General features: G+C 61.3%; 104 protein-coding genes and 2 tRNA genes (2 of these 106 running past the window's edge). 33 read left to right on the top strand and 73 right to left on the bottom strand.

Annotated features, from left to right (window positions below; all coding sequences use genetic code 11):
* The 7 genes from LLY24_RS12770 to LLY24_RS12740 form a co-directional block, all read right to left on the bottom strand.
* Positions 1-491: the beginning of a uracil-xanthine permease family protein gene (locus LLY24_RS12770; protein WP_259036682.1), read on the bottom strand. It extends 745 nt beyond the left edge of the window; 491 of the gene's 1236 nt are visible here — the first part of the coding sequence; its start codon is at positions 489-491; its stop codon lies beyond the left edge, outside the window.
* A gap of 73 nt (positions 492-564) precedes the next feature.
* Positions 565-1194, bottom strand: a complete 630-nt coding sequence (gene upp, locus LLY24_RS12765; protein WP_259036681.1) for a uracil phosphoribosyltransferase — start codon at positions 1192-1194, stop codon at positions 565-567.
* A 101-nt stretch (positions 1195-1295) separates the two neighbouring features.
* Positions 1296-1979, bottom strand: a complete 684-nt coding sequence (gene ung / locus LLY24_RS12760; protein ID WP_259036680.1) for a uracil-DNA glycosylase — start codon at positions 1977-1979, stop codon at positions 1296-1298.
* 2 nt (positions 1980-1981) lie between these two features.
* Positions 1982-2461 (bottom strand): xanthine phosphoribosyltransferase, encoded by a 480-nt coding sequence (gene gpt, locus LLY24_RS12755; RefSeq protein ID WP_259036679.1) that lies wholly within the window; start codon positions 2459-2461, stop codon positions 1982-1984.
* A gap of 8 nt (positions 2462-2469) precedes the next feature.
* Entirely contained in the window at positions 2470-3015 is a 546-nt protein-coding gene (locus LLY24_RS12750; RefSeq protein ID WP_259036678.1) for an adenine phosphoribosyltransferase, read from the bottom strand.
* Between the two features lie 35 nt (positions 3016-3050).
* Complete coding sequence (locus LLY24_RS12745; RefSeq protein ID WP_259036677.1) at positions 3051-4349, bottom strand: NCS2 family permease; 1299 nt, start codon at positions 4347-4349, stop codon at positions 3051-3053.
* Between the two features lie 230 nt (positions 4350-4579).
* On the bottom strand, positions 4580-5206 hold the full coding sequence (locus LLY24_RS12740) for a riboflavin synthase subunit alpha (RefSeq protein WP_259036676.1): 627 nt from the start codon (positions 5204-5206) through the stop codon (positions 4580-4582).
* A gap of 488 nt (positions 5207-5694) precedes the next feature.
* On the opposite strand from LLY24_RS12740, the gene LLY24_RS12735 reads away from it, so the two are divergent.
* From LLY24_RS12735 to LLY24_RS12720, 4 genes are all read left to right on the top strand, one after another.
* Positions 5695-6738: a methionine ABC transporter ATP-binding protein gene (locus LLY24_RS12735; protein WP_259036675.1), complete on the top strand. Its 1044-nt coding sequence runs from the start codon at positions 5695-5697 to the stop codon at positions 6736-6738.
* Positions 6719-7372 carry a methionine ABC transporter permease gene (locus LLY24_RS12730; RefSeq protein WP_259036674.1) on the top strand — a complete coding sequence of 218 codons (654 nt, stop codon included), beginning with the start codon at positions 6719-6721 and terminating at the stop codon, positions 7370-7372. The genes LLY24_RS12735 and LLY24_RS12730 overlap by 20 nt, the downstream gene beginning before the upstream one ends.
* 125 nt (positions 7373-7497) lie before the next feature.
* Positions 7498-8304, top strand: coding sequence for a MetQ/NlpA family ABC transporter substrate-binding protein (locus LLY24_RS12725; protein WP_259036673.1), 807 nt, complete (start codon positions 7498-7500; stop codon positions 8302-8304).
* Positions 8305-8383: 79 nt separating this feature from the next.
* Complete coding sequence (locus tag LLY24_RS12720; RefSeq protein WP_259036672.1) at positions 8384-8881, top strand: GAF domain-containing protein; 498 nt, start codon at positions 8384-8386, stop codon at positions 8879-8881.
* A 48-nt stretch (positions 8882-8929) separates the two neighbouring features.
* On the opposite strand, the gene LLY24_RS12715 is transcribed toward LLY24_RS12720, so the two are convergent.
* Both LLY24_RS12715 and LLY24_RS12710 read right to left on the bottom strand, forming a co-directional pair.
* Positions 8930-9006, bottom strand: a tRNA-Val gene (locus LLY24_RS12715).
* 46 nt (positions 9007-9052) lie between these two features.
* Positions 9053-9129 (bottom strand) — tRNA-Val (locus tag LLY24_RS12710).
* Positions 9130-9303: 174 nt separating this feature from the next.
* Here LLY24_RS12710 and LLY24_RS12705 point away from each other — a divergent pair.
* Positions 9304-10374, top strand: coding sequence for an endonuclease/exonuclease/phosphatase family protein (locus LLY24_RS12705; RefSeq protein ID WP_259036671.1), 1071 nt, complete (start codon positions 9304-9306; stop codon positions 10372-10374).
* 41 nt (positions 10375-10415) lie between these two features.
* On the opposite strand, the gene LLY24_RS12700 is transcribed toward LLY24_RS12705, so the two are convergent.
* From LLY24_RS12700 to LLY24_RS12680, 5 genes are all read right to left on the bottom strand, one after another.
* On the bottom strand, positions 10416-11792 hold the full coding sequence (locus tag LLY24_RS12700) for a class II fumarate hydratase (protein ID WP_259036670.1): 1377 nt from the start codon (positions 11790-11792) through the stop codon (positions 10416-10418).
* Positions 11793-12039: 247 nt separating this feature from the next.
* The gene (gene hda / locus LLY24_RS12695; protein WP_259036669.1) at positions 12040-12744 is read right to left on the bottom strand and encodes a DnaA regulatory inactivator Hda; all 705 of its coding nucleotides are present in this window, start codon (positions 12742-12744) and stop codon (positions 12040-12042) included.
* Positions 12741-13904, bottom strand: coding sequence for an AI-2E family transporter (locus LLY24_RS12690; RefSeq protein ID WP_259036668.1), 1164 nt, complete (start codon positions 13902-13904; stop codon positions 12741-12743). Before LLY24_RS12690 ends, hda begins: the two co-directional genes overlap by 4 nt.
* A 198-nt stretch (positions 13905-14102) precedes the next feature.
* Positions 14103-14570 carry a YehS family protein gene (locus LLY24_RS12685; protein ID WP_259036667.1) on the bottom strand — a complete coding sequence of 156 codons (468 nt, stop codon included), beginning with the start codon at positions 14568-14570 and terminating at the stop codon, positions 14103-14105.
* The gene (locus LLY24_RS12680; protein ID WP_259036666.1) at positions 14560-14997 is read right to left on the bottom strand and encodes a tetratricopeptide repeat protein; all 438 of its coding nucleotides are present in this window, start codon (positions 14995-14997) and stop codon (positions 14560-14562) included. The genes LLY24_RS12685 and LLY24_RS12680 overlap by 11 nt, the downstream gene beginning before the upstream one ends.
* A gap of 501 nt (positions 14998-15498) precedes the next feature.
* Between LLY24_RS12680 and purM the strand changes: the two genes are divergently transcribed.
* Entirely contained in the window at positions 15499-16566 is a 1068-nt protein-coding gene (gene purM, locus LLY24_RS12675) for a phosphoribosylformylglycinamidine cyclo-ligase (protein WP_259036665.1), read from the top strand.
* Positions 16563-17318, top strand: a complete 756-nt coding sequence (gene purN / locus LLY24_RS12670; protein WP_259036664.1) for a phosphoribosylglycinamide formyltransferase — start codon at positions 16563-16565, stop codon at positions 17316-17318. The genes purM and purN overlap by 4 nt, the downstream gene beginning before the upstream one ends.
* A gap of 68 nt (positions 17319-17386) precedes the next feature.
* On the opposite strand, the gene dcd is transcribed toward purN, so the two are convergent.
* From dcd to cobA, 4 genes are all read right to left on the bottom strand, one after another.
* Entirely contained in the window at positions 17387-17953 is a 567-nt protein-coding gene (gene dcd / locus LLY24_RS12665) for a dCTP deaminase (RefSeq protein ID WP_259036663.1), read from the bottom strand.
* Positions 17954-17963: 10 nt separating this feature from the next.
* Positions 17964-18767, bottom strand: coding sequence for an iron-sulfur cluster carrier protein ApbC (apbC, locus tag LLY24_RS12660; RefSeq protein ID WP_259036662.1), 804 nt, complete (start codon positions 18765-18767; stop codon positions 17964-17966).
* A gap of 210 nt (positions 18768-18977) precedes the next feature.
* The gene (locus tag LLY24_RS12655) at positions 18978-20201 is read right to left on the bottom strand and encodes a coiled-coil domain-containing protein (RefSeq protein ID WP_259036661.1); all 1224 of its coding nucleotides are present in this window, start codon (positions 20199-20201) and stop codon (positions 18978-18980) included.
* Between the two features lie 125 nt (positions 20202-20326).
* Complete coding sequence (cobA, locus tag LLY24_RS12650; protein ID WP_259036660.1) at positions 20327-21097, bottom strand: uroporphyrinogen-III C-methyltransferase; 771 nt, start codon at positions 21095-21097, stop codon at positions 20327-20329.
* A gap of 177 nt (positions 21098-21274) precedes the next feature.
* On the opposite strand from cobA, the gene LLY24_RS12645 reads away from it, so the two are divergent.
* From LLY24_RS12645 to LLY24_RS12635, 3 genes are all read left to right on the top strand, one after another.
* The gene (locus LLY24_RS12645; protein WP_259036659.1) at positions 21275-22171 is read left to right on the top strand and encodes a GGDEF domain-containing protein; all 897 of its coding nucleotides are present in this window, start codon (positions 21275-21277) and stop codon (positions 22169-22171) included.
* Positions 22172-22372: 201 nt separating this feature from the next.
* Positions 22373-23563 carry an amino acid aminotransferase gene (locus LLY24_RS12640; RefSeq protein WP_259036658.1) on the top strand — a complete coding sequence of 397 codons (1191 nt, stop codon included), beginning with the start codon at positions 22373-22375 and terminating at the stop codon, positions 23561-23563.
* A gap of 228 nt (positions 23564-23791) precedes the next feature.
* Complete coding sequence (locus LLY24_RS12635) at positions 23792-25279, top strand: NCS2 family permease (RefSeq protein ID WP_259036657.1); 1488 nt, start codon at positions 23792-23794, stop codon at positions 25277-25279.
* Positions 25280-25294: 15 nt separating this feature from the next.
* Here the strand turns inward: LLY24_RS12635 and LLY24_RS12630 are convergent, their stop codons facing one another.
* From LLY24_RS12630 to LLY24_RS12615, 4 genes are all read right to left on the bottom strand, one after another.
* On the bottom strand, positions 25295-26623 hold the full coding sequence (locus tag LLY24_RS12630) for an MATE family efflux transporter (protein WP_259036656.1): 1329 nt from the start codon (positions 26621-26623) through the stop codon (positions 25295-25297).
* 114 nt (positions 26624-26737) lie between these two features.
* Entirely contained in the window at positions 26738-27322 is a 585-nt protein-coding gene (locus LLY24_RS12625) for a YceI family protein (RefSeq protein ID WP_259036655.1), read from the bottom strand.
* A 99-nt stretch (positions 27323-27421) separates the two neighbouring features.
* Entirely contained in the window at positions 27422-27961 is a 540-nt protein-coding gene (locus LLY24_RS12620) for a cytochrome b (protein WP_259036654.1), read from the bottom strand.
* A gap of 439 nt (positions 27962-28400) precedes the next feature.
* Positions 28401-28907 (bottom strand): FKBP-type peptidyl-prolyl cis-trans isomerase, encoded by a 507-nt coding sequence (locus LLY24_RS12615; RefSeq protein ID WP_259036653.1) that lies wholly within the window; start codon positions 28905-28907, stop codon positions 28401-28403.
* An 89-nt stretch (positions 28908-28996) separates the two neighbouring features.
* On the opposite strand from LLY24_RS12615, the gene LLY24_RS12610 reads away from it, so the two are divergent.
* A complete protein-coding gene (locus LLY24_RS12610; protein ID WP_259036652.1) occupies positions 28997-30370 on the top strand; it encodes an AmpG family muropeptide MFS transporter in 1374 nt (457 codons plus the stop codon).
* A 6-nt stretch (positions 30371-30376) separates the two neighbouring features.
* Here LLY24_RS12610 and LLY24_RS12605 read toward each other — a convergent pair whose 3' ends face one another.
* Together LLY24_RS12605 and LLY24_RS12600 are read right to left on the bottom strand one after the other, a co-directional pair.
* Positions 30377-32194 carry an SEC-C domain-containing protein gene (locus LLY24_RS12605; RefSeq protein WP_259036651.1) on the bottom strand — a complete coding sequence of 606 codons (1818 nt, stop codon included), beginning with the start codon at positions 32192-32194 and terminating at the stop codon, positions 30377-30379.
* A 35-nt stretch (positions 32195-32229) separates the two neighbouring features.
* Entirely contained in the window at positions 32230-33483 is a 1254-nt protein-coding gene (locus LLY24_RS12600; protein ID WP_259036650.1) for an ABC1 kinase family protein, read from the bottom strand.
* Between the two features lie 156 nt (positions 33484-33639).
* On the opposite strand from LLY24_RS12600, the gene LLY24_RS12595 reads away from it, so the two are divergent.
* Both LLY24_RS12595 and LLY24_RS12590 read left to right on the top strand, forming a co-directional pair.
* The gene (locus tag LLY24_RS12595) at positions 33640-35586 is read left to right on the top strand and encodes a DNA topoisomerase III (protein ID WP_259036649.1); all 1947 of its coding nucleotides are present in this window, start codon (positions 33640-33642) and stop codon (positions 35584-35586) included.
* Positions 35587-35704: 118 nt separating this feature from the next.
* On the top strand, positions 35705-36307 hold the full coding sequence (locus LLY24_RS12590) for a LysE family translocator (protein WP_259036648.1): 603 nt from the start codon (positions 35705-35707) through the stop codon (positions 36305-36307).
* Between the two features lie 38 nt (positions 36308-36345).
* On the opposite strand, the gene LLY24_RS12585 is transcribed toward LLY24_RS12590, so the two are convergent.
* From LLY24_RS12585 to LLY24_RS12570, 4 genes are all read right to left on the bottom strand, one after another.
* Positions 36346-38313, bottom strand: a complete 1968-nt coding sequence (locus tag LLY24_RS12585; RefSeq protein ID WP_259036647.1) for a M48 family metallopeptidase — start codon at positions 38311-38313, stop codon at positions 36346-36348.
* A gap of 52 nt (positions 38314-38365) precedes the next feature.
* Positions 38366-38959 (bottom strand): LemA family protein, encoded by a 594-nt coding sequence (locus LLY24_RS12580; RefSeq protein WP_259036646.1) that lies wholly within the window; start codon positions 38957-38959, stop codon positions 38366-38368.
* Positions 38960-39033: 74 nt separating this feature from the next.
* A complete protein-coding gene (locus LLY24_RS12575) occupies positions 39034-39744 on the bottom strand; it encodes a DUF3592 domain-containing protein (protein ID WP_259036645.1) in 711 nt (236 codons plus the stop codon).
* Between the two features lie 153 nt (positions 39745-39897).
* Positions 39898-41208, bottom strand: coding sequence for a YdgA family protein (locus tag LLY24_RS12570; protein ID WP_259036644.1), 1311 nt, complete (start codon positions 41206-41208; stop codon positions 39898-39900).
* 369 nt (positions 41209-41577) lie between these two features.
* On the opposite strand from LLY24_RS12570, the gene LLY24_RS12565 reads away from it, so the two are divergent.
* On the top strand, positions 41578-42978 hold the full coding sequence (locus LLY24_RS12565) for a YfcC family protein (RefSeq protein ID WP_259036643.1): 1401 nt from the start codon (positions 41578-41580) through the stop codon (positions 42976-42978).
* A gap of 21 nt (positions 42979-42999) precedes the next feature.
* Here the strand turns inward: LLY24_RS12565 and LLY24_RS12560 are convergent, their stop codons facing one another.
* Positions 43000-43902: a LysR family transcriptional regulator gene (locus LLY24_RS12560; protein ID WP_259036642.1), complete on the bottom strand. Its 903-nt coding sequence runs from the start codon at positions 43900-43902 to the stop codon at positions 43000-43002.
* 160 nt (positions 43903-44062) lie between these two features.
* Between LLY24_RS12560 and LLY24_RS12555 the strand changes: the two genes are divergently transcribed.
* From LLY24_RS12555 to LLY24_RS12540, 4 genes are all read left to right on the top strand, one after another.
* The gene (locus tag LLY24_RS12555; RefSeq protein WP_259036641.1) at positions 44063-45508 is read left to right on the top strand and encodes a M20 family metallopeptidase; all 1446 of its coding nucleotides are present in this window, start codon (positions 44063-44065) and stop codon (positions 45506-45508) included.
* A 4-nt stretch (positions 45509-45512) separates the two neighbouring features.
* Positions 45513-46367, top strand: coding sequence for a tryptophan 2,3-dioxygenase (gene kynA, locus LLY24_RS12550; RefSeq protein WP_259036640.1), 855 nt, complete (start codon positions 45513-45515; stop codon positions 46365-46367).
* A gap of 61 nt (positions 46368-46428) precedes the next feature.
* A complete protein-coding gene (gene kynU / locus LLY24_RS12545) occupies positions 46429-47658 on the top strand; it encodes a kynureninase (RefSeq protein ID WP_259036639.1) in 1230 nt (409 codons plus the stop codon).
* Positions 47659-47669: 11 nt separating this feature from the next.
* A complete protein-coding gene (locus LLY24_RS12540; protein ID WP_259036638.1) occupies positions 47670-48440 on the top strand; it encodes an alpha/beta hydrolase in 771 nt (256 codons plus the stop codon).
* 61 nt (positions 48441-48501) lie between these two features.
* On the opposite strand, the gene LLY24_RS12535 is transcribed toward LLY24_RS12540, so the two are convergent.
* The gene (locus LLY24_RS12535; protein WP_259036637.1) at positions 48502-49125 is read right to left on the bottom strand and encodes an NUDIX hydrolase; all 624 of its coding nucleotides are present in this window, start codon (positions 49123-49125) and stop codon (positions 48502-48504) included.
* Between the two features lie 197 nt (positions 49126-49322).
* On the opposite strand from LLY24_RS12535, the gene LLY24_RS12530 reads away from it, so the two are divergent.
* Positions 49323-50237, top strand: coding sequence for a ketopantoate reductase family protein (locus tag LLY24_RS12530; protein ID WP_259036636.1), 915 nt, complete (start codon positions 49323-49325; stop codon positions 50235-50237).
* Between the two features lie 33 nt (positions 50238-50270).
* On the opposite strand, the gene LLY24_RS12525 is transcribed toward LLY24_RS12530, so the two are convergent.
* From LLY24_RS12525 to LLY24_RS12485, 9 genes are all read right to left on the bottom strand, one after another.
* Positions 50271-50897 (bottom strand): glutathione S-transferase family protein, encoded by a 627-nt coding sequence (locus tag LLY24_RS12525; protein ID WP_259036635.1) that lies wholly within the window; start codon positions 50895-50897, stop codon positions 50271-50273.
* Between the two features lie 74 nt (positions 50898-50971).
* Positions 50972-51871, bottom strand: a complete 900-nt coding sequence (gene mmsB / locus LLY24_RS12520; RefSeq protein ID WP_259036634.1) for a 3-hydroxyisobutyrate dehydrogenase — start codon at positions 51869-51871, stop codon at positions 50972-50974.
* Positions 51872-51929: 58 nt separating this feature from the next.
* Positions 51930-53048, bottom strand: a complete 1119-nt coding sequence (locus tag LLY24_RS12515; RefSeq protein WP_259036633.1) for an enoyl-CoA hydratase/isomerase family protein — start codon at positions 53046-53048, stop codon at positions 51930-51932.
* Between the two features lie 20 nt (positions 53049-53068).
* On the bottom strand, positions 53069-54223 hold the full coding sequence (locus LLY24_RS12510; RefSeq protein ID WP_259036632.1) for an acyl-CoA dehydrogenase family protein: 1155 nt from the start codon (positions 54221-54223) through the stop codon (positions 53069-53071).
* A 220-nt stretch (positions 54224-54443) separates the two neighbouring features.
* The gene (locus tag LLY24_RS12505; protein ID WP_259036631.1) at positions 54444-55445 is read right to left on the bottom strand and encodes a branched-chain amino acid ABC transporter permease; all 1002 of its coding nucleotides are present in this window, start codon (positions 55443-55445) and stop codon (positions 54444-54446) included.
* A gap of 2 nt (positions 55446-55447) precedes the next feature.
* On the bottom strand, positions 55448-56335 hold the full coding sequence (locus LLY24_RS12500; RefSeq protein WP_259036630.1) for a branched-chain amino acid ABC transporter permease: 888 nt from the start codon (positions 56333-56335) through the stop codon (positions 55448-55450).
* 18 nt (positions 56336-56353) lie between these two features.
* Positions 56354-57571 carry an ABC transporter substrate-binding protein gene (locus LLY24_RS12495; protein WP_259036629.1) on the bottom strand — a complete coding sequence of 406 codons (1218 nt, stop codon included), beginning with the start codon at positions 57569-57571 and terminating at the stop codon, positions 56354-56356.
* A 74-nt stretch (positions 57572-57645) separates the two neighbouring features.
* Positions 57646-58356 (bottom strand): ABC transporter ATP-binding protein, encoded by a 711-nt coding sequence (locus tag LLY24_RS12490; protein ID WP_259036628.1) that lies wholly within the window; start codon positions 58354-58356, stop codon positions 57646-57648.
* Positions 58353-59138: an ABC transporter ATP-binding protein gene (locus LLY24_RS12485; RefSeq protein WP_259036627.1), complete on the bottom strand. Its 786-nt coding sequence runs from the start codon at positions 59136-59138 to the stop codon at positions 58353-58355. Before LLY24_RS12485 ends, LLY24_RS12490 begins: the two co-directional genes overlap by 4 nt.
* Positions 59139-59431: 293 nt before the next feature.
* Here LLY24_RS12485 and LLY24_RS12480 point away from each other — a divergent pair, with 293 nt between their 5' ends.
* The 9 genes from LLY24_RS12480 (at position 59432) to LLY24_RS12440 (ending at position 69916) form a co-directional block, all read left to right on the top strand.
* Complete coding sequence (locus tag LLY24_RS12480; protein ID WP_259036626.1) at positions 59432-59836, top strand: MerR family transcriptional regulator; 405 nt, start codon at positions 59432-59434, stop codon at positions 59834-59836.
* Between the two features lie 88 nt (positions 59837-59924).
* Positions 59925-61094: an isovaleryl-CoA dehydrogenase gene (locus tag LLY24_RS12475; protein ID WP_259036625.1), complete on the top strand. Its 1170-nt coding sequence runs from the start codon at positions 59925-59927 to the stop codon at positions 61092-61094.
* Between the two features lie 8 nt (positions 61095-61102).
* A complete protein-coding gene (locus tag LLY24_RS12470; protein ID WP_259036624.1) occupies positions 61103-62710 on the top strand; it encodes a carboxyl transferase domain-containing protein in 1608 nt (535 codons plus the stop codon).
* A 28-nt stretch (positions 62711-62738) separates the two neighbouring features.
* Entirely contained in the window at positions 62739-63581 is an 843-nt protein-coding gene (locus LLY24_RS12465) for an enoyl-CoA hydratase-related protein (protein WP_259036623.1), read from the top strand.
* The gene (locus LLY24_RS12460; protein ID WP_259036622.1) at positions 63578-65656 is read left to right on the top strand and encodes an acetyl/propionyl/methylcrotonyl-CoA carboxylase subunit alpha; all 2079 of its coding nucleotides are present in this window, start codon (positions 63578-63580) and stop codon (positions 65654-65656) included. The genes LLY24_RS12465 and LLY24_RS12460 overlap by 4 nt, the downstream gene beginning before the upstream one ends.
* On the top strand, positions 65657-66577 hold the full coding sequence (locus LLY24_RS12455) for a hydroxymethylglutaryl-CoA lyase (protein ID WP_259036621.1): 921 nt from the start codon (positions 65657-65659) through the stop codon (positions 66575-66577). It abuts the gene before it with no gap.
* A 126-nt stretch (positions 66578-66703) separates the two neighbouring features.
* Entirely contained in the window at positions 66704-68452 is a 1749-nt protein-coding gene (locus LLY24_RS12450; protein WP_259036620.1) for an AMP-binding protein, read from the top strand.
* A gap of 4 nt (positions 68453-68456) precedes the next feature.
* The gene (locus LLY24_RS12445) at positions 68457-69305 is read left to right on the top strand and encodes a class I SAM-dependent methyltransferase (protein ID WP_259036619.1); all 849 of its coding nucleotides are present in this window, start codon (positions 68457-68459) and stop codon (positions 69303-69305) included.
* Between the two features lie 44 nt (positions 69306-69349).
* The gene (locus LLY24_RS12440; protein ID WP_259036618.1) at positions 69350-69916 is read left to right on the top strand and encodes a porin family protein; all 567 of its coding nucleotides are present in this window, start codon (positions 69350-69352) and stop codon (positions 69914-69916) included.
* 34 nt (positions 69917-69950) lie between these two features.
* On the opposite strand, the gene LLY24_RS12435 is transcribed toward LLY24_RS12440, so the two are convergent.
* From LLY24_RS12435 to cysM, 8 genes are all read right to left on the bottom strand, one after another.
* The gene (locus tag LLY24_RS12435) at positions 69951-71837 is read right to left on the bottom strand and encodes a monovalent cation:proton antiporter-2 (CPA2) family protein (RefSeq protein WP_259036617.1); all 1887 of its coding nucleotides are present in this window, start codon (positions 71835-71837) and stop codon (positions 69951-69953) included.
* A 99-nt stretch (positions 71838-71936) separates the two neighbouring features.
* Positions 71937-73004, bottom strand: coding sequence for a 23S rRNA pseudouridine(2604) synthase RluF (gene rluF, locus LLY24_RS12430; RefSeq protein ID WP_259036616.1), 1068 nt, complete (start codon positions 73002-73004; stop codon positions 71937-71939).
* A 120-nt stretch (positions 73005-73124) separates the two neighbouring features.
* Positions 73125-73670 carry a DUF924 family protein gene (locus LLY24_RS12425; protein WP_259036615.1) on the bottom strand — a complete coding sequence of 182 codons (546 nt, stop codon included), beginning with the start codon at positions 73668-73670 and terminating at the stop codon, positions 73125-73127.
* A 73-nt stretch (positions 73671-73743) separates the two neighbouring features.
* Positions 73744-76392: a phosphoenolpyruvate carboxylase gene (ppc, locus tag LLY24_RS12420; RefSeq protein ID WP_259036614.1), complete on the bottom strand. Its 2649-nt coding sequence runs from the start codon at positions 76390-76392 to the stop codon at positions 73744-73746.
* Positions 76393-76539: 147 nt separating this feature from the next.
* Complete coding sequence (gene mazG, locus LLY24_RS12415) at positions 76540-77397, bottom strand: nucleoside triphosphate pyrophosphohydrolase (protein ID WP_259036613.1); 858 nt, start codon at positions 77395-77397, stop codon at positions 76540-76542.
* Positions 77387-79681 (bottom strand): GTP diphosphokinase, encoded by a 2295-nt coding sequence (gene relA / locus LLY24_RS12410; protein WP_259036612.1) that lies wholly within the window; start codon positions 79679-79681, stop codon positions 77387-77389. Before relA ends, mazG begins: the two co-directional genes overlap by 11 nt.
* A gap of 65 nt (positions 79682-79746) precedes the next feature.
* On the bottom strand, positions 79747-81159 hold the full coding sequence (locus LLY24_RS12405; RefSeq protein WP_259036611.1) for a TRAM domain-containing protein: 1413 nt from the start codon (positions 81157-81159) through the stop codon (positions 79747-79749).
* Positions 81160-82056 carry a cysteine synthase CysM gene (gene cysM, locus LLY24_RS12400; protein ID WP_259036610.1) on the bottom strand — a complete coding sequence of 299 codons (897 nt, stop codon included), beginning with the start codon at positions 82054-82056 and terminating at the stop codon, positions 81160-81162.
* A gap of 88 nt (positions 82057-82144) precedes the next feature.
* On the opposite strand from cysM, the gene LLY24_RS12395 reads away from it, so the two are divergent.
* The gene (locus tag LLY24_RS12395; RefSeq protein ID WP_259036609.1) at positions 82145-84856 is read left to right on the top strand and encodes an ATP-binding protein; all 2712 of its coding nucleotides are present in this window, start codon (positions 82145-82147) and stop codon (positions 84854-84856) included.
* Between the two features lie 21 nt (positions 84857-84877).
* Here LLY24_RS12395 and acpS read toward each other — a convergent pair whose 3' ends face one another.
* The 11 genes from acpS to rpoE all read right to left on the bottom strand — a co-directional run bounded on the left by acpS (position 84878) and on the right by rpoE (position 96166).
* Positions 84878-85255 carry a holo-ACP synthase gene (gene acpS / locus LLY24_RS12390; protein WP_259036608.1) on the bottom strand — a complete coding sequence of 126 codons (378 nt, stop codon included), beginning with the start codon at positions 85253-85255 and terminating at the stop codon, positions 84878-84880.
* On the bottom strand, positions 85256-86098 hold the full coding sequence (gene pdxJ, locus LLY24_RS12385; protein ID WP_259036607.1) for a pyridoxine 5'-phosphate synthase: 843 nt from the start codon (positions 86096-86098) through the stop codon (positions 85256-85258).
* 140 nt (positions 86099-86238) lie between these two features.
* Positions 86239-86970: a DNA repair protein RecO gene (gene recO, locus LLY24_RS12380; protein ID WP_259036606.1), complete on the bottom strand. Its 732-nt coding sequence runs from the start codon at positions 86968-86970 to the stop codon at positions 86239-86241.
* 2 nt (positions 86971-86972) lie between these two features.
* Positions 86973-87887: a GTPase Era gene (era, locus tag LLY24_RS12375; protein ID WP_259036605.1), complete on the bottom strand. Its 915-nt coding sequence runs from the start codon at positions 87885-87887 to the stop codon at positions 86973-86975.
* Positions 87884-88576 carry a ribonuclease III gene (rnc, locus tag LLY24_RS12370; protein ID WP_259036604.1) on the bottom strand — a complete coding sequence of 231 codons (693 nt, stop codon included), beginning with the start codon at positions 88574-88576 and terminating at the stop codon, positions 87884-87886. Before rnc ends, era begins: the two co-directional genes overlap by 4 nt.
* A gap of 57 nt (positions 88577-88633) precedes the next feature.
* On the bottom strand, positions 88634-89437 hold the full coding sequence (gene lepB, locus LLY24_RS12365; protein WP_259036603.1) for a signal peptidase I: 804 nt from the start codon (positions 89435-89437) through the stop codon (positions 88634-88636).
* A gap of 14 nt (positions 89438-89451) precedes the next feature.
* Positions 89452-91269, bottom strand: coding sequence for a translation elongation factor 4 (gene lepA, locus LLY24_RS12360; protein WP_259036602.1), 1818 nt, complete (start codon positions 91267-91269; stop codon positions 89452-89454).
* A gap of 241 nt (positions 91270-91510) precedes the next feature.
* Complete coding sequence (locus LLY24_RS12355) at positions 91511-92917, bottom strand: DegQ family serine endoprotease (protein WP_259036601.1); 1407 nt, start codon at positions 92915-92917, stop codon at positions 91511-91513.
* Between the two features lie 296 nt (positions 92918-93213).
* On the bottom strand, positions 93214-94251 hold the full coding sequence (locus LLY24_RS12350; protein WP_259036600.1) for a MucB/RseB C-terminal domain-containing protein: 1038 nt from the start codon (positions 94249-94251) through the stop codon (positions 93214-93216).
* Positions 94252-94409: 158 nt separating this feature from the next.
* Positions 94410-95168, bottom strand: coding sequence for a sigma-E factor negative regulatory protein (locus LLY24_RS12345; RefSeq protein ID WP_259036599.1), 759 nt, complete (start codon positions 95166-95168; stop codon positions 94410-94412).
* A 398-nt stretch (positions 95169-95566) separates the two neighbouring features.
* Positions 95567-96166 (bottom strand): RNA polymerase sigma factor RpoE, encoded by a 600-nt coding sequence (rpoE, locus tag LLY24_RS12340; protein ID WP_259036598.1) that lies wholly within the window; start codon positions 96164-96166, stop codon positions 95567-95569.
* Positions 96167-96568: 402 nt separating this feature from the next.
* On the opposite strand from rpoE, the gene LLY24_RS12335 reads away from it, so the two are divergent.
* Entirely contained in the window at positions 96569-97657 is a 1089-nt protein-coding gene (locus LLY24_RS12335) for a 3-deoxy-7-phosphoheptulonate synthase (protein ID WP_259036597.1), read from the top strand.
* Between the two features lie 21 nt (positions 97658-97678).
* Here LLY24_RS12335 and dinG read toward each other — a convergent pair whose 3' ends face one another.
* Complete coding sequence (dinG, locus tag LLY24_RS12330) at positions 97679-99805, bottom strand: ATP-dependent DNA helicase DinG (protein ID WP_259036596.1); 2127 nt, start codon at positions 99803-99805, stop codon at positions 97679-97681.
* A 5-nt stretch (positions 99806-99810) separates the two neighbouring features.
* Entirely contained in the window at positions 99811-101085 is a 1275-nt protein-coding gene (rhlB, locus tag LLY24_RS12325; protein ID WP_259036595.1) for an ATP-dependent RNA helicase RhlB, read from the bottom strand.
* 215 nt (positions 101086-101300) lie between these two features.
* On the opposite strand from rhlB, the gene LLY24_RS12320 reads away from it, so the two are divergent.
* Positions 101301-101540, top strand: coding sequence for a hypothetical protein (locus tag LLY24_RS12320; protein WP_259036594.1), 240 nt, complete (start codon positions 101301-101303; stop codon positions 101538-101540).
* A complete protein-coding gene (gene xthA, locus LLY24_RS12315) occupies positions 101540-102370 on the top strand; it encodes an exodeoxyribonuclease III (protein WP_259036593.1) in 831 nt (276 codons plus the stop codon). Before LLY24_RS12320 ends, xthA begins: the two co-directional genes overlap by 1 nt.
* A gap of 96 nt (positions 102371-102466) precedes the next feature.
* On the opposite strand, the gene LLY24_RS12310 is transcribed toward xthA, so the two are convergent.
* From LLY24_RS12310 to LLY24_RS12250, 13 genes are all read right to left on the bottom strand, one after another.
* Positions 102467-103549: a tetratricopeptide repeat protein gene (locus LLY24_RS12310; protein ID WP_259036592.1), complete on the bottom strand. Its 1083-nt coding sequence runs from the start codon at positions 103547-103549 to the stop codon at positions 102467-102469.
* 4 nt (positions 103550-103553) lie between these two features.
* Positions 103554-104318, bottom strand: coding sequence for an energy transducer TonB (locus tag LLY24_RS12305; RefSeq protein ID WP_259036591.1), 765 nt, complete (start codon positions 104316-104318; stop codon positions 103554-103556).
* Positions 104315-104722 carry an ExbD/TolR family protein gene (locus LLY24_RS12300; RefSeq protein ID WP_259036590.1) on the bottom strand — a complete coding sequence of 136 codons (408 nt, stop codon included), beginning with the start codon at positions 104720-104722 and terminating at the stop codon, positions 104315-104317. The genes LLY24_RS12305 and LLY24_RS12300 overlap by 4 nt, the downstream gene beginning before the upstream one ends.
* Positions 104715-105257, bottom strand: a complete 543-nt coding sequence (locus LLY24_RS12295) for a MotA/TolQ/ExbB proton channel family protein (RefSeq protein WP_259036589.1) — start codon at positions 105255-105257, stop codon at positions 104715-104717. The genes LLY24_RS12300 and LLY24_RS12295 overlap by 8 nt, the downstream gene beginning before the upstream one ends.
* Position 105258: 1 nt before the next feature.
* Positions 105259-106581, bottom strand: a complete 1323-nt coding sequence (locus LLY24_RS12290; RefSeq protein WP_267135332.1) for a MotA/TolQ/ExbB proton channel family protein — start codon at positions 106579-106581, stop codon at positions 105259-105261.
* 20 nt (positions 106582-106601) lie between these two features.
* Positions 106602-107381, bottom strand: coding sequence for a DUF3450 domain-containing protein (locus tag LLY24_RS12285; RefSeq protein WP_259036587.1), 780 nt, complete (start codon positions 107379-107381; stop codon positions 106602-106604).
* Positions 107382-107675: 294 nt separating this feature from the next.
* Complete coding sequence (nrdF, locus tag LLY24_RS12280) at positions 107676-108647, bottom strand: class 1b ribonucleoside-diphosphate reductase subunit beta (protein ID WP_259036586.1); 972 nt, start codon at positions 108645-108647, stop codon at positions 107676-107678.
* Positions 108648-108744: 97 nt separating this feature from the next.
* Positions 108745-110910 (bottom strand): class 1b ribonucleoside-diphosphate reductase subunit alpha, encoded by a 2166-nt coding sequence (nrdE, locus tag LLY24_RS12275; RefSeq protein ID WP_259036585.1) that lies wholly within the window; start codon positions 110908-110910, stop codon positions 108745-108747.
* On the bottom strand, positions 110892-111326 hold the full coding sequence (gene nrdI / locus LLY24_RS12270; RefSeq protein WP_259036584.1) for a class Ib ribonucleoside-diphosphate reductase assembly flavoprotein NrdI: 435 nt from the start codon (positions 111324-111326) through the stop codon (positions 110892-110894). The genes nrdE and nrdI overlap by 19 nt, the downstream gene beginning before the upstream one ends.
* A gap of 5 nt (positions 111327-111331) precedes the next feature.
* Positions 111332-111553, bottom strand: coding sequence for a glutaredoxin-like protein NrdH (nrdH, locus tag LLY24_RS12265; RefSeq protein ID WP_259036583.1), 222 nt, complete (start codon positions 111551-111553; stop codon positions 111332-111334).
* A gap of 494 nt (positions 111554-112047) precedes the next feature.
* Positions 112048-112659 (bottom strand): superoxide dismutase, encoded by a 612-nt coding sequence (locus LLY24_RS12260; RefSeq protein ID WP_259036582.1) that lies wholly within the window; start codon positions 112657-112659, stop codon positions 112048-112050.
* Between the two features lie 249 nt (positions 112660-112908).
* Entirely contained in the window at positions 112909-113835 is a 927-nt protein-coding gene (locus tag LLY24_RS12255) for an electron transfer flavoprotein subunit alpha/FixB family protein (RefSeq protein WP_259036581.1), read from the bottom strand.
* Positions 113832-114584, bottom strand: a complete 753-nt coding sequence (locus LLY24_RS12250; RefSeq protein WP_259036580.1) for an electron transfer flavoprotein subunit beta/FixA family protein — start codon at positions 114582-114584, stop codon at positions 113832-113834. The genes LLY24_RS12255 and LLY24_RS12250 overlap by 4 nt, the downstream gene beginning before the upstream one ends.
* 333 nt (positions 114585-114917) lie before the next feature.
* Between LLY24_RS12250 and LLY24_RS12245 the strand changes: the two genes are divergently transcribed.
* Positions 114918-115343, top strand: the beginning of a protein-coding gene (locus LLY24_RS12245; RefSeq protein ID WP_259036579.1) for an electron transfer flavoprotein-ubiquinone oxidoreductase. 1239 nt of this gene lie beyond the right edge of the window; only the first 426 of its 1665 coding nucleotides appear in the window; its start codon is at positions 114918-114920; its stop codon lies off the right edge, out of view.

The following is a 115343-nucleotide window of genomic DNA, read 5'->3' as shown; positions in this document are numbered from 1 at the left end:
AGGCTCGACATCGACAGGAAAATCGCTGCGCCGTAGCCGATGTTGTCGCTGGTCTCTCCGGTGGCCATGCTTACCGCGACCGGCGCCAGCGCCAAGCCGATCACCATGATGACAGGACCTACGACGATGGGCGGCAGCAGGCGATTGAGCCAGCCCACGCCCTTTATCCGTACCGCTTGGGAAATGGCCACATAGACGAGCCCTGCCACCATCAACCCACCCATGGTGGCCGAGACCCCAAAGCTTGCGATCGAGCCCTGAATCGGGGCGATAAAGGCAAACGACGAGGCCAGAAAGACCGGCACGCTCTTGCGCGTGACACCGTGGAAGATCAGCGTGCCGATACCGGCGGTGAACAGCGCAACACTTGGGTCGAGCCCGGTCAATAGCGGCACCAGCACCAAAGCGCCGAAGGCGACGAAGAGCATCTGAGCGCCGGTGAGCAACAGCTTGGGCCACGGCTCGGCCTGACGCGTAGGGGTGTCGTTCATTGTTGTCCTCTCATGCTTACCCGCAAAAAAATGCCCCCGACGCGAAGCGCAAGGGGCAGAGTGATCGGGACGCTCAGCGCGTTCCGAATATCTTGTCGCCGGCATCGCCTAAGCCGGGCACGATATAACCGTTTTCATCCAGGCGATCGTCGACTGAAGCGGTGTAGATCTCAACGTCGGGATGGGCCTCTTGCACTCGCGCGATGCCTTCGGGCGCAGCGACCAGTACGATCACTTTCATCTGAGTGCAGCCGCGTTCGCGCAGCATATCGAGAGTGGCGACCATAGAGCCACCGGTCGCCAGCATCGGGTCGATGACGATCGCCATACGCTCTTCGATGTCATTGGCGAACTTGGCGAAATAGGGCACCGGCTGTAGCGTCTCTTCGTCACGATAGAGGCCGACGACGCTAACGCGGGCGCTAGGGATCAGATCGGTCACCCCTTCGAGCATGCCTAGACCTGCGCGCAGAATCGGCACGACGGTGACTTTCTTGCCCTTGAGTCGGCGCGTGGCGATGGGTTCGCCGTTCCAGCCCTGAATCTCGTGATCTTCGAGGTCGAGGTCTTTGGTCGCTTCGTAGGTAAGCAGTTTGGCCACTTCCCCAGCCAATTCACGGAAGCTCTTGGTGCTGAGGTCGACTTCGCGCATCAGTCCCAGCTTATGCTGAACGAGCGGGTGGTTAATGGCGTAAACACTCATGGGGCTTCCTCACAACAGGGACAGGGGTACAGGATGACGGCCAGCGGCCAGAACACCTGACCAGAAATCGCGCGACATTCTACTCGCAAGCGTAGGCCAGGTTAAGGGGTTTGGGGTAATTGCCACTCGATGGGCGCCCTTCCCTGCGCCTGCAGGAAAGCGTTGGCCTGGGAGAACGGCCGAGTACCGAAAAAGCCGCGGTGCGCCGAGAGTGGCGATGGGTGCGGCGATTCAATGATGCAGTGACGCTGGCGGTCGATGAGTGCCTTTTTCTGCCGCGCGTGGCTGCCCCACAAAATAAACACGCAGGGCTTGGCGTGGGCACTGACGATCTCTACGGCACGATCGGTAAACGGCTCCCACCCCTTCCCGCGGTGGGAACCGGCGTTACCGCGCTCGACGGTGAGCGCGGTATTTAGCAACAAAACCCCTTGGCGCGCCCAGGCCTCAAGATGACCGTGCCCGACGGGCCTAACGCCGAGGTCGCTGGCAAGCTCTTTGTAGATGTTGCCAAGTGAAGGCGGCACAGGAATGCCGGGCTGGACCGAAAAGCTCAAGCCGTGCGCCTGGTGCGGCCCGTGGTACGGGTCCTGCCCCAAGATTACCACCTTGACATCGGAGAGTGGCGTGAGCTCGAACGCTCGAAACCAGTTCGACGAGTGCGGGTAGATCTCCTTCCGCTGGGCTTTTTCATCGGCCAAAAAGCGCTTGAGCGACGCCATGTAGTCGGCCTCGAACTCCGCGCCCAGCCAGTGAGCCCAATCATCGGGAAGCGGCGCTTTCATACTTACCTCTTGAACTGATCGGCGAGCGGTTCGACGTAGGCCACGCCCATGTCCCAGGGGAACTGAATCCAACAGTGCTGAGCAACTTCGGTCAGGTATTGGTCAACCAGCGGACGCCCCTGCGGCTTGGCGTAGATGGTGACGAAATGCGCCTTGGGCAACATCTCGCGTACCGCGCGGGCGGTTTTGCCGGTATCCACCAAGTCATCGACCAGAAGCCAGCCGTCACCGTCGTGATCCACGCCTTTCATCACGTCCAAACGGCTCTGATCCATATGGTCGTAGCTCTTGATGCAGACCGTATCGATCAGGCGAATGTTGAGCTCACGGGCCACCAGCGCTGCCGGGATCAAGCCGCCGCGAGTGATCGCGATGATGCCTTTGAAATCACGCTCGATGAGCTGGTGGCAAAGCTGGCGAACGTCGCGGTGCAACTGATCCCAGGAGACGGTGAAGTGTTGGTGATAGCGCTCGCTACTCATGGGAGGCGTTACTCGTCTTCGGTGAAGGAACAGACCGCGAACACACTGAAACCAGCGTCGCGAATCTTTTGCGATCCGCCGAGTTCCGGCAGATCGATGATGGTAGCCGTTTCGACCACCTGACCGCCGCAGCGCTGGATCAGGTTGGCGGCGGCAAGCATGGTGCCGCCGGTGGCGATGAGATCATCCATCAGCAGGATGCGATCACCTTCGTGGAAGGCGTCGGCGTGAAGCTCGACCTCGGAGTGACCGTACTCCAGGGTGTAGGTCTCGCTGATGGTCTTGAACGGCAGCTTACCCTTCTTGCGCACCGGCACGAAGCTGCAACCAAGTTCGTAGGCCAGCGGCGCGCCAATGATAAAGCCGCGCGCGTCGATCGCCGCGATGGCGTCCAGGTTCATCTCCTGGTAGCGGTGTACGAAGCTGTCGATCAGCTTGCGAAACGCCGCGCTGTTCTGTAACAGCGGCGTGATGTCACGAAAATTCACGCCCTGCTCGGGCCAGTCGGGAACCGTGCGAATAACGGACTTGATGTAATCGCCGTAAATACTCATCGCGTCTCTCGTTGCGTTAAAACGTTAAGGATAGATCAATCCAGGAACAGGAATTTGGCGGCAAACAGCAGCGCCAAGATGACCACGGCCGGGTTCAAATCCTTGAAGCGGCCGGATAGCGTCTTGATGGCCACGAAGCTAATGAAGCCGAGGGCGATGCCTTCGGCAATCGAGAAGGTCAACGGCATGGCCAGCGCGGCGATCAGTACCGGAGCGGCGTCGGTCGGGTCTTCCCAGTTGGCGTGTGCCAAGCTTCCCGCCATCAGCACGGCGACGTACAACAGCGCACCTGCGGTAGCGTAGGCTGGAATCGAGCCCGCCAGCGGCGAGAACATCAGGCTGATCAAAAACAGCACGCCCACGACCACGGCGGTAAGACCGGTACGGCCACCCGAGGCAATGCCCGCCGTCGACTCGACATAGCTTGTGGTCGTCGAGGTGCCCAGCGCCGCCCCGGCCATGGTCGCGGTGCTGTCGGCCATCATCGCGCGGCCGATACGCGGCAGTTTGCCGTCTTTATCGAGCAGCTTGCCGCGGTGCGCCACGCCCACCAGCGTGCCCGAGGTATCGAATAGATCGACGAAGAGAAACGCGAAGATGACGCTCAGCATGGCGACGTCCAGCGCTCCCGCAAGATCCATCGCCATGAAGGTAGGCGCGATGGAGGGCGGCATCGACATGATGCCACCGTACTGATTATGGCCCAGCACCATGGAGAGCACGGTGATGCCGAGAATACCGATCATCACCGCCCCGGTGACCTGTAGATAGGCCAAGGCGGTGATGACGAAAAAGCCTAGCAGCGCGTAGAGCGCGGCGGGCTCGGACAGATCGCCCATGGCAACGAAGGTGGCCGGATTGGCGACCACGATGCCCGCATTCTTCAGCGCGATCATCCCCAAAAAGAGGCCGATACCTGCCGCAATCCCTAAACGCAGCGAGAGCGGAATCGAGTTGATGATCCACTCGCGGATTCTGAAGATGCTGAGAACGAAGAAGGTCAAGCCGGAGAAGAATACCGCCCCTAGCGCCGCCTCCCAGCTGTAGCCCATGCCCAGCACGACGCCATAGGTGAAGAAAGCGTTCAAGCCCATACCCGGCGCCTGCGCGATAGGGTAGTTGGCCCAAATGCCCATGACCAAACAGCCCACCGCCGCCGCCAAGCAAGTAGCCACGAAGACGGCGCCGTAATCCATTCCCGCCTCGGAGAGAATGCTAGGGTTGACGAAGATGATGTACGCCATGGTCAAGAAGGTGGTGACGCCTGCGATCACCTCCGTCTTGACGTTGGTATTGTGTTCGCTCAGCTTGAACTGCTTATCGAGAAATTTCATGGAGGTTTTCGTCCTTCACGCCAGCGCCGTGGCACCCCAGTTGCGAGAAAAGCCGCACATACTACCTAAAGGCGCTTGGCTATGCGAGCGCCCATTGTACGGCCATGGCCGAGCCCATCTCGGCCTAGCTATCGTTGGTGCTGCCGTGAGTATCGACGTCAGCCCTTGCCTCAGTGCTTAGCAAACTTCGGGCCAGCGTTTAACCGATCGGTCAGATCACCTACCCGCCACTAGCTACCGCGCTGCTGCGCCAATACGCGCTCGACCGTTTCGACGATAACCTGGGTCTGAGGGTCGATCTCGATATTGACGTAGTCGTTGGGCGCTCGCTCGCCAAGGGTGGTGCGCGCCAGCGTCTCGGGAATGAGGTTGACGCAAAACTCGACGCCACGCGGGCCGCTACGCACCTCGCCTACCGTTAGGCTAATCCCATCGACGCCGATATAGCCCTTCTCGAACACGAACCGGGCGTAGGTGGGTGGCAGTGCAAACCACAAGCGACGATTGTTCGGCGCCTCTTCGATGGTCGTCAGTTCCGCCATACAGATAACGTGCCCAGACATCGCATGACCACCGATCTCATCGCCAAAGCGCGCCGCGCGCTCTATATTGACGCGCTGGCCGATTTCGAGCGCACCAAGATTGGTCAAGCGCAGGGTTTCGCGCATCAAATCGAAGCTTACGTGATCGCCGTCGATCTTCGTTACGGTCAAGCACACGCCGTTATGCGCCACCGAAGCGCCGATTTCGAGTCCCAAACGCAAATCGCCCGGCAGGGCCACGATGTGGGTACGAAACCCTTCGGCTTCATGAATATCGACGACCTCCGCCGTTCCTTGAACGATACCGGTAAACATGGCTCTCCCCTTGGCAACCTGGCCCTTCATACTCAACTAATAAGCAGTGCAGGCATGATAGCGCCGCTGGGAGGCGAAGAAAAACGAGAATTTCGCCTTACTTAGCGTCCTTGCAGCAAGTCTTCTCAGTAATAACATCCATATTTATACTGCAATTCAGAACATCAATCTGTTCTTGGTCATCAAAACCTTAGATATGCCTTTTTCGATTGACAGCTTGCCACCTCGACTTTAGACTTTCGACCAAATTGAGATGACGCCGATTTGTACCCAGATTGCGGGCGTCCACCGAGCCATTGGCGCGGTGAAGTGCAGCTAAAAGGGTGTGTCCAGCGTTGATGGCCACCCGCCAGGGTGGCCTTTTTTTATGCCATTCTTAAGCGCTTGCACTCACCCGCCTCTGGCCTCTTTTCCAGAGCACAGGCCGCGTACACACGTCGCCATGCCTGAACTCAACCCTGCACGAACAGCCATGATAGAACCCAGTCATGATAGAACTCAGTAACGTCAGCAAGATCTACGACAGCGGCCAGAGCGCCGTGCACGCCCTGAGATCGGTCGACCTCAAGGTCGCCAAGGGCACCATTCACGGCGTGATCGGCCTTTCAGGGGCGGGTAAATCGACGCTCATTCGCTGCGTGAATCTTCTCGAGCGCCCCTCGAGCGGCAGCGTGATCGTCGACGGCCAAGAGATGACGCGCCTCGATACCCAGGCGCTGAACCGCGCGCGCCACCGCATTGGCATGATCTTTCAGCACTTCAACCTGCTCACCACGCGCACGGTCTACGCCAACGTTGCCCTGCCGCTCGAACTGATGGGCATCAAGCGTCAGGCGATCAAAGCTCGCGTGTTGCCACTGCTTGACATGGTAGGCCTGGGCGACAAAGCCAAGCAGTACCCGTCGCAGCTTTCGGGCGGCCAGAAGCAGCGAGTTGCCATCGCTCGCGCCCTGGCCAGCAAACCCAGCGTACTGCTCTGCGACGAAGCCACCTCCGCCCTGGACCCCCAAACCACCAGCTCGATTCTGGAGCTTTTGCGCGATATAAACCAGCAGCTCGGCATTACCATTTTGCTGATCACCCACGAGATGGAGGTCGTGAAGTCGATCTGCCACCGCGTGAGCCTAATCTCCAACGGTGAGCTGGTCGAAGACACCGAAGTGGGCGATTTCTTCACCGCACCGCAAACCCAGCTTGGGCGCGACTTCCTCAACGACTTTCTTCAGTTGGCGCCACCCAAGGAGCTACTGGCGCGCCTGCTCGACGCGCCTAGCGAGACGACTCACCCGGTGGTGCGCCTCACGTTCTCGGGTGATACGGTCTCGACGCCGCTCATTTCTCGCCTAGCGCGTGAGTGCGGCGTCGACGTCAGCATTCTGCAAGCCAAGGTGGAGTCCATTCAGGAGCGCACCCTGGGGCTGATGATCGCCGAACTCATGGGCGGCGCAGACGAAACCCAGAAAGCCATGGACTACTTGGCTTCACATCAACTCGACGTAGAGGTGCTTGGCCATGTCCAGCGCAATGCTTGATCTCATCCTTCAGGCGACCCTGGATACGCTCTACATGGTGGCGGTTTCGGGGCTGATTTCGACGCTGCTGGGCCTTCCGCTCGGGGTCTTGCTCTACGTTACCCGCCCGCGCCAGATTCTCTCCCGCCCGCTGCTCAATCAGGGTCTAAGCATCATCACCAACATCGGGCGCTCGGTGCCTTTCATCATCTTGATGGTCGCGATCATTCCGTTCACCCGCATGCTGGTCGGCACGTCCATCGGCACCAACGCCGCGATAGTACCGCTCACGATTGCGGCTATCCCCTTCGTTGCCCGCCTTATCGAAGGCGCGCTGAACGAACTCTCACCGGGGCTCGTGGAAGCAGCGCAGGCAATGGGCGCGAGCCCGTGGCAAATCATCTATAAAGTACTCATCCCCGAGGCGCGTGGCGGTATCATCACCGGCCTTACCATCACGCTGGTAACGCTGGTCAGCTATTCGGCCATGGCGGGCGCGGTAGGCGGCGGCGGCCTAGGGGATTTGGGCATTCGCTATGGCTATAACCGCTTCAACCCCACCGTCATGCTCTACACGGTGATCATCTTGATCGTCATGGTGCAGGCTTTCCAAAGCCTGGGGGATTATTTGGTGCGTAAAAGCGACCGTAAATGAAGGGGTTATTGGTAAGCTTGCCCTACTCAACCGCGCAGCGTTAAGTATAACCAAAAGGCATTAGACTTCTGTTTTTTATTGCCTCAAAATCGATGCGGAAAACGCATCCTAACCGGGAGAACACGATGCAAAAGCTGATTATCGGTAGCCTGACAGCGCTGGCGCTAGCCATCAACGTCGCCAATGCAGAAACCCGTTCGATCAAGGTCGGCACCGTTGCGGGCCCCGAGTCCGATGTGATGGAAGTGGCCAAACGCATCGCCAAAGAAGAGTATGACCTCGATATCGAGATCATCGAGTTCACCGACTATGTGACGCCCAACGCCGCACTCGAAGATGGCAGCCTGGATGCCAACGCCTTCCAGCACCAGCCGTATCTGGATGTGATGGTCAACGACCGCGGCTATGATCTGGTCGCCGTCGCCCACACCTTCGTTTACCCCATCGGCGCTTACTCCGAGCGCTTCGATAGCGTCGACGATCTGCCCGAGCGCGCCGAGATCGCCCTGCCCAACGATCCGACCAACGAAGGGCGCTCGCTGATTTTGATGCATAACCAGGGTCTGATCACGCTGAACGATCCGACCAACCTGGAAGCGACGCCGATCGACATCGCCGAAAACCCGCGCAACTTCCGCTTCCGCGAGATCGAAGCCGCCCAGCTGCCGCGCGTGCTGCCCGACGTCGACATGGCCTTCATCAACAACACCTTCGCCCAGCCTGCTGGCCTGAGCCTTGACGACGCGCTGATCAAGGAAGGCCCCGAGTCGCCCTACGTCAACATCATCGCCGTGCGCGGTGGCGACGAGGAGCGCGAAGAGATCCAGCAGTTCGTCGATGCCTATCAGCGTGACGAAGTGATCGAAAAAGCCGAAGAGCTCTTCCAGGGCGGCGCCGTACCCGGCTGGGTCGACGCCGAAGACGCCGAATAATTTACCCTATTTGGCTGACACTATTTGCTTCTACTCATCAGGCCGACACATGTCGGCCTGATCCATTTTGAGACGCTCAATGACCGCTTCTATCGATGACAACGCTGTCGACTACGCCTTGCTGGGCCGCCAGCTCGAAGCACTGCTCGACACCCGCGACTGGCTGACCAATAGCGCACAAATGTGCGCATTCATTCATCAGTACGTGCCCGAGCTCAACTGGGCGGGGTTCTATCTTCAGCGCAGCAAAGACGTGCTGACGCTCGGTCCCTTCCAGGGCAAACCGGCCTGCAACCCGATACTTTTTAGCAAGGGCGTTTGCGGTGCTGCCGCGCGCAGCCAAACGACTCAGCGCATCGCCGACGTGCACGCCGTAGCCGACCACATCGCCTGCGACTCCGCCTCGCGCTCGGAGCTGGTGATTCCCCTGCTGATCGAGGGAAACATTTGGGGCGTGCTCGACCTGGACAGCCCGCGCGCCGAACGCTTTAGCGAGGCCGACCAAGCCGGTATCGAAGCACTGGTCGCCATTTTCCAGCGCCAAACCGACCTCCCCGCCTTCTGGCAAGGCGCCTGACCACCCCGACACAACGAAAAAACCCCATGCCGAAGCATGGGGTTTCATTGGTAGGACCAGGCGGATTTGAACCGCCGACCTCCACGATGTCAACGTGGCGCTCTAACCAACTGAGCTATGGTCCTGCAAATCGTCGTGCCATATCAGCGCTCTAGCTTTTGAAAGCGAGCCTGGTAGGACCAGGCGGATTTGAACCGCCGACCTCCACGATGTCAACGTGGCGCTCTAACCAACTGAGCTATGGTCCTGCTGCTTGGCAACGGATGCGTATTCTACGGCTTTCATCCTGAATTGCAAGCTTTTTCTCGACGCCTACCCATAGCGCTTTGCATCGACACGGCGCCACCGGCCGCGCTACTCTTCCAAAGCTTGGCCCGCGCGCCAAGCATCCTTTGACTGCGCGTTCATAAAAGGAGAATCGCGTGCTCGCTCCCCTTCTCTGCGGCATCTCTGCCCTGCTTCTGCTCGGCACCTTGATGGCACGTCTGCCGTCGAAATGGTGGTGGATTCGCTGCCTCGAATTCCCCCGCTTACAAATTGCGTCCGTTGCACTACTGTTCGGCGTGCTCGCACTCCTGCTCTCACCGCCAGGTCACTGGCGTACCGCCAGCATCGTGCTGAGCCTTGCGACGCTTGCGCTCCAAAGCCGCTACATTCTTCCCTGGACGCGGCTAGGCAAACGCCAGGTTCGCGATAGCCAGGAGCGCGTCGCCGAGCGCGAGCTCACCCTGCTGGTTGCCAACGTGCTGATGGATAATCGCCAAGCCGACGGTCTCAAGTGCATGATCGAGCGCGAAGACCCGGATATCGTGCTCACGCTCGAATCCGATGCATGGTGGGAAAAAGAGCTAGACGAAGTGCTGGACGAGAAGTGGCCCCATAGCGCCAAGGTGCCGCTGGACAACCTCTACGGCATGCACCTCTATTCGCGCTATCCGCTTGCCGATTGCGAAGTGAAGTGGCTAATTCAAGACGACATTCCGTCGGTTCACGCGCGCGTACAGTTGCCCAGCGAAGAGTGGATTACCTTTTACGCCCTCCACCCGCGCCCGCCAGCCCCCGGCGAGAGCGAGAAATCGCTCTGGCGCGACGCCGAGCTACTGCTGGTGGCCAAGGAGATCGATGAAAAAGGGGGGCCGACGCTAGTGGCGGGTGACCTCAACGATGTCGCTTGGTCGAGGACTACGCGCCTTTTCGCACGTACCAGCGGCATGCTCGACCCGCGTCGCGGTCGCGGGATGTTCAGTACCTTTCACGCCGAATATCACCTAGCACGCTGGCCGCTGGACCACATCTTCGTCAGCGAGCATTTTACCCTGGGCGATATGCGCCGCTTGGAAGCGTTCGGCTCCGACCACTTCCCGATTCTTGCTCGGCTGCAGTACTGCCCCGCCGAGCAGAACGCGGTCGAAACACCTAGCGCGACCGCCGAAGAGCAGCGTGAGGCCAGCGAAACCATCGCCGAAGGCAAGCGCGAAGAGCAGGAGACCTAGCCCAAGAGCCATCTCCTGCCCTCGCCTCTACTCCTCACCTATTACTCGGGAATACCGCCCTGAGTCAACACGGCAGGATCGAGTAGGCGTTCAAGCGTCGCGCGGTCCAGGTCGGTCTCCTCTTCGGCCACCTCGATGATCGGGCGGCCCGCCTGGTAGGCCTTCTTGGCCACGGCTGCGGCAGCGTTGTAGCCAATCACGCTATTGAGCGCGGTGACCAGGATGGGGTTGCGCGCCAGCGGCTCCTGCAGATGCGCTTCGCGCACCTTGAAGGTAGCAATGGCACGGTCGGCCAGCAGACGCGAGGTGTTGGTCATCAGCGTGATCGCGGTCAAGAGGTTGTTGGCCACGAGCGGCAGCATGACGTTGAGCTGGAAGTTGCCGCTCTGGCCTGCCACCGTGATCGCCGCATCCAGACCAATGACCTGGGCCGCCGCCTGGGCAGCGGATTCGGGAATCACCGGGTTGACCTTACCCGGCATGATCGAGCTACCCGGCTGCAGCGCTTCGAGTTCGATCTCCCCTAGCCCCGCCAGCGGGCCTGAGTTCATCCAGCGTAGGTCGTTGGCGATCTTCATGATCACACACGCAAGCCCCTTGAGCTGACCAGAGAGTTCGACCGCGGCATCCTGTGAGGAGAGCGAAGCGAAGAAGCTGTCGTTGGGTGCGAAATCGAGCCCCGTCTGCTTGCCAAGCGCCTTGGCTACCTTCTCGGCAAAGCCCTCCGGCGCGTTGATACCAGTACCGACCGCCGTACCGCCCAAGGCCAATCGGCACAGGCGCTGCATGGCGCTGTCGAGGCGCTCGATTGCCTGCCCCACTTGGCTCGACCAGCCGCCAAGCTCTTGGTCCATGCGCAGCGGCATGGCATCCATCAGGTGCGTACGCCCGGTCTTGACCACATGAGAAAGTTCAGCGGCACGCTTGTCGATGGTGTCGCGCAGGTGTACCAGCGCCGGGCGCAGGCGCTCGTGCACGGCCACCGCCGCCGACACGTGAATGGCCGTAGGAATCACGTCGTTGCTCGACTGCCCCATGTTGACGTGATCGTTGGGGCCTACACTTTCGCCGTCACGGCTGGCGAGCGTCGCCAACACTTCGTTGACGTTCATGTTGGTCGAGGTGCCCGATCCCGTTTGGAACACGTCGACGGGGAACTGGTCGTCATGTTCACCTTCGATTACCGCCTGGGCGGCGCGCACGATGGCATTCGCTCGCGCCTCATCGAGCAAGCCTAGTTCGCGGTTGGTCTCGGCGGCGGCGAGCTTGATCCGTGCAACAGCATGCACGAAGGCGCTCGGCAGCGGGGTATGCGAAACCGGAAAGTTGTTCACGGCACGCTGGGTCTGGGCGCCGTAGAGCGCATCGGCAGGAACGCTGAGCTCTCCCATGCTGTCGCGTTCGGTACGTGTGTTCATTCACTCACTCCTCTTGGGTCGCCATAACGGGGCGCCTTTGTAGCGCCGCTAACGCACTGCCAATGATCATTAAAAGTTCTCATTCGCAACGACATAGCCTACCGCTTGGGCGCTAAAAACCCAAGCACGACGATGCCGATACCGCATGGATATCGGCGCTGCCTTCGCGCAATGCGATCATGGCTCTGCAAAGTGTAGACAGTGGCGACGAGAAGCCCAACGAGGCGTTTTATAACCGCTCGATAAACTACCAGTTCAGCGCCGTCTTGACGAAAGGAATGGTCAGCTTGCGCTGGGCCGATAGCGAGGCTTTATCGAGCGTTTCCAGCGCGCGACACAAATCACTCAGCTCGCGCGGGCCGCGATGGAGAATATAGCGGCCAACATCGTCGGGCAGCTGCATCCCGCGTATCGCCGCACGTCTTTTGAGCGCGCCGAGCCGATCGGCATCGTCCAGCGGATGAAGATGAAAGGTGACGCCCCAGGAGAGACGCGAGGAAAGATCGGGCAGCGCGACCGGAAGCTGACGCGGCGCGGCGCGGGCCGAAATCACCAAGCGCTTGCCCGCATCGCGCAGGCGGTTGAAGGCGTGAAAGAGCCCCTCCTCCCAGCGCTTGCGGCCTAGCACCTGGTCGAGATCGTCGATGGCGACGAGATCGAGGCGCTCGATGTCTTCGAGCATCAGCGGTGGAAAGTGGCCAAGATCGGCCAGGGGAAGATAGAGCGAGCGACGGTCAGCGTCGGAGGCGGCGTGGCAGGCCGCCTGGAGCAGATGGCTCTTACCCGTGCCCGCCCCGCCCCAAACGAAGAGAAACGGCTCGCCATCAGGCTCGCCCTGGTGCATCAAGGATTCGACGAGAGGCGCGTTGGCCGCGCTGGCATAGTAGCTATCGAAGGTCGCGTCATCGCGCAACCCGACCCCCAACGGTAGCTGTGCCGGCACTTGGCTCATGGCGACTCTCTTCTTTGGTGACGAACCTGGTCGTTGCGGGCAGCGTCTTGAACTGCGTTGGCGTGAGGCGCGGCCGGCACCGATGTGTCCAGAGGGCGCTCTTGCGGCGCCGCGTAATCGGCATCGAACAGGGCGCTATGCTTGTAGCGCTCGTTCAACTCCCGCAAGAGTACCATGAGCACGGCAGCGGCAGGCAGCGCCAAGAGCACGCCTACGAAACCAAAGAGCTGTCCACCGGCAAGCACGGCAAAAATCACCGCTACCGGGTGCAGGCCAATCTTGTCACCCAACAGCTTGGGCTGGAGCACGACGCTCTCCACCGTTTGGCCAATGGCGAAGACCACCACCACGCCGAGGATGGCAAGCCAACTACCGTACTGAAACAGCGCCACCACCAGCGCCACGCAGATGCCGACGATAAAGCCCAAGAACGGCACGATACTGGCAAGCCCGGCGATGAAGCCGATCAGTAGGCCAAAGTTGAGCCCCATCAGCGTCAGCCCCAGGGCGTAGATGGCACCGAGCGCGACCATCACCAAAAGCTGGCCGCGAATGAACGAGGCCAACACCTCGTCGCAGCGCTGGGTGATGCGAAAAACGTCATCGCGCCAGTGACGCGGCACCAGGCTCGAAAGGTTGATCACCAAGCGGTTCCAGTCGAGCAACAGGTAGAAGATGATCACCGGGATCAGGCCCACATAGGTGATCCAGGTAACGAAGGCCATACCGGAACGGCCGATCTGACCCAGCGCCTGAGCCGCGTAGCCGCCTGCGTCGCGCCAGTTTTCGAGCAGTACGGCTTGAATGTTGTCGAGCTCGCTTGCAGGGTCATAGCCAGTCCAGCTCTGTACCTGAGGGGCCAGCACGTTCTCGAACCAATCGAAAACGCTGGGGATCAAGGCGCCAAGCTGCTTGGCCTGGCCGATCACTGGCGGTAGCAGCATGAGAAAGGCAGCGGCAATGCCGAGAATCAGCACCAAAAAGACAGCGCAAACGGCGAGCGGGCGATTGAGCCCCCACTGCTGAAAGCGGTTGGCCAGCGGATTCACCAGATAGGCCAAAATGGTGCCCGCAACGAACGGCATGAGCATTGAATCCAACAGATAGATCAACACGCATATCAGAACAAATAGCCCCAACCACCACCATGCCTGCCGCATTCATGCTCTCCTAAGCTTCCCCTAGGTGTAACGACCCAAGAGCCCATCCCTTCGCGTCCATCTCGCGCGCCAACACCAGCGGCGAGTAGTGTTCGATAGTAACAAACACCGCGACGAATGGCGCAGTAATCTTTGGCCCATCAGACCACCCAGCCCACCGCCGAAGCACTCGACCATCGCCTGCGCTTCTTCGGCCCCCTAGGGCGTTGGCCTATGCTGGCGCTGTAGCCCCATCAGGAAGTTACGCAGCACCTGATCTTTGCACTCGCGATAGTTCTTGTGCTCGGGCTTACGGAAGAAAGCGCTGAGTTCGTGCTGGCTCAACGTGAAGTCGGCGGCCTCGAATACGGCCAGAAGCTCTTCGGTCTTCAAATTCAGCGCGATCTTGAGCTTCTGCAAGATCAGATTGTTGTTCAGGCTCTTCTCCGGCACGGGCTGAGGGCCGTCGCGCTTGCCGCGTTTGAAGCTGATGAAGCCATTGAGAAAGGCAGCAAGCTCGCGATCCTTGAGCTTGACGACCTCTTCGTCCTCGTCTTTTTTGAGCCACCCCGCTACCTGAGCCAAGCTAACCTCGCTTTCGGCCAAGGCGAATATCTTTACCACCAGGGTATCTTTCAAATCGAAGATATAGCGGATTCGGCGTAGCACATCGTTGTTACTTAGCATCTAAGCCTGCCTCTATCTTTTCGTTGAGTGCGGCGATCTCGGCTTTGAGATCAGGGTCATCGACATTTTCAGCGCTGAGCGCTGCCTGACGTAGGCTCTCGGTGGCATCGCTAGGGCGATCAAGCTCTACATAGAGCGTTGCCATGGAAAGTCCGATGGACGCCATATGATCATGCGCCTTGATCGCAGAGGCTTTGGTCAGCGCCTTTTGATACATCGCCAGTGCGCGAGGGTACTCTTCAGTGAAGTCCGCAAGCGTCTCCCACTGCTCGGGGTGGTCCTTCTCCGTCCCCTCATGTTGCTGGCAGATCTCTTCCAACTGGCGATAGAGGGTAGCGAAGGTTTCGCTATCCTCTTTCTCGGCCGCCTTCATCAGCTTTTCGGCCAAGGAGTAGACCGCTTTGTATATTCTGGTATTGACCTTCATGTCGTCTCTCTTACTGTCTTTCTTGAGTACGTCTTTCTTAAGTGCGTCTTTCTTCGGTGCATTTCTCTTCACTGCGTCTCTTTCTACAGCTCGCTATTACCGCGTGACCCGACCCTAGGACCTAGCAGATAACGCGCCAAACGGGGCGACTTACTGAGCGCCGATGATACAGCGCCGCTTTGCTTGCCGCACACTGCTTGCCAAATACGGCTTATCAAATACGACTCGTCATACATTACCTGCCACTCATTTGCTGGGCAGGCACGCCAAGAAGGCCAGGTGCCAAAAATAACGCGGCCTCTACCGTCAACGGCCCTGCTCGAACATCTGGGCCTGGCGGCGACTTGGCTTTTGGCCCCAGGCCCGATCCTTGGTCTTGCAGGCTATGCCTGGGCAACACGGCGGTGCGATGCACGCTGAGCGGTGTTACAATCCGCCCACTTTCCGGGTACTGGCGCGCCAGCACTTCCAGCATCGCTTCAAGGCATCACAGGATCTGTCATGACCGAGACCTCCTCTTCTTCGGCTAAACCCTCCCTCAGCTACAAGGATGCCGGTGTCGACATCGACGCCGGTAACGCCCTGGTCGACCGTATCAAGCACGTCGCCAAGCGTACCGCTCGCCCCGAGGTAATGGGCGGCCTGGGTGGCTTTGGCGCACTATGCGAACTGCCGGCCGGCTATCGTCAACCGGTACTGGTCTCGGGCACCGACGGCGTGGGCACCAAGCTGCGCTTGGCGATGGACCTGGGCCAGCACGACACCATCGGTATCGACCTCGTGGCCATGTGCGTCAACGATCTGGTCGTTGCTGGTGCCGAGCCGCTGCTGTTTCTCGATTACTACGCTACCGGCAAGCTCGATGTCGATATCGCCGCGAGCGTGGTGACCGGTATCGGTGCGGGCTGTGAGCAGGCGGGCTGCGCGCTAGTTGGCGGTGAAACCGCCGAGATGCCCGGCATGTACGAAGGCAGCGACTACGATCTCGCCGGGTTCTGCGTCGGCGTGGTGGAAAAAGACGAGATTCTCGACGGCAAGCGCGTGGGCGAAGGCGACGTACTGCTGGGCCTAAGCGCCTCTGGACCCCACTCCAACGGCTACTCGCTGATTCGCAAGATCCTCGAGGTCAGCGATGCCGCACTGGATACCGACATCGACGGCACGCCGCTGGCCCAGGCGCTGATGGCGCCGACGCGCATCTACGTCAAATCGCTGCTGTCGCTGCTACGCGACACCGACTTCCCCGTGCATGCGCTGTCGCACATCACCGGGGGCGGTCTTTTGGAGAACATTCCGCGCGTGCTGCCCGACGATCTCGCTGCCGTCATCGATATCGATAGCTGGCAGCGCCCAGCCGTGTTCGACTGGCTGAAACAGGCAGGCAACGTCGACGAAACCGAGATGCACCGCGTGCTCAACTGCGGCATCGGCATGGTCGTGGTGGTCCCCACAGAAACCGCCGACCAGGCTCAGGCGCACCTCGAAGCCCAGGGCGAGCGCGTGCACCGCATCGGCCATATCGCCAAGCGCGCAGGTGACGCCGTCGTTCTGGAGAACCTCAAGGCATGAGCGGGACCGACTACCAAAGCGATACGCTCAACGACATCACCCCCGAACCGCTCGGCGCTCGCCGGGTGGTGGTGCTGATTTCGGGTAGCGGCAGCAACCTTCAAGCGCTGATCGACGCCCAGGAGCACGATCGCCTGGGCGGCGAAATCGTCGCGGTGATTTCCAACGTGCCCGACGCCTACGGTCTTACCCGGGCGCGCGAGGCGGGGATCGATGCCGTGGTACTGCCCCACCGCGAATACGAAAGTCGCGACGCCTTCGATGGCGCCTTGATCAAGGTCATCGAGCGTCACGAGCCGGATCTGATCGTGCTGGCCGGGTTCATGCGCATTCTCTCCGAGCGCTTCGTTCAGCGCTTTTTGGGTCGCATGGTCAACATTCACCCGTCGCTGCTCCCGGCCTACCAGGGCCTCGACACCCATGCCCGCGTACTGGCCGATCAAGGCAAGCTGCACGGCTGCAGCGTGCACTTCGTCACCGAAGAGCTCGACGGCGGCCCGGTGGTGCTCCAGGCGGAGCTCGACGTTAGCCCCGAGGACAGCGTCGAGACGCTCAAGGAGAAGGTGCACGCGCGCGAGCATTTGATTCTGCCCATCGCCGTGCGCTGGTTCCTCGAAGGCCGCCTCCAGTTCAGCGGCGAAGGCGCGCGCATGGATGGCCATCTACTGCCAGCAAGCGGCATGCGGTTGACGCACGCCGATGCCGCCGAAGAGCTCGACGAGAACGCTGACGAACACGACGACCTCGCCTAAAACGCAAACGCCTTGCCGACCGACATCGACAAGGCGTTTTGCTTTCAAACGTGAACACCGCGCAATGACTAGGTGCGCGGCAGGGTAACGCCACGTTGACCCATGTACTTACCGCCGCGGTCCTTGTAGGAAGTCTCGCACACCTCGTTCGACTCCAAGAACAGCATCTGGGCCACGCCTTCGTTGGCGTAGATCTTGGCCGGAAGGTTGGTGGTGTTGGAGAACTCCAGGGTCACGTGCCCTTCCCACTCAGGCTCCAGCGGCGTGACGTTGACGATGATGCCGCAGCGCGCGTAGGTCGACTTGCCTAGACAAATGGTCAGCACGCTACGCGGAATGCGGAAGTACTCAACGGTACGCGCCAGGGCGAAGGAGTTGGGCGGAATGATGCAGACGTCGCCTTTGACGTCGACGAAGCTCTTTTCATCGAACGCCTTAGGATCGACGATGGCCGAATGAATATTGGTGAACACCTTGAATTCGTCGGCGCAGCGCACGTCGTAACCGTAGCTCGAAGTGCCGTAGGAGATGACGCGCTGCTCGTTCACGTAGCGAACCTGACCGGCTTCGAAGGGCTCGATCATCGCCTCGCCTTCCGCCATCCGGCGAATCCACTTGTCTGACTTGATGCTCATGGGTTGTGTTTCACTCACTAAAGGAAATCGTCGGCCCCTGGTGCGACTGGCCGTTTACCGCCTCGGCGACCTGACGGGCAATCGAGGCAAAGGTCTGGCTGACCGCGCTATCGGGCTCGGAGACGACGCTGGGTTTGCCGGAATCGGCCAGCTCACGAATGGAGAGCGCCAGCGGCAATCGCCCTAGCACGCGCGTGGCATACTCCTCGGCAATACGCTCGCCGCCGCCGGTTCCAAAAATTGCCGCCTCATGGCCACACTGCTCGCAGTGATAGACGCTCATGTTCTCGACCACGCCCACTACCGGCACCTTCACCTTGCGAAACATCTCGATGCCCTTACGCGCATCGAGCAGGGCGATGTCCTGCGGCGTGGTAACGATCACAGCACCCGAGGCGGGCACCTTCTGTGCCAGCGTCAACTGCACGTCGCCGGTTCCCGGCGGCATGTCGATGAGGAGAAAATCCAGGTCGTCCCACACGGTCTGGTTCAACATCTGCTGGAAAGCACCCGCTACCATCGGCCCACGCCATACCATGGGCTCTTTGGTATTGACCAGAAAGGCCATGGACATCGCCTGGATGCCGTGCGCTTCGATGGGCAAAAACTTGTTGTCGCCAGGAGCTGCCTTCGGGCGTACGCCCTCATCGACGCCGAGCATCTGCGCTTGGCTCGGGCCATGAATGTCGGCATCGAGAATGCCCACGCGGTACCCTTCACGTGCCAACGCCAGCGCCAAATTGACGGTAACGGTCGATTTGCCGACGCCGCCCTTGCCGGAAGCCACGGCCACGATATGCTTCACGCCTTCCATTCGTTGGTCTCCTCGCCATCGAAGATGCACTCTGCGGGTAGAGCATGATACCCGTGCTAGCGCCATCCATAAACCAGCACCGTGGATAAACGCTTATGCCCGCTTAAAATGGCGCCTATCCTTTGGGGCAAGAAAAGGCGGATACCGTGTTAGCGATATCCGCCCGATGGCGCACGCGGTGTTGCCGTCAGCGATTATGCGCTAGAGGCATTACTCTGCCGTCGCGGCCTCGCGCTGACGATTGCTGGCACTCTGGCCATTTTGGCCACCTTGCTGAGCGCCTTGGCTGCCACCGCTTTGGCTTCCCTCTTGCTCCTGACCGCCTTCGCTACTCTGGCCCTGACGCGCCTGAGATTGGCCGCTCTGGTTGGATTGGCCCTCTTGCTGGCCACCTTGGCCTTCGTCGGTGCTCACGTGCGCGTCCAAATTCGCCAGTTCGTCGCGCCAGGTGCGCAGCTGCGACTCTAAGTTTTGCAGCTGCTCTTCGCGAGTCTCGATGGCGCCTTCCAGGCCCGAAAGCTCGTCACGCCCGGCGTCGAGCGAGGCCATCAGGTCATCGACTTCACCCTGCACCTGGGTCAGGCTCTGCTCCTGCTCGCTGCGCTGCTCTTCAAGCCCCGCGATGGCCTGCTCGGCCGCATCGCGCTCGCTGGTCAGCGTATCGCGCTCCTCTTCGAGCGTTTGCATCTGCTCTTCGGCGCTGCTCACCTGCTGCTGTAGCTCTTCCAGGCGGCTGGTGGACTGTTCGATCTCCTCCTCCACCTCACTCAAGCGGTTCTGCACAGTCTCGAGTTCATCAATGGCCGCTTGGCGCTGCTCTTCGGCGTCCGCTCGCGCCTGCTCGGCCTCTTCGGCCTGCTGGCGAAGGCTTTCGGCATCATTGATCATCTCTTCGAGGCGCTCGCCCTCCTCGCGCATGCCGCTAAGCTCTTGCTCGAGACTATCGCGCTGCTCTTCAAGCGCTTCGATACGCTGCATGAGATCGTTTTGCTCGCCGGTCAGCTCCTCCAAGCGCGACTGTACCGTGGTGGTCTCGCCCTGGGCATTTTCGAGCTCTTCGCGCGCTTCGTCGCGTTGGCTCTCCAACTGGGTGATCTCTTCGCGCAGCGCAGTGAGATCGCTCTCGGCCTGCTCATACTCAGCCACGCTGCGGCTGAGTTGGCTGTTTTCCTGTTCCATCGTCGCCATCTGCGCCTGCATCTCTTCGATGCGATCCTTGCGCGTAGAGGCGTTCGACTGCGCCATTACCGCCCACACGACCGCGATGGCGGCAATCCCGGCGATCGCCTTGACGCGGTTATCGTGGAAGAGCCGCTGGTCGTTATCGGGCGGCGGATTGGTTCCGGGCGACGATGTGTTCCCGAGAGGGGGTTTATGGTCGCGGGACGGCTCGTTTTCGGGGTGCTGGTTGTCCGTATTGGGTGTATCCGACATGCGTCTCTCTCCCTGCTTTGCATTGGCGTGTCTGGGTTATCGAGAATAACCAGGATAACAATCACGTTAGTCGTGAACCTAGGCAGCATCAAACGTCGAGGCGTTGCTCTCTACAGCATACAAGCTCAGGGAAATCTGACCACTCGATCGCACGCCGTTACTTCACCGATGATCACCAAAGCGGGCGAATCAAGCGATTCGCTATCGATGACGGCGCGCCAACTGCTCAATGTCGCCACCTGGGTGCGCTGAGTCGGCAAGGTGCCGTGCTCGATGATCGCAAGCGGCATATCGGCGCGCATGCCGTGCTCGAGCAGTGCCGCCGTGAGTACAGCAAGGTTGGTGACGCCCATATAGAAGACGAGCGTATGCCGCGCGCGAATCAAGGCAGGCCAGTCATACTCGCTAGCCGGGAGGTGCCCGGTCAAGAGCGTCACGCCGTCGGCATAATCACGGTGAGTAAGCGGAATACCCGCGTAAGCGGCGCAGCCTGAGGCCGCCGTTACCCCCGGCACGACGTCGACGCTCACGCCTGCGGCAATGAGGCTCTCCATCTCCTCGCCGCCGCGACCGAACAGAAACGGATCGCCACCCTTAAGGCGTACTACTCGTTTTCCCTGATGCGCCCAGCTAATGAGTGCTGCGTTGATCTCCTCTTGCGGCACGCTGTGCTGCGCGCGCCGTTTACCCACATAGAAGCGCTCGACGTGCACAGGTATCAGTGCCAGTACACCCTCGCCCACCAACCGATCGTGCAGCACGACATCGGCTTCCTGAAGCAGGCGGTGCGCTTTACGCGTCAAAAGCTCTGGGTCTCCAGGCCCTGCGCCTACTAAGCTAACCTGGGCTTTGTTCTTCTTAAGAGGTGAACCTAACGTTGCAGCTGACGTCGACATACGAGTCTCACATGGAAAGAAGGATGCAAATAACACGCTCAAAAAACAAATATCAATATTCCTAATAAATATTAAGAGCGCCGATTTTGTCAGCTTTGGCTTACATATTCATTAGGCTTTTAGCGCTACGCTGCTCTACGCCTTTCGCCCCGTCATTCACTTTACAGGAGCCTTCGCATGTCAGCGGACAAGGATGCCATGACGACATCTGCGAACGACCTGGTGCTGGATCTTCCCGGCGTCATTTTTCAATTTCATCGCCGCCAAGACGGCCACATGCACTTCTCCTACTTGGAAGGGGGCGGGCGGGCACTGGCAACGCTCGATCGCCGCCAACTGGCCATTGATGCAGGTGGGTTACTGGAGCAGCTCACCGGCGAGCACTACCCCAGCATCATGGCGGCGCTTGAGCGCTCGGAGCGCTGGCAGATTCCTCTGGCGACCCGCTTTCGCCTCACCTTTCCGGACGCAAGCCCCTACTGGATCGCCATCAGCGCCAAGCCCACGCTCACCGACGGAGGCTGCCTGTGGCGCGGCATGATGGTGGATATCAGCGACCAGGTGGCCGAAGAGCAGCGCCTGCGTAAGCTCTGCGACACCGACCCGCTCACCGGGCTACCCAACCGGCGCAAGCTAATGATGTACTTGACCCATCAGGCGTCGCTAAGCGCACGCCATGCAACACCGCTTGCCATCATGATGCTCGATATCGACCACTTCAAGCAGTTCAACGACCGTTGGGGTCACCTCCAGGGCGATCAGGTGCTGCGCCGGTTGGCAAAGCATACCCAGCGAAGCTTTCGCTGCGAGGACATGGTCGCCCGCCTGGGCGGCGAGGAGTTCGTCGTGGTCCTGCCGCTCACCACACTCGATCAGAGCGTGGCGCTCGCCGACCGCCTGCGCCATAGCGTCGCCTCCTGCGACTTCGGCACCGGCCAAGGAGAGGTAACGCTGAGCATTGGCTTGGCCGAGTATCGTGCGGGCGAGACACTCGAGCGCTTTATCGATCGCGCCGACCAAGCGCTTTACGGCGCCAAGGGCACCGGGCGCGACCGTGTTTCCACGACGCCCTAGCGCCAAGCATGGCAGCCACTTGCAAGGTTTACGCCATGGCGACCGGTTTATACGCCGATGACCACTAGAGCGGTGGCAGATTACCCGACACGGTGGCATCATTGAAACGTGCCCGGCTCGCGCCACTGCGCTGGCGCCATCGATTGGCCGGTCATTTACGTTCTCATTCACGCCGCCAGAACCGACGAGGTAGTCGAATACATGTTTGAGCAAATTGAGCGCGTCCCAGGAGACGCCATTCTCGGACTCATCGAAGCTTTCAAAAAAGATACCAACCCGCAGAAGGTGGACTTGGGCGTCGGCGTTTACCGCGATGCCGAAGGCAATACGCCGGTAATGCGCGCCGTCAAGAAAGCCGAAGACCGCTTGCTCAACAACGAGACGACCAAAACCTACATCGGCTCTCACGGCGCCCCGGCCTACGGCGACGTCGTACTGCCCATGGTGCTGGGCGCGGACTCGCCGGTGCTCAACGCCAAGCGGGCCAGCGCTACCCAGTCGCCCGGCGGTACCGGTGCACTGCGTCTGGCGGCCGATTTCATCGCCACTCAACTGCCGGGCAAAGGCATTTGGGTCAGCGACCCGACCTGGCCGAACCACCACGGCATCTTCACCTCGGCGGGTATCGAGCTGCACAAATACCCCTACGTCGATGCCGATAACCGCCTCGACTTCGACGGCATGCTCGCCGCGCTGAAGAAGATTCCCGAAGGCGACGTCGTGCTCCTGCACGCCTGCTGCCATAACCCCACCGGGTTCGATCTTTCCCAGTCCCAGTGGCAGGAAGTGCTAGACGTACTGCGCGAGCGCAAGCTGCTGCCGCTGATCGATTTCGCCTACCAGGGCTTTGGCGAAGGTCTGGAAGAGGACGCCTTTGGCGTGCGCCTGCTGGCCGAAAACCTCGACGAAGCGATCATCACCAGCTCCTGCTCGAAAAACTTCGGCATCTACTGCGAGCGCACCGGCTGCTTGATTTTGGTCGCCAAGAACGCTGAGCAGATGGAGAACGTGCGCTCGCAGGTCGCCATCGTCGCACGCGAGAACTACTCCAACCCACCGGCCCACGGTGGCGCCATCGTCAGCGAAATCCTGCACGATGCCGAGCTCACTGCGCTCTGGCGTGAAGAGCTCACCGAGATGCGCGATCGTATCAATACGCTGCGTCGTGACTTCGTCGAGGCTCTGCGCCCCTACGGGCTGGCCGAGAAATACGCCTGCGTTGCCGAGCAGCGCGGCATGTTCTCCTACACCGGTTTGACGCCCGAACAGGTCGATCGTCTGCGCGACGAGTTCGGCATCTACATGGTGCGTTCAGGCCGTGCCAACGTGGCGGGTTTCTCCGATGCCAACCTGCCCTACCTGGCCAAGGCCATCGCCGCCGTCAACGAGTAAACAGACGCGCTAGCAAGCGCTGCTGCTGTCTTACGCCAACGCCCGGTTTTTGACCGGGCGTTTTTTCGTTCAGCTCGCAAGACGAGATGTGTACAATGGCGCCGCCGCCAGATGCCTGGGGCGCCTGCGCGGCGCTCCTTACAGCGCAGAAGCTGACCGATCAGTCAACTCACCCTCGACGTGACGATCTTTTCTGCGCTTGCCTATCACCACACGACGAGGCTCTCAATGGCGGCTGCCCTCACCTCCTACCCTTGGTACAAGAAAGAAGACACCGACGCCTTCTTCGCACTGTTCCAAAACAACATCGCCAACTTCATCATCATCGCCATCACCATGATCGAGTTGGGGTTTCCCGCCTCCATCGTTTATGGGCAGGTGCTCCCAGGGGCTGCCGTCGCGGTCATGGTGGGTAACTTCTACTACGCCTGGAGCGCGGCGCGCTTGGCCCGCAAAGAGCAGCGCAATGACGTCACGGCACTCTCCTACGGCATCTCCACGCCGGTCATGTTCGTCTTTCTCTTCGGCGTATTGCTTCCCGCCAAGCAGCTCACTGGCGATGCCGAGCTTGCCTGGAAGGTGGCCGTGGCGGCCTGCTTCATTAGCGGCGCCATCGAAGCGGTGATTAGCCTGATTGGCCGCTGGGTGCAGCATCATCTGCCTCGCGCGGCGATGCTGGGCGCCGTGGCCGGTGTGGCGCTGACCTTCATCGCCGGTGAGATGCTGTTCAAAACCATGGAGATGCCGATCGTCGGCCTTGTAGTGCTCGCCATCATCATCATTGGTTTGGTGGCACGGGTGAGCATGCCGTTCAAACTGCCGACATCGCTATTTGCCATCATCGTCGGTACCGTCATGGCCTACCTGATCGGCGATGCCGGTGGCGAGCGCTTCAGCGACGCCTTCACGCACTTTGGCTTCTATCCGCTGCTGCCCAACCTCGCGTGGTTCGAGGGCCTGGGGCTTCTGTTCACCAGCATGCTGGCCGTGCTCACCGTGGTGCTACCGATCACGCTCTACAACGCCATCGAGACCATGAACAACGTCGAGGCGATGGAAGCCGCAGGCGACAAGTACGACGTGCGCGAATGCCAGGCCGTCGACGGCGTGGGCACCATGATCGGCGCGCTCTTTGGCGGCGTCTTCCCCACCACCGTGTACATTGCAACCGTTGGCGCCAAGTGGATGGGCGCCGGGCGCGGCTACAGCCTGCTCAACGGTGCGGTCTACGCGCTGGCGACGATGTTTGGTCTCATCGCCGTGCTGGCGGCGCTGATTCCGGTCTCCGTCGTGGCGCCGCTGTTGGTCTTCGTGGGTATGTCGATGATCGCGACCGCCTTCCAAGCCAACGATACCCGCTACTATCCGGCCATCGCGCTTGCCATGCTGCCCTACTTTGCCAACTACGTGATGACTCGCTTCAATCGCGGGGCGGGCGAAGTGGTGAGCGACATCTCCAGCGCCATCGTGGTGCTCGGCCAGGGAGCGATGTTCACCGCGATACTGCTTGGCGCCATGACCGTATCGGTGATCGACCATCAGTTCCGTCGCGCGGCGGCCTTTGCGGTGATTGCCGCCGGTTTCTCCTTCATTGGCTTGATGCACGCATCGGTGCTCGGTTTCAACGCCGCGCCCGATTTCACCCTGGGCTACGGCGCCATGGCGCTACTCTTCGTTTACTTTGCCTTCCAGCAGGGCGAGGCGTCGAAACGCTAAGCTAAGGCTCGCCGATCATCCCGCCCGCCGCTGCGGGCGGGATAGAATCCGCTTTAGCCAGTAGGCGGCAAAGGCACCCGCCAGCAGATTGCCCAGGGCCGCCCCAGCCGCGAGCCCCGTCCAACCAAAAAGCTCGGTACCCAGCCACAAACAGGGTAAATAGAAGACGAACAGCCGCGCTCCAGAGAGCAGCATGGCCCGCAGCGGCCAGCCCAAGGCGTTGCCCGCCGACACCACCAGCATGCATACCCCAAGCCCGGCGTAGCTGGGGAGTAGAAAGCGAATCAATAGCCCAAGCTCTTCGCGCACGTCCTGGGTACCGGCCAGCAGCGCTGCCACCAGGGGAGATGCCAGCGCCATGACCACGCCAAGCCCCAGCTGCCAAAAGATCGCCACGCGCAGCGCCAGGCGCATCAGGGCGTGTATCTGCGTCCAGTCGTTGGCGCCATAGCAGCGTCCAAGCCAGGGCGGCAGCGACATGGTCAGCGCCAAGATCACCATCAACGAGAGCGTCTCCAAACGGCTGGCAAGCCCCCAGGCAGCCACCTGGGTTTCCCCGAGACCCGCTACTACCGAAATGGCCAATACTGCCGCAAGAGGTGGCATCAATTGACTGATCATCGCAGGCCCGGCAATGCCCATGAACGGGCGCCAAGAGGTAGCTGCTTCAGCACCGATGCCCTGCCAACTGAGCCACCGCCGCTGATAGAGTCGCCGCGCGGTAATCAATAACCCCAACGTGAAGGCAACACAGGTCGCCCAGGCCGCACCGGGCAGCCCCCAACCGTCGAAATCACCCACACCGAAGATGAACAGCGGATCGAGCACGGCGTTGAGCAAGCTACTCACCACCATCATCTTGCCCGGCAGGCGGGTGTCGCCGTGGGCGCGAAAGATGCTGTAAATGAAATAGAGCACTGCGCCAAGCCACGAGGCGATGAGCTGCGGCCACCAGTAGGCGTAGATATAGCTCAGCGCGACCGTATCCGCGCCCAAAGCCCGAAAGATGGGCACATGAAATACCCACAAAGCGAGTGACAAGAGCGCCATCACCCCGCCGCCCAGAAGCACCACCAAGGCGCCGAGTCGTTCGGCACGCTGGTGTTCGCCCTGGCCATAAGCGCGCGAAATCAGTGCAGCAATGGCGATGCCCATCCCCACCTGTACGCCGATCATCAAAAACGTCAGGGGAAAGGTGAACGACTGCGCCGCCAGCGGCAGCGTACCCAGGCGGGCAATGAAGGCGCTGTCGACCAGTTGAAAGCCCAACAGCGCCAACACGCCCATCGCCATGGGCCAGGTCTGGCGCCACAGCTGGAGCTTCATCGATGGTTTGTCACCCATCACGTTACTTCTCTCCTCGTAGGCCGCGTGATCACCGCGTAGATTATCGCCGCCATAAAACGTAAAAAGCGCCACTGCCCAATCGAGCAGTGGCGCTTGCGGTACGCGACTATCTTACTGGCGAATGCCTTCGAAGGTCACGTAGAGTTCGAGTTCGTGCATCGGCTCGGGGAAATCGCTTAGATCGATACCGTAGTCGCTTAGGGTCAGCATGGTGCTGCCCTCGAAGCCGACGCGGTAGTTACCCCAAGGATCTTCCCCTTGACCCAGCAGCGTGACCGGCATTTCGATCTCGTGCGTCTCGCCGTGCAGCGTCAGGTTACCGGTCAGCGTACCTTCGTTGTCACCGGTGGATTCAAAGCCGGTAGATTCGAAGGTAGCGGTAGGGTATTCGCTGGCGTTGAGGAAGTCTTCGCTCAGAATGTGGCGATCGCGCTCGGCGTGGTTGGAGTTAAGGCTATTGACCTGCACTTCGACGTTGACCGTAGAGGCATCGACGTCGTCTTCATCGTAGCTCAGGCTGCCGCTGAACTCTTCGAAGCTGCCGAGAATGTAGGAGAAGCCGAGATGGCTGATCTTGAACTGAACGAAAGCGTGCTGGCCTTCGGTATCGATGGTGTAGTCGGCCGCCTGCGCTTGGCTCAGCGGAATCAGCGACGCAGCGGCAATCGCCGTGAACAGTGCACTCTTTTTCAACATCGTCATGCTCCTTTACCGATCTTCCTTAAGGGACACTGCGCTGCAGTGCCAGAGAAACGTCTTGCTTATCTATAAGTATTCACACCGTGCCTATAGCATTTACATCGGGCGCAGCATTCGGCGTAGGGTATCGTGCTTGTCCCACCAGTGGTGCTTGAACGCCGCCAGGGCATGGCCTGCAGCCAGCACCATCAAGGTGACGGCGCTGTACCAGTGTATGTCACCGGCGATACTTGCCTGATTGGGTAAGCGCGACACCAGCGCCGGCACCTCGAACCAGTCGAAGACGCTGATACCGCGACCGTTAGCCGTGGATATTAGGTAGCCGCTGACCAAGACGAGCAGCAGTAAAATGTAGAGGGCGAGATGGCCAAGGTGCGCAGCGGCGATCTCCCAGCGGCTGCCCTCACCGTGCGGCGTTGGCTGCACGAAGCGCCAAACGAGCCGCGCCAGCGTAACGAGTAGTAATAGCACGCCAATCGAGCGATGCACCCACGGGCCTTGGTTGTACCAGGGGTCAAAATATCCAAGCCCGGTCATCCACCAGCCGAGCACGAACATTCCAACGATGGCGATGGCACTAAGCCAATGAAAGCCAATACTGACGATTCCCCACCCGCTACGCGTATTGCGCCACATGCCCACATCCTTGGTTATCGATCATGTGGCTGCGTTAGCCACCTATGGGCTGGATCATACCGGCTGGCCGAGGGGTAAACCGCTGAAAAAAGCAGAATCGAACTTTCGAAAAAACCGTTGATACTGCGTGACACAGTATGATTCATCACGATTATATACGTGAGCACGGCCAACGAGCGGGCAAAAAAATGCCGACCCAAATGGGTCGGCAACCGAGGGTCTACCTTGATAAACCCCCTCCCCTGACGACGAGTCTCATCGGCTGTCTAAGGCGCTTTGCGGCAGCCGACGATGATGCGGTGAGAAGGCGAGAGTGGCGCTCAATGTTTGATCGTGCCTCTCTCGTTTCGTATGTAGGCATCTTAGCCGTTGTCTGGGGCGCATGAACTGACCTGGGTCAAGAAGCGAGCCAAAGATCGAGAAGGCGCTATAGCGAATCTCAGAGCACCTTTTTATCTTCGACGCTCTTGTGCTCGGTGCCAGGCGGCAGCGGATGCCCCTTGGCGAGTTCCGCGCGGGTGGCGTCGCGCTGGGCGAGTATCTTGATGCTATAGCGTAGCGTCTTACCCGCCAGCGGATGGTTGGTATCGATGATGACTTGGTCGCCCTCGAGCGCCAGTACGGTGACGATCTGCGGCCCAGCTTCGCCTTCGGTCTGAAACCGGCTGCCAGGTGAGAGATCGGCGCTGCCAAAGGCGCCCCGTCCAACGCGCTGCACCAGGGCCTCGTTGCGCGCGCCATAGGCGTCTTCAGGCGCCAGGGTGATTTCGAGCTCGGCGCCCACGACCTGCTCTGCCAAGGCCCGCTCGAGCCCGGCGATGAGGTTGGCGTGGCCGTGCAGGTACTCAAGCGGCTTACCGCGCGCGGCCGAATCGTCAAGGACTTGGCCCGCGTCGTCGCGCAGGACGTAATGCAGGGCCACCACCTGATGCGCTGTGATCGACATGGAAATCGCTTCTCCGTTAAGCTGCTCGGTCATTGAAATCGACCGTCGAGTTTAACAGCTGTAGCGGTCATCGTCTGGAGCCATCGCGAATGCCCACCCTGTCACCGCAGCGCAGCTGGCTGGCATCTCTTGCCATCTACTTCCGCGCGCCGGTCATCACTATCTTGTTTCTGGGCTTCTCTGCCGGTCTTCCTTTTTTATTGGTTTTCTCGACGCTTTCCGCGTGGCTACGCAGCGACGGCGTCGAGGTCGCAGCCATCGGCTTTTTCTCTTGGATAGGCATTCTCTACTCGATCAAGATTTTCTGGGCGCCAGTGGTCGACCGCCTCCCGCTGCCCATCCTCACCCGGCGTCTTGGCCAGCGGCGCGGCTGGATGATCATCGCCCAGCTTACCATTGCGCTTGGGCTCATCGGGCTTGCCGGTATCGACCCCATCGGCAATCTCGGCTTCGTTGCTGCCATGGCGCTGCTGGTTGCCTTTGGCTCGGCAACGCAAGACATCGCCATCGACGCCTACCGTATCGAGTCCGCCGACGACGACCTGCAAGCGGCCATGGCGTCGATGTATATCGTGGGCTATCGCGGCGGGCTGCTAGCGGCGGGCGCGGGTGCGCTCTACATTGCCGCTAGCGCCTCGTGGTCGGTGGCTTACCTCACGATGGCGGCGCTGGTCAGCGTCGGCCTCATTACCGTACTGGTGCGTCCCGAACCCAAGCGGCGCACGCTTTCGACCCAGCTGATCCAAGAGCCACGCGTGCGCGCCTTTCTGCGTCTTAGCCGCGGCCGCCCCGCCTGGCTTCGGCGCATTGGCGCCTGGAGCATCGGCGCCATTGTCTGCCCCTTTACCGACTTTTTCACCCGTTTTGGCACCAAAGCGCTGTGGATTTTGCTCTTCATCGCGGTGTTTCGCATCAGCGACTTGGCCATGGCGTCGATGGCCAACCCACTGTATATCGATCTTGGCTTCTCGCTCGGCACCATCGCCAGCGTCACCAATATCTTTGGCATCGCCATGAGCATTACCGGCGGGCTTCTCGGCGGGCTTTTGGTGGCACGCTATGGTATCGGGCCAATGCTGGTGATCGGCGCGCTTGCCGCGACCCTGACCAACCTGCTGTTTTCGGCGCTGGCGCTGGCAGGCGAAGTGCTGCCCATGCTGGTGCTCACCATCGTCGGCGACAACCTCGCCAATGGACTCGCCAGCGCCGTTTTTCTCGCCTTTTTGTCGAGTTTGACATCGCGCGCCTACACCGCGACCCAGTACGCGCTGTTTTCGTCGCTAATGACGTTACCGGGTAAGTTTTTGAGTGGCTTCGGCGGACTGGTGGTGGGCGACGAGCAGCACTATGCGCTGTTTTTCCTCATTGCCACGCTGTTGGGGTTACCGGCCATTTTGCTCGCCGTGTGGATCAACCGTGATCGCCAGCTGACGCCGCGCCCGGCGGCGTCAGTAGTGGGCTGAGATCGCTCAACCGTGGGCGGCGAGCCAGTCGAGCGCGCCGGGGGTGGTGCGCCACTGGTCGCGCATGAGGGTGCGGTACTGCCACGCTTCGGCGCGCGAGCCGGGAGGAATGTCGCCCGAGCGCTGGGGCTGGACCGGACGCGGGTTCTCGGCGCAGATCATTTCGATGGCGTAGCGGTTGTGCGCCATCGCCTCGGCGAGCGACGTTTCGGCGGCCTCCTCGCGGGCCAAGCGGTAGAGCGCAAGCGTTCTGCCCATCAGCAGGCCAAGCACCAGTGAGCCGTCGTCGCGCTGCTGGCGCACCATCTCGACGGCCGCTTCGTTGCGGTGATCGCGCAATAGCTGATCGAGCACCAGCTCGCTAAGTCCCAAGCTATCTTCGCGGTCAATGGCGAGCAGCTCTTCGGCCAACGCCCGGGAGCGTTCACGAGCGCCGCGCTCCATGCCCACCACCAGGGCAAGCCCCGTGCGTAGCAGCATGACGTTATCGCTATCGTCCCAGCACAGGCTGCCTTCGCCCTCGGCGCGAGCCTGAGCTAGCCAGCGCGACACCCGATCGGCCATAGGAATCAGCAAACTCGGCGCCATCCACGGCAAGTTGCCAAAGCGCGTGGTCAACGCCAGCGACACATCCTGCATCACCTCGGGCGCGTCCAGCCATTCGGGATGGGCACAGAGCGCGGGCATCCACTCGGTGGCGTACGCCCAGGGGTCACCGCGAAAGCCCAGCGCGACCTCTTGATCGACCAGCACCTGGAAGTGCTCGTGCCAGCTGGCGAAGAGCGTCTGCTCGCGGGCGCTGGTGCGATAGTGCAGCCGCTCGGTTTCGGCATCGGCGCTAACATCGATCTTGGGCGCCGTAGGCAAGGCTTCGAGCAGTGCCTGCAGGTTGACCAGCGGCGTCGCCAGGTCCTCCTCGGCGCTAAGTAGCTGATCGGCCAGGGTGGCGCCGGGGTTTTCCGCCAGGGCGGCGAGAAAGTCGAGCTGGTCCTGATCGAGCCCACCCTGGCGCACCAAGCGGCGATACCAGAAGTTAGCCCGCGCCTTGGCCTCCTCTTCGTGACCTTCGTGAAGCAGCAGCATGGCTTCGACGTAGGCCAGGGTCGGCGAATCGGGCAGCGCCTGCTGCGCCTTGACGAAGGCCGCCCGGGCGCTATCGAGGTCGTCGCTATCCAGATGCATCAAACAGAGCCGCTCGAGCGCTACGCCGCGCAAAAACAGCGGGCCACGGTCGAGCACTTCATCGAGCAAGTCGGCGCGCTTGCGGGTAAAGCCACGCTCTTGGTATATATCCAGCAAAATTTCGAAGGCGGGCTCGGCCTGCTCAGGCATGCGCGACCAGTCGCGACCATCGAAGAGCGATTCGAGAATCTGCATGGAACGCCCGGTTTGGCCGCTCTCGGCGGCAATCAGCCCTGCTTCGAGCAGCGCTTGAGGCGGTGCTTCATGGCTATCCAGCGCTGCTTTTAGGGTCGCGCCCTTCCACTCGCGCAGCGACAGCATCCACATCATCTGCGCTGGAATCTCGGTGGGAAAATCGACGCGGTAGCAGCACTGCTTGTATTTGCGTCCTGAGTCGCACCAGCAGGGCTCGTTGCGGCTGGGGGTAGCCAGCGGCTCGGCCTTGAAATCGAGCCGTTCGAGCGGTGCCTGCGACCACAGAATCGGCGCCAAAGCTTGCGCCATGGCGACATCGCCATTGAAGTGGCGCGCGCCTTCGCTGCGTACCCACGTCATGAAATCGGGGTAGCGCTCCTGCTGCCTGATTGCCGAGAGTGCCCCAGAGGCAAATCCCAGCAGTTGCTCGACCCATACCGCCAGCATCGCCATCTCCACTGCCATCGCAAAAGGGCGCTATTCTAGCACGCCGAGTGCCGCCCTTGCGCGAGCAACGGTGCCGTGCGCTTATGCATATCCAAACGCGCTTTTAGCCGCACCAAATTCCAGTAGTGGCCGTTGAGCGCACGCGACAGCAGCAGCGTATCCGCTGGCGGCTGCAGCCGATCCATGGCGGCCCACACCTTGGGCGAAAGCGCACGCAGCTGGCGGTGTACGCGCACGTCGCCAAAGTCCTGCTCGCCGGGTGCGAATAGCGGTGCTATGTACTCGGCGGCTTCGCGATAGAGCGCAAGCGGCGCGCCCTGGCCCTGGCGGCCACCGAGTTCGAGCATTGCCTCATCCATCGCCAGCGGGTCTTTGGCAAGCGTGGCATCGAGCAGGTGCAGCAGGGCATCAAGGCGCGCCTGGGGTACCGGGATCACCGCACCCAGATCGTAAACCACTAGCCGCCCTTCGGCATCGGCGGCGAAGTTGCCCGCGTGGGGGTCGGCGTGAAGCTCGCCAAAGGTGAATAGCTCTTGGGTGATCCAGTCGGCGAGCGCCTGCGCGATAGCCTGGCGGGTGGCGTCATCGGCGCTCTCCAGCGCGCGCAGCGGCGTACCGCCGATGTAGCGCATCGCCAGCACGTGCTCACCGCTAAGTTCGAGCACGGGTTCGGGAAACACCAGCCGCGCATCGTCGGCGTAACGGGCGCGGTAGCGTAAAAGCGCCTCGGCTTCGGCGCTGTAGTCGAGTTCCGCGCGCAGGCCATCGGCGAGCTCGTCGAACAGGCTTTCCAGGCGCGCTTGGGAAATCTTGAGCCAGCGCCCCAGCCACATGATGCGCTTGACCTGCTTGAGGTCGCTCTCAAGCACCTCGGCAAGTCCTGGGTACTGCACCTTGAGCACGACGGTTTCGCCAGCGAGGGTGACAGCCTTGTGGACTTGGCCCATGGAGGCACTGGCAAAGGGCTGCTCATCGATCGTGCTAAAATGCGCGGCGATATCGCCGTATTGCAGCACCAGCGCGTCGCGAATCCTCGGCCAAGGCATGGGCTCGGCCTGACGCTGCAGCCGGGCAAGCTCCTCGGAAAGCTCGGGTGGCAGCACGTCGTCCCACTGCGACATTATTTGCGCCAGCTTCATCGCCGGGCCTTTGAGTTCGGAGAGCCCCGCGAAGAGCGCCTCGCCCAGAGCCCGCCAATCCGCCTCACCGCCCAAACGCGTCTTAAGCAGCGCCCCGCCGGTGCGTGCCCCCATGCCCATCAGCCGCCGTGTTCGTCCGCGTTCGCGCATTGTGCTACCTCTTGGCTCGTCTCGTTGCCTTCAGCGTAATCGAGCTTGGGGGAGCCGACAAAGCGGCATCGGCGCATCTAGCCGCTTTAAAGGGATTGTCATTCAGCCTTATAGCTGGTTTTATCTACAGCCCCGTGATTATCGAGCCCTCTGCGTATGCGCGTCATCATCGCCGAAAAACCCAGCCTCGCCCGCGCCATTGCCGACGCCCTGCCAGGTAGCGCCCGGCGCCAGGAGGGGCTCATTCAGTGCGGCGAGACCACCGTGACCTGGTGCCTGGGCCACCTGCTCGAACAGGCGCCGCCCGAAGCCTACGACCCTACCGATAAACAGTGGCGCCTGGATCGTCTGCCCATCGTACCCATCGCTTGGCAGCTTACGCCTAAGCCCAAGGCGCGCGGCCAGTTGAGCGTCATTCGACGGCTGCTCAAGCAGGCAAGTCACGTCGTCCACGCCGGGGACCCCGACCGCGAAGGCCAGCTCCTGGTGCAGGAGGTGATCGAGTACCTCAAGTATCGCGGCCCGGTCGAACGGCTGTTGGTGAGCGACTTGAACCGCCCGGCGGTGGTGCGCGCCTTGAGCCAGCTACAGAGCAACCAAGCGTTTCAGCCGCTCTACCGCGCCGCCGAAGCGCGCGCCCGGGCCGACTGGCTGTACGGCATCAACCTCACCCGCGCCTGGACGCTGACCGGGCGTCAGGCGGGCTTCGATGGCGTGCTTTCCGTAGGACGGGTGCAAACCCCGGTGCTGGGGCTGATCGTGCGCCGTGACAACGCCATTCGCGATTTCACCCCCTACCCTTTCTACCCGCTCTGGGTAGATATTGGCGTCGAGCACGGAACGCTGCGCGCCTGGTGGGCGCCTAACGCCGCCCAACCGCTAGATGATCAAGGCCGCTTGATCGACCGCGCTCCGGCCGATGCGCTGGCCGTCCGGCTACCCGGCGCCAGGGGCACACTCGCCAAACTCGATCAGCAAGAGAAGCGCCAGAACGCGCCGTTGCCCTACTCACTCTCCGCGTTACAGGTAGACGCCGCGCGTCGCCACGGCCTCTCGGCGCAGCAGGTGCTGGATATTTGTCAGCGCCTCTACGAGCAGCACACGCTGATCACCTACCCGCGTTCGGACTGCCGCTACCTCCCCGAAGGGCACTTCTCGGGCATGCAGAACACGCTAACCCAGGCGTGTGCCAACGACGACACCCTGCGCCAGTGGTGTCGCAGCGCCGACTTCTCGCGACGCTCCAAGGCGTGGAACGACAAGCAGGTCGGCGCCCACCACGCGCTCGCGCCAACCGGAAAGCCTGCGGATTTCACTCGTCTCTCGGCCACCGAAGGTCATGTCTTTCGCTTGATCGCGCGTAACGTTTTAGCGCAGTTCTACCCGCCCTTACGCACCTTCGAAGTCAAAGCGGAGTTCTCGATACTGGGTGAGGCCTTTCGCGCCCGCGGGCAAAGCGTTCTCGACCCGGGTTGGAAGCCGCTTTTCACCACCCGCGAAGAGGCGCCGCCGCTGCCGCCTTTGACCCTAAATGCGCCCTGCCACGTCATCGATACCGGCGTGGAGACCCGCGAAACGCGCCCGCCCGAACCCTTCACCGATGCAAGCCTGATCAAGGCGATGATGAATATCGCCCGCTATGTCGATGACCCGGAGGTACGCCGTACGCTACGCGACACCGACGGCCTCGGCACCGAAGCGACACGTGCGGGTATCATCGAAACGCTGGTGCAACGCGGCTACCTCGTGCGCCAGCAAAAAGCCTTGCGCGCCACGCGATTAGGTACGGCATTGATCGCGGCCCTGCCCCGCGCCGTCAGCACGCCCGAGCGCACCGCGCTATGGGAGCAGCGCCTGGGTGCCATCGCCGACAACCGTGATGACGCCCAGGCCTTTCAGCAGGCCCTGGTCGAAGACCTCAATGCCCTTCTGCGCCAAAGCGATGCAGGAAAACTCAAGCAGAGCCTACAGAGTGCCCAAGGTGAAGAAGGCGCACCTGCCAAACGCAGCGTGCGCAAGCGTAAAAGTGGCGCCAATGCCAAAAGCGGCGCACGCCGCAAAAGCAATGGCCGAGCCAAGAGTGGGCGCAAGACGCCTAACTGAAACGAATCCGATACAATAGACCCTACTATCACCCGTCCTGTTATCGATGTCGTTAGGGAGAAGAGTCGATGTTAGCCAGATATGCGCAAGTCACGCACAGCATGCCAAAGGGGCACCCATGACCTCACTCGGTTGGTGGCTATCGGTGGCGCTTTTTTCGATCTCGATGAGCGGTACGCCCGGGCCCAATAACGTCATGCTCACCGCCTCTGGCGCGCTCTACGGCTACCGGCGTACGCTGCCGCATATTTTTGGCATCATGCTCGGCTGCTTTGTGCTCTTTTTGAGCATTGCGCTTGGCCTTGGCGCGCTGTTCGAGCGCTATCCGCTGATTCAGCAGGGGCTCAAGGTGGTGGGAGCGGCTTATCTGCTCTATCTGGCGTGGAAGATCGCCAGTGCCCCGCCGCCGGATTTCGCCGCGCGAGAAGGCGCACGACCACTAACGGCCTGGCAGGCGGCGGCGTTCCAGTTCGTCAACCCCAAGGCGTGGGTAATGGGCATTGCGCTGGTGGCGGGCTTTTTGCCGCACGACGGGCCGCTTATCGTCAACGCCGCCGTGCTGGCGCTCTTGATGGAGGGCGTGGCGTTTTTCTGTATTTCGCTTTGGGCCGGCTTTGGCATGGCCATCGGCCGACTTTTGACCACACCTCGGGCATGGCGAGCCTTCAATGTGACGATGGGGCTAGCCACGGCGGCCTGCGTTGGGTTCATCGTGCGCTAATAAACGCTCACCGCCGTAGCCGTAGCCGAACCTGGGAATCACTCTTTCTCTCCAAGCAACGGCGGCACCGGGCACTCCAAGGTGTCGGCGACGGCGCGGAAGAGTTCGGCCTCTCTGGGAAGCACCTGACCGCTGTGTTCGACGCAGCGTGCCATAGCCGCCAGCAGCAGGGCTTTTTGCTGTGGACGCACGTGGCGCAGCCGCATCACGGCCGCGTCGAGTGCTGCGGTGTCCATGCTCGAGCCATCGATATCGAGGGCAAATGGCAGCCCTGCTTCTGCGGCCCCAAGCGCTGCGATGATCTGGTCGTGCTCTTGCTGCCCGGCAGCGGCCAAGTGCGTAAGCAGTACGGCGCACTCCGCCTTGAGCTCGCTGAGCTGGCGTTTGGGGCGCATGCGTCGGCGTTCATCCAGCCCCAGGTGCTGAAGCAGAATCCGGCGCAGCGCCCACTCGAACAGCCCCACGCGGCCGTCAGCTTCGATCAGCAGTGAAATACACCCTTTGAACTGGAGTGCCTCCTCACGGGAGAGGTGTTTGAGAGCCGGAAGCGCCAGCTCGACCAGCGGCAAGCGTAGCCGTTCGTCCAAGGTCTCGATGCCCTCGGCGTGCATGGCGAGTGCTTCGTTGACCTCGGCTCGCGCCGCATGATCCAGCGTTTCGAGCTGAATGGCGCGCACCTCATCGTCAGCGCTAAGCAAAAGCCCGTACATCAACGCCCGTGCCGAAACGGAGCTGCGCGCAGCGGCTTTGAACGCGGGGGGCATGGCGGCGATGACGCCCTTTGCCGCGCTTAGATGGCGCGTATCCGGCTGCCCCATGGCGGCAATCGCGAGCGTCGCCGCACCCGCCCCGGCTGTTACGCTATGAAGTGGGGCAGCGTGGCGCTCGGCGAGCGTATCGGTGTGAGGGCGCGCGTCCTGGGGTTTAGCGTGCGAGTCCTCAGCCACTTCGTCCTTCGCGTCAGTCGGCGTTTGCAAAAGTGTAGGATCGAAGCGGCCTTCCCACTGCGGCAGAACGCGACGAATACGCTCGCGCAGCGGCGGATGGGTGGCCAGCAGCCGCTGGAAACTCACGCGCGTGCCTTCGCCGAAGTAGAGATGGCTAAACTCATGGGCCTGTTTGGCGTTTAGGCGCGAGCCCTCCATGTGCGAGCCGATCTTGATCAGCGCCTGACCGATGCCTTCAGGGCGGCGCGTGAACTGCACCGCCGACGCATCGGCCAAATACTCGCGCTGGCGGCTCACTGCTGCTTTTATCCAGTTACCAAAAAAGGTGCCGACGGCGCCGATGACCACCAGCGCCAACCCCAGAAAAACGACCACGGCACCGGAGTCCTTGCCTTTACGATTGCCGCTCGACCGGCGCGCGGGTGCGGCCCGCATCAGGATATGGCCCAATAAACCGATCAGCAGCACGCCGTGAAGTACACCGACCAAGCGCAGGTTCAGGCGCATGTCGCCGTGCAGAATATGACTGAACTCGTGGGCCACTACGCCCTGCAGCTCGTCGCGGTTTAAATACTCGATGGCCCCTCGGGTGATACCGATGACCGCATCGGCCGGGCGCCGACCGGCGGCAAAGGCGTTGATACCCGCCTCCTCCAGCACATAGACCGGCGGCACCGGTAGGCCTGCGGCAATCGCCATCTCCTCCACCACGTTGAGAATACGCCGCTCGTTGGCGTCCTGGGTGTCATGGTGAAGCTCGCGCCCACCAAGCGCTTCGGCGACCACCCGGCCGCCGCGACGCAGTTTGGCCCACTTCATAAGCCCCCCCACCGTGACCAGCGCCAATATCGCGGCAGCCACGCAGCCAATGAGTTCACCCGAGGTCTGTGAGAACACCTCGCTCCAAGGCTGCGGGTCGTCTCGCATGAGCTGAAGGGCGATGAGGATGGCGAGCGTGGTGGTTGCAATGAGTGCTAGCACGGCACAACAAAGCAGTACGAGCAGCACACCCGTCCGCCGACGGGCGCTATCCTGGGCGGCGAAGAAATCCATGGCCATGGGCGGCTATCCCTGTCTTAAAAGCAAAATATCGGTACGTAAAACGACGCGTTTAAAACGACACCTTGGGCGCCGTTTGAATCGCAGCGCTATCCTCGAACTCCAGAAAGGCGGCATCTTCGCCGTGACCTACGAGCCCAGCGACGGCCACCGGGGGAAAGCTCTGGCGGTAGCTGTTGTAGCGCATGACAGCGTCGTTATAGCTCTGGCGGGCGAAGGCGACTTTGTTCTCGGTGCTAGTCAGCTCTTCGGAGAGGTTGAGCATGTTCTGCGACGCCTTGAGATCGGGGTAGGCCTCCATCACCACGTTGAAGCGCCCCATGGCTTGGGTCAGCGCGCCTTCGGCACTGCCGAGCTCGGCCATGGCGCGGGCGCTGCCGGGATTCTCAGCGGCAGCCTTGAGCCCGGCGGCGGCGGTATTGCGCGCGGCAATCACGGCCTCAAGCGTCTCCCGCTCGTGACTCAAGTAGCCCTTGGCGGTCTCGACCAAGTTGGGAATCAAGTCATGGCGGCGTTTTAGCTGTACCTCGATCTGAGAAAAGCCGTTCTGAAAGCGATTTCTGAGCGCCACCAGCTTGTTATATACGGTTATGCCATAGATAACGATGACGGCGGCGACAGCGAGAATAATGAGCGTGAGAGTCATGAGGGCTCCAGGCAAGTGTAAGAGTAAGCGCGAGACTGAACGCGGCAGCCCGCGCGGCCGCGATAACGCAGGGGTCAGCTAGCCAGTTTAGGCAGAAACTCGGTATCGACGTAGTAGCGCTTGGGATTTCCCGGCTCGACGAAGACAATCACGCTGTCGCCCTCGAGATAAGCGCTTGGATCGAACCAAATGTTTTCGCTATAGAACACATATACTTGGCCGCTAGTGGTGTCATGCCACTGGGATACGATACGAAAGGGATAGCGGCCGTTGACCGAAAAGCCGGTATTACGTTCAACGCCCTGCAGCTCGGTTTCAAGGCGTAAACCACTGCGTTTGAGCGCTGCTTTGTTGCGCTTGGAGAGCCCGCCCGAAAGCACGGGGATAAAGAAAGCGGCCACGCCGAATAGCGTGAACACTGCACCCAAGCCACCTAAGATAAATGCGCCACCCCAAAGCGAGAAGAAGCTTTCGAGCCGGGCGCTGTAGGGGTTATCCGTATCGAACAGTACGCTAACGGGCTCACCCGGGGAGTAGCTAGGCGGGTTGCTGCCGGTCGAGGAGATGAACTCGATGGCGTCACCGTTGGGCGCGGCGAAGCTAATCACGGGACGATAGGTTGTCGAGTCCTCCGAACGCGACTCGGCCAACCGCACGACCGTACCTTGTGTACGCTCAGCGCTTTCGAGGAAGGCATTTGTCTGGAAGTAGAAATAGAGGCTGCCCGCCAACAAGGCAATGCCGACAACCAATGCTATGTATTTGATCAATGCAATCGCACGCATATGTCATCCTTAACTACGTATTTTTAATTAAGTCAGCTTAAACCACCTCATTCTTAACCTAGTCACTCTTATTAATAAATGTCTAATTAGAACGCTCTGTTGCAGAACACGCCAGTGTGTGCCACGCCCTTTGGCGTGGCACACGGGAGATGGCTACATCAGCGGCTCGCCGTTGAACCTAAGGCTGCCCGCTTCCCAAACCAGATGCTGCTCTTCCTGCTCGGGGTCGATCAGGGCGGCGAACGGCATGGGGATCAGGCCAATCAGCAAATCCGGCGGAGTGGTCATGCTGACGTCGACGTAGAGGCGGCCCAGCACGTCTTCACGCGCCTCGTCTTGGGTTATGGTTTCGCCTTCCAGCGCTTCCGGTAGCGCCAACGACCGATCCCAAGTGGCGCTATAAAGCGCAACGCGTGAAAGATCTTCGCCATCGAAGCGCACATCGGCCGTTAGGCGCGGTGCGAAATCGAGGCCGAACATGGGAGCGGTCACGCGCGCTTCCAGCGGATCGAGCGCTACGGTTGGGTTTGCGGTAAGGAAGTCGTAGCCGCTTTCGATGGCTTGAACCATAAGCTCACGCTTGGTTGCCTCGTCGACCGACTCACCGCGCTCCTCTTCGGGCAGTTCTTCCGCCACGCGCATCTGTTCGAGCGGCGTATAGGCTTCTTGGAAGCTCTGCAGCGCCTGCATATCCCAGTTAGTGGCGGCGAGATCGAAAGAGAGGTTACCGAAAGAGGTGTCATCGGCGCCGATATCGGCAATACGAAAGTAGCCGGTTTGATCCAGCAGCGGCGCATCGCCGGTGGACTCCGCCGCCGACTCGATGCCGTCGATATAGAGATTCATGCCCTGGGCGAGAATCTCGATGCGCGGAATAGCCAGACGCTGCTGGGTAACGTAAGTCTCCTCGCCTTCGGTGGTATAGCCAACGCTTGGGGTATGGATGTGAACGCGGGCATCGTCGTCGTTGATCACGATATCGTGCGCCACGCCGTCGATGCGCCAGGTATTGCTGCCGTCGCGGTGAAGATCCACCACCAGGTCGTTGAGCGTGGCGTCAGCCTCGACGGCCTGCAAGGCGCTAGCGGTTAGCTGGCCTTTAAGCGTATCGCGGGTGGCGGTCAGATCGATATCGATCACGCCCTGGATGAGGTCGTCGTTGGGTACGATGGTGCCGGTAATATCCGCGCCCAGGATGCCGTGGTCCACCAGCATGTCGACATCGAAAAAGGCGTTGGGCACGCCGCGCAGGGTAACGGTCGCGCTTGCCGTGGTATTGAACAGCCCTTTATCGATGGCGACCTCGGTCACGTCGACCGATGGCGAACGGTCAAGCTCAGCGAAGCTTTCCGTCAACGCCTTCTCCACCTGCGACCCGACCACGAACTGGGCGCCGATATAGCCACCCACGACCACGATGACGCCCACCGCCGTTACTGCCACTATTTTAGTGCCGCTCGCCATTGTCTTTCCTCGTCACAATGCAAATATCAATTATTCCTTATCTAAGTCGCGCGGCACAACCCGAGCACGGCCATCCATACATTGCATTACACATGGCAATAGCAGCCGGAACCTGCGTTGCACAAACAAGAAAGATGCCTTCCAAAATACACAATTGTTACCGCCGTGCGGAGTTGGTAGCGTGCATAAGGCTTTCACCCTCAAGGCCTCAATATCTGGACGCTTCCTTTTAACACCCCATGTCTATGCGTTTCGTAACGGTGTGAGCGGCTCAACCTCCCTTTACGGTCAGGCTCTGTGCGGCGACGTTTAGAGACGTCATCAGTGCGTGGGTAAATAAAACGACAATCGCCTCTAGGCGGAGACAACATGACCACCCCTATTAAGAAAAAACGGCCGATGCCGGACGTCTTCATCATTCTGTTCGGTTTTATGCTGCTCGTGATCCTGGCGTCCTACGTTATCCCTGCCGGTACTTACGAACGCACCACCAGCAATGGGCTTACGCAAGTCGATGCCGCAAGCTTTCACTTCATCGATGCCGTACCGCTCAACGTGATGGATCTGTTCACCGCTTTCCATAAGGGGCTCGTGGCCGCCTCGGGTCTGATCTTCCTGATTCTCATCGTAGGTGGCGTGCTCAAAGTGGTCGAATCCACTAGCGCCATGAGCGCAGGCATCCACCGCCTGATTGGACTTGCCAAAGGCAGCCAGACGGCGCTGGTGATGATCTTTTGTGCCACCTTTGCCACCCTGGCTTCGGTCGGCGTTGGCGCCAACCTTGCCATCGCCTTCATTCCCATCGGCCTGTATCTCGCCCGCTCGATGAAGCTCGACCCGGTCGTGGGCGTCGCCATCATCTTTTTGGGTTCTTACGCCGGCTTTGCCGCTGGGGTGTTCGATCCGACGGTGACCGCTACGGGGCAAAGCATCGCGCAGCTGCCGCTGTTCTCGGGCGTTGCCTTTCGTCTGGTGATCTTCGTCACCTTCCTTGTCGTGACCGCGCTCTATATCAGCCGCTATGCCAAGCGTATCACCGCCGATCCCAGCCGTAGCGTCATGGGCGCCGACGCCTTCGACACCGGTGCCAACGCGCAGCAGGCAAGTGACGTGCCGCCTTTTCTGCTCGTGCACAAGCTGGTGTTACTGCTCTTCGTGGTGGCCTTCGCCTTTTTCCTGTATGGCGGGTTCAACTACGGCTGGGGCATCACCGAGCTCACCGCGACCTTCTTGATGCTGGGCATCGCAACCGCGGCGCTGTGCCGCATTTCGCCCAACGAGTTCATTAAGCGCTTGATGAGCGGCGCCGCCGAGGTCATGTATGGCGCGCTGGTCGTGGGCGTGGCGGCGGCCATCATCGTGCTGCTCAAGCAGGCCATGCTGATCGACACCATCGTTCACGCGGTGACCACCTCGCTTGGCGGCTACGGCAAGATCATGGCCATGGAGCTGCTGTACGTTTTCAACCTGGCGTTCAACGGCATCATCACCTCGGGCACCGGTCAAGCCGCCATCGTCATGCCGCTGATGGTGCCGATCGGTGACATGCTCGAGGTCACCCGCCAGGCCACCTTCATCACCTTCAAGCTTGGCGATGCCGTTACCAACATCGTCACCCCCTTTTCGGGCACGTTGATGGCGTGTCTGGCGCTCTCCAAGGTCTCTTACGTCGAGTGGTTCAAGTTCGTCTTGCCACTGGTGGCGATCTGGATTTTGCTTGGGGCGGCCCTGGTGGCGATTGCCGTGGGCATCAATTACGGACCGTTCTAAGGCGAGTATCTAAGCCCTGAGTCAGTGGCGCACCTCCTCCAGCTGACGCTGGAGGAGGTCGAGAAAGGCTTCCACCGGTGGCGGCAGGCGGCGCTCGGCCATTACCTGTACTTGCAGGCTGCGTAGCGCAAGCTGCGGCTCGTCGATGGGTTTTAGCACGAGCCCCTCGCGCTCGACCTTGCCGCTGACCGATATCGCGCTGCATAGCGCGATCATGTTCGGAGTTTCGCTGACCATGGTGTAGATCGCCCCAAGCGAATCACAGGAGAAGCTCGGCGCGATCTTCACCCCCGCAAGGCTACAGGCCACATCGAACAGGTAGCGCATGGTCGAGCCGCCCAGCGACATGGCCAGCGGATAGCCCTGGAGTGACGCCATATCGAGCACCGCTGATGCCGCTAGGGGGTGATCCTCCGACATGAGCGCGCGAATTGCCGCGTTGTGGCTCGACAGCACCTTGACGCCGATATCGGGCGCCAGACTGAACGTCAGGGCGATATCCACCTCCCCCGCCTTGACCAGCGCCGATGCGCGGCTTGATTCCACCACCTGAAGCTCGACGCGCGTCGAAGGATGCTGGGCGGCAAAGCAGGCGATCACGCGGGGCAAAAAGTGCCACGCCATGCCGTCCGGGCACGCCAGGGTAATTTTCTGCTCTTGGCGCTGCATAACGTCCTGCATATCGCTAATCACGCCCTCGACCTCGAGTTGGTTACGCAGCGCATAGGCGGCAAGCAGCTTGCCCGCTTCGGTCAGCTCCATTCCTCGCGGACGGCGTATGAAAAGCGGAATACCCAAGCTGCGTTCCAGGTTGGTCACTTGGCGGCTCACCGCCGATACCGCCACGTGTAACTCTTCGGCAGCAGCCGAGAGCGAGCCGGTTTTGGCCACGCTATGGAAATAGCGCAAGTGAAGTTCCTGCATCGTGACCCCTCGCGGCAAACGTTATAGAAATTAGAAAGCGATCTTGAAATATTAATGATGGTGGCAAAGCCGGGCAAGCCTTACGCTCGGCTAACGTGGCAACTAGGCCGCATGGCCTGGCGCTACACACGAACACACCACAACAATGAGTGGAGACTCCATGTCGTTAGATGCCTCTTCAAGCCGTACGCTAGCGCTTGAGCTCGTCGACCAGACGCTCACCAGCGGCGACTTCTACGCCACCCTCGAACGTCGCGTGGCACGCCGTACGGTGAGCCAGGACGCCAGCTGCCGTGAAGCGCTCTACGCCTATCTCGATGAAGAGATCGCCCCGGCGCTCGAAGCGATGGCGTTCACCAGCAAGATCATCGAAAACCCCAAGGCGGGTTTTCCGCCGCTGCTAATCGGCGAGCGTATCGAAGATGCCAACCTGCCTACCGTGTTGCTCTACGGCCATGGCGACGTTACCGAAGGTCAGGAAGAGGCCTGGACACAGGGCATCGACCCGTGGCGCATGAGCTTCCATGAAGGTCGTGTGTATGGCCGTGGCATCGCCGACAACAAGGCCCAGCACAGCGTCAATCTCGCAGCGCTAGCGGCAGTGATTGCAGCGCGCCAGGGCAAGCTTGGCTATAACGTCAAGATGCTCTTCGAAATGAGCGAAGAAGTCGGCTCGCCAGGGCTCGAAGAAGCGTGTGATCAATACCGCGATGCGCTCGCCGCCGATGTCTTCTTGGGCTCAGACGGACCGCGCATTCGTCACGACATGCCCACGCTCTTTCTCGGCTCGCGCGGCGTCTTGCAGTTCAAGCTTGCCCTTAACACCGGCAACGGCGGGCGCCATGCGGGTAACTGGGGCGGCGTCATTACGAATTCGGCGGCGGTACTCGCCAACGCCTTGGCCACCCTCGTCTCTGCTGACGGCAAGATTCTGGTCGATTTCTTGAAGGCGCCGCCGATTCCCGACGCAGTTGCCGACCTGATTCGACCGCTGCCGGTAGGCGGCGAGCCCACCGACCCGACGCTCAACCCCGCTTGGGGCGAGCAAGGTTTGAGCGATGGCGAGCGCCTTTACGGCACCAATACCTTCGAGATCGTCGGGCTTAGCGCCGGGCGTACCGACAAGCCAGTGGGCGCGATTCCCGCCAGCGCCGAGGCGATCTTGCAGCTGCGCTTCGTCAAAGGCACCGACTGGCAAGCGGTCGAGTCGCGCCTGCGCGCCCATCTCGATGCACACGGCTTCGCAGCGGTGACCTCGACGCTGCTCGGTGGCTACGCCGCCACGCGTCTTTCGCCCGAGCACCCCTGGGTGCATTTCGTCGTCGATTCGGCCACGCGCACCCTGGGCAAAGCGCCCAACGTGCTGCCCAATCTCGGTGGCACCATTCCCAACCACTGCTTCTCCGACGTGCTTGGCCTGCCAACCGTATGGCTGCCCCACTCCTACCCCTCGTGCAACCAGCACGCGCCGGACGAGCACGTACTGGAGCCGATCATCGAAGAAGGCTTGAGAATCGCCACGGGACTTTTTTGGGACCTAGGCGAGCCCGCGGCCACGGCGTTGGCCGATGTTTCTACCACCAGCGCCTCACTCACGGCGGAATGATGTCATGACAACGTCTACAACCAGCCAGCCCACTACCCAGAACAGCGTCGATAACGAATCGATCCACTGGGATCAGGACATCAGCTACGGCCAGTATTTGGATCTGGAGCCGCTGCTGGCCTGCCAAAACCCGGCCTCGAAGGAGCACGATGAGCTCCTCTTCATCGTCATCCACCAGGTCTCTGAGCTGTGGATCAAGCTCGCTCTGCACGAAGCTCACGCCGCCGCGCGCCATGTCGCCGCCGATAATCTAAGCCCTGCGTTCAAGATGCTTACGCGCGTTTCGCGGGTGCAGGAGCAGCTGATCAAGGCCTGGGAAGTGCTGGTGACCATGACGCCCGCGGACTACGCCAGCTTTCGCGATAGTCTCGGGCAGAGCTCGGGCTTTCAGTCCTATCAGTACCGCGAAATCGAGTTCCTGCTGGGTAACAAGAACGCCAAGCTGATCGAGGCCCATCGCGCCAAGCCCAAGCACTATCAAAAGCTCACCGAGGCGCTGCACGCCCCAAGCCTTTACGACATCGTATTGAAGCTTTTGGCCCAGCGCGGTTTCGCCATTCCCGCCGACAAGATCGAGCGCGATTTTAGCCTGCCCTACGCGCCCAGCAGTGACGTCGAAGCGGTCTGGATGCGCATCTATCGCGAAAGCGACACCTATTGGGATCTTTACGAGCTTGCCGAGAAGCTCGTGGATATCGAGTTCAATTTCCAGCGCTGGCGCTTCAGCCACATGAAGACGGTAGAGCGCATCATCGGCTACCGCCGCGGCACCGGCGGAAGCTCCGGGGTGAACTATCTGGTCAAAGCGCTCGACCTGCAGTTCTTCCCCGAGCTTTGGAGCGTACGCACCTCGGTATGAGGTGCATGCTCCTCCTGCTTACGCCGTGTTCCGTTACCTTTTCCCAAAGGAGTCAGCCGCCATGCGTCCCTGCCCCGACCACATTCGCGATCTCGATCTCAACGACCCCTTGGCCCGCTTCAAGGAGCGCTTCGATCTGCCCGCCGATACGCTCTATCTCGACGGCAACTCGCTGGGCGCCCAGCCCAAAGCCACCGCCGACGCCGTCAGCGCCACCCTTGCACAGTGGCGCACTGAATTGATCAAAGGCTGGAACCAGGGCTGGTTCGATGCCCCAGAGCGCCTGGGAAATCTCATGGCACCGATCATCGGTGCAGGCCCCGGCGAAGTGTTGGTGAGCGACAACATTACGCTGAACATCTTCAAGCTGCTGGGCTACCTCATGGGCCAGCGTCAGGACGAGCGCCGTGTCGTTTTAAGCGAAGGCGGCAACTTCCCTACCGATGGCTATATTGCCCAGGGCTACTGCCAGGTGAGCGGTTATGAGCACCGTTTTTTGCCCGAAGGCGAAGCGCTTGCCGCGCACCTAGACGGCGTTGCCGTGGTGGTACTCAGCCAAGTGAATTACCGCACCGGGCGGCTACGCGACATGGCCGAAACCACGCGGTTGGTGCACGCCCACGGCGCCGAGGTAATTTGGGATCTGGCCCACTCGGCCGGCGCACTGCCGGTCGATCTCAAAGGCTCTGGCGCGCGCTACGCCGTGGGCTGCACCTATAAGTATCTCAACGGCGGTCCCGGTGCCCCGGCGTTTTTGTACGTCGACCGCGACTGCCTCAACCAAGGCTGGCAGCCGCTCTCTGGCTGGCACGGCCACGCCGCGCCCTTCGCCTTCGAGGCCGACTACGCCCCGGCCAGCGACATCTCTCGCTTTCGTACCGGCACCCACTCTGCGCTGATCTACACGGCGCTGGAAGCCTCGCTCACTATGTGGGCAGAGGTCGACATGCAGGCGCTGCGGGCCAAGAGCCTGGCCCTTGGCGAACTGTTTCGCGATAGCTTGAAGGATCTCTTCGCCGCCCACGGCATCGAGGACATCACTCCAGAGGCCGCCCAGCGCGGCAGCCAAGTCTCGCTGGTGGATACGCAAAACGGCTACGCCATCGTTCAGGCACTGATCGCGCGTGGGGTGATTGGCGACTACCGCGAACCGGGGCTCATGCGCTTTGGTTTCACCCCGCTCTACTTGAGCTATGCCGACGTTTGGCAGGCGGCGCAGCACTTTCGCGAGGTGATCGAGAGCGGCGAATACCGCGAAGCACGCTTTCACGTTCGCGGCGCCGTCACCTAAGGAACCATGCGATGCCCAGCGAAAAAGACCTAGCCTATTCGCCTAGCCACTTCGCTCACGCGTTCGAGGCCACCCTCGACCGCCAGGCAAGCGCTGGGCAGGCGCTGGTTCGTCAATGCCAGCCCGCCTTTCATCAGGCGGGCAGCGATCCAGCAACGGGCTTTCACCTATTCGTTCCCGAGGGCGCCGGTCCTTGGCCCCTGATGGTGTTCATCCACGGCGGCTACTGGCAGCAGCTCGACCACACCGCGACCGATTTTCTCGCCCAGCGTTATCTCGCCAAGGGAATGGCCTTCGCCTCCCTGGGCTATGGCTTGGCACCGAACACGTCGATCAAGACGATGGTCGCGCAGTGCGTTGCGGGGCTTAGCGCCGCCACCGAGGCGTTGGATGCACGCGGCGGCGCCGAGCGTATCCTGCTGGGCGGCCATAGCGCGGGCGCGCAGCTGGCCTTCTGGACGGCTATCGAAAGCGCACCGCGCATTCGTGCCAAACTTCACGAGCTTTTGCTGGTCAGCGGGGTCTATGATCTCACGCCGCTGGTGGATACCTACGTCAACGACGCGCTGGGGTTGAGCCTCGCTCAAGCGCGTGAGCTGAGCCCGCTGTATGGGCCGCTTGCCGCCGTGCCGCCCTCGCGTGTGGTCATCGCCGAAAACGATCCGCCCACCTTTCACCAACAGGCAGACCACTTGGTAAAAGCGCTCGCCCAGGCGTACGTTCCGGTCGAGCGGCTCTTTATCCCAGAACGGGATCACTTCGATGTGTTGGAGTATCTCTAACTTACCCACGCTTGCTCGCTCGCACTAACGCCGCGCTGGTGAGCACGCGAGTAGCAAGCGCTCAATCGCTGTAGATACCCGGCGCATTCGACGCGGCAAACGCCCAGCACTCGTGAATATCTACCGTCAAAGTGCGCCCTTCCGAGAGCGGGGGTAGCGCGTCGCGGGCGAAGAAATCGGCGGCATCGGTTTCGTTGTTGGGCACGAACGCGCCACCCTCGTGGGTACAGACGTAGAACAGCTTATAAATGTGATCCGGTGAGTAGTAAGCGTAGGGGTGCAGGCTGCGGTCTTTGAGCATGGCAAGCCTTGGACTGCTCGCCCGATGGCCGGACTCTTCGAAGATCTCCTTCAACACGCCTTCGCTCGGGCTTTCGTTGACGTCTGCCCAGCCGCCGGGCAGCGTCCAGCGGCCATCCTTGATCTCGCGCACCAAGAGAACCCGGCCAGCCTCATCGAAGACGGCACCGCGCACGTCCACCTTTGGCGTTGCGTAGCCCTTGTCGGGAATGATCAGCTGCTCGATCTTCTCGATGGGCACATCCCCCAGTACGGCAAACATCTGGTTAGTCAACGCCTCCAACTGCCGGTAACGCTCCAGCTCGTACTTGTTATCGGTATAAGTCTGCCCGGTTTGCGCAATGGCGCGAAGGGATTTGGCAAAGGCGAGCCAGTCGTGGGGCATAGCGTTCATCCTTGTGTCTGCTGCAGGTAGGTTCGCCCCCAGTCTAGCGGATCGAATGCCACGACGAGCCCCTCTTGCGCCATGCTCATGTTGTAAGAGGTTTTAAGAGTCGAAGTAAGAGTCGTTGTAAGAGGCAGCGCAGAGCGCCATGATAACGGCAAATCGGGCCTACCTCTTTTCACCCAATTGATACGACGATGACGATGCACTGGATTCTCGGCGCTGGCGCCATTGGGCGGCTTTTGGCACACTCGCTCTCGCCCACGACAACGACCTTGCTAATAGGCCGCCGCGCGCTACCCGCCCGGCAGGTTTTGACCTCGCCCAATGGCGAATCATGCACGCAGTCGCTACGCGTGCTGACCGCTGCCGAGCTCTCCCTCGAGGCGCCTGCGCCACCCCACTACGTTCATATCGCGACCAAAGCCATGGCCGCCGAGGCGACGCTCGATGCCATCGCTTCCCTTCTGCCGCCTTCAACCCCGCTAGTGCTTTGGCAAAACGGCTTTTTAGCCCAGCCAAGGCTGACCCAAAGATGGGCAGGCCCGGTACTCTGCGCTACCACGACCGAAGGTGCTTATGTAGTGAGTGAGGCGCACATCGTGCATGCCGGCCGTGGGCATACGTTTGTAGGAGACTTGCATCGTCGTTACGCGGCACTGGCACAAGCGCTGGCGTCATGCTTAAGCGGTGCCAATATGGCGGCTACGGCGGTGGACGATATTCGCGATCGCCTATGGCAGAAATTGGCCGTGAATGCCGCAATCAACCCGCTGGTGGCGCTGCACGGCATACGTAACGGCGAGCTACGCGCCGCACCCTATGCGGCGCGGGTCGAGGCGGTCATTGCGGAGGTTGCCGCGATAATGCAGGCCGAAGGCATTGCATCGCCGAACAGCGAAGAGCACCTGGCCGCTTGGCGTGCGTTGGTGTGGGGTGTAATCGCGCGCACGGCGAACAACAAAGCCTCCATGCTGCAGGATGTAGAGGCGGGTCGTGTGACCGAGCGCGAAGCGATATTGGCGCCATTGATCGCAGCAGGCAGACGGCACGCACTTCCGTGCCGCGTTTTAACGTCGCTAGATGACGCCCTGGCCAAGATCGAGCCTTGAGTAACGCAAAAACCTAGGCGCCATGGCCGACCATCAGGTTACCGGAATCATCACGACCTTTTGAAACCCAGAGCGCTTGGTGAGGGCATCGTACCAGCGCTGCAGGTTCGGGCGCGGCTGCCACTCAAGGCCACAGTTCCATAGGTTATACACGAAGGGGGCAACGCTGATATCGGCAAGGCCAAACGCCTCACCGCCAAGCCAAGCGTGCTTAGCCAGGGCATCGTCGAGCAGCGCGAAGTGAGCCTCCAACGCCTGCTGACCGGCCTGAATCTGGGCGCTGTCGCGCTGCTCGGCGGGGGTACGAATGTGCGCCAGCAATACCACACGGTGGGCAGGCGAGAGCGTGGCGCTGGACCAATCCATCCACTTCTCGGCACTCGCCCGCGCCACCGGGTCGTCGATCCAAAGCGCATTGGGGGCATACTGCGCCGCAAGGTAGCGCACGATGGTGTTGGACTCCCATAGCAGCGCATCGGTGGCATCGTCACGCAGTAGCGGCACCAAGCCATTGGGGTTCATCTTCTTGAAGTCGGCGGTATCGTTGATGCCGAACTGCCCGCCTGCCTGAATCTGCTCGAAGGCGAGATCGAGCTCGTGCAGCACCCACATGACTTTCTTGACGTTGGTCGAGTTCTTACGGCCCCACAGCGTGATCATGGCAATCCTTGTTTTATCATGACGTTGTAAAGGCTACGAGTGTGCCTCGCCTCCCAGAGACTGACAAGCACCCTTCATGCCTCATCCGCCCCCTGATAAAACGTCATCAAGCTCGAAAAGTCGCGTTTACCATGGCCCCCTGCCTTGTGCAGAGTGAACAGCGCACGGGCGGCGGAGCCCATGGGGATGGCGGCGGCGCTTTGCTGACTGATATCGGTGGCAAGGCCCAAATCCTTGATCATCAAATCGACCTGGAAGCCCCCCTGGTAACCCTTCGACGCCGGAGCGTTCGCCATGACGCCGGGATAGGGATTGTAGACGTTGAGCGCCCAGTTGCCGCCGGAGCTCTGCTTCATGATCTCGGAAAGTACGGCGGGGTCGAGGCCGTTTTTTACTCCCATGTTGATCGCCTCGCAGGTGCCCGCCATTAGCACCGCCAATAGCATGTTGTTACACGCCTTGGCGATTTGCCCCGCGCCGTGATCACCGGCGTGGAAGATATTCTTGCCCATGGCCGCCAGCAGCGGCTGGGCGCGCTCGAACTGAGCCGCATTGCCACCGACGATGAAGGTCAGCGCGCCCGCCTGGGCGCCGCCCACGCCGCCGGATACCGGGGCATCGATGAAGCCAATGCCGCGCTTCTGCCCTTCGCGGGCCACGAAACGTGCGGTTTGGGCATCGATGGTCGAGCAGTCGATCACCAGCGTGCCTTCGTCGAGCACGTCGAATAGCGCCTCTTCCTGCTCGACGTAGAGACTCCGCACATGCTGGCCCGCTGGCAGCATGGAGATGACCACCTCAGCGCCTTCGCTTGCATCAACTGCCGAGCGCGCCACCTCACAGCCTGCGCGCCGCGCTTCTTCCAGGGCAGGTGCTGCTAGATCGAAGGCGCATACCGCGTGCCCCGCCTTGGCCAGGTTGGCCGCCATTGGCCCACCCATGTTGCCTAGCCCTATAAATGCCACCTTGCTCATAACGCGCTCCTTGTTGTTGTCCGCATCGCCTGACGTTGTGGGGTGAGCTTGCCCCGGCCTAGCGGCCGAGGTCGTGAAGGGGGTTACGCTCCCAGGGTTCGCGCATTAGCTCTTCGATATAGGCGTCTTCCACATCGCTTACCTCGGTATAGGTCCACGCCGGTTGACGATCCTTGTCGACCAGCAGCGCCCGCACCCCTTCGGGAAACTCGCGGTGGCGGCAGCACTGCACCGATAGCGCAAGCTCGGCGCGAAACACCTCGGCCAGCGACATATGCCGCGCGCGCTTTAACTGGGCATCGATCAAGCGAATCGAGACGGGACTTCCGTGGGCCAGCGTCGCCTGGGCCTTTTGCAGCCAGGGCGCTTCGCTTTCGGCGCGTAGAATCGCCGCTACCGTCTGCTCGGTGGTGTCGTGATCCATCATCGCGCGAAGGTGTTCGTCGGCCTCTTTGATGGGGGAAGAAAGCGTTTGGAACGCAGGCCGCGAGGCCTCTTCGAGCTCGCGCAGGGTGGCGTTGACGACGCCGTGGGCATCGGTGTGCTCTCCCTCACCCCAGGCCGCGCGCTTGAGCTGATCGATTAGCGCCTCACGCTGGCTACTCTCGATGCCACGGTCGGCAAGCCCAAGCCAGAGCGCATCGCGGGCGTTGACCGGGCTTCCCGTCAGCGCTAAAAAACGCCCGATGGCGTGAGGCAGGCGGTTGAGAAACCAGCTGGCGCCGACATCCGGGTAAAGCCCGATAGTGACTTCGGGCATTGCCAGGCGCGAGGTTTCGGTCACCACCCGGTGGCTGCTGGCGCTGAGTAGCCCCATACCGCCGCCCATGACGATGCCGTTTCCCCAACAGATGATCGGTTTGGGGTAGGTATGCATGTAGTAGTCGAGGCGATATTCACGCTCGAAAAAGCGCTCTGGAAAGTCCGGCTCGCCCTCACCCACGATCGCACGGTAAAGATTGACCACATCGCCCCCGGCGCAAAATGCCTTGTCGCCTTCGCTATCCAACAGCACCGCTTGCAGCCGCTCGTCGCTGGCCCAGCGTTCGAGCTGAGGCAGAATGAGATCGATCATGTCGAGCGTCAGCGCATTGAGCGAGCGCTCGGCGTTGAGCCTGATTTCGCCAATGCGGTGGCCATCGGCGGTGGCATGTTCGATGAATGTCACATACTCCATGTTCACGTTTACCCTCTCCGTTAGAATTCGGCAGCGCCTTCGGTCAGTACGCGGCGGGCCACGATCAGGCGCATGATCTCGTTGGTGCCTTCGAGTATGCGATGCACGCGGGTATCGCGCACGTGGCGCTCCAAGGGGTATTCGCGAATGTAACCGTTGCCACCGTGAAGCTGGAGCGCTTCGTCGCACACCTTGAAGCCTACGTCGGTGGCAAAGCGCTTGGCCATGGCGCAGTAGGCACTGGCCTCGGGGTGGCCGTCGTCGAGCTTGCACGCCGCCATCCGCACCAGCTGGCGCGCGGCGACAAGCTCGGTGACCATGTCGGCCAAGCGAAACTGTAGCCCCTGAAACTCGGCCAGGCGTTTGCCAAACTGGTGGCGCTCGCGCAGATAGTCACGCGCGGCGTTGAGCGCCTGCTGAGCGGTACCGAGCGAGCAGGTAGCGATATTGATGCGCCCGCCGTCGAGCCCTTTCATGGCAATCTTGAAGCCTTCGCCCTCCTCGCCCAGAAGGTGACCAAGCGGCACGCGGACGTTATCGAAGTTCACCATACGCGTAGGTTGGCTGTTCCAGCCCATCTTCTCCTCTTTACGCCCGTAGCTGATGCCGGCGCTATGAGCATCGACGATAAAGGCGCTGACGCCGCCCGCCCCCTCGCCGCCGCTGCGCGCCATCACTACGAGCACATCGGTGCTCCCGGCGCCAGAAATGAAGATCTTGCTGCCGTTGAGAACGTAGGCGTCACCGTCGCGTGTTGCGCTGCTCTTGAGCGCGGCGGCATCCGACCCCGCCCCTGGCTCGGTCAGGCAGTACGAACCCAAAAGCTCGCCGGTCGCCAGGCGCACGCCCAGATCGTCGACCACCTCATCGCGGCCAAAGCGTGCGACCATCCAGGTCACCATGTTGTGAATGGTGAGATAGGCGGTAGTGGAGGTGCAGCCCATGGCGAGCTGCTCGAAGATGATGCTGGCGTCCAGACGCGAAAGGCCAAGCCCGCTCACTCGCTCGGGGGCATAGAGCGAGCAGAACCCAAGCTCACCGGCGCGCTTGATCACCTCGACGGGAAAGTGCGCCTCGCGGTCCCACTCTGCCGCGTGGGGTGCAAGCTCGCGGTTGGCAAAATCGCGCGCCATATCGGCAAAGGCGACCTGGTCGTCGTTCAACTCGAAGTTCATACGGCTCTTCTCCGCCGCGCCCGGGCGATGTACCGCCTGCCGAGCGCTTCGTTGTTATTGGTTGAGTGCTAATCGTCGGTGTTCGGCCATGAACAAAATCCAGCGTTTGACTGCCACCATGACGCACGTTGACGTTAACGTTAACTTATTACGCTGCTAGAGAAGGCGCAACCACGCCAGGCTCGACTTTGGCCGTAGACTCACAGAGCGCTGACACGCCCTATTTGAAATTCTTGCGGTAGAGTTTGACCGCTTCGCCGACGATGCCGCTGCGAAAGCTTAGAACGCAGAGCACGAAAATGGCGCCTAGCACCACGTCCACCCAGTTGCCCAAAGGCGATTGGGCCAGCATGTGCTGTAGGCTCACGACCAGGCTCGCCCCGACCAGCGGGCCAAAAAGCGTGCCGACACCGCCAAGTAGGGTCATCAGAATCACCTCACCGGACATGTGCCAGTGGGCATCGGTGAGCGAGGCAAGCTGGAATACCAGCGTTTTAGTAGCACCGGCAAGCCCTGCCAGCGCGGCCGAGATCACGAAGGCCACGAGCTTGTAGGCGTCGGCGTTGTAGCCTAGCGATACGGCGCGGGGTTCGTTTTCGCGAATGGCTTTTAGCACCTGGCCAAAGGGTGAGTGCACGGTGCGCCAGATGAGTAGAAAACCGAGCAGGAAGACGCCGAAAACGAAGTAGTACATGCTCAAATTGCCGCGCAGGCTGATCACGCCAAAGAGCTCACCACGCGCCACCCCATGCAAGCCATCCTCGCCGCCGGTGAACGGCGCCTGGAGATACCCAAAGAACACCAATTGGGCCAGCGCTAGCGTCACCATGGCAAAGTAAATGCCCTGGCGGCGAATAGACAGCACGCCAAAAAGGGCGCCCAGCACCGTCGCAGCAAGCGTGCCTGCCAATATGCCGAGCTCCGGGGTAAGCCCCGGGTGGCTCGCCAGCAAGTAGCCGGTGACATAGCCGCCGGTGGCGAGAAAGGCCGCATGGCCGAACGAGAGCAGCCCTACGTAGCCCAGCAGGAGGTTGAAGGCGCAGGCGAAGAGCGCAAAGCAGAGAATCTTCATTAAAAAGACCGGATAGACGAACAGCGGCGCAACGAGCCCCAGCGCCAAGAGCGCCAGGTAGAAAGCGCCGTGGCGCAGGCGTTCGCGGCGCCTGCGGGCCGCCACCGCCGAGGGTAGCGCGCCAGCGGCGGTGTCGATGGGCTGGCTCATGGCTAGGCCTCCTTACCAAAGAGTCCTGCCGGGCGCAGCAGGAGTACGAGAATCATCACCAAGAAGATCACCGTATTGGCGGCCTCGGGGTAGTACACCTTGGTTAGCCCTTCGATCACGCCCATCGCGAGACCAGTGACGATCGCTCCCAAAATCGAGCCCATGCCGCCGATTACCACCACGGCGAAGACCACGATCAAAAGGCTCGACCCCATGGTCGGCGAAACGGGATAGAGCGGCGCGGCCAATACCCCAGCAAAGGCCGCAAGCCCCACGCCAAAACCGTAGGTCAGGGTGACCAGCAGCGGCACGTTGACGCCGAAAGCCTGCATCAGCGCGGCGTTTTCGGTACCCGCGCGCAGGTAGGCCCCCAAGCGCGTGCGCTCGATCATGAACCAGGTGAATAGGCACATCCCAAGCGCTGCCACGAGCACCCAGGCGCGATAAGTTGGCAGGAACATGAAGCCCAGATTGAGCCCACCTTGCAACGCCTCGGGCGTGGCATAGCGCGCGCCCGATACGCCAAAGAAGTTGACCAAGGTGCCCTCGAAGATCAGCGCCAAACCGAAGGTCAACAGCAGCCCATAAAGATGATCGAGATGGGCGATACGGCGCAGCAAGAAGCGCTCGAGCAGCATCCCTAGCCCACCGATCACCAGCGGCACCAAGACCAAAGCCGCCCAGTAGTTGGTGCCGAAATAGCGCATGCTCAAAAGGGCCGCGAAAGCGCCCAGCATGTACTGGGCGCCATGGGCAAAGTTGACGATCTTGAGCAGGCCAAATATCACCGCGAGGCCCAGACTCAACAAGGCGTAGAAAGCCCCATTGACCAGCCCCAGCGTCAGCTGGCCCATGAACACGGCGATGGGCACACCCAGTAGTGTTGTCATACCGCCCCCAACAGAAAATCAGCGATTGACCAGCTTGCACTGGCTCTCGGTAAGGGGGCGGTAAGCCTCTTCGGCGGGAATGGTGCTGAGAATCTCGTAGAGATCCCACTCGCCGGTAGAGGCTTCGGGCGTTTTGACCTGGGCCAGATACATGTCGTGCACCATACGACCATCTTCACGAATGCGCCCGTTACGCGCGAAGAAGTCCTCGATGGGCGCCTCGGCCATCGTAGCGCGCACGGTCGCGGGGTCGTCGGTGTCGGCTGCCTCTACTGCCTGAAGATAGTGCATGGTGCTCGAGTAGATGCCCGCCTGAACCATGGTCGGCATACGTCCCACCTCATCGAAATAGCGCTGGGCCCATTCGCGCGAGGCCTCATCCATGTCCCAGTACCAGCCGGTGGTGAGCAGCAGCCCCTGGGTATCGTCGAGACCCATGGCGTGAACGTCGTTGAGGAAGACCAAGAGCCCGGCGAGCTGCTGCCCGCTCTGGGTGAGGCCGAACTGGCTCGCCGCCGTGATGGCGTTGACCGTATCGGCCCCGGCGTTGGCCAAGCCGACGATACTCGCCCCCGATCCTTGGGCTTGCAGAATGTACGAAGAAAAATCGCTGGTAGGGAACGGGTGGCGCACACTACCGACGATCTCGCCACCGTTCTCCTCTACCACCTTGGTGACATCGGCTTCGAGAGCGTGGCCGAAGGCGTAGTCGGCGGTAAGCAGGAACCAGCTATCACCGCCCTGCTCGACGATGGCCTTGGCCGTGCCGTTGGCCAGAGGATAGGTATCGTAGACCCAATGAATGTGATTGGGCGTGCAGTGCTCGTTGGTGATGCTCGATGCCGCCGCGCCAGACACGATCCCAAGCCCACCGTTCTCCTCCAACACCCTTGTTGCGGCGATGACCACCGAAGAGGCCACCAGCCCCGCGACCAGATCGACGTTGCGCTGATCGATCCACTCGCGCACCGTATTGGCACCTACATCAGCGCTGTTGCGATCATCAGCGCTGAACACCACGATGGGTGCGCCGTTGACGCTACCGCCGAAATCGGCCACGGCCATCTCAAGTGCTGCAAGCCCACCTGGGCCGCCCAGATCGCGGTAGGTACCGGACATATCGGCAAGATAGCCAATGCGAACTTCGCCATCGCTGATCTCGGCCTGAGCGCTGGCCATGACGGCAAGCGAGACCAAGGCGACAGCCACGGTTAGCGGTTTTTTATGTAGGTTCATGTGCGTCTCCCGGCCTTGCGGCCTCGATGTTGAGTTGTTGTTATTACGTTGGTTGCTTTCTTACATGACGACGTTTATACGCCCAGCAGCGCGTTGAGGCGCTCGCGCTTGGCGTCGAGCTCGCCGGGGGTGATCTCATCGACGATGGTGCCGTGCTCCATGACCAAATGCCGATCCGCCAGCGGCGCGGCGAAGCGGAAGTTCTGCTCGACCAGAATGACGGTCATGCCACGCGCCTTGAGGGCGGCAAGGACCTCGCCGAGTTTCTGCACGATGACCGGCGCAAGCCCCTCGGTGATCTCATCGAGCAGCAGTAGCTGCGCGCCGGTGCGCAGGATACGTGCCATGGCCAGCATTTGCTGCTCGCCGCCGGATAGGCGCGTGCCCTGGCTCTTGCGCCGTTCGTGCAGGTTGGGAAACATGGCGTAGATATCATCGAGACTCATGCCACCCGAGCGCACGGTGGGCGGCAGTAGAAGGTTTTCGTGCACGTCGAGGCTGGAGAAGATGCCGCGCTCTTCGGGGCAGTAGCCCACTCCCAGGCGGGGGATATGGTGGGGTTTGAGCCTTAGTGTTTCGCGCCCGTCGATGACCACCGAACCGGTGCGGCGCCCTACCATGTTCATGATCGCCTTGAGCGTGGTACTGCGCCCGGCGCCGTTACGGCCAAGCAGCGTCACTAGCTCGCCGCGCTTCACCTCGAAATCGACCCCGTGGAGGATGTGTGACTCACCATAGAAGGCGTGGAGATTTTGAACACGCAGTGCAGCGCCGCTAGACGTCATGCGCGCACCTCCAGCGCATCCGGCTCTGGGGCTTCGCGGCCCATGTAAGCTTCGCGCACGCGAGGGTCGCTTGACACCATGGCGTAGTCGCCTTCGGCCAGAATCGCCCCGCGCGCAAGCACGGTAATGCGATCGCACAGGCGGCTCACTACGCTCAAATTATGCTCGACCATTAGTACGGTCCTCCCCACGGACACCCGTTTGATTAGCGCGACGATACGGTCGACATCCTCGGCCCCCATGCCTTGAGTCGGCTCGTCGAGCAGCATGACGCTGGGGTCGAGAGCAAGGGTCGTCGCCACTTCAAGCGCGCGCTTGCGCCCGTAGGGCATTTCGGTAGTAAGCGTATGGGCATAGGCCGCCAGCCCCACTTCATCGAGCAGCGCCAGTGCACGCTCATCGAGCACGTTCAGCGTGCGAGCAGATTTCCAGAAATGAAACGACGTCCCCAAGCGGCGCTGCAGCGCGACGCGCACGTTTTCAAGCGCGGTCATATGGGCAAAGACCGCTGAGATCTGAAAAGAGCGCACGATGCCGCGCCGTGCGATTTCGTTGGGTTTGAGGGTAGTGATGGCCTCACCGCGATAGAGAATCTCGCCGCGCGTGGGGGGTAAAAACTTGGTGAGTAGGTTGAACACCGTGGTCTTGCCCGCCCCATTGGGGCCTATCAGGGCGTGCACGTGGCCCTCTTGCACGCAAAGATCGACGCTATCGACGGCGGTGAAGCCACGAAAGCTCTTGGTCAACCCGCGGGTCTCGAGAACGGGCGTATCTACTTGCATGGGCCAGCCTCTTCGTTGTTGTTATTAAGCGCTGCTTTTTTCAATACGGCTTCGTTGACCTATACGTAAGCTGCCAGTGAAAGCTAGCAATCAACGCGGCGCCGTGACAACTACAACTTTGGTCACAGCGCACTCGCCCTCAATCGCTATCAAAATAAAATACATTAAATTTCAATTATTTATCACGAAACAAGAAAAATCAGCATAGAGATCCTTCATCTTTACGTTAACGTAAACTTGTTTTAGCCTCATTCAGAGTGTTCCATGAGGCTTTTGCTATCAAGAGTCCACGCATGAGCAAGACGTACTCCATCAGCGAGCTGGCCAACGAGTTCGATGTCACCACGCGCAGCATTCGTTTCTACGAGGATCAGGAACTGCTACGCCCGGCGCGACGCGGCCAAACGCGCATTTACAGCAGTAAGGATCGCGTTCGCCTCAAGCTTACGCTGCGCGGCAAACGCTTAGGGCTTTCCCTTGCCGAGATACGCGAGCTGTTTTCGTTATGGGACGAGACACGCAGCGGTAGCGAAAAGCAGCTGCATCTCATGTTGAGCAAGATTCAGGAGCGCCGTGCTGCTCTGGAACAGCAGATGAAAGACATCACCATGGTGCAGCTAGAGCTCGAAAGCGCGGAGATACGCTGTCGTCAAGCGCTCGAAGAGCTGCACCAGAAACAGGAGGAGGAAGCGCCCTAGCCACTGAGCGCCGACGTGGGTTTCTCCACCACGCGGGATGTAACAACGAACCATGCCAACAACGAACAATGACCTAAGGTAGCCGACCATGATCACGCCCTACACGGAACTCAATTTTGGCCTGGACGACGAGCTCAACATGCTACGTGAGCAGGTCAACGCCTTTGCCGCCGAAGAGATCGCCCCCCGCGCCGCCGAGATCGACGCCAGCAACGCGTTTCCCAGCGATTTGTGGCGTAAGTTCGGTGACTTGGGCTTGCTTGGCGTGACCGTGCCTGAGGAGGATGGCGGCAGCGGCATGGGCTATCTCGCCCACTGCATCGCCATGGAGGAGATCTCGCGGGCCAGCGCCTCGGTCGCGCTCTCCTACGGCGCCCACTCCAACCTCTGCGTCAACCAAATAAAGCTCAACGCCACCCCCGAGCAGAAAGCCAAGTATCTGCCACGCCTGCTAAGCGGCGAGCACGTCGGGGCGCTGGCCATGTCGGAGCCGGGCGCAGGGTCGGACGTGGTATCGATGAAGCTGCGCGCCGAAAAGCGCGACGGCGGCTACGTGCTGACCGGCAACAAAATGTGGATCACCAACGGGCCCGATGCCGACGTTCTGGTGGTCTACGCCAAAACCGACCCGGCGGCGGGTTCCAAGGGCATCACCGCGTTCATCATCGAGAAAGGCATGCCGGGTTTTAACACCGCGCAAAAGCTCGACAAGCTCGGCATGCGCGGCTCCAACACCTGCGAGCTGGTGTTCCAGAAGTGCGAGGTACCCGAGGCCAACGTGTTGGGTGAGGTCAACAAAGGCGTGCGCGTGCTGATGAGCGGACTGGATTTCGAACGCACCGTTTTGGCCGCAGGTCCCATCGGCATCATGCAGGCCGCGATGGACGTAGTGGTGCCCTACCTTCACGAGCGCAAGCAGTTCGATCAGCCGATCGGCGAGTTCCAGCTGGTGCAGGGCAAAATCGCCGATATGTACACCACTCTGAACGCCTGCCGCGCCTATCTGTATGCCGTCGCAGGCGCCTGTGATCGCGGTCAAACCTCGCGCAAGGATGCCGCCGGGGTGATTCTCTACTGCGCCGAAAAAGCCACTCAGGTAGCGCTCGATGCCATACAGCTCCTGGGCGGTAACGGCTACATCAACGAATACCCCACCGGGCGACTGCTGCGCGATGCCAAGCTCTATGAGATCGGCGCGGGCACCAGCGAGATTCGCCGCATGCTAATCGGTCGTGAACTCTTCAACGAGAGCCGCTGAGAACGCCTATGAGCCAGCTAACGAGCCAGATCAATCCGCGCAGCGATACCTTCAAGGCCAACGACGCCGCCATGCGCGCCGAAGTCGACAAGCTCTACGCCTTGACCGCCACCATCGCCAAAGGCGGCGGCGACAAGGCGCGCCAGCGCCACGAAGCGCGCGATAAACTCTTCGTGCGCGACCGCATCGACCACCTTGTGGACGAAGGCGCGCCCTTTCTCGAACTCTCGGCGCTGGCCGCCCATGGCGTCTATGACAGCGACGTGCCTGCGGCGGGCATCGTCACCGGCATCGGCCAGGTATCGGGGGTGGAGTGCGTCATCGTCGCCAACGACGCCACGGTCAAGGGCGGCACCTATTTCCCCCTTACGGTGAAAAAGCACCTGCGCGCCCAGGAAGTCGCCCGCAAGCATCGACTGCCTTGTATTTACTTGGTCGATTCCGGCGGCGCCTTTTTACCTCGCCAGGACGATGTCTTTCCCGATCGCGACCACTTTGGGCGCATCTTCTACAACCAAGCGACGCTGTCTGCCGAAGGCATCCCTCAGATCGCCGTGGTCATGGGTTCCTGCACCGCTGGGGGCGCTTACGTCCCCGCCATGGCGGACGAATCGATCATCGTGCGCGAACAGGGCACCATCTTTCTTGGCGGCCCGCCGCTGGTGAAAGCAGCCACGGGCGAGAGCATCAGCGCCGAAGCGCTGGGCGGCGCCGAGGTACATACCCGTATCAGCGGCGTGGCCGATCACTTCGCCGAAAACGACGCCCATGCGCTCCAGCTTGCTCGCGCCTGCGTGGCGCGGCTCAACTGGCAAAAGCGCGGCGCCCTCGCCGTTCAGGCGCCCAAGCCGCCACGGCTCGATCCCGATGAGCTCTACGGCATCGTCGGCGTCGATTTGAAAAAGCCTTTTGATGTGCGCGAAGTGATCGGACGCCTCGTCGACGACTCCGCCTTCGACGAGTTCAAACGCCACTACGGCGACACCCTGGTGACCGGCTTTGCCCATCTGCACGGTCATCCCATCGGCATCGTCGCCAACAACGGCGTGTTGTTCTCGGAAAGCGCGCTGAAAGGAGCGCACTTCATCGAGCTTTGCGCACAGCGAAAAATCCCCCTGGTGTTTCTGCAAAACATCACCGGCTTCATGGTCGGCTCCAAGTACGAGCACGAAGGGATCGCCAAGCACGGCGCCAAGCTCGTGACCGCCGTGGCCTGCGCTCGCGTACCCAAGTTCACCGTACTGATCGGCGGCAGCTTCGGGGCGGGCAACTACGGCATGTGCGGCCGCGCCTTCGACCCACACCTGCTGTTCATGTGGCCCAATGCGCGCATTTCGGTGATGGGCGGCGAGCAGGCTGCGGGCGTACTTGCGCAGGTGAAACGCGAGCAGTTCGAGCGCGAAGAAACGCCCTGGTCGGCCGCCGAGGAGGAGGCGTTCAAGCAGCCGGTACGCGCGCAGTACGAGCACCAGGGCCATCCCTACTATGCCAGTGCCCGACTGTGGGACGACGGCGTCATCGACCCCAAGCAGACGCGCGACGTGCTGGGCCTGGCACTGGCTGCCGCGCTCAACGCCGAGATCGAAGAGACGCGCTTTGGCGTGTTCCGCATGTAAGCCTGTAATAGGCATGTAAGGAGACGCCATGGCTCACTCACTTGATTCTTCCGTCACGCTCGATATCGATGCCCAGGGCGTGGCTCGCCTCACCCTTGACCGCCCCGAGCGCCACAACGCCTTCGACGATGCGCTGATCTCAACCATCAACGCGCATTTGGAAAGGCTTCACCGCTTGGCAGCTACGGGCGAGGTACGCTTGGTGCTGCTGGGCTCCACCGGCAAAAGCTTCTCGGCCGGGGCCGACCTGCGCTGGATGCAGCGCATGGTCGACTACGATCTCGCCGACAACCTCGCCGACTCCCGCGCCCTGGCGCAGATGATGCACGCCCTCGATACCCTGCCCTGCCCAACGCTCTGCCGCGTCCACGGCGCCGCCTTTGGCGGTGCCGTGGGCCTAGCCGCCTGCTGCGATATCGTCATCGCCGCTGAGAGCGCCATTTTTTGTCTTTCGGAAGTCAAGATCGGCCTTTCGCCTGCGGTCATCAGCCCCTACGTACAGCGCGCCATTGGCGCGCGGCAGATGCGCCGCTACGCGCTAAGCGGGGAAACCATGACCGCCCACACGGCAGAAACGCTTGGGCTCGTGCATCGCTGCACTGCGCGTGAAGCGCTCGACAGCGCCGTCGACGATGCCATCGCCACTCTGCTTGCCGCCTCACCCCAGGCCCAACGCGCCACCAAGGCGCTGCTCGCCGAGGTAAGCCAGCCAAGCGATGCCGACGCACTGCGCGAGCGCACCTGCGAGGTGATCGCCACGCTTCGCGTCAGCCCCGAAGGGCAAGAGGGGTTGGCAAGTTTCCTGGAAAAACGCCGCCCGCGCTGGGCGTCGTCATCTTCTACGCAGGCCACGCAGGAGTCTCGTTCATGACGCTTGAGCGCACGCCCTTCGACACGCTGCTGATCGCCAATCGCGGTGAAATCGCCTGTCGCGTCATTCGCACGGCTAGGCGTTTGGGCCTTAAGACGGTCGCCGTCTACTCCGATGCCGATGCCCAGGCGCTGCACGTGCGCCAAGCCGATCAGGCCGTGCGTTTGGGTCCGGCACCCGCGCGGGAAAGCTACCTCGCCATCGAGCGCATCATCGAGGCGGCCAAGCGAACCGGGGCCGAGGCGATTCACCCAGGCTACGGCTTTCTTTCCGAAAACCGCCATTTCGTTACTGCGCTTGAGCAGGCGGGCATCTGCTTCGTTGGCCCGCCCGCCAGCGCCATCGCCGCCATGGGCGATAAGTCTGCGGCCAAGGGGCGCATGGCCGATGCCGGGGTACCGCTGGTGCCGGGCTACCACGGCGATGACCAGTCGCCTGCGCGGCTGGCCGAAGAGGCCGAGAAAATCGGCTACCCGGTGATGCTCAAGGCCAGCGCCGGGGGCGGTGGCAAAGGGATGCGCGTGGTCGAAAACGCCGCTGCCTTCCAGGCCGCACTGGAGAGCTGTCGCCGCGAATCTCAGGCCGCCTTCGGCGATGACCGTATGCTCATCGAAAAGTATCTGGTCCAGCCGCGCCACGTCGAAGTCCAGGTCTTCTGCGACCGCTACGGCAACGCCGTTTACTTCTTCGAGCGCGACTGCAGCGTTCAGCGTCGCCATCAAAAGGTCATCGAAGAAGCCCCCGCCCCTGGCATGACGCCGGCGCTGCGCCACGCCATGGGCGACGCCGCCGTGCGCGCGGCACTCGCCATCGGCTACGTGGGCGCGGGCACGGTAGAATTTCTTCTCGATGCCTCCGGCGAGCGCGATGACGCCTTCTATTTCATGGAGATGAACACGCGCCTACAGGTCGAGCACCCGGTCACCGAAATGATCACCGGACAGGATCTGGTCGAGTGGCAACTCAGGGTCGCCATGGGCGAAGCGCTGCCGTGCACCCAGGACGAGCTCGCCATTCAGGGCCACAGCTTCGAAGCGCGCCTCTACGCTGAAGACCCGGCCCAGGATTTTCTACCCGCCACCGGCACCTTAGAGCGCTTTCATCTCGACCTCGACGGCAGTGGACTTACGCTCGATCAGGTGCGGCTGGATAGCGGCGTCGAACAAGGCGACCGCGTTTCGATGCACTACGATCCCATGCTCGCCAAACTGATCGTCCATGGCGTCGATCGAAGCGCGGCCCTGGCCACGCTCAACCGTGCACTTGCCGCCCTCGACGTGGCGGGTGTGGTCACCAACCGGGGCTTTTTGCAAAAGCTTGCCAGCCACCCGGCGTTCAAGCGCGCCGAGCTCGATACCCGCTTTATCGAACGCTACGAAACCACCCTGTTCGCTCCGCCAGCACCCAGCGACGAAGACATCGCCGAGGGCGCACTCTTCGCTCTGCATCTGCTGGAACAAAACCCAGGCAGTTCACCTTGGGCACGCCGCGACGGCTTTCGCCTCAACGCTCCTGCGTGCGTACGCATTGCCCTCGCGCTGCCAGACGCCACCGATACCGGCGTAAATGCTGACTCAAGCCCTGGCTCAGGTGCTTGCATGCACACCGTGACGGCAACGCGCACGCACCCTACCGCCTCGTGGCAGTTGGCCCTCGGCGAGCGCCGCTTCGAAGGCGAATTGAACGCCCTGACCGGCAACGCCGTGGCGCTGACCCTCGATGGCGTGCGCCGCAGGCGCCACGTCAGCCGCGAAGGCGACATCCTGACCTTGACCGCAGAAACGGGTGAGACGCGTCTTCACTGGCAGCGCCTCGATAGCCAACATCACACCTCCCAGGAGGCAGAGTCGAGTCTCACCGCCCCCATGCACGGCACGGTAGTCGCACTACTGGTCGCCCCGGGCGAGCAGGTGGAAAAAGGCATGCCGTTGATGGTGATGGAGGCGATGAAGATGGAGCACACCCTAAACGCTCCTGGCGATGGCAGCGTAGAGCAGTTTCGCTACGCAGCGGGCGATACCGTCGGCCAGGGAGACGTGCTGCTCGATTTCGTGCTCACTGAGACGGAGGCGTAAATGCCCTTACCGACCGAGGTACGCCTGTTCGAGATGGCCCCGCGCGACGGCCTGCAAAACGAGCCGGGTCCCATCGTGCCCACCGCCATCAAGATCGAGCTGATCGAGCGCTTGGCACGCTGCGGTATCCGTCACATCGAGGCGGCGAGCTTCGTTTCACCCAAGTGGGTGCCACAGATGGGCGATGCCGATGCGGTGATGCGCGGCATCACGCGCGCACCCGGGGTGGTCTACTCGGCGCTCACCCCCAACCTGCGAGGGCTGGAAGGCGCACTTGCCACAGGCGTCGAGGAGGTCGCCGTTTTCGCAGCGGCTTCCGAGCGCTTCTCGCAAAAGAACATCAACTGCTCGATCGCCGAGTCGCTTACGCGTTTCGAGCCGGTGCTCGAACGTGCCCAGGCGTCGGGCATTCGGGTACGCGGTTACGTCTCCTGCGTGCTCGGCTGCCCCTATGAGGGCGAGATTGCGCCTCATCAGGTGGCAAGCGTCGCCAAGGCGCTGTCTCAAATGGGCTGCTACGAGGTCTCGCTTGGCGATACCGTGGGCGTGGGAACGCCGCTGGCGGCCAAGCACATGCTCGAAGCGGTCAGCAGGGCGGTGCCCATGAAGCATCTCGCTGCCCATTTTCACGACACCTATGGTCAAGCCATTGCCAATCTCTACGCCGTGCTGGAGGAGGGCTTGAGCGTTATCGATGCTGCAGTCGGCGGGCTCGGTGGCTGCCCCTATGCTAAGGGAGCAGCGGGCAACGTCGCCACCGAAGACGTGCTTTATCTGCTAGAGGGGCTCGGTATTCATACCGGGATCGATCTCGACGAGGTGGTCGATACCGCCTTTTGGATCACCCAGGCGCTCGGGCGCACGCCGAACTCGAAGGTGGCCAAGGCCAAGGGGGCTGGCAAATTAAACGCAACGCAGTGACATCTAAACCAACATACGTTTAGCGCCCGAATATTATTCAGACGTTAGCGCGTTACACCGCTATATCGCATCAGGCCACGCAACGAAGCCAACAACAAGATTACTCAACCGCGCTGGAGATACCTCATGACCCTACAAGCCCCGCCACCTCGCGACCCTGCCGCCCACCCCGACGCACCCCCCAATACGCCCGCCTTACCAAGCTATGCCAGCGGCATTGCCGACAAGCCGCTGCTGGGGATGACCATCGGTGAGAAGTTCGACCAGATCGCCGCCGAGCACGCCGATAACGACGCCCTTATCGTGGTGCACCAAAACGTTCATTGGAGCTACCGCCAGCTCAAGGAGGAGGTCGACCGCTGCGCCCGAGCGCTGCTGGCGCTCGACGTCAAACCCGGCGACCGGGTCGGCATCTGGGCGCCCAACGGCAGTGAATGGACCCTGGTACAAATTGCCACCGCCAAGATCGGCGCCATTCTGGTCAACATCAACCCCGCCTACCGCACGCACGAGCTGGAGTACGCTCTGAACCAGTCCGGCGCGCGCTTTCTGGTCACGGCGGCGGCATTCAAAAGCTCCGACTACCACGCCATGCTGCGGGAACTCGCCCCTGAGCTTGCCCACTGCCCCAAGGGCGCGCTGGCGTCTGCGCAGCTGCCGTCGCTCGAGTGTGTGATCACGCTAAGCCGCGAGGAGCAGCCGGGAATGTGGCGCTGGGAGGAGATGCTGGGCGAAGCCAGGCGCGTCAGCCAAACCGACGTCGATGATCTGCAAGCCACGCTGCAGTTCGACGACCCCATCAATATCCAGTACACCTCCGGCACCACGGGCTACCCCAAAGGCGCTACGCTGTCGCACCATAACATTCTCAACAACGGCTACTTCGTTGCCGACAGCATGGGCTTCACCCACCGGGATCGTCTGGTGATCCCGGTGCCGCTCTATCACTGTTTCGGCATGGTGATGGGCAATCTCGGCTGCCTTACCCACGGCGCCACCATGATCTATCCAAGCGAGGGATTCGAGCCCGGCGCGGTGCTCGATGCGGTCCACAAGTTTGGCGCAACAGCGCTCTACGGCGTACCGACCATGTTCATCGCCGAGCTCGAACACCCCGACTTCGCCACTTACGACCTTTCGAGCCTGCGCACCGGCATCATGGCGGGATCGATTTGCCCAAGCGAAGTGATGCGCCAAGTGATCGGCAAAATGAACATGAAGGGCGTACAGATCGCTTACGGAATGACCGAGACCAGCCCGGTATCGACCCAGACCGGCGCGCAGGACCCGATCGACAAGCGCGTTGCTACCGTCGGACGTACGCAGCCGCACCTCGAAAGCAAGGTGATCGACCCCGGCAGCGGTCGCTTGCTGCCGCGCGGCGAGATCGGCGAGCTGTGCACCCGAGGATATAGCGTCATGCTTGGCTACTGGCGTAACGACAAGGCCACGGCTGAGGCGATCGATGCCAACGGCTGGATGCACACCGGTGATCTCGCGGTGATGGATGAGGCTGGCTACGTACAGATCGTCGGGAGAATAAAGGACATGGTGATTCGCGGTGGCGAAAACGTCTATCCCAAGGAGATCGAGGAGTTCCTCTACACCCACCCGGCGATAGTCGACGTTCAAGTGACCGGCGTTCCCGATAAGAAGTACGGCGAGGAGCTAATCGCCTGGGTGAAGCTCAGCGCTCGCGCCGAAGAGGTCGATGCCGAAGCGCTGCGTGAGTTTTGTCGGGGCAAGATCACCCATTTCAAGATTCCGCGCTACTTCAAATTCGTCGATGAATTTCCCATGACCGTCACCGGCAAGATTCAGAAGTTCAAGATGCGCGAGATCTCCATCGAGGAGTTGGGCCTTACGCGGGAGTGATGCCATGGCAAGCGCGTCTTATCATCGCTATTTTGGCCTGGCCGACGTCGAGCCGCTGTGCCAGCGTATCGCCAAGCGCCACCCAGGCGGCGCTAGCCTGTTCGACTTGGCGCCGCTGGATCAGCTGCATATTGGCGGCCTTGGGGCCTCGCAGCGGCTGATTGCCCGGCTGGACCCGACAACGCACCCACGGCTTCTCGATATCGGTAGCGGCCTGGGCGGGCTTGCGCGGGTGGCAAGCCTTGCCGGGTTCGCCGTCGTCGCGCTCGATATCACGGCGTCATTTTCGTGCTTGAGCGCTCGGCTCAATGCCCTCATGGTAGCGCCCAGCGCGGCCTTTACGCCGCCACAGGCCGTCACGGGTAGCGCCCTCGCCCTGCCCTTTGCCGCGAATACCTTCGACGCCGCTGTCTTTCAGCACAGCCTGCTCAACGTGCCCGATGGCCAGGTGGCGCTCACGGAGTGTCGCCGCGTGCTACACCCAGGCGGACGCCTGGTGCTTCACGAAGTCGTCGAAGGACCACACCCCGAAACACTGCGCTTCCCCGTTCCCTGGTCGTTGGATGGCCAAGGCTCGCACCTTCTCACCCAAGAAACGCTCGAGAAGCTGCTAACGACAAGCGGCTTTACCCTCCAACGAAGCTCGGACCTCACGCCTGAGGCGCTCGCCTGGCGGCGTCATCAGGTGCAAAAAGAAGCTCAGGCAGCGCAAGGGACCGGCGTTGTGAACAAGGTGGAAAAACTCTCTCCCGCGCTGGTATTCGGTCCCTGCTTCGCCGATATGGGCGCCAACTTGGTGGCGAATTTGCAAAATGGTGCGATCAAAGTGGTGGAAATGGAATTAGGTTGCTAATCTGGATGAATTGCCCCGCCCCGATAGGTGTAAGAGGAACGCCTATGAAACGCACCCTATCCGCCCTGCTGTGCAGCGGCTTGCTACTCTCTGGGCTTAGCGCCTACGCCAGCGACGATATCGTCGTGGCGTACGCGGCTCCGCAGAGTGAGCTGATGCGCCTGGATAACGGCGTGGTGCTGGAGGGGAGCGATCTATCCAGCCACGACACCTTCACCAGCGGTTTTCGTGTTACCGCCGGTTTTTCGCCTTGGAACCTACCGCAGCTGGATATCGGCGCTGAGCTTGCCTATCGCGAGAGCGAAGACGTTCCTGTCGGCGCGAGCCGCAATCCGCTCTTGATGGATACGCTAAGCCTAGGCGGCGCGCTGGTGGCCGGGGTACGCCTGGGCGCAGTGAACCTCTATGCCAAATCGGGCCTGACCGAGTGGCGCGGCGATGCCACTAGCCAAGCCAGCGGCGTCGAGGATAGCGGCACCGCTTGGCTACAAGGCTTTGGCGCCACCTACACCTTCAAACGCCTGGTCAGCCGCTTCGAGTACGAACGCATCGACGCCCCCATGCTGAGCCATCTCAACCACGTTAGCGCATCGCTGCATCTGCCCTTCTAACGTTTTGCCTGCCTTATCTTTAGGTATTTTCCCCTCAGGCTTCGCGCTCCGGTGGCGTCCAGAGCGGCACGTCATCGCGTTCGGGCTCGTGCCACTCCTGCTGCATGACACGGCTTAGCGTTTCTTCCAGCTGCATGAACAGTTCGCCGTAATGCGGGCTAAAACGCGCGCTGCCGTCGATCTCTTTCCACGCCTCAAAGAGCTCTTTTTCGCTCGCGCGCTCGTTATCGATGAAGGCCCAGGTCATCTGACGCGCGCGCATGGGGTGAACACCCATGGCGGTCAGGGCGTGGCCGCCGAGCTCGAGCGCCGAATGGTAGGTCTCGCTAATGACATCGTCGGCACCCGCTTCGCGCAGGCGGTAACCGTGGCCGCGGTCGAAGGCGCGAGCGAGCACCCATACGCGCGGATAGTGATGCTTGACGTGAGTCACCAGCGCCACGGCCCGGTCGGGATCGTCGATGGCGACGATCAGCAGACGCGCTTCGTTGATACCTGCGGTTTCGAGCAGATCGCTTCGTGTTGCGTCACCGAAGTAGCTCTTGATACGGATCTTACGCGATAGCTCGATCTGTTCGATTTCATGATCCAGCGCCACGATGGGCACGTTGCTAGCGCGCAGCAAACGGCAAACGACCTGACCAAAACGGCCCACCCCCGCAACGATGACCGGGGCATACTCATCGATGGCGTCAGCCTCGCGCGGCGCATCAGGTGCGCTTTGATAGCGCGGCAGCACCCAACGGTCGTAGGCAATGAACAGAAGCGGGGTCAAAAACATCGTGAACGCCACGATCAGCGATAGCACTTGGGCTAGGTCGGTTGGGATGACGTGGTTGTTGACGCTGTAGGTCAGCAGCACGAAGCCAAACTCACCCGCCTGCCCCAGACTCAGAGCAAAGAGCCAGCGATTACTGCCGCGAATGCGAAATATCACCGCCAGCGCCAGCAGCACTACGCCTTTGATGAGGATGACCGCCACCCCCACCGATAGCACCGTTAGCCACTCGCTCACCAGCACGCCGAAATTGATTCCCGCGCCGACGGTAATGAAAAAGAGCCCCAGCAGTAGCCCCTTGAACGGCTCGATATTGGCTTCGAGCTCGTGTTTGAACTCACTGTTGGCCAGGACCACGCCGCCCAAAAAAGCACCTAACGCTGGAGAGAGGTTGACCAAGCCCATCAGCGCCGCGATGCCGATCACCATCATCAAGGCGGTGGCAGTGAACACCTCCCGCAGCCCTGCGCTGATGACATAGCGAAAGAGCGGCGGCATCAGATAGAAACCGCCGCCAATGACCGCGCCAATCGCCGTTACGACCACCAGCGCATGCGCCCAGCCAGGTAGAGGAGCCACGATGCTCAAGGCACCGTGCTCGGCTTCCCCACCGCCGCTGCCCATCAGTTCGGGCAGCGCCAGTAGCGGAATCAGCGCCAGCATGGGAATGACGGCGATATCCTGAAAAAGCAGCACCGAGAAAGCGTTACGTCCGCCTTCGGTTTTCGCCAGCCCCTTCTCATTGAGGGTTTGCAGCACGATCGCGGTCGAAGATAGCGCCAAAATAAGCCCAATGGCGAGCGCCGTTTGCCAGGTGATTCCCAACCACCACGCCACCCCTGCACCGGCAGCGGCCGTTAGCACCACCTGCAATCCACCCAGCCCCAGCAAGCGAAAGCGCATCGCCCAGAGACTTTTGGGCTCGAGTTCAAGGCCAACTAGAAACAGCATCATCACCACGCCGAACTCGGCGAAGTGTTGGATGGTATTGGTCTCCTGCCCGACTAACCCCAGCACCGGACCAATCAGCACCCCAGCGATCAGGTAGCCGAGCACCGAGCCAAGGCCCGCGCGCTTGGCCAGGGGCACGGCGATGACGGCGGCCAGCAAGTAGATGAAGGCCTGAAGAAAATAGAGGGTCATACACGCTCTCCACGCCCCGCCTAACCAGTAGATGACACGCTCTTATAGGGGAAGCACAAAAAGATAACGGTATAATATTTTACCGCGCAGCGGTAACGCTTAGCGCTTGGGCTTGCCCTGCCTAGAGGGCTTACCCGAGCTGCCCGATGGCCCGCGCTTGGCAGACCGAGCATTCGGCTTTGTCGTAGCCGATTTGTTCCCCGAGCGCGCCGATTTGGCGCCCGGCTTACCAGGCGCTTTAGCGTCAGGCTTACCGCTGACTTTGGGGCCAGACTTGGGGTTGGGCTTGCCTGCTTTCGCACCAGCGCGCGCCTTTTCCGCCTTGGGCGAACGCGTTGATCCTGGCTTGGCCGCGCCGCGTGCCCCGGGCTTAGCCGCCTTACCACCGCGAGCGCTTCTGGCCTTACCCTTGGGCTTGGCGCCGCCTTTGGGCGGCGTGGGAGTGGCATCGGAGTGGGCGGTTAGTTTTTCGAGCGTGGCGATCTCTTTAGGGGTCAAATCGCGCCAGTCTCCTAGCGCCAAATTTCCCAACGCAACGTTCATGATGCGCGTGCGCACCAGTTGGGTGACTTCGAAGCCGAAGTACTCGCACATGCGGCGAATCTGACGGTTCAAGCCCTGTACCAGGGTAATGCTGAAACTAAACGTGCCGGTTTTTTCGACCTGGCACTTTTTGGTCACCTGCCCAAGAATAGGCACGCCGCCCTGCATACCCTGAATGAACTCCTCGTTCACCGGCTTATTGACGGTGACCTGATACTCCTTCTCGTGCTGGTTGTTGGCACGCAGTATCTTGTTGACCAAGTCGCCGTTATTGGTGAGAAAGATCAGCCCTTGGGAGTCCTTATCGAGGCGCCCAATGGGAAAAATGCGTGCGCCATGTTTGACGAACTCGACGATGTTGTCCTTTTCGCTCGCTTCGGTGGTACACACGATGCCGACGGGTTTGTTAAGAGCGATGAGGACCAGGTCCTCCTCCTCCTGAGGTTCGATCTCCTGGCCGTTGACCTTGACGAGATCGCCGGCTACGACTTGATCACCGGTAGTGGCACGGCGCCCGTTGATCCACACATTGCCCTGTTCGACGAAGCGATCCGCTTCGCGTCGCGAGCAGAGTCCGCTCTCACTGATGTACTTGTTGATTCGCGTCGATTTACGTAAGGACATGGTACGCCGTAGAGGTAGAAAACACAGAGGTAGGGAACATAGAGATAGAAAACACAGAGCAAGAAGGTATAGAAGTAGAGAAATGTAGCGATAGAACAACAGAAGTCAAAACGCGCCCTGCTAGAACGAGGAGCCGGGCTGCTCGAGAAACGCTGCCTCTTCAGGGGTCGTCTCGCGTCCAAGCAGCGCATTACGGTGCGGATAGCGCTGAAACCGGTCGATGATGGCCTTATGGCGCTGCTCGTAGTCGAGGTTATGCTCGAGCCCCGGCTGATCGAAAAGCACCAGCGCCTGCACGTGGATCAGCGCCGACTCGCTATGCATGTAGGGCATATAGAGAAAGCCCCGCTGCGCTGGGGCAAGTTTGCTATCCACCCCTTGGGCTACGGCTTCCTGCGCCAGCGCCAAGGCCAGCGGGTCCTGAGCAAAGGCGCGGGCGTCTTGGCGAAAGAGATTACGTGAAAACTGATCGAGCACGATGATCTCGGCAAGCCTCCCCTCGGCGCTATCGCGCCACCTATACCCCTCGCAGCGAGCCAGCCGCGCATGCACCTCACCAAAGCGCTTGGCGATCAAGGCATCGAGCGCGGCGTCCTTGGCGAACCACTGCGCAGGCGTAAGCTCGTCGAACCAAAAGGTAAGTACCGCCTGAGCCTCAGTGGGCATGATCGCACTCCTATGCATTAGCGATGAATAAAAAAGCGCCGCCGGTGCGAGCCAGCGACGCCTAAGGCTAGGTTTAGCCGGTGTTGCGTAGGCCTGCGGCGATACCTGCCATGGTCACCATCAAGGCGCGGGATAGATCGGCGCTAATGGCGCCGTCGGCGTCGCGGTTACGCTGCAAGAGCTCGGCCTGAAGGCCGTGGAGAGGGTCGATGTAGGGGTTACGCACATCGATCGCCTGACGAATCAACGGCGTGTTTTCCAACAGCTTCTCCTGCTGGAGAATATCCAGCAGCACGCTCTCTAGACGGATGACCCGCTCGCGCAGCGACTTACCCAGTGCTTTGAGGGAGGGCTCATCGACCAAGCGGTGCTCATAATAGGCGGCTATCGCGGTGTCGGCCTTGGCGAGCAGCATTTCGAGCATGTCGAGGTAGGTGCCAAAGAAGGGCCAACGATCGCGCATCTCTTGCAGCAGCTCGAGACCACCCGGCTCTTGCAAACGTCGGGCGAAGGCTTCGCCACTGCCAAGCCAGGCGGGCAGCATTAGGCGAATTTGCGTCCAGGCGAAGATCCAAGGAATCGCCCGCAAGGTTTCGACGCCGCCATCCTGGCGCCGTTTGGCCGGCCGCGAGCCCAACGGCAAACGCCCAAGTGCTCCTTCGGGCGTAACGGCGCGAAAATAAGGGACGAAATCGGGGTTCTCGCGTACGATGCCGACATAGCCCGCGTGGGCAATATCCGCTAAGCGATCCATCTCCTCGCGCCAGCGCGGCTCGGGGGCCGGAGGCGGTAGCAGCGTGGCTTCGAGCACCGCACAGGCGTAGATCTCCATCGAGCGCAGAGCAATATCGGGCTGGCCGAACTTGAAGCGGATCATCTCGCCCTGCTCGGTGACTCGCAGGCTGCCGTTGACCGATCCCGGCGGCTGCGACAGAATCGCGGCGTGGGCCGGGCCACCACCACGGCCAACGGTACCCCCGCGACCGTGGAACAGCGTCAAATCGACGCCGTGGTTATCGCAGATGGTGACCAGCGCCTCTTGCGCGCGGTACTGCGCCCAGGCGGCTGCCAACTGCCCCGCGTCCTTGGCCGAATCGGAGTAGCCGATCATCACTTCCTGGCGGTCGCGAATCAGCGAGCGGTAACCCGGCAGTGAGAGCAGCCGATCGACCACGGCACCGGCGTGGTCCAAATCGGCCAGCGTCTCGAACAGCGGCGCAATGGGCAGCGACACCGCGCCGCCCACCTCTTTCATCAGCAGCGCCACGGTGAGCACGTCCGACGGCTCACCGGCCATGGAAATGATATAGGTACCCAGCGCCTCGCTGTGCTCCTGAGCGATGACCCTGAAGGTATCGATCACCTCGCGCGACTCCGCCGAGCACTCCCAGCGCCGTGGAATCAGCGGGCGTCGCGAGGTAAGCTCGTCGAGCAAGAACGCCTGACGCTGCTCTTCGTCCCACTCGCGGTAGTTGCCTAGGCCCAAGGCATCGGTCAACTCCTCCATCACCTGAGCATGGCGACCGGCTTCCTGGCGCAGATCGAGCTTGGTCAGCGTCACACCAAAGACCGCCACCCGACGCAGGGTATCGAGCAGCGCGCCGTTGGCGATGGTGTCGAGACCCACATCGCACAGCGAGCGATAGCAAGCGAGCAGCGGCGCATAGAGCTGATCACGGGTTTCGATGATGGCCTCGTCGTCGACGTTACGCCCGTCGAGGCGTGCCTTGGCCCAGTCGCGTGTGGCCTCCACTTTGGTCAATAGACGCTTGAGTAGCTCGCGGTAGGGTTCGGCGGCCTCACCCACTTCGGCGCGCAGCGCGCTATTGGCCTTCCACATCGAAAGCTCGGTCTTGAGCTGTTCGAGATCACGCAGATAAAGATCGGCAGCCATCCAGCGCCCGAGCAGCAGTACTTCGCGCGTCACCTTGGCTGTGACGTTGGGGTTACCGTCGCGGTCTCCGCCCATCCAGGAGGCGTAGCGAATCGGTGCGGCATCGAGGGGTAAACGCTCGCCTGCGGTCTCGAGCAGCAGATTATCGAGATCGCGATGGAAGTCCGGCACGGCCTGCCACAGCGAGTTTTCGATCACCGCAAATCCCCACTTGGCCTCGTCCACCGGGGTCGGGCGCTCGTGGCGAATCTCGTCGGTGTGCCAGGCCTGGCTGATCAGCTCCTCCAACCGCCCTTGGGCGCGAGCGCCGCGCTCGGGGTAATCCTCCGAGCTTTCGATGGCGGTCAGGCACTCGTCGATGGCATCGTACTTCTGGATCAGGGTACGCCGGATGACCTCCGTGGGATGGGCAGTAAGCACCAGCTCGACGCGCATATTGGCCAACGTTTCGACTAGTTTGCGCGGCGAGCTACCGGCCTGCTGGGCGCGTGCGAGCAGCTCACCAAGCGCCGGCTGCATGCCGGGCTTGTAATCCTCTACCCGACGAAAGCGGGCGCGATAGTGCTGCTCGGCGATATTGGCGAGGTTGAGAAACTGGTTGAAGGCACGGGTGACCGGCAATAAATCGCTTTCGGGTAGCTGGCGCAGGTATTCGATCAGCTCGCGCTGGTGCAGCGTTTCGCCCTGACGGCCGTGCTTGGCGTGCGCCCGGATGGTTTCGATCTTGTCGACGAAGCCCTGGCCCAGGTCATCGGCGATGGTGCGCCCAAGACTGTCCCCTAAAATGCGAACGTTCTCGCGAAGCGATTCGTGTAGGTCATGGCTCATACCGGGTCTCCTGTCTGACCGCCAAAAGGGGCGTTGGGTATTTGTTTACAGTGTCTCTATAAGTTATTGCTTTTTCTACTCTTAGCTTGATGAATGTAAACGAAAGTATATAAAAGTAAATCACTTCGGAGCGTAACGCCCACGCGCTTAAGAGCGCTCTTGCACCTTGGCCGTCTGCCAGTGCCGCTCCATCTCCTTAAGGCTTGTCTCGCGGCAGTGCTTACCTTGAAGCGCTAGCTGGGTCTCGACGTAACGAAAGCGGCGTTCGAACTTGGCGTTGGTAGCGCGAAGGCACTGCTCGGGATCCACCTTGAGCCGACGCGCCAAATTGGTAACGGCGAAGAGGACATCGCCGACCTCCTCGCGGGCGTGCGCGTCATCACCGGCATCGAGGGCCTCTTCGACCTCGTCGAGCTCTTCACGAATCTTGGCCAGCACGCCGCGGGCATCATCCCAGTCGAAGCCCACACCCGCCGCCCGCTTGGAGAGCTTGGCGGCGCGACTGAGTGCGGGGAGCGTACGTGGCACATCGTCCAGCGCCGAAGGCGGTGCTTTGTCGATGTCTTCACGGCGCTCGGCGCGCTCTTCGGCTTTGAGCGCTTCCCAACGGCGATTGACCGTCTGCGTCTGTACCGCTTCGGCGCTCACGCCCGGCGGGCGGCGTGAGGCGAGCGTGCCGTCGGGAAAGACGTGGGGGTGACGCCTGAGCATCTTCTCCATCAGCGTATCGAGAACGGTAGCAAAATCGAAGAGGCCCTCCTCGCTGCCGAACTGGGCGTAATAGATCACCTGAAAGAGCAGGTCACCAAGCTCTCCCGGCAGCTCATCGAAGGCGCGCCGCTCGATGGCATCGGCGACCTCGTAGGCCTCCTCCAGAGTGTGCGGCACGATGGAGTCCCACCCCTGCTTGATGTCCCAAGGGCAGCCCTGCTCAGGGTCGCGCAGGACACGCATCAGGGTGAGTAGATCTTCGAGGCGATAGCGATGGGCGGCATCAAGCGCCATGGTGGCCTCCTTTACGGCTCTTTCCCGACTCGGCCTTGTTGGGGTCGGCGTTGCGCAGGCGGCGCACTTCGGTGACGTTAGGCAACTGCTGAATGCGCGAGAAGAGGCGTCCGAGGCTCTCAAGCCCGTCCACTTCCAAAGTAATGCGCAGGCGCGCAATGCCCTCTTCGGTGTCGGTGAGCGTATTGACCGCCAGCACGTTGACCTTCTCATTACCAAGCAGACCGGTCACGTCGCGCAGTAGACCCGAGCGATCCCAGGCCTGGATTTCGATGGTAACGGGATAGCGCGTCTGGGCACGCTCGCCCCACTCCACCTCGATGATGCGCTGAGGCTCGTCGAGACGCAGCTGAAGGAGGTTGGAGCAGTCTTGACGATGCACGGTCACCCCGCGCCCCTGAGTAATGAAGCCGACGATCGCCTCGCCTGGCACCGGGCGGCAGCAGTTGGCCATGCTGGTCTTGAGGTTGCCCACTCCGAGTACGGTGATATCGCTTTTGGTCGCTTTGCTCGACTGGCGTTTGGGCTTGGCCAAAAGTCGATCGAGCTGCTCTTGATCGTCGCTCTCGCCGAACAGTTGCTGAGCCTGATGGAGCACCTGGCCGATGCGCAGATCCCCCGCGCCGAGCGCGGCGTACATGTCGTCGGCGTTTTGATAGTTGACGGCGTGGGCGAGTTTGACCAGATCGAGCCCGTCGACGTCGAGCCTGCGCATTTCGCGCTCGAATAGCGCCCGTCCCTCTTCGAGGTTCTGCTCGCGGGCCTGGTGCTTGAACCACGCCTGAATCTTGGCGCGCGCGCGCGAGGTGCGCACGTATCCAAGGCTCGGATTGAGCCAGTCGCGGCTCGGCCCGCCTTTAGTCGCGGTGAGAATCTCGACTTGCTGATTGGTCTTGAGCTTGTAGGTCAACGGTACGATGCGACCGTTGATTTTGGCCCCACGGCAGCGGTGGCCAATCTCGGTATGGACGCGGTAGGCGAAGTCGATGGGCGTGGCTACGCGCGGCAGATCGATGACGTGCCCATCGGGGGTAAAGACGTAGATACGATCAGGGGCGACGTCGCTGGAGAGCCCTTCACGCAGATCGCCGAAACTGCCCACTTCCTCCTGCCACTCGAGCACCTGACGAAGCCAAGCGATCTTCTCTTCGTAGCTGCTGCTCTTGGTGTTGACATCGTGGCCTTTGTAGCGCCAGTGGGCGCAGACCCCGAGCTCCGCTTCATCGTGCATGGCGAAGGTGCGTATCTGAATTTCGAGCACTTTGTTCTCAGGACCCATCACCGCCGTATGCAGCGATTGGTAGCCGTTTTTCTTGGGGTTGGCGATGTAGTCGTCGAACTCGTCGGAGACGTGATGCCAGCGCGAATGGACGATGCCCAGCACGGCGTAGCAGTCGGCCACGCTCGGCACCAGAATACGCACGGCGCGCACATCGTGCACCTGGGAGAAATCGATGCGTTTGCGCTTCATTTTGCGCCAAATGGAGTAGATGTGCTTGGCCCGGCCGCTCACGTCGTAGGGGTCGATGCCTTGAGCACCGATCAAGCCTTTGAGCGTCTCGACCACATCGTGGATATAGCGATCCCGGTCCAGGCGCCGCTCGGCCAAGAGCTTGGCGATGGTCTTGTACTCCTCCTCGTGGAGGTAGCGAAACGAGAGATCCTCGAGCTCCCACTTGACATGACCGATGCCCAGCCGGTGTGCCAGCGGCGCGTAGATATCGGCGACCTCGCGCGCCACCTGCAAACACTTCTCCAGCGGCGCATCCTTGACCTGACGCAGCGCGCAGGTGCGCTCGGCGATCTTGATCAACGCCACGCGCACATCGTCGACCATGTTGATCAGCATCTTGCGCAGGTTGTCCTGCTGATTGTGCTGCCCCATGGCGTGGCTGGTGGTCATCGGATAGCTGATCGCGGCCATCTGCAGTACACCGTCGATCAGCTTGGCAACCTCATCACCGAAACGCTTTCCGATGGCCTCGACCGAGATGAGCCCCTCGCGCGCCGCACGATAAAGCACAGCGGCCTCGAGGGCGGGCTGGTCGAGCTTGAGTTCGCCGAGAATATCGGCCATCTCAAGCCCCATGCGAAAGCTCGACATTACCGCCGCGCTGCGATGCCCGCCGGCGTTACTGGCAGCCAGCTCACGCGCCAGCTCACAGGCGCTACGTAGGCGCTCGGGGTCACCCAAGCGTACATCGTCCTGTAGGCGCGCCAACCATTGTTGTATGTCCACCTCGCCGCTGGGGGTTAGCGGTTGGTCTTCACGCACTTTCACCATGACATCGATTCATCCCTTCAGAGCGAACGCGACTGCGCGCCCGCCGTGGCTTGATGCACTCAAGATTACTGCGCGTACTCAAACAGCATCAGCGTTTCCATATGGGCAGTGTGCAGGAACATATCGGCCACCGCCACCTGGCGAATGCGGTAGCCTGCCTGAACCAGCAGTGCCGCGTCGCGAGCAAGCGTGGCGGGGTCGCAGGAGACGTAGGCCACACGGGGCGCAGGTCGCGCGGCGAGCGCTCGGCACACCTCCAAAGCGCCGCTACGCGGTGGATCGAGCACTACGGCATCGGCCGAACCATAGGCATCGAACAGCGCCGATACCTTGTCGGCCTGAAAGAGATCGGCCTGCTGCGCGGTCACCGCCAGGCCATTGGCACGCGCATTACCCGCCAAACGCTCGACCATGGCCGCCGCCCCTTCCACGGCGTGTACGCTGGCACCGGCGGCGGCCAGAGGCAGGCTGAAGTTGCCGATACCGGCGAACAGATCCACTACCTGCGCCCCCTTGGGTGCCAGCCAAGCGACCACATGGGCCACCATCTGGCGGTTGACCTCGGCGTTGACCTGGAGAAAATCGCCCGGCTCGAAGGCAAGGGTGATGGGAGGCAAACCGGGCAGTGCGAGCGTATCCGAAAGCGCTACGGGCTCGCCCCACCAGTGCAGCTCGGGTGCCTCGCGCCCTTGCCACATGGCCAAACGTGCGTCGTGCTCGGCAACGAAGGCGGCCCAGCGCGCTTGGTCGTTAGCGTGCGCTTTCAGCTGACGCACCAGCACCACGCAGGCCGCATCGGTTGCCAGAAGCTCGATATGCCCCACCAGGCGCGGCGCCTCGAGCGCGGTAAGCAGTGCTCGCAGCGGCGCCAACAGGCGTTGAAGCGGCGTAACCAGCACCGGGCAGGCGGCGATATCCACTAAATGGTGGCTGCCTGCGGCGCGAAAGCCCAGATGTACCTGACCGCTGCCATCCACCTTGACACCCAGGCGAGCGCGGCGGCGATAGCCTTGTTGCTCACCGTTGAGCGCCGCCACCGGCCCCGACCACGCGACTCCCTGACGCAACAGCAAGTCATGCACCACGGCGTGCTTATGCGCACGCTGAGCGGGAACCTCGAGATGCTGAAGATCACAGCCGCCGCACTGGCCAAAATGGTGGCAGGGTGGTTCGACCCGCTCGGGCGCATCGATGAGGCGCTTTTTGACGTGCGCTTCATCGAAGCGCTTGCGCGTGCGATGAATGGCCACCTCGACGCGCTCGCCTGGCAGGGCGCGGTCGACGAACAGCGTCTTACCCGCCAGGCGGGCGATACCGCGGCCGTCGTGGGCGAGACGTTCGATGTGCAACAGCGCGTTCGATGCGGGCGCCTCACCTGCAGCCGGCGGCAGGTCGCTTACCCGTACAGAAGCGCCGCGCGCCAAGCCCGACTTTCCTGAAGCCGCGCGCGGCGGGCGCTTCTTACCCAGCAGGGCCATCTATACCTCCGGGGCGAAGAGGCCGGTGGAGAGGTAGCGGTCGCCGCGGTCGCAGACCACGAAAACGATGGTCGCGTTCTCCACCTGCTCGGCGATACGCAGCGCCCCCGCCAGGCTCCCACCCGAGGAGACGCCTGCCAGAATGCCCTCTTCGCGCGCCAAGCGGCGCATGTGCTCTTCGGCTTCTAGCTGGCCGATATCGAGCGTTACATCGACCCGCTGGGCCTCGAAAATCGAGGGCAAATACGCCTCGGGCCAGCGCCGAATACCGGCAATGCTAGCGCCATCGGCAGGCTGCAGGCCGACGATCTGAACCTCGGGGTTTTGCTCCTTGAGAAAGCGCGATACCCCCATGATGGTGCCGGTGGTGCCCATGGAACTGACGAAATGGGTCACCTGACCTTGGGTCTGCTGCCAAATTTCAGGGCCAGTGGTGCGGTAGTGGGCCAGCGGGTTATCGTGGTTGGCGAACTGATTGAGCGGTTTGCCTTCGCCACGCGCGATCATGCCCTCGGCGAGATCGCGTGCCTCCTCCATGCCGCCCTCCTTGCTTGCCAAAATCAGCTTGGCGCCGTAGGCCGCCATGGCTTGTTTGCGCTCGGAGGAAGCGCTTTCCGGCATGATCAATACCATACGGTAGCCTTTGATCGCGGCTGCCATGGCCAGCGCAATACCGGTATTGCCGGAGGTGGCTTCGATCAAGGTATCGCCGGGGGCGATATCGCCACGCGCCTCGGCTTCGTTGAGCATGGAAAGCGCGGGGCGATCCTTCACCGAGCCTGCGGGGTTATTGCCCTCGAGCTTGGCTAGTAGGGTGTTGCCACGCCCAGCGGTAATACGCTTGAGCCGCACCAGCGGCGTATTGCCGACGACGTCTTCCAGAGTGGGATAATGCATCGCACCTTCCTTAATTAAACCGATATGCTGCATTATATCGAGGCTCTCTTGGGCTGGACAGGCAACTACCGGGGAAAGCTACACCGTTATGTCACTCAACACGCGCTTACTGCTTGCCCTGCTCGGCATTCCGCTGCTGGTCTATGGTGTCATGGCAGCGCTGTTCGTGGTTCAGGAAGAGGCCAAGAGCCATGACCGCCTCGAAGAGCGTCTTGAGATGGCGGGCACCTTGCTGGCCCCGAGTTTAGGCGCCGCCATTGCCGATACCGACCTGGAAACGCTGGAATCACTCGCCCAGCACTTTTTCGAAGGTAAGGGGCTGCGCTCCATCGCGATCTTCGATGAGCAGGGCAACCGCTTAGTGGCGCTGGGCCGCGGCTCAGCCACGCCACTGCCTTCGCGCATTCCCGGCGCCACCACCCTCGACGCCAGCGATGACACCCTACTGATGCAGATGCCGCTCTACGCCAGCACCGCCAGTGCGCAAATCGACTTCACTACCGGCTGGCTCGAGGCCGAAGCGGATCTTCGCCCGCTCACTCTCGAGCGCTACCGCCTGATTGCAAGCCTGGGCCTTGGTGGCATGCTGCTAGGGCTTTTGCTGTTTTTATTTGCCTACGCTCTGAGCCGCCACGCCACGCGGCCAATCGAAGAAGCCAATCAGGCGCTCTATCGTCTGTCGCGTGGCGACTATCATCTCTATCTCAGCCCATCGTCGGCCACCGAGCTGCGCCAGTTGACGCTACATATCAATGCCCTGGCGGAAGACTTTCAGCGCGCCCAGCACGATCTCCAGCTACAGATCGAACAGGCCACCAGCGACCTGCAGGAGTCGATGGAAACCATCGAAGAGCAGAACATCAAACTCGATATGGCGCATCGCAGCGCACTGCGGGCCAATGCGGTGAAGTCGGAATTCATGGCTAACATGAGCCACGAGATTCGCACGCCGCTCAATGGCATCATCGGCTTTTGCCGCCTCCTCGGGCGCTCCACCCTCGACGAGCGCCAGCGCGACTGGCTGCAGCACGTGCACAAGGCTTGCGACAATCTACTGATGCTGGTCAACGACGTACTCGATTTTTCCAAGCTCGAAGCCAACCGGCTCACCCTCGAAGAGGCCGACGTCGACATCGTCGCCCTGGTCGACGAAGTGCTGGGCCTACATGCCCCCGAAGCCCAGCGCAAGCAGCTGCAGCTCGTCGCCATGGTATACGATGACGTGCCGACGCCGCTGAGTGGCGACCCGCTACGCATCCATCAGGTGCTCAACAACCTGGTCAGCAACGCGCTCAAGTTCACCCACCGCGGAGAGGTGGTGATTCGCGTCATGCTCGACGCCTATGAAGGCCAACACGTGGTGCTCGATATCAGCGTTAGCGACAGCGGCATTGGTATGAGCGACGAGCAGCAACAAAAGCTCTTTAGCGCCTTCACGCAGGCCGAGCCCAGCCACTCGCGCCAGTTCGGCGGTAGCGGCTTGGGACTGACCATCAGCCGCCAGCTGGTGCAGCGCATGGGCGGCGAGATCAGCGTCGAAAGCGAGCTTGGCAAAGGCGCGACCTTCTCCTTCACCCTGCCGCTCTTGGCTCACAACGCCAATGCGCGCCCTAGTGAGCTCGCGTTGGCACATCCCAGCGTACGGGTGATCGAAGCGCACCGGCCCACGCGCATGGTGGTGGAGCATCTGCTTCAGCGTTGGGGCGCCACCCTACTCACGCCCAGCAGCGAAGACGCTGCCGATCTACTCGTGCTGGGCATCGATACGAGCGAAGCAAGCGGCGAGTCGCTAGAACAGTGGCGCGAAACGCTGCATGACCACGCAGGTCCTGCGCTTGTATTGGTCAACTGCAGCAGCTTCGAGCTGCCCGCCATCGCCCTACCCCACGGTGGCGAGGTCATCTACAAGCCCTTCACCCGAGCCAAGCTCGCCGATGCGGTAAGCCAGCTGTTGAGCCAGAAGAATGGCGCTACCCTGCCATCAGTGGCTACTGCAGCGCTTCCTGCGCCGCAGAGCGGTATCGATCTGTTGATCGTCGACGACAACGCACCCAACCGCGAATTGCTCAAGGCCATGCTCGAAAGCCAAGAAGTCCAGGTGACCCTGGCCGAGAGCGGCGCCCAGGCGCTGGAGTACGCGCGACGCCAGCTGTTCGATCTGGTGCTGATGGACATTCGCATGCCAGGAATGGACGGCATACAGACCACGCAAGCGCTGCGACGGCTGAACAAGGTGTGGTCACGCTGCCCCATCGTTGCCGTAACCGCTCACGTTCCCAGCGGCGAGCGTGAGCAGTGGCTGGCGGCCGGGCTCGACGACGTGCTGGTTAAGCCCGTCGACGAAGCCAAGCTGATCGCACTGCTGCATCGCTTTCTCGGGCTCGGCGCCGTGCTACCCCCGCCATCGGCGCTGGAGCCGCCTGGCGCCAAAGCCCCGCCCGCTCAGCCCCCCAGCGCTCGCCTACCAGTCATCGACCTTGCGCTGGGTACGCGGCTGGCAGGCGGGCGCCAGGATCTTGCCAAAGAGCAGCTCAAGCGATTGATTGATACCTTGCAGGAGAGCGAGATCCAGATGCGCCGCGCCTTCGCGGCGCAGAACCTGGGGGCTCTACTCGATCACGTGCATGCCCTCAACGGCGCCAGCCGCTACTGCGGGGCGCCGGAGCTGGCATTGACGGTGGAAACCTTGGAAACGCGCCTGCGCACCAGCGATCTGGCCCAGGCGGAAGCGTTACTGGAGGAGCTCTACCAAGCGATGGCGCGGCTCATTGCCCAGCGCCACACGCTCGATCGTCTCTGATCCTGCGGCAAAGACGCGACCTTAGCGCTCAAGCACGACGAAGGCCACGGCATAGTCGGCCTCGTCGCTAAGGGTTACGTGCATGGCGGTCACCCCCTGTTCACGCGCCAGCGCTGCGGCCGCACCGCTTAGCCGCAGTGACGGCTTACCCAAGGCATCGTTGACGACTTGGACGTCGCGCCACTGTAAACCATCGCGAAGCCCACGCCCCAACGCCTTCAAAAACGCCTCTTTGGCCGCGAAGCGCTTAGCAAGATACGCCGCAGGCTGCGGCGCCGTTGCCAGCACGCGCTGCTCCTGTTCGCCCAAAATGCGCGCGGCAAAGCGCGGCCCGTGGCGCTCCATGGCGCGGCTAAAGCGTGCGATGCGGGCGATATCCGAGCCAATCCCAACGATCATTCAGTGGCCGCCGCAGCAGTGGCCGTGATCATCGTGGGAGTGTGCATGCGCGTGATCATCGTCATGGTCATGATCGTGGGCATCGAGTGCCGCCATCAAACCAGCCTCTTGCCCCGCGATGGTCAGACGCTTCATTTCGGCAACCGCCTCTTTGAGCCCGACGAACAAAGCGCGGGCGATGATGGCATGACCGATATTGAGCTCGTTGATGCCTGGCAGCGCAGCTATCGCTTCGACGTTGTGATAGTTGAGCCCGTGTCCAGCATTGACCACGAGGTCGAGCGCCAGCGCCTTTTGCGCTGCTTGGCTGAGCCGCACGTACTCGGCGTTGGCCTCGGCGCTGCCCATGGGGGCTTCGGCATAGGCGCCGGTATGCAGTTCGATGGTGGGCGCCCCCGCCGCAAAGGCGGCCTTGACCTGGGCTTCGTCGGGGTCGATGAACAACGACACGTCACATCCCACCGCGCTTAACCGCTGACACGCTGCAGCAACGGCATCGAACTGACCGACCACGTCGAGGCCGCCTTCAGTGGTCAGCTCTTCGCGCTTTTCCGGCACCAAGCAAACGTGCGCCGGGCGCACCTCTTCGGCCAGGGCGAGCATCTCTTCGGTGAGCGCCATCTCAAGGTTCATACGCGTATTGAGCACTTCGGCCAGCAGGCGCACGTCACGCGGCTGGATATGGCGGCGATCTTCGCGCAGGTGCACGGTGATACCATCGGCGCCCGCCTCTTCGGCCAGCAACGCTGCCTGCACCGGGTCAGGGTAGCGCGTCCCCCGCGCTTGGCGCAGCGTTGCTACGTGATCGATATTGACGCCTAGAAGAATCCGCGGCGGGTGCATGGCAGGCTCCTAATGGATGATGAGGGATAAGTGGTGAAAGGTAGGTGATAAAGAGTGAGTGGTGAAGCGTGAGTGCCGAATGCAAAGAAAACTGGGTGTGTCACTATAACGCCAATAAAATCTAACCGAAAATGGGCAGTTCAAGATGCCCCACCCACTCTCGGCGCCCCGTCGGCGCGGCGACGCCGCAGGGCCAGATCCTGCATCAGCTCTCGCGAGCGCAAAGGCTTCACGCCAAGAAGCGGCGTCAAGGCTGCGCGCAGTACGGCCTTGAGCGTACCGGCAAGCCCAGGATGCTCCCAATCGCCCTGATCGATATAGCGCAGCGCGCGGCCATCGAGCCCGCTTTCGGCGATGCGAAAGCAGCGGCTCTCGGCGACGAAGCAGTATTTGCTTTGAGGGTCGAGCGCCTGGCCGTCATCGCCGACAAAGCGCGGGGTGGCTTCTAGAGTATCGAGCAGGCTCCACTCGAAGCGACGCAGCGCCAGGGCGCGCGCCTGAGGCACCGGAAGCGCTTCGAGAAGCGCAGCGTAAAAGGCGAACCCATCGGCAGCGGGCAGCTCCATCGGCAGCAACCGCGTGGCGATCTCGTTGGCATAGAGCCCGCAGAGTAGGCCTTCACCAGCCAGTAAGGCGGTTTGGCCGCGCGACTCCAAAAGGCTCAAGCGCTTGAGTTCGCGCTCGCCCTTCCAGTTGACGAATAGCGGAGTGAACGGCTGTAGCCGCTGGCGCGCCTTGGAACCGGGACGCTGCATACCGTGGGCCACGGCGCGCACCCGGCCATGATGCAGCGTCAACAGATCGACCAGCGCGCTGCTTTCACGGTAGGGCGTGCGATGAAGAAGAAAGGCGGGTTCGGGTGCCGTCGGCATGATCAGTCGAGATCGTATCCCAGACTCTTCAGCGCGCGTTCGTCATCCGACCAGCCGCGCTTGACCTTGACCCAGAGATTGAGCATTACCTTGGTGCCGAAGGCGCGTTCCATATCGAGGCGCGCTTCGCGACCGATACTCTTGATACGCTCGCCATTCTCGCCGATCAGGATCACTTTTTGCCCTTGACGCTCGACCAGGATCAGCGCACTGATGTGGGTCACGCGCTCGGTCTCGCGAAACTCCTCGATCTCGACGGTCATCTGATACGGCAGTTCGTCGCCCAGCTGACGCATGACCTTTTCACGTACCAGTTCGGCAGCAAGAAAGCGCAGGCTCTTGTCGGTGACCTGGTCGTCGGGGAAGTAGTGAATGCCTTCGGGGAGGTGCTTGGCGACCTCGGCTTCCAGGGTATCTACCTGGGTGCCGTGCTTGGCCGAGATAGGCACGATGGCAGCGAACTCGCGCCGCGCCCCCACTTCGGCAAGCCAGGGCAGTAAATCGCCCTTGTCTTGGAGGCGATCGACCTTATTCACCGCAAGGATGATCGGCGCTTCGACGTGCTCCAGGCGTTTGAGTACGGCTTGGTCTTCATCGGTCCAGCGCGTGCGGTCGATGATGAACACGACGCAGTCGACATCGCGCAGCGCCTGGCTTGCCGCTTGGTTCATGAAGCGGTTGATCGCCTTGTTGCGGTCTTTCGACATGATGTGCATGCCGGGGGTATCGACGTAGATGAACTGCGCCCCACCCTCGGTCTTGATGCCCATTACCTGGTGGCGCGTGGTCTGCGGGCGCCGCGAGGTGATCGAAATTTTCTGGCCGAGAATTCGGTTCATGAGGGTGGACTTGCCCACGTTGGGGCGGCCCACGATGGCGACAAAGCCACAGGTTTGGCGCTGGTCGTCTTGGCTCATGGCGTCTCTCCCGGTCGTTTTTCAAGATGCAGCAGCGCCTCTTCGGCGGCCTGCTGTTCGGCGTGCCGTCGGCTAGGCCCCTTACCGGTGGTATGCTGGCTAAGCAGATCGATATAGCACTCCACGGTAAAGGTCTGGGCGTGCGCTTCGCCCTTGACCGACACCACCTCGTAGCGCGGCAAGGCGGCCTGACGCGACTGCAAAAACTCCTGCAGCCGGGTCTTGGGATCTTTCTGCGTATCCTGCAGCGAGATGTTCTCGAGGCGCTCGGCGTACCAGGCAAGCACGCGCTCGCGCACGCTATCCATGCCGGCATCGAGATAGACTGCCCCAATCACCGCTTCGACGGCATCGGCAAGGATCGATTCGCGCCGGTGGCCGCCGCTTTTCATCTCCCCCGAGCCCAGGCGCAGGCACTCGCCAAAGGCCATTTCGCGGGCGAGCTCTGCTAGCGTCTGGCCCTTGACCAAGCGCGCGCGCAGGCGCGAAAGCTGTCCTTCACGCGCCTGTGGGAAGCGCTGAAAAAGCGCCTCGGCGATGACGAAATTGACGATCGAGTCGCCTAGAAACTCCAGGCGTTCGTTATTGCGCCCGCCGAAGCTGCGATGCGTCATGGCCAGTTCCAGCAGCGACTCGTCGCCGAAGGTGTGGCCGATCCGTCGGCAAAACGCATTTAAAGAGTTGCTCACAAGGCTCCTACGTCATCGACGTTTACAAAAAATGCTTAGCGCCCTTTAGCGTCAAGCTTACTCGATCCGGCGTACGCTAGAGAAGCTGGGCAGGCCGCCATCCCAGTGCATCCACACGGCAAAGGCGCGACCGACGATATTCGCCTCCGGCACCATACCCCAGTAACGGCTGTCGTTGGAGTGGTCGCGGTTGTCGCCCATCATGAAGTACTGGCCTTCGGGCACTTCGATTTCCCGCACCTGCGGTCCCGGATCGCGCGGGTTGTTATAGATCAAATGGTTGGCGCCGCCGAGCTGCTCGCGCAGCAGCAACTGGTCCGGCGAGGCCTCGGGCCCCTCTTCGATCAAAAGCTTACCCACGGGCTCGCCGTTGACGTAGAGCTGCTTGCCTTCGTAGCGAATACGGTCGCCCGGCAGACCCACAACGCGCTTGATGAAGTTGACCGAGGGCTCCTGGGGGAAACGAAACACCATGACATCGCCGCGCTCGGGCTTACCCACCTCGACCACCTCGGTGTGCAGCACCGGCAGGCGCAGGCCATAGGCGTACTTATTGACCAGAATGAAGTCGCCGACTTCCAGCGTCGGACGCATCGAGCCCGAAGGGATCTGAAACGGCTCGACGATGAAGCTGCGCACGATCAAGACGACGAACAACACCGGAAAGAACGAGCGCGCGTAGTCCACAAACCAGGGCTCTTTTTCCAGCTTTTCTCGCGTTTTGGCGTCGAGCCCTTCGGTGGTAGCGCTTTCGGCAGCAGCGACGCGCTGGCGGCGACGTTTACGCAGCCAGACGGCATCCACAAAATAAACGATGCCCGACAGCAGCACCGCCAGAACCAGCAAAAGTGAAAAATCCATGAGTCAGGTGATTCCTAATCGTTGACCTTGAGTACGGCCAGGAAGGCATCTTGGGGGATTTCGACGCGCCCCACTTGCTTCATGCGCTTCTTACCGGCTTTCTGTTTTTCGAGTAGCTTCTTCTTACGCGAGACGTCGCCGCCGTAACACTTGGCGGTCACGTTCTTGCGCAGTGCTTTGACCGTCGAGCGCGCTACCACTTGGCCGCCGATGGCCGCCTGGATGGCGACATCGAACATCTGGCGCGGAATCAGCTCTTTCATCTTCTCGACCAGCAGACGCCCACGCGAATGAGCGTGATCGCGGTGAATGATCACCGCCAAGGCATCGACCTTATCGCCGTTGATCAGCACGTCCAAGCGCACAAGCTTAGCCGCTTCGAAACGCTCGAAGTTGTACTCGAGCGACGCATAGCCGCGCGAGATGGATTTCAGGCGGTCGAAAAAGTCCATTACCACTTCTGACATCGGCAGCTCGTAGGTGAGCTGGATCTGGTTACCCAAGAACTGCATATCGAGCTGGGTACCGCGGCGCTGTTCGCACTCGGCGATGACGTTACCCACGTACTCTTGGGGCACCAGGATGCTGGCCCGTACGATCGGCTCGCGCATCTCGTCGACGTCGGCCATGTCCGGCAGCTTCGAGGGGTTGGAGACGTAGCTCACGTCGCCATTTTTCATTCCCAACTCGTAGACCACCGTCGGCGCCGTGGTCAAAAGATCGAGATCGTACTCACGCTCTATGCGCTCCTGGATGATCTCCATGTGCAGGGTGCCGAGGAAACCCACGCGGAAGCCAAAACCGAGGGCGTCCGAATTTTCCGGTTCGTACTCGAGCGAGGCATCGTTGAGCGCGAGTTTTTCCAACGCGTCGCGGAAGTCCTCGTAGTCGTCGGCGCTGACCGGGAACATCCCGGCGTAAACCTGCGGCTTGACCTTCTGAAACCCCGGTAGACGAGGGACGTCCGGCGTCTTGGTATGGGTGATGGTATCGCCTACCGGCGCGCCATGGATCTCCTTGATCCCAGCCACCACGAAGCCCACCTCCCCGGCGCGCAGAACGTTGGTCTCCTTACGCAGCGGAGTGAAGATACCGATCTCGGTGGCGTTCCAGTCCCGCCCGGTCGACTTGATGCGAATCTTGTCTCCCTTGCGCAGCGTGCCATCGAACAGGCGCACTAGCGACACGACGCCGAGGTAGTTGTCGAACCAAGAATCGATGATCAGCGCCTGCAGCGGCGCATCGGGATCACCCTTGGGTGAAGGGATGTCGCGCACCAGGCGCTCGAGCAGCTCATCGATGCCGATACCGCTTTTGGCCGACACCTGACAGGCATCGGTGGCATCCAAGCCGATGATCTCTTCGACCTCTTGGGCGACGCGATCGGGATCGGCCTGAGGAAGATCGATCTTGTTGAGTACCGGCAGCACTTCGAGGCCCTGCTCGATGGCGGTATAGCAGTTAGCCACCGACTGTGCCTCGACGCCCTGGGCGGCATCGACCACCAACAGCGCCCCTTCACAGGCGTAGAGCGAGCGCGACACTTCATAGGAGAAGTCGACGTGCCCGGGGGTGTCGATGAAGTTGAGCTGGTAGGTTTGGCCATCCTGGGCGGTGTAGTCGAGGGTGACCGACTGCGCCTTGATGGTGATTCCGCGCTCGCGCTCGATATCCATCGAATCAAGCACCTGCTCCTTGAGTTCGCGTTCGGTCAAGCCGCCGCAAACCTGAATCAGACGATCCGAGAGAGTCGACTTGCCGTGGTCGATATGCGCAATGATGGAGAAGTTACGGATGTGCTTGAGCTTATCGCTGGGGGCATCGTGAGACATCGAGAGTGTTCTGCCTTAGTGGTACGCAAGCGGTGGTAGAGACGCGCGACGGACATGGGTCGCCCCATGTCCGCCATGCTGAAATCGGGCCGCTAGGCTAATTTCGACAAAAAGTTGGATGCTATTGTAGCGATATGCGCGGTGCAGGAACAGCAGTCCGGCACCAACGCCCGGACTGCTGCCGCACCCTCTTCTCGTTACGGCCTTTATTGCCCTTCTATTGCCCCATCGCTTTGCGCCTTTACTCCAGGCGCAGCGCAACGAAAAGCGAACGGCCATCGCGATACAAACGCAGCGGAATAGCACGATCGGAAGGCAGGCTCTCGGCGATACTGACAAGCTCTTCGGCCGAAGAGACGCTGCGATGATCGACGCTGACCAGTACGTCACCGGCACGCAGACCAGCGGCGGCGGCAACGCTACCGGGCTCGACTTCATTGACCATCACGCCACCCTGAATATCGAGGCGCTCACGCATGGCGTCATCGAGCTCGGAGACCGCGATGCCTAAACGCACCTGGCTCTGCGCCCCTTTACCACCCTGCCCCGCATCCGGCCAGTTGCCAAGCTCGACGCGCTCGGTCACCTCTTCGCCGTCACGCATCAGCCTCAGCTCCACCTCGTCGCCCGGTGCAACGCGGCCGATGAGGCGCGGCAAGGCGTTGGACTGTTCGACGGCCTCGCCATCGACGGAAAGAATCACGTCGCCCGCGCGCAGGCCACCCTGAGCCGCCGGCCCTTCGGGGTCGAGATCGGCAATCAGCGCACCTACGGCATCATCCATGCCGAAAGATTCTGCTAGGTCACGCGATACCGGCTGGATCATCACCCCGAGCCAACCGCGACTGACCTGCCCATCGTCACGCAGCTGATCGGCGATGTTCATCGCCACGTTGATGGGAATGGCGAACGAAAGCCCCATGAAGCCACCGCTGCGGGTAAATATCTGCGAGTTGATACCCACGACTTCACCGTCGAGATTGAACAGGGGCCCGCCCGAGTTACCAGGGTTGATCGCCACGTCGGTCTGAATGAACGGCACATAGGTATCGCTCGGCAGTGTTCGATTGATGGCACTGACGATACCCGCCGTCACCGAGTGATCGAAGCCGAAGGGCGAGCCGATAGCCGCTACCCACTCACCCACTTTAAGGGCATCGGAGTCACCTAACTGCAGCACCGGCAGATCGGTGGCATCGACCTTGAGCAGCGCCACGTCGGTCTGGACATCGCTGCCGATTAGCTCGGCTTCGAGTTCACGGCGGTCGTTTAGCCGCACCAGGATCTCGTCGGCGTCTTCGACGACGTGGGCATTGGTCATCACGTAGCCGTCGGCGCTGATGATGAACCCGGAACCGAGCGATTGCCGCGCTTCGCTACGGCCGTGCCCGCCACGCCCGGGCGGCGAGGGGAAGGTGTCACCGAAGAAGTGACGGAAAATTTCGGGAATGTCCTGCCCACCGAAGCCTTGAATGGCGGGCGAGGAGCGGTGAACGGTACGGCTGGTCGAAATATTGACGACGCCTGGCGCGGCATCCTCTACCAACTGAGTAAAATCAGGCAGTGACTGCGCCTGAACGTTTTGACCTAACAACATGAAAACGAGCGCCATGAGCCACAGCGTCGAAGGGAGTATCAAGCGTTTCATGCAAGAGCTCCTAATCAGGATGACAGCGAAAAAAGTCGTGGCATGAGAGTGATAGCGACACGACGACAAGGCCTGGGCAGGCCGGATTGCATTCCATGCACCCACTGCGTCCTATACATCAGCGCATCGGCCAGAGAGGCGGATCACCCGCCACATCGAACCAAAGCGCCACACGAAGACGCCGACACCCGCTTGCAAAGCAAGCCAATAGCGTCGGCGTCAACTTCCTTTGATGCTCGCCCGCCTAGAACGGGTCAGGCGCGGCAAATATCGATAAATAGCTTTTTTACCTACCATCACAACTCCGCGTTGGCGACGGGATCATCACCATCGGTAGGCTGTACGGCATCAAGCACGCGCTCAAGCGTGGTCAGCGGTACTTCGCCAATGGCCAAGAGCTGCCAATGTTGATCCCCGGTGGTTACGCGCTTGACGGCCACCCCTGAAACGCCGAGCTGGCGTACACCGGGCGCCAGTCCCGAGCCCTCTTCGACAGGCTCGGCAAACACGCTAATAGTAGTCATGCCATCACTGTAGCTACGCTGCTGCGCCCGCTGCGAAGTGGCCGAGACGGCAGGCTGTTCGACGAAACCATCGGGGAGCCAATTGGCCTGCCAATCGTAGCTAGGAATGGCGTCCATGGCCTCGATGCGAATATCGCCGTCGTAACGTTGAGGCTCCTGTAGCTGAGTCACCTGGAAGGTCTCTAGTACTTCACCCGTGGCGCTCTTGAGCACATGCTTGAGCAAAAGCCCCGTGCTGCGATCGATCGACCACTCATGGGTATAGCGGTCATTATCTAAGGGGTAGAAATCGAGCTCGATCGTGTCGCGCCCGGCAACGCGGGACTCCGCTTCGGATTCGATACGGTAGTAGCGCGCCAGATGTTCGGCCCACACGGCGGTATAGGAGGAGTCGCCATCGACACCGACAGCATTGCTACTAATGTCATCGGTGTTAAGCCATGCCGGGCGTGCCGCCTGAGCATGGCGCTCGACGCTGACCGAAGGGCCGTCGAGGTTTTGTACCACCTGCTGGCGCACGCCGTCTTGAAGTCGATGGGAAAGCGCCAAGGTGCGCACTCCGATAGCATCGATAATGACAGCGCGAGCCTGGAAAGCATAACAGTGGCTCGCCCAGAGGTTACGTTCGAGCCACTCGTCAGGCGAGGACGGATCGGGCGCCACGACGCTACTACAGTCGACGCGATCCTGCTCGCTCGGCGCGGCTTGCGCTTGGTCTGAGCTTACTAGGGCCGGGCTTGCAAGATCTGAACTCGCCAACCCAACGCTGGAAAAACCGAGCAAACCGGTTGCAATCAACGCTCCCGTCATGATGAGCCTGGATGTCCAGGAACGTGCAGGCTCGCAATCGGTTGTCATCCCTCGATACGTCACTTACGTCTCGCTAGCATCAATCAAAGAAAGCGGTAGAGGCACTATGTGCTGCGATAGACACCTCTGTTAGCGCAACACCGTGAGCCCAGCGTCGATCAGCGTAGACCCAGCGGCTCACTCACAGCAGAGGAGCGCATCAGCGGCATCCAACTATCGCTACTGCCGTAGGCAGCGCCTTGAGCATGTTGCTCTAAATAGGACTGCAATTGACGAATCTGTTCGGGGTCCATGCCCACCGACTGCGCAGGTCCAGACTGAGCGGCCGCCATTGGGCCAGGAGCGAAACTCGCCATATCGCTGACATTCATCAGGCCGCTTTGCCCGCTCAACCGAAACGGCGTGGGCTCGAACATCGGCATCTCGGCAGCCGTTTGGGCACTGGCACCAGCGCTTGCCACGCCCTGTGATGCCGCAAGGCTTACGGGCTGAACGCCAGCGCCGCCACTGCTGGTGGGCGCCAAGGCAATGTCACTGCCGCTACCCACATTGGCGCCTTGGTCGTTACCCAAGAACTGGACGCCGGAGATCACCATAAGCGATACGGCAGCCGCCACACCTGCACCGCGCATGAACGACACGCCACCGGTCTTACCTCGACGTGCGGCTGATGCAGAGCCATCGGCCATAGTGGGCAACGGCTCGTCTTCGAGGCGCGCCATGATGTTTGCAGAAAGATCGATACCAGTATCGACGCTGCGCTCACGCTGCATCATGCTGCGAGCCAAATGATAGCGACGCCAAGATTGCGCTGCATCGTCATCGTCGGGAAGCGCCTTCAAAAGCCGACGCAACTCAAGCTCATCGCTTTCGCCGTCCATCAGGGCTGAAAGTGACTCCCGTGTGTTCTGACTCATACGTCACACCCTCACACTATTTGAGAAAGATCCATGACAGGGGCTTGCGCACTCGATCCGGAATCTTAGTGGCCGGGACAAACGCCAACAGCGTATCGCTAAGCGTTATATAAAACGGCATGCAGTAGTGGGCATGCTCTCCCTGACCGTTTTTAGCAAACTGCTATTTACAAACTGCTAATTTATAAACTGCTATCTGCCAACATCAAGCAGCTAAAAATTACCTGGAAACCGCTTTATCAGCAGACCGTTTACGACAAAATAGGCGCTTTCAGTGGCAGCCTATTCTATCCATTGAGCGGTCAGCTGCTATGACGCCCTTTTGCGCCGACAGTTCAAAAATAACGTCTTTGCGTAATTTTTTGTGTGTCAGGCGCAGCGCACTGGCGAATAGACCGTCAATCCTCCCGGCTGTTCCGCGCCGTGGCGATCAGCGGGCGAATATGTTCATCCACCGCCTCGCGGGCGCGGAAGATACGCGAGCGCACCGTACCCACCGGGCACTGCATCACCTGCGCGATGTCTTCGTAGGCCAAGCCATCTAGCTCGCGCAGGGTAATCGCGGTACGCAGATCGTCGGGTAAGCGATCGATGGCTTCGAACACCGCCGCCTCCAGCTGGTCGCGTGCAATCGCCGCTTCGGGCGATTCTGAATCGGCCAATCGACCGCTTTGGTCGACGATCTCGGCATCGACGATATCCAGATCGCTGCCCGGTGGACGCCGCCCGCGCGAGACCAAATGGTTCTTGGCCGTATTGATGGCGATGCGATACATCCAGGTGTAGAACGCACTTTCAGCGCGAAATTTGCCAAGCGCCCGGTAGGCCTTGATGAACGCCTCCTGAGCAACGTCTTGGACCTCGGCGTGATCGTGTACGTAACGGCTGATCAAGCCGATGATCTTGTGCTGATACTTCTTGACCAGAAGATCGAAGGCGCGGGTATCGCCTTTCTGGGCACGCTCCACCAACTGCTGATCCGTTTCACGAGTGCCCATCAATACGCTCCTTCCAACCGTTCGCACTTCGTCGAACGGCGTATCTATCAACCCCAACTGCATGGGCGGTTACAGCAAGCAGCATAGCGTCCCTTGGGCCTTGAATGGTCGTCTAGTGAAAAAGGCGCCTAACGTAGCGCCCGATATGGGTAATGAAAACGATGGGGTACGAAAACGTTGCTAATGCAATGATCCCCAATCCAATAAGCCTAAGTGTTACGCGTTACGCGCAACGCATCAAGCATTTACCCTGGCAATCGTGACCTAAGTCCGTCACCCACGTACAAACGCTCTGGCTGACCCCAGGCAACGCCGATGAGTTCCGCAATAATTGATTTTTACTGCGCTTGCAGGCGATAGTAGCGCCACGCCAATGACTAGCGCGCAAGCACAGGAAGCATCATGTCACAACAGCAGGTCAACAATCTCAACGTCCTCGCCGAGGACGTCCTGATCACGCCGGACGCCTTAAAAGAAGCGATCCCGCTGACGCCGAGCGCCGAGCGCACCGTCATCGAGGGCCGCCGCACCATTCAAAACATTCTCGACGGAAGCGATCCGCGCCTTTTGGTCGTGGTCGGGCCCTGCTCGATTCATGACGTCGACGCCGCTCTCGATTACGCCAAACGGCTACGCAAGCTCGCCGATGACGTCAGCGAAAGCCTCTACATCGTCATGCGCGTCTACTTCGAGAAGCCGCGTACCACGGTCGGCTGGAAAGGACTGATCAACGACCCCCACTTGAACGACTCCTTCGAGATCGAAGAGGGGCTACATATCGCGCGCAAGCTGCTGGTCGAACTGGCCGAGCTCGGCCTGCCGCTGGCGACCGAAGCGCTCGACCCGATTTCGCCGCAGTATCTGCAGGACTGCATCTCATGGTCGGCCATCGGCGCCCGCACCACCGAGTCGCAGACCCACCGCGAAATGGCGTCAGGACTTTCTGGCCCCGTCGGCTTCAAAAATGGCACCGACGGCAGCCTCGATGTCGCCATCAACGCGCTACAGTCGGTTGCTCACCCGCATAACTTCCTGGGCATCAACCAGGCAGGTCAAGTGGCGATCATCCGCACCCGTGGCAACGCTTATGGCCACGTGGTCCTGCGCGGCGGTAACGGCAAGCCCAACTACGATAGCGTCAGCGTCGCGCTGGCCGAGCAGGCACTGACCAAGGCCAAGCTTTCGGCCAACATCATGATCGACTGCTCTCATGCCAACTCCAATAAGGACCCGGCCCTGCAGCCGCTGGTGTTGGAGAACGTCACCAACCAGATTCTCGAGGGCAACACCTCGATCATCGGCCTCATGGTCGAGTCGCATCTGGGCTGGGGCAGTCAGAAAATTCCGGCCGATTTGAGCGAGCTGACCTACGGCGTTTCGATCACCGATGCCTGTATCGACTGGGATACCACGGCAGACGCCTTCACCCGGATGAACACCAAGCTTGCCAAGACGCTGACCGAACGTCGCCGTAACACTCAAAACACCTAGTAAGGCCTCCGCCCTGCCGCCTCAGGCAATCTCCCGCCGAAATGGCGGCAGGGCATCGAGCAGCGCCTGACCGTATCGCCGCGTCAGCACCCGACGGTCCAGCAGCGTGATCCGCCCACTGTCGCTCTCCTTACGGATCAGCCGCCCGCAAGCCTGAACCAGCTTGATCGAGGCGTCCGGCACGCTGATACGCATGAAGGCATTGCCGCCTTGGCTCTCGATCCACTCGGCAAGCGTCGCCCCTACCGGGTCGTCCGGCACCGCAAAGGGCAGTCGCGTGATTACCACGTGCGTCAGGTACTTGCCCGGCAGATCGATGCCTTCGGCAAAGCTTGCCAACCCAAAGATGATGCTCCCCCTGCCCTTGTCGACCGCTGCGCGATGACGCTCGATCAGCTCGCGCTTAGGCAGCGCCTCCTGGGCCAGCACCCGCGCCAAGACATTGGGCGGCAGCGCCTTGGTTACCGCTCGCAGCTGCGCGCGGGAGGAGAAGAGCACCAGCGCAGCCTCCTGCTCTCCCAAGCTCGCGGTAAAGGCAACGATGGCCTGCTCGTGAGCTTCGCGCTGACTCGGATCGGTGGCCTCGAAGGGCACGCTGAGTACGGCATTGGCGTAGTCGAAGGGGCTCGGCAAGCGCTGGTAGCGGTAGCGATTGGCCAGCCCCGCGCGCTCCTGAAGCCGCTCGAAGCGGCCAAGTGCCGTCAGCGTCGCCGACGTCACCACTGCCCCAAAGCAGCGTCCCCAGAGGTGCTTGGCAAGCGTGGCCGCTGCCGACACCGGACTTGCAGAGAACTCGATTTCTGCCTCGCCGCCAGGGCGGCTCAGCGTCAGCCAGCGTGCCGTAGGGGGAGCGTTGGCGGCGTCTTGCGCCCCCATGGCAAGCCACAGCCCATGCGCCTCGAGCGCTCGGCCGTGCAACAGCGCCACTAGCGGCAGCCAGGTCTCGGCCTGCTCGCGATCGAGCCCCGTCTGCTTATCCGGATCGAGGCTTTCGCGCAGGATATCGGCAATGCTCTCGAGCGCGCGCGAAAGCGTTGCAAACATCACCACGAGCTGTTGGGCCTGCTCACGCAGCGCTTCCCCCACCTGCCCCTTTTCGAAGCGGTGCACCCAGTGGGGCTCGTCGTCGCCCAGGCCATTGGCGCGTTCGGCCAACTGGTGGCCCAGGGTAAAGACATCGCCCAGCGCCGGTTCGAGCGCCTGGAGCGTCTCGGGCAGGCCCGCCAAGAGGCGCGCAACGGTCGGCTGCACCGCAAGCGCTTGATGTAGCTCGGTGAGATTGCTCTTGAGCGTCTTGAGCCAGCGCAGTGCCCCATGCACGGCAAAGCGCTCGGCAAAGTGCGAGATCGCCTTGTCGGGCAGGTGGTGCCCCTCGTCGAACACGAAGATGGTGTCTGCGGGGTCGGGCAGGATGGCACCGCCGCCCAGCGCTAGATCGGCGAGCACGAGGTCGTGGTTGGCGACGATGACGTCGGCATTTTCGAGTTCACGGCGCGAACGAAAGAAGGCGCAGGCGTTGAAGTGGCCGCAGCGTCGCCCGGTGCACTGGCGATGATCGACGGTGAGCCGCCGCCAGTGAGCATCGTCGATGGCCACCGGCCAGTTGTCGCGATCACCCTCCCAGTCGCCCTGCCCGTAGGCTTGGCCCATCTCGGTGGCAAGCGTTGCGAAATCCCCGCTCGTGGCGATCAGTTCCTGCTCGAACATCGACATGGTCGGGTTGGGCTCGACGCCTTCGAGCGCCTGGTCTAGCTTGGCAACGCAAACGTAGCGCCCGCGCCCCTTGGCCAGGCTGTAGCGAAAGGCCAAGCCGCTATGGCTGGCAAGCGTGGGCAGATCCTGATTGAGCACCTGCTCCTGCAGCGCTACCGTCGCGGTGGAGATCACCAGTCGCTTGCGCCGCGCCTGCGCCACCGGCAGCGCGGCGGTGAGATAGGCCAAGGTCTTGCCGGTGCCGGTGCCCGCTTCGAGCACGCAGACGTGGGTATCGCTGGTGCGCTTGCCGTCATCGTCTTGAGTAATATCGCCCAGGGTACGGGCGATTTCGGCGATCATCAGGCGCTGCCCGTAGCGTGGCGTGAGCGACAGCTCCTCCACCATGCGCCGGTAGGCGCCCTGAATCTCGCCCTTCAACGCAGCATCGAGCATGGGCGCTACAGCAGACCTTCGGGCGGATGCTCGCAGGGCAGCTTGGCGTTGATGTAACGCTCGATTTCAGGCAGCGAGAAGGCGTCTTCTTCGCCCACGAAGCTAATCGACACGCCCTTGGCGCCTGCACGACCGGTACGCCCGATACGATGAACGTAGTCTTCGGGGTCTTCGGGCAGGGTGTAGTTGATCACGTGGCTCACATCGTCGATATGGATGCCGCGCCCGGCAACGTCGGTGGCTACCAGCACGTTGAGCTCACCTTCGCGGAAGCGCTCCAGCGTCTTGATGCGCTGGCTCTGAGGCACGTCGCCCGAGAGCATGGCCGCGCTGATACCCGCCTTCTTCAATACGCCGTCCAGCTTGCGCACCAAATCGCGGCGATTACCGAACACCATCACCCGCTCGAAGCTCTCCTGCTCGAGCAGCTTGATCAACAGGCGCTGTTTGTCGTCATCGGCGACCAGATAGACACGCTGGTCGATATCGGCCTGATTGTCGACGGTGACTTCGATTTCGACGTGCGCCGCTGCATGGGTCCATTGGCTGGCGAGGTTGAGAATGTCGTCGGTGAAGGTCGCCGAGAACAGAAATGTCTGGCGCTCCTCTCGCTTCGGCGTATAGCGAATGATGCGCTTGACGTCGGGGATGAAGCCCATCGACAGCATGCGATCGGCCTCGTCGAGCACCAGCACCTCGACCTGAGAAAGGTCGATATCACGCTTTTGCTGGAAATCGAACAACCGCCCGGGCGTGGCAACGAGAATATCCAGGTTCTCAGCGAGGTTTTCGCGCTGGACCTGATAATCCATGCCCCCCACCACGCTTGCCACCTTGAGCGAGGTGAAGCGCGCCAGAGCCTTGGCATCTTTTTCGATCTGCAGTGCCAGCTCGCGGGTGGGCGCAACGATCAGCGCGCGCGGCGCACCGGGTTTCTGCCCATTGGGCGCAGGCTCTTCGAGGAAGTAGGCCAACATCGATATCAAGAAGGCCGCCGTCTTGCCGGTGCCGGTTTGCGCCTTGCCGACGATGTCGCCGCCGAGCAGGGTTTGGCGCAGGGCCTCGGCCTGAATCGGGGTGCAATACTCAAAGCCCAGCGCATGGATAGCCCGCATCAGCGGCAGCGGCAGATCGAAATCGTGAAAACGCCACTTGCCTGCAACGGCGGGCACCTGGAACTGACGGGGGTCCCAACTGGATTGGCGACGACGCGGTTTGCGGCGACGGCGCTTGGGCTTACGGTTTTCGGCCGCAGCCGTGGTCTGATCCGACTCGCTCATAGGCTGTGTAACTATCCGTTTCTGAAGAATCCGTTGCTGAAAAAATCCGTGACGAAAGCGTCGTACGGAACATCCATTATCGGGAAAAGTGGCCCTACTCAGGCAAGACCAAGGGCGCATTGTACCAGGGGTTGCAGCCAAGAGCGCGCCTTGCTGTCGAAGCCGGGCGCGAGCCTGCTACAATGCGCTCCATTCGATAGTGGAAGGAGCGCGACATGACGCGTAGAAAAAAGACCCGCTCGCTGGCCGACAAGGTGACCATTCGCACTGGCCGACGCAAGGATTACCGCAAATGGCGCCACGAGAACCCCGATGAGGTCGCTCCCTCACGCCGTTTCGTTGCCAAAAAACAGCAGCAGCGCAAGCTTCAGGCGGCGCGCAAACTCGAACGCCAACAGCAGAGTGCCGCCACCACCGAGCGCCACTTGACCCAAAGCGACGAGGAGCAACGCTGATGCGCCTGGTTTCGTTCAACATCAACGGCATTCGCGCGCGCCTGCATCAGCTCCAAGCGCTCATCGAGCGGCTCGATCCCGATGTCATCGGCCTGCAGGAGATCAAGGTCCAAGACAGCGAGTTTCCCTTGGCCGAGGTCGAGGCCCTAGGCTATCACGTCTACCACTTTGGCCAGAAGGGACACTACGGCGTGGCCCTACTCTGCCGCCAGCGCCCCGCCGAGGTCTTCTATGGCTACCCGGATGACGAAGCCGATGCCCAGCGGCGCATGATCGGCGCGCGGCTCGCCTGCGAAGACGGCAGCTTCGTCACCGTCTGGAACGGCTACTTCCCCCAGGGCGAAAACATCACCCACCCCACTAAGTTCCCACACAAGAAGCGCTTCTATGCCCAACTCATGGCGCTACTGGAGGGCCAGCACAAAAGCGACGAGCGCTTGGCGGTGATGGGTGATTTCAATATTTCTCCGGAAGATCGCGATATCGGCATCGGCGAGGCCAATCGCAAGCGCTGGCTGCGCGAGGGCAAAACCAGCTTCCAGCCCATCGAACGCGAGTGGCTGGGTAAGGTCATGGCGTGGGGATTGAGCGATAGCTACCGCCTCTGCCACCCGGAGCGCAGCGACCACTTCAGCTGGTTCGACTACCGCTCCAAGGCCTTCGAGCGCGAGCCCAAGCGCGGCCTGCGTATCGACTACATCCTGGTATCGAACGCATTGGGCGAACGGGTCACCGGCGCCGACATCGACTACGACCTGCGCGGCATGGAGCGCCCCTCCGACCACGCGCCGACCTGGAGTGACTTCGACGTCGTGCTGCGCGACGCCTGAACCTGGGGTTAAGCTCTAACATTCAGCGCGTCGCACTCAACCCTCTCGGCCGCTTGTCCAACGACGTTCTCAACGACGTTCTTAATGACCTTTCGGCTACTCTTCGCTCGTCAGGCCGGCCAGCCACTGGTCGGCCTGAACGTCGCCGAGCTCACTGGCTTTTTCCCAGGCACTTTCGGCCACGCTCTCACGTCCCCAGGCATAGGCCAGTTGGCCCAAAGCGCGCCAATCGTCAGCGGCCTGAGTGAGCATGGCCAGCGCCTCCCAGGCAGCCAGGGTGTGATCGATGTCCTTGGCCTGCTGCCACGCCTCGGCCAACTTGCGCAGCGTCATTGGCTCACGCACCAAACGGCCTTCGGCAAGGGCACGCTCGAGGTGTTCGGCGGCGCGGGCGGGCGTACCACCGGCTAGATGCAGCTGCACCAGTGTCCAGAAGTCATCCATGGCGTCGAAGATGCCCAGCTGCCAGGCGGTTTCCCAAAGCCCGGCGGCCACATCGGGGCGGCCAACCTGCTGGGCCAAGCCTGCAGCCTGGCGCCACATGTTGGCATCGCTATCGCTGCGCAGACCATCGAGCAGCCATGCCAGCGCCTCGTCGGTAAGATCGGCGTTGCGGTAAATCGCAAGCGCCAAACTGCGCTGGCGATCATCAAGCGAACTCGTTACGGCCGTGGCGCGCCCGAGCCACTCGGCGGCCTCTTCCCAGCGCTGCTCGTGGGCCAGCCAACCGGTCAAGCGCCACAAGTCGCGTTCGTTATCGCGCCCTTCGAGCCACTGGCTCAGAAGCTCAATGGCGGTATCCATCTCGCCACCGGCTCGCCGCAGCGATACCTCTTCGCGCAGCCAGCGCTGCGCAGTGGCACTGTCGACACCGCTGATCTGGCGTGCCTGACGTAGGCTCTCGGCGGCGGGAATGAAGGCCTCCTGCTGGGCCAGCGCATTGGCTTCGAGCTGGCGATAGAGAGCGCTTGCCCAGCGGTCGGCGGCATTGCCGCCTGCCAATCGGCTTGCCTGAGCACCAGCGCGGCTTGCCACGGCGTCGAGCTCACCGTCGCCGAGCTGCGCCTCGAGCGCATTGAGATCGCTGATGATCCCTCCCGGTAGCGGCTGATTGGCCGCGACACCTGCCGACCATAGCGCCACGCCAAGGGTCCAGGCGAGTTTATGCAGTGTGCGCATGGCGTTACCTCAACTGGAATTCGATACGCTGGGTGGCACGACGCAGATGATCGCTAGGTGGGAACTGCCAGCGTGCGATCGCCTCACGGGCGGCATCTTCGAAGACCCGGCTCGGCTGAGCGCGCGTCACCTGAATGGTGCTGCCATCCACGCTGCCGTCACGCCGAATCACGAACGCCACTTCGACATAGCCTTCGAGCCCGCGTCGCTGCGCCCGCGATGGATAGACCGGATCGGTGCGATTGGTCGGCGTTGCCTGCCCTACGTTCACCGGCTCGTTGGAAGGCGGCGCTGGCGGCGCGGCCGACTGCGCGGCGACCTGGCTCGATGGGGCCGTGGTTGGCCGCGTCGGCTCTGCCGTTGGCTGGGGCGTGGGCTCCGGCTGCGGCGTGGGGTCCGGGCGCGGCTCCGGCGGCGGCTCGGGCGGTGGCGTCGCCTCGGTCAACTCGGGCAGCGTGGTCTCCATCTCGACGGGGTCGAGTGGCACATCCGGCACCTCGACGTCGGGGATGGTGATTGCGCTGTCGGCGACCGGCGGCGGCTCGGGCATGACCATGGGAGGCGGCGGCGGTGGCGCTGCCTCCGTTGGCGCCGGGGCAGCCACTTCGGGCGTCTCGGCCACCTCGGGCGCTTCGACCATGGTCATCGTCATGGTCATGTCGATCTCTTCGACGTTGCGCTCGGGTGGCGTCACCAGCAAGGCGAGAAACAGAAATAGGCCAATGGCCAGCGCCAAGCCGCCCAGTAGGGAGACGAAATGGCGCATCACTGGGCGCCTCGACTCGCCGCCACTGCGACTTGGTCAACCCCCGCCTCGCGCAGCCGATCCATGACTTCGACCAGCAAACCCGTGGTGGAGGCGCGGTCAGCCTGGATCACGACCGAACCGTCGTCGCTAACCATGCTGGCCACTTCATCGCCTACGCGGTGAGCGTCGACCGGACGGCCATCGACCCACACGGCGCCTTCGGGCGTGATCGCCACCAGCACCTGGGCATCGGGGCGCGGCGAGGCGCCGCTCGATTCGGGCCGGTCGATCTCGACGCCGCTCTCCTTAATGAAGCTGGTCGTGACGATGAAGAAGATCAGCATGATGAAGACGACGTCGAGCATCGGCGTCAGGTTGACTTCATTGCTATCGGCAGCGCTGTCGCTCGAATGGCGTCTACGCATCGTTTTCCTCCAGCGCCCGAGCCAAGCGATCATGCAGCCGCTGATCTTCGCGGCGGATGACGTGCTCGAGGCGGCTAATGAATAGAAGTCCCACGACGGCGATGGCCATGCCGGCCAGGGTCGGCAAGGTGGCGCGGGCAACGCCATCGGCCATCGCGCGGGCTTGGTGCGTGTCGCTCATGGTCAGGCTATCGAAGACCGCGATCATGCCGGTCACCGTGCCCAAAAGCCCAAGCAAGGGGCAGAGTGCGACGAAGAATTTGAGCCAGGGCAAAGGACCACGCAGCCGTCCCACGAGCTCGTCGGTCCAAACCTGGCGCAGCGTTCGGGCGCTCCAGCTGCGGTGGTCGTCGCGCGCAGCCCAGCGCTGGATCAATTGGCGCCGTCCCCGCCGCCAGATAAGGCGGTAGTACCACCAGCGTTCGAAGGCCATGGCAAACACCACCACGGCAACGACCGCCAGCATCACCAGTACCGCCCCACCCGCTTCGATCAGGCGCTCTACCGGTTCGAGCCAGAGTGGATAGGTGAACATATCAACCTGCCGTGGGTGCCAGTTGCGCCGATTGTGATTCCAGGTGGTCGGCGAGCGTGGCGCTAGCCTGCCCTTCGATGACCTGAGTGAGATAGCGGCTGCGGCTGGCAAGCGCCGTTTGCGCAAACAGCAGCGGCACCGCCGTGATCAGACCGAGCACGGTGGTGACCAGCGCTTGACTGATACCGCCGGCCATCAGCTGCGGGTCGCCAGTACCGAAGACGGTGATCGCCTGGAAGGTCACGATCATCCCCGTCACGGTGCCCAAAAGACCCAGTAGTGGCGCAATGGCGGCGGTCAGCTTGACCAGCGGCTGGCCACGCTCGAGCTTGGGCAGTTCGGCAAGCACGGCTTCGTCCATGCGCGCCTCAAGCGCCTCGGGCGACTGGTGCTTGTCGAGACCCTCAAAGCGCAGCAGCACGCGGCCCAAGGGGTTGTTGTCACGCAGGGCGGCACCGCTGCGGCTTTGGCGTTTGACGCGACCGCTGACACCCACGAGGTAGAGATACTGTGCCAACGCCACGAGCAGCCCAATGACACCGAGGGCGACGATTACATAGCCGACATAGCCGCCTTGGTGGAAGCGCTCGATGAGACTGGGGCGTTGACCCAAGGCGGCAATAACGGTGCCCTGAGTGGGGTCGATGGCCATTACCCGGCTTTCACCGCTAACGAAATCACCCAGCAGGCGCTCGATTTCACGCGGCGTGCGCGGCAGCACGGCAAGTTCGCCGCCGTCACGCCGAGTCAGCAGCGCCGAGTCGGTAAAAGCAGCAAAGTCGCCCAGGCGCACCAGTGTCTCACGCTCGATTTCGCCATTGGCTTCGGCTACGTCACGCTCTAAGCGCAACGCTTCGCCGGTTTGGGCAGTTAGCCGCGCCAGGGTATCGACCACCGTTTCGAGCTGACCACGTTCGAGCACCTCGGCCTGCTCCAGGCGCGGAGGCAGCGCCTCCGGATCGAGGGTCAACCAGCTATCTTCACCCAGAGCGTTACGAATCTCGGCGCTGTGGCGCGACAAGTCGGCCAGCAGGTCGGCAAGAGAAGCATCTTGTTCGCTTTGACGCGACGAGAGCTCGCTCGCCACTTCCATTTGTTCGGCCTGCTGCTCCTGCAGCGCGGCGAACGTCTCTTCGGCGCGGGCGTGATCGGCCTCGGCCTCATCAAGCGCTGCCGTCAGCGCTTCCTGGTCGTTGACCAGCTCAAGCAAACGGGCCTGATCGCGCTGCTCGGCGGCTTCGCGCGCCTCGCGCAAACTCTCTTGGGCTAGCACCGTTTGGCTCAGCGCCCCCGACGTGATCAGCGCCAGCGCGCCCACCAGCATGTATTTCTTGGCTACCGGCTTCACGGAGACACCTCCTGCGCATCGCTTACCGTAATCGAGAGAGGAAGGGTCAAGAGGTCCGGCGCGCGTTGATCGTCGGCCATACGCAGACCATCGCGCACCTGGCGGCGAGCGGCTTCGTCGAGCGGCTGCCATTCGGCGCTGGCCTTGTCCCAGACACCGCCTTCGCGACCGTCGGGGGTGAGATAGTAGAAACCGATCCGGCCCAGGCGCAGGTAGCTCACTTCACGCGCTTCACCGTCGCTCGGGAACAGGCGTCCACGCCAGGTATCGACCTTGCGGCCGTAATCGAGCTCCAGGCGCCACGCATCCAGCAGCTGGGCGATGCGCTCGGCGCTGCTGGCCGTCTCGTTGGTTGTGAGTACGCGTCCCAGCCGCTCGCCTTGTAAGAACGGCAGGTCGCTCTCGATCCAGGCACGTAGCTGGGTCTGCATATCCTCTTCGATGCGCGGCAGGTCGGCGCGGGTCTCTTCCAGCGTATCCAGCGCCGTGGCCAGCCGCTGTTGGCGCTCGGCTTCTTCGGCAAGCTGCCCGGTGAGCGCAGCGCTCGCTGCGTCCAGCCGCCGCGTTTCACGCTCCAACCGGCGCAGCTCTTCCAGCGCTTCGCGCGTCTGCTCATCGGCCGCATCGATTTGCGTCTGTAGCGCTGCCTGGGCCTGCTGCGCATCGACGCCCTGGGTGGCCTGCTCGGTCGTCTCTTCGCTGGCCATGAGCGAACCACTCACCAGCACGCCGGCCAAGCACCAGCGCCGCGTGGCTAAAAGTGACCTGTTCAACACATCGAGTCTCCGTCACTGCGGGAGGCCATCGTTTTCGCCTCGCCTGGGGGCTTATCAGCCATAGGAAATCGCCGCGCCACCAGCGCTTGTTTTTCTAGCGCCAGCCGCCACGACTTTAGTCGGCCAATAGCCTACCACTTACACAAGAAATGACAATATTTATCATTAGCATTACTCGATTTTATCGCTCTATTCTTAGCCCATTCCTGACGTGGCCATTTGTTGACGGCAATAAAAAAAGCGAGGCCCGTAGGCACTCGCTTTGATCTTGAGAGTCGAGGTGTTAGCGACGACTTAGAACGCCCAGTCGTCGTCTTCCGTGGCTACCGCCTTGCCGATGACGTAGGAGGAGCCGGAGCCGGAGAAGAAGTCGTGGTTCTCGTCGGCGCTTGGCGACAGAGCCGCCATGATGGTCGGGTCGACGTCGGTGACGCTGCTCGGGAACAGTGGTTCGAAGCCAAGGTTCATCAGCGCCTTGTTGGCGTTGTAGTGCAGGAATTTCTTGACGTCTTCGGTAAGCCCCACCTCGTCGTAGAGCGACTCGGTGTACTTGACTTCGTTGTCGTAGAGTTCGAGCAGCAGCTCGTAGGCGTAATCCTTGACCGCTTGGCGGCGCTCGGGCGTGGCTTCGTTGAGCGCCAGCTGGAACTTGTAGCCGATGTAGTAGCCGTGAACCGCTTCGTCGCGAATGATCAAGCGGATCAAATCGGCCGTATTGGTCAGCTTAGCGTGGCTCGACCAGTGCATCGGCAGGTAGAAGCCCGAGTAGAACAGAAACGACTCCAGAAAGACGCTGGCGACTTGGCGCATCAGAGGGTCATCGGAGCGGTAACGCTCGAGTACGAGTTCGGCCTTTTTCTGCAGCGTCGGGTTCTCTTCGCTCCAGCGGAAGGCATCGTCGACGTCGCGCGTGGTGCACAGCGTCGAGAAGATCGAGCTATAGGAGCGCGCGTGGACCGACTCCATGAAGGCGATATTGGTATAGACCGCCTCTTCGTGGGGCGTACGCGCGTTCTCCATGAGTACTGGTGCGCCGACGCTGCTCTGAATCGTGTCGAGCAGGGTAAGCCCGGTGAAGACACGAATGGTCAGGGTCTTCTCCTGCTGGGTCAGCGTATTCCAGGAGGGAATGTCGTTGGAGAGCGGCACCTTTTCCGGCAACCAAAAGTTGCTGGTCAGGCGGTTCCACACTTCGAGGTCTTTGTCGTCCTGAATGCGGTTCCAGTTGATCGCGTCGATGCGCGACAGGCGTTTGATCGGGGTCATGGGTTTCTTCCTGCGCTATCCATCCACACCCACCCCGGCAAGGTGCCGGGGTGGGTGGTCGTAAGTATTGTCTCAGGGGTATCGTGTCAAGCCGGGCTTACAGCGTACAGGAGACGCAGCCCTGCACTTCGGTGCCTTCCAACGCGCTCTGACGCAGGCGAATGTAGTAAAGGGTCTTGATGCCCTTACGCCAGGCGTAGATCTGCGCTTTGTTGATATCGCGCGTGGTCGCGGTATCGGGGAAGAACAGCGTCAGCGACAGCCCCTGATCGACGTGCTGGGTGGCCGCAGCGTAGGTATCGATGATCTTCTCGGGGCCGATTTCGTAGGCGTCCTGGAAGTACTCGAAGTTCTCGTCGCAGAGAAACGGCGCGGGGTAATAGACGCGCCCCAGCTTGCCTTCCTTACGAATCTCGATCTTGGCCGCCACCGGGTGGATGCTCGAGGTCGAGTGGTTGATATAGGAGATCGAACCGGTCGGCGGTACGGCCTGCAGGTTACGGTTATACAGGCCGTGCGCCATCACCTCAGCCTTCAAGTCGCGCCAGTCATCCTGGGTCGGCACGGCAATCGCCGAACGCTCGAAGATCTCGCGCACTTTGTCGGTCGCTGGCTGCCACGCCTGCTCGGTGTACTTGTCGAAGAACTCACCGCTGGCGTACTGCGACGTCGCAAAGCCGTCGAAGGTAGCGCCCTTCTCTTTCGCCAACCGGTTGGAGGCGCGCAGCGCATGGTAGGCGATGCAGTAGAAGTAGATATTGGTGAAGTCCACGCCCTCTTCGGAGCCGTAGAAAATCCGCTCGCGTGCGAGGTAACCATGCAGGTTCATCTGACCAAGGCCGATGGCGCGCGACTTGGCGTTACCTTCGGCGATCGAGGGCACGCTTTCAAGATTGCTCATCTCGGAGACGGCGGTGAGACCGCGAATGGCGATATCCACGCTGGTACCGAGATCGGCGGCGTCCATTACCTTGGCGATGTTCATCGAACCGAGGTTGCAGGAGATATCCTGACCGATATGGCGATAGCCCAGATCGGCATCGTACTCGGTAGGCGTGTTGACCTGCAGGATCTCCGAGCAGAGGTTGGACATATTGATACGACCGTCGATCGGGTTGGCACGGTTGACGGTGTCTTCGAACATCACGTAAGGATAGCCAGACTCGAACTGCAGCTCGGCTAAGGTCTGGAAGAAGGCCCGAGCGTTGATCTTCGACTTGCGGATACGCGCATCGGCGACCATCTCGTGGTACTTCTCGGTGACGCTAATGTCGCCGAAGGGCACCCCATAGACGCGCTCGACGTCGTAAGGTGAGAACAGGTACATGTCCTCGTTGCGCTTGGCGAGATCGAAGGTAATGTCGGGGATCGTGACGCCCAGCGACAGCGTCTTGATGCGGATCTTCTCGTCGGCGTTCTCGCGCTTGGTATCGAGAAAACGCAGGATGTCCGGGTGGTGAGCGTTGAGGTAGACCGCACCGGCACCCTGACGCGCGCCCAACTGGTTGGCGTAGGAGAAGGCGTCTTCGAGCAGCTTCATTATCGGGATAATGCCCGATGACTGGTTCTCGATGCGCTTGATCGGTGCCCCAGACTCACGCACGTTACTAAGCAGGAAGGCCACACCACCGCCACGCTTGGAGAGCTGCAGCGCCGAGTTGATCGCCCGCCCGATGGACTCCATGTTGTCCTCGATGCGCAGCAAGAAGCACGAGACCAACTCGCCGCGCTGCTGCTTGCCGCAGTTGAGGAAGGTGGGCGTGGCGGGCTGGAAACGGCCGCTAATGATCTCGTCGACGAGCGCCTTGGCAAGCTGCTCGTCACCGCGCGCGAGGGTCAGGGCCACCATGCAAACGCGATCTTCGTAGCGTTCGAGGTAGCGCTTGCCGTCGAAGGTCTTCAGCGTATAGCTGGTGTAGTACTTGAAGGCACCCAAGAAGCTCGGGAAGCGGAATTTGTAAGCGTACGCCTGTTCGAACAGCGACTTGACGAAGGCGAAGCTGTACTGATCCAGCACGTCGCTCTCGTAGTAGCCCTCTTCCACCAGATAGTCGAGCTTCTCTTCCAGCGAGTGGAAAAAGACGGTGTTCTGGTTCACGTGCTGCAGGAAATATTGGCGTGCCGCCTCACGGTCCTTGCCGAGCTGGAGCTCGCCATTGGGACCATAGAGGTTCAGCATCGCATTCAGCGCATGGTAATCCAGCGTCCGAGTCTCTTTGGCCCCGCCAGCGGGCCGCTTTTCAGCTAGTTTTGTCGTTTCCAAAACGCTTCTACTCCCTTACGAACCTTGGCCACGTCGTCGTCGGTGCCAAACAGTTCAAAACGATACAGCAGCGGAACGTCGCATTTCGTTGCGATGATGCGCCCGGCCAGGCCGTAAGCTTCCCCGAAATTGGTATTGCCCGCTGCAATGACTCCCCGCAAGTGGCGCCGATTGGCCTCGACATTCAAAAATCGAATGACCTGCGAAGGCACCGCACCTTTGGCACTACCGCCGCCATAGGTGGGTGTGATCAGGATAAATGGTTGCTCGATATAGAGCGTGGGCGCGTCTCGATGCAGCGGGATCCGCTGAGCTGGGAGACCCAGCCTTTCAACGAAGCGGTGCGTATTGCCAGACTTGGTGGAGAAGTAGACTAGTCCTCCTACCGCCGACGTCTGCGCCTGTCGTGCCCACATGGTGATTACGCCAGCGCCTGAATGCGATCAGGACGGAACCCAGACCAGTGATCTTCGCCGACGACCACGACAGGCAGTTGGCGATAGCCCAATGCTTCTACCTCCTCCTGGGCACCGCTTTTCTCGGTAATATCGATGACGGTGTAAGAGAGACCCTGCTTATCCAGCGCCCGGTAGGTGGCGGTGCACTGCACGCAGGCAGGCTTGCTGTAGATCTGGATATCCATGGCTATTTTTTCCTTCTCATAGCGGCATTTTTAGGCTAGAGCACATCTAGTGCTCACCCCCTTCGAAAGACCCCACGAATACTATATATAGGTCATCGCAAAATCAATTCAAGCATATGTAGTAATTTTTTCATCCACAGCTTATTGACAAACCATACCCAGCCTAGCCTTGGGGCCGAGCTTTCCAAAGGCATCAAAAAAGCGAATCTAAGCCGCCGAATCGAACGAATAAAACCCTTTTTTAAAGCACGAATGGGGAGGCCCAAAAACTTATCCACCCCACTGCCGAGGGTAAGAAATATTTCGCCCATGCTAGAACGTAATCCTCGAGGAAAGGCAGCCAGGACGACACGATGGGATCGAGCGCAGGGGGACGCATAAAAGGAGAAAAGCGAGAAAGGGAAAAAGAAAGAGAAAGGAGAAAAAATAAAAGAACCCGGCACTGGGCCGGGTTCCTGATCACGTCATACAGGCGCTAAAGCGCCATGGGGGCCTTAGGCGATGGCCGCCTGATAGCGACGCTCGACGTCTTCCCAATTGATCACGTTGAAGAAGGCTTCGATGTAGTCGGGACGCTTATTCTGATACTTCAGGTAGTAAGCGTGCTCCCATACGTCGAGACCCAGCAGCGGCGTGTTGCCGTGCATCAGGGGGCTGTCCTGGTTAAGAGTGTTCTCAACCACGAGCTTCTTCTCGGGCGTGAGGGAGAGCCATGCCCAGCCGCTACCGAAACGGCCAACGGCGGCTTTCTTGAACTCTTCTTTGAAGGTATCGAAACCGCCAAGCTCGGCGTCAATGGCCTTGGCAACGTCACCCTGAGGCTTACCACCGCCGTTGGGCGCAAGCATCTGCCAGAACATGGAGTGGTTGGCATGACCGCCGCCGTTGTTGATCACGGCCTGACGTTTGGCTTCGGGTACGCGATCAAGATTGGCCACCAGCTCTTCGACCGGGAGGTCTTCCAGACCGGTACCTTCCAGCGCGCCGTTGAGGTTGGTGACGTAGGTGTTGTGGTGACGCGAGTGGTGGATCTCCATGGTCATGGCATCGACATGGGGTTCCAGGGCGTCATAAGCGTACGGCAGTTCGGGAAGCGTATGTGCCATTTCATCATCTCCTTGAGTGGCTCTCATTGCGTGTACCTCTCTAGGTGGGGACAGCAAAGCGCGACTTCAACCCACCCAGTAGAGGGCTTGCTCACTAACGGTGCGCGCTCCCTCGACCGGGAAGGCCCACCTCATTCACCCAGTACTTTAGTCAAGTAATGGAAGTTTACCTAATCCCAGGCCGACAAAAAAGCCGACTTACGGCGAAGTCGGCTTGAGGATCAAGCATTTAAGACAGGAAAACCCGGCTCAAAGCTTGCTTTCGAGCTCGGGCAGAACCTCGAACAGATCGCCCACCAGACCGAAATCCGCGACCTGGAAGATCGGCGCCTCTTCGTCCTTGTTGATCGCCACGATCACCTTGGAGTCCTTCATCCCCGCCAAGTGCTGGATCGCACCAGAGATACCCACGGCGATGTAGAGATCAGGCGCGACGATCTTACCGGTCTGACCGACCTGCATGTCGTTGGGTACGAAGCCTGCATCCACCGCCGCGCGCGAGGCGCCAATGGCGGCGTTGAGCTTGTCGGCGATGCCATCGAGCAGCTTGAAGTTGTCGCCGTTGCCCATGCCCCGACCGCCGGAGATGATCACCCGGGCGCCGCCGAGTTCGGGGCGGTCAGAGGTCGCAAGCACTTCATCAACGAAGCGCGACTGAGCGTTATCGACCACCACATCGATCGCCTCGATGGGCGCGCTGCCGCTTTCGACCACGGCATCGAAGGCGCTGGGGCGCACAGTGATCACCTTGAGCGCATCTTCGCTTTGCACCGTTGCGATGGCGTTACCCGCATAGATCGGCCGCTTGAAGGTATCGGCACTCTCGACGCTGATGATGTCGGAGAGCTGATTGACGTCCTTGAGCGCCGCCAACCGCGGCAGTACGTTCTTACCGGTAGTGGAGGCCGCTGCCAGCACGTGGCTGTACTCACCGGCAAGTTCGGCCAGAAGCGCGCCCAGCGGCTCGGCGAGCTGATGCGCGTAGACGCCGTTATCGGCAACGCGCACGCGCTTGACGCCATCCAGGCGCGCGGCCGCTTCGGCAGCGGCCTGTACGCCTTCACCAACGACCAGCACATCGACATCGCCACCGATCTGCTGAGCAGCCGCCACGACATGGGCGGTAGTGCCCGCCAGTTGATTCTCCACGAGGTCAGCGAGTACCAGTATGCTCATGCGATCACCTTGGCTTCGTTCTTGAGTTTATCGATCAGCTCGTCCACCGAGGCGACCTTGACGCCGCCCTGGCGCTCGGCCGGTGGCTCGACCTTGAGCAGGCGCACCTTGGAGGCGAGGCTTACGCCGAGCTCATCGGGCGTCTTGACCTCCAGTGGCTTCTTCTTCGCCTTCATGATATCGGGAAGCTTGGCATAGCGTGGCTCGTTCAAGCGCAGGTCGCTGGTGATCACCGCCGGAAGACTCAGTGATACGGTCTGCAGGCCGCCGTCGATCTCACGGGTGACCTTGACCTGACCGCCCTCGACCACCACTTCGGAGGCGAAAGTGCCCTGAGGAAGGTTGGCCAGCGCGGCAAGCATCTGGCCGGTCTGGTTGTTGTCGGAGTCGATCGCTTGCTTACCCAGAATCACCAGTCCCGGCGCTTCGCTCTCGACGAGCTTGGCCAGCGCCTTGGCAGCGCCCAGGGAGTCCACGCGCTCGTCGGTTTCGACGTGGATGGCACGGTCGGCCCCAAGGGCCAGTGCCGTGCGCAACTGCTCTTGCGCAGCTTTGGGACCCACGGTGACAGCGACGACCTCGCTTGCCACGCCCTTCTCTTTTAGGCGTACGGCCTCTTCCACGGCAATCTCGCAGAAGGGGTTCATCGCCATCTTGACGTTGGTGAGGTCGACATCGGAGTGATCCGGCTTGACCCGAATCTTGACGTTATAGTCGATGACGCGTTTGACCGCGACGAGTACTTTCATAACTTCCTCGCTAGACTCTTGACTGGACTCTTGAAAAGGCGCTAACCGCTAGGGTAGCCCGCAGATGGGCCCCTCACGTTACGGCGTCGATACCCGCGCCGCCTCACACCTCGTATGCCGCCTCTAGGGGCGTTCACTCCTATTCACTGACGCTAACTCGGCAACCTCATGGGGGCAAGCCTAGGCGCACCATCACGGCCCAGGGCCATCGTAGTGATGACCTAAGGCAGGTATTATGCCTATCATGGAAGCCAACCAGAAGCAAACGACCGTTTTAAATCAAGGCCGTGTACTTATAAGAAACGCAATGAGAGAGAATAAGGAGATCACCAGGTGGAACCTATCGAACGCGATGTGATGGAGGTCGATGTCGTCATCGTCGGCGCGGGGCCATCGGGCCTATCTGCCGCCTGCCGACTGATGCAGCAAGCCAACGAGGCCGGTCAGGAGCTGACGGTGTGCGTGGTGGAAAAAGGCTCCGAGGTCGGGGCGCACATCCTCTCGGGCGCCGTTTTCGAGCCGCGCGCCTTGAACGAGCTGTTTCCCGACTGGCAGGAGCGTGGCGCGCCGCTGACCACGCCCGCCACCCGTGACGACGTCTACCTGCTCAAAGACGCTGAAAAGGCCCAGAAGCTACCCAATGCCCTGGTGCCCAAGAGCATGCACAATACCGGCGGCGAGCTAACCCGCTACGTCATCAGCGCTGGCAATTTGTGCCGTTGGCTCGCCGAGCAGGCCGAAGGGCTGGGCGTGGAGGTC

It is taken from the genome of Halomonas dongshanensis (assembly GCF_024790395.1).
In the GTDB taxonomy this organism is placed as follows: Bacteria; Pseudomonadota; Gammaproteobacteria; order Pseudomonadales; family Halomonadaceae; genus Vreelandella; species Vreelandella dongshanensis.
The sequence above is the reverse complement of the archived record's forward strand: the minus strand, read 5'-3'. Positions and strand labels throughout refer to the sequence as shown.

Bases quoted from the DNA above. Each gene is read 5' to 3' on its own strand.
- LLY24_RS12465 (WP_259036623.1), top strand. From the start codon at position 62,739: ATGGCTCACTCACTTGATTCTTCCGTCACGCTCGATATCGATGCCCAG.
- LLY24_RS12620 (WP_259036654.1), bottom strand. From the start codon at position 27,961: ATGTGGCGCAATACGCGTAGCGGGTGGGGAATCGTCAGTATTGGCTTT.
- LLY24_RS12470 (WP_259036624.1), top strand. From the start codon at position 61,103: ATGAGCCAGCTAACGAGCCAGATCAATCCGCGCAGCGATACCTTCAAG.
- LLY24_RS12635 (WP_259036657.1), top strand. From the start codon at position 23,792: ATGGCGGCTGCCCTCACCTCCTACCCTTGGTACAAGAAAGAAGACACC.
- LLY24_RS12565 (WP_259036643.1), top strand. From the start codon at position 41,578: ATGACCACCCCTATTAAGAAAAAACGGCCGATGCCGGACGTCTTCATC.
- cobA (WP_259036660.1), bottom strand. From the start codon at position 21,097: ATGTCGACGTCAGCTGCAACGTTAGGTTCACCTCTTAAGAAGAACAAA.
- era (WP_259036605.1), bottom strand. From the start codon at position 87,887: ATGAGCCAAGACGACCAGCGCCAAACCTGTGGCTTTGTCGCCATCGTG.
- LLY24_RS12630 (WP_259036656.1), bottom strand. From the start codon at position 26,623: ATGGGTGACAAACCATCGATGAAGCTCCAGCTGTGGCGCCAGACCTGG.
- LLY24_RS12530 (WP_259036636.1), top strand. From the start codon at position 49,323: ATGACGATGCACTGGATTCTCGGCGCTGGCGCCATTGGGCGGCTTTTG.
- pdxJ (WP_259036607.1), bottom strand. From the start codon at position 86,098: ATGCACCCGCCGCGGATTCTTCTAGGCGTCAATATCGATCACGTAGCA.
- rhlB (WP_259036595.1), bottom strand. From the start codon at position 101,085: ATGAGCGAGTCGGATCAGACCACGGCTGCGGCCGAAAACCGTAAGCCC.
- LLY24_RS12590 (WP_259036648.1), top strand. From the start codon at position 35,705: ATGACCTCACTCGGTTGGTGGCTATCGGTGGCGCTTTTTTCGATCTCG.
- LLY24_RS12535 (WP_259036637.1), bottom strand. From the start codon at position 49,125: ATGCCCCACGACTGGCTCGCCTTTGCCAAATCCCTTCGCGCCATTGCG.
- LLY24_RS12510 (WP_259036632.1), bottom strand. From the start codon at position 54,223: ATGAACTTCGAGTTGAACGACGACCAGGTCGCCTTTGCCGATATGGCG.
- LLY24_RS12475 (WP_259036625.1), top strand. From the start codon at position 59,925: ATGATCACGCCCTACACGGAACTCAATTTTGGCCTGGACGACGAGCTC.
- LLY24_RS12480 (WP_259036626.1), top strand. From the start codon at position 59,432: ATGAGCAAGACGTACTCCATCAGCGAGCTGGCCAACGAGTTCGATGTC.
- LLY24_RS12720 (WP_259036672.1), top strand. From the start codon at position 8,384: ATGACCGCTTCTATCGATGACAACGCTGTCGACTACGCCTTGCTGGGC.
- ung (WP_259036680.1), bottom strand. From the start codon at position 1,979: ATGAAAGCGCCGCTTCCCGATGATTGGGCTCACTGGCTGGGCGCGGAG.
- LLY24_RS12730 (WP_259036674.1), top strand. From the start codon at position 6,719: ATGTCCAGCGCAATGCTTGATCTCATCCTTCAGGCGACCCTGGATACG.
- LLY24_RS12625 (WP_259036655.1), bottom strand. From the start codon at position 27,322: ATGTTGAAAAAGAGTGCACTGTTCACGGCGATTGCCGCTGCGTCGCTG.
- LLY24_RS12335 (WP_259036597.1), top strand. From the start codon at position 96,569: ATGTCACAACAGCAGGTCAACAATCTCAACGTCCTCGCCGAGGACGTC.
- mazG (WP_259036613.1), bottom strand. From the start codon at position 77,397: ATGGCGCTTGATGCCGCCCATCGCTATCGCCTCGAAGATCTACTCACC.
- acpS (WP_259036608.1), bottom strand. From the start codon at position 85,255: ATGATCGTTGGGATTGGCTCGGATATCGCCCGCATCGCACGCTTTAGC.
- LLY24_RS12355 (WP_259036601.1), bottom strand. From the start codon at position 92,917: ATGAAACGCTTGATACTCCCTTCGACGCTGTGGCTCATGGCGCTCGTT.
- LLY24_RS12350 (WP_259036600.1), bottom strand. From the start codon at position 94,251: ATGACGGGAGCGTTGATTGCAACCGGTTTGCTCGGTTTTTCCAGCGTT.
- LLY24_RS12515 (WP_259036633.1), bottom strand. From the start codon at position 53,048: ATGGAGTATGTGACATTCATCGAACATGCCACCGCCGATGGCCACCGC.
- nrdH (WP_259036583.1), bottom strand. From the start codon at position 111,553: ATGGATATCCAGATCTACAGCAAGCCTGCCTGCGTGCAGTGCACCGCC.
- LLY24_RS12580 (WP_259036646.1), bottom strand. From the start codon at position 38,959: ATGACTCTCACGCTCATTATTCTCGCTGTCGCCGCCGTCATCGTTATC.
- lepB (WP_259036603.1), bottom strand. From the start codon at position 89,437: ATGGATTTTTCACTTTTGCTGGTTCTGGCGGTGCTGCTGTCGGGCATC.
- LLY24_RS12525 (WP_259036635.1), bottom strand. From the start codon at position 50,897: ATGATCACGCTGTGGGGCCGTAAGAACTCGACCAACGTCAAGAAAGTC.
- LLY24_RS12645 (WP_259036659.1), top strand. From the start codon at position 21,275: ATGTCAGCGGACAAGGATGCCATGACGACATCTGCGAACGACCTGGTG.
- rpoE (WP_259036598.1), bottom strand. From the start codon at position 96,166: ATGGGCACTCGTGAAACGGATCAGCAGTTGGTGGAGCGTGCCCAGAAA.
- mmsB (WP_259036634.1), bottom strand. From the start codon at position 51,871: ATGAGCAAGGTGGCATTTATAGGGCTAGGCAACATGGGTGGGCCAATG.
- LLY24_RS12610 (WP_259036652.1), top strand. From the start codon at position 28,997: ATGCCCACCCTGTCACCGCAGCGCAGCTGGCTGGCATCTCTTGCCATC.
- LLY24_RS12395 (WP_259036609.1), top strand. From the start codon at position 82,145: ATGTCACTCAACACGCGCTTACTGCTTGCCCTGCTCGGCATTCCGCTG.
- ppc (WP_259036614.1), bottom strand. From the start codon at position 76,392: ATGAGCCATGACCTACACGAATCGCTTCGCGAGAACGTTCGCATTTTA.
- dcd (WP_259036663.1), bottom strand. From the start codon at position 17,953: ATGAGCATCAAGTCAGACAAGTGGATTCGCCGGATGGCGGAAGGCGAG.
- nrdI (WP_259036584.1), bottom strand. From the start codon at position 111,326: ATGTGGGCACGACAGGCGCAGACGTCGGCGGTAGGAGGACTAGTCTAC.
- nrdF (WP_259036586.1), bottom strand. From the start codon at position 108,647: ATGACCCCGATCAAACGCCTGTCGCGCATCGACGCGATCAACTGGAAC.
- LLY24_RS12680 (WP_259036666.1), bottom strand. From the start codon at position 14,997: ATGAAGGTCAATACCAGAATATACAAAGCGGTCTACTCCTTGGCCGAA.
- LLY24_RS12585 (WP_259036647.1), bottom strand. From the start codon at position 38,313: ATGGCCATGGATTTCTTCGCCGCCCAGGATAGCGCCCGTCGGCGGACG.
- recO (WP_259036606.1), bottom strand. From the start codon at position 86,970: ATGCCGACGGCACCCGAACCCGCCTTTCTTCTTCATCGCACGCCCTAC.
- rluF (WP_259036616.1), bottom strand. From the start codon at position 73,004: ATGTCCTTACGTAAATCGACGCGAATCAACAAGTACATCAGTGAGAGC.
- LLY24_RS12605 (WP_259036651.1), bottom strand. From the start codon at position 32,194: ATGCTGGCGGTATGGGTCGAGCAACTGCTGGGATTTGCCTCTGGGGCA.
- LLY24_RS12500 (WP_259036630.1), bottom strand. From the start codon at position 56,335: ATGACAACACTACTGGGTGTGCCCATCGCCGTGTTCATGGGCCAGCTG.
- LLY24_RS12690 (WP_259036668.1), bottom strand. From the start codon at position 13,904: ATGCGGCAGGCATGGTGGTGGTTGGGGCTATTTGTTCTGATATGCGTG.
- purN (WP_259036664.1), top strand. From the start codon at position 16,563: ATGAGCGGGACCGACTACCAAAGCGATACGCTCAACGACATCACCCCC.
- LLY24_RS12655 (WP_259036661.1), bottom strand. From the start codon at position 20,201: ATGTCGGATACACCCAATACGGACAACCAGCACCCCGAAAACGAGCCG.
- lepA (WP_259036602.1), bottom strand. From the start codon at position 91,269: ATGTCTCACGATGCCCCCAGCGATAAGCTCAAGCACATCCGTAACTTC.
- upp (WP_259036681.1), bottom strand. From the start codon at position 1,194: ATGAGTGTTTACGCCATTAACCACCCGCTCGTTCAGCATAAGCTGGGA.
- kynU (WP_259036639.1), top strand. From the start codon at position 46,429: ATGCGTCCCTGCCCCGACCACATTCGCGATCTCGATCTCAACGACCCC.
- LLY24_RS12570 (WP_259036644.1), bottom strand. From the start codon at position 41,208: ATGGCGAGCGGCACTAAAATAGTGGCAGTAACGGCGGTGGGCGTCATC.
- LLY24_RS12745 (WP_259036677.1), bottom strand. From the start codon at position 4,349: ATGAAATTTCTCGATAAGCAGTTCAAGCTGAGCGAACACAATACCAAC.
- LLY24_RS12425 (WP_259036615.1), bottom strand. From the start codon at position 73,670: ATGCCCACTGAGGCTCAGGCGGTACTTACCTTTTGGTTCGACGAGCTT.
- apbC (WP_259036662.1), bottom strand. From the start codon at position 18,767: ATGGAAGGCGTGAAGCATATCGTGGCCGTGGCTTCCGGCAAGGGCGGC.
- LLY24_RS12310 (WP_259036592.1), bottom strand. From the start codon at position 103,549: ATGCGCACACTGCATAAACTCGCCTGGACCCTTGGCGTGGCGCTATGG.
- LLY24_RS12685 (WP_259036667.1), bottom strand. From the start codon at position 14,570: ATGCTAAGTAACAACGATGTGCTACGCCGAATCCGCTATATCTTCGAT.
- LLY24_RS12615 (WP_259036653.1), bottom strand. From the start codon at position 28,907: ATGTCGATCACAGCGCATCAGGTGGTGGCCCTGCATTACGTCCTGCGC.
- LLY24_RS12725 (WP_259036673.1), top strand. From the start codon at position 7,498: ATGCAAAAGCTGATTATCGGTAGCCTGACAGCGCTGGCGCTAGCCATC.
- LLY24_RS12750 (WP_259036678.1), bottom strand. From the start codon at position 3,015: ATGAGTATTTACGGCGATTACATCAAGTCCGTTATTCGCACGGTTCCC.
- LLY24_RS12540 (WP_259036638.1), top strand. From the start codon at position 47,670: ATGCCCAGCGAAAAAGACCTAGCCTATTCGCCTAGCCACTTCGCTCAC.
- LLY24_RS12450 (WP_259036620.1), top strand. From the start codon at position 66,704: ATGACCCTACAAGCCCCGCCACCTCGCGACCCTGCCGCCCACCCCGAC.
- LLY24_RS12505 (WP_259036631.1), bottom strand. From the start codon at position 55,445: ATGAGCCAGCCCATCGACACCGCCGCTGGCGCGCTACCCTCGGCGGTG.
- LLY24_RS12455 (WP_259036621.1), top strand. From the start codon at position 65,657: ATGCCCTTACCGACCGAGGTACGCCTGTTCGAGATGGCCCCGCGCGAC.
- LLY24_RS12600 (WP_259036650.1), bottom strand. From the start codon at position 33,483: ATGCGCGAACGCGGACGAACACGGCGGCTGATGGGCATGGGGGCACGC.
- cysM (WP_259036610.1), bottom strand. From the start codon at position 82,056: ATGCATTATCCCACTCTGGAAGACGTCGTCGGCAATACGCCGCTGGTG.
- LLY24_RS12345 (WP_259036599.1), bottom strand. From the start codon at position 95,168: ATGAGTCAGAACACACGGGAGTCACTTTCAGCCCTGATGGACGGCGAA.
- LLY24_RS12460 (WP_259036622.1), top strand. From the start codon at position 63,578: ATGACGCTTGAGCGCACGCCCTTCGACACGCTGCTGATCGCCAATCGC.
- hda (WP_259036669.1), bottom strand. From the start codon at position 12,744: ATGAGCCAAGTGCCGGCACAGCTACCGTTGGGGGTCGGGTTGCGCGAT.
- LLY24_RS12290 (WP_267135332.1), bottom strand. From the start codon at position 106,581: ATGCTGGTGGGCGCGCTGGCGCTGATCACGTCGGGGGCGCTGAGCCAA.
- LLY24_RS12560 (WP_259036642.1), bottom strand. From the start codon at position 43,902: ATGCAGGAACTTCACTTGCGCTATTTCCATAGCGTGGCCAAAACCGGC.
- LLY24_RS12735 (WP_259036675.1), top strand. From the start codon at position 5,695: ATGATAGAACTCAGTAACGTCAGCAAGATCTACGACAGCGGCCAGAGC.
- dinG (WP_259036596.1), bottom strand. From the start codon at position 99,805: ATGCTCGATGCTGCGTTGAAGGGCGAGATTCAGGGCGCCTACCGGCGC.
- LLY24_RS12490 (WP_259036628.1), bottom strand. From the start codon at position 58,356: ATGACGTCTAGCGGCGCTGCACTGCGTGTTCAAAATCTCCACGCCTTC.
- LLY24_RS12740 (WP_259036676.1), bottom strand. From the start codon at position 5,206: ATGTTTACCGGTATCGTTCAAGGAACGGCGGAGGTCGTCGATATTCAT.
- LLY24_RS12320 (WP_259036594.1), top strand. From the start codon at position 101,301: ATGACGCGTAGAAAAAAGACCCGCTCGCTGGCCGACAAGGTGACCATT.
- LLY24_RS12295 (WP_259036589.1), bottom strand. From the start codon at position 105,257: ATGTTCACCTATCCACTCTGGCTCGAACCGGTAGAGCGCCTGATCGAA.
- LLY24_RS12260 (WP_259036582.1), bottom strand. From the start codon at position 112,659: ATGGCACATACGCTTCCCGAACTGCCGTACGCTTATGACGCCCTGGAA.
- LLY24_RS12440 (WP_259036618.1), top strand. From the start codon at position 69,350: ATGAAACGCACCCTATCCGCCCTGCTGTGCAGCGGCTTGCTACTCTCT.
- xthA (WP_259036593.1), top strand. From the start codon at position 101,540: ATGCGCCTGGTTTCGTTCAACATCAACGGCATTCGCGCGCGCCTGCAT.
- LLY24_RS12300 (WP_259036590.1), bottom strand. From the start codon at position 104,722: ATGCGTAGACGCCATTCGAGCGACAGCGCTGCCGATAGCAATGAAGTC.
- kynA (WP_259036640.1), top strand. From the start codon at position 45,513: ATGACAACGTCTACAACCAGCCAGCCCACTACCCAGAACAGCGTCGAT.
- LLY24_RS12255 (WP_259036581.1), bottom strand. From the start codon at position 113,835: ATGAGCATACTGGTACTCGCTGACCTCGTGGAGAATCAACTGGCGGGC.
- LLY24_RS12700 (WP_259036670.1), bottom strand. From the start codon at position 11,792: ATGAACACACGTACCGAACGCGACAGCATGGGAGAGCTCAGCGTTCCT.
- LLY24_RS12640 (WP_259036658.1), top strand. From the start codon at position 22,373: ATGTTTGAGCAAATTGAGCGCGTCCCAGGAGACGCCATTCTCGGACTC.
- LLY24_RS12595 (WP_259036649.1), top strand. From the start codon at position 33,640: ATGCGCGTCATCATCGCCGAAAAACCCAGCCTCGCCCGCGCCATTGCC.
- LLY24_RS12555 (WP_259036641.1), top strand. From the start codon at position 44,063: ATGTCGTTAGATGCCTCTTCAAGCCGTACGCTAGCGCTTGAGCTCGTC.
- gpt (WP_259036679.1), bottom strand. From the start codon at position 2,461: ATGAGTAGCGAGCGCTATCACCAACACTTCACCGTCTCCTGGGATCAG.
- LLY24_RS12445 (WP_259036619.1), top strand. From the start codon at position 68,457: ATGGCAAGCGCGTCTTATCATCGCTATTTTGGCCTGGCCGACGTCGAG.
- relA (WP_259036612.1), bottom strand. From the start codon at position 79,681: ATGGTGAAAGTGCGTGAAGACCAACCGCTAACCCCCAGCGGCGAGGTG.
- LLY24_RS12495 (WP_259036629.1), bottom strand. From the start codon at position 57,571: ATGAACCTACATAAAAAACCGCTAACCGTGGCTGTCGCCTTGGTCTCG.
- LLY24_RS12250 (WP_259036580.1), bottom strand. From the start codon at position 114,584: ATGAAAGTACTCGTCGCGGTCAAACGCGTCATCGACTATAACGTCAAG.
- LLY24_RS12575 (WP_259036645.1), bottom strand. From the start codon at position 39,744: ATGCGTGCGATTGCATTGATCAAATACATAGCATTGGTTGTCGGCATT.
- LLY24_RS12405 (WP_259036611.1), bottom strand. From the start codon at position 81,159: ATGGCCCTGCTGGGTAAGAAGCGCCCGCCGCGCGCGGCTTCAGGAAAG.
- purM (WP_259036665.1), top strand. From the start codon at position 15,499: ATGACCGAGACCTCCTCTTCTTCGGCTAAACCCTCCCTCAGCTACAAG.
- LLY24_RS12485 (WP_259036627.1), bottom strand. From the start codon at position 59,138: ATGCAAGTAGATACGCCCGTTCTCGAGACCCGCGGGTTGACCAAGAGC.
- LLY24_RS12435 (WP_259036617.1), bottom strand. From the start codon at position 71,837: ATGACCCTCTATTTTCTTCAGGCCTTCATCTACTTGCTGGCCGCCGTC.